We start from the raw sequence: 115343 nt of genomic DNA, 5'->3' as shown, positions 1-115343 counted from the left end.
CAATATGCGGTATTTCGAAAGGAATTTCATACATGGCCAAATCGTAGTGCTTTGCAAGGTGATAAGGGATACAGGCAATCAGGTCGGTTTTGACGATAGCGCTGGGTACCGTCAAAAAGTGCTGGCTTCGCATGGCGACTTTGCGTTTTTCGCCTAATTTGTCCAGCGCGATATCAACCGGGCCTGCTCCGGTGCGACGATGCGATACATTAATGTGACTTAGCTTTAAAAAGGTATCCAAACTGAGGCCATTCTGCAGAAGCGGATGGTTTTTACGCGCCAGCACAACAAATCGGTCTTGAGCGATCTTTTGCTTTTTTAAATGAGGATCAGTGAAAGTAGAAGCATCGGCAAAAAAGTCTAAATTACCGCTCGCCATAGCTGAAACAACATTGTTGCGCGTAATTTCATAGTTGGTAAGCGTGATATTAGGTGCAAGGGTTTGCAAACGTGCCATTAAGCGCGGCATGATGCTCACTTCAAGTAAATCACGACTTGAAAAGTGAAAAGCTTTCGTTGAACTGATGGGCTCGAAAATATGACTCTGCTGTACGCTTTTTCTCAAAAGTCCAAGTGCTTCTCTGGCTGGCACTATGATATTTTGAGCAACGGGCGTTGGCGTCATAGAATGGCCTGTGCGCACAAAAAGAGGGTCGTTTAGCATCTCGCGCAAGCGAGCTAACGAATTGCTGACTGCCGGCTGGGTAATACAAAGCACATCGGCTGCTTTGGTAAGACTACCCGCAGTATAAATAGCGTCGAATACTGCAAAAAGGTTTAAATCGATACGATGCAAATTCATAGCGTCTCTCTTGTGTGTTCTATTCATTACCCTTTATACAAATTTTCATCGGGATGCACCCCCAACGGATAATGAAGGATAATTTATTAATAAGATTATCACCAAAGTTGATAGTATAAATGATTTTCAATTAAATCTAGTAATAAAAAAGGACTAAGATGGATATTTCTCAACTAAATATAGGCTCAAGCGTGCAAGCGCCAAATTGGCTTACAGTCGATCAAAACAGAATTAACGAGTTTGCCAGTGCGACAGGCGACTATCAATGGATCCACATAGATGAAAAACGTTGCAAACAGGAAAGTCCTTTTAAAACGACCATCGCTCACGGCTTTTTGACTGCAGCACTAATGCCTAAAATGTTTGGAGAGACTATCTCTATTGATAGTAAGCAATATACGATGTTGAATTACGGCATTGATACGCTGCGCTACCTTGAGCCAGTGAGAGTAAATGACAAAATCAGGTTTACTTTCACCTTAGAATCAATCGAGCAGAAAGAAACAGGGCGTTTACATCGATTTAACACCAGCGTCAGTATACAAGGCAGGGATAAACCCGCACTTATCGGCACTTTTCTGATGCTACTCGTTGGTTAGCAGCCAATAGCTGGTGCATGTTCGGCATGTCTGGTCAGACCATGCAATAATGCTATTGTTACATATAAATAACAATATATTTACAAAATTTTGATCGTTCCCTAGTATAAAACGTAGATGTAAGTGGTTTAGCATCTATACAATAATAAATCGCTAGGGGACAGTGCGTTTGTGTCTCGAGGCGATGAACCTTGGGGACATACATATGAAGTTTACTGCTAAAAGAACCGCCATAGCAGCGCTCGTTGCAGCGCAGCTTTCTGCTCTACCATCACTCGCGATAGCGCAAGAACCTGAAGAAACTGAAGATCAAGCCAGAGACGTTGAGCTCATATTGGTTACCGGTAGCTTTGTTCGTCGTAGCGAAAACTTTGAATCACCTTCACCACTTGCGGTTGTCGACAGTGTATCTATTGACGCAATTGGTGCGAAAAACATTGCCGATATTACTCAAACTCTAACTATTAATACTGGTTCGGAAAATACGCCCGATGCCTTCACGCAGAATGCGACGGCAGGTACATCCAACATTAATTTGCGCGGATTAGGTGTCGCGTCAACCTTGGTTCTTTTGAACAACCGCAGACAGGTGGTCAACGCGCAACAAACCAATGAAGGCTTAAACTTTGTTGATACAAGTTCTTTAGTGCCAATGATTGCCATTGATCGAATGGAAATTATTAAAGATGGTGCATCAGCTTTGTATGGATCAGATGCAGTTGCAGGGGTGGTGAACTTTATTACTAAGCGCAACTATGAAGGAGCGAAAGTCACTGTTGATTATCAGGACGGTGCACACGGCGACAATAAAGAATATATTTTGCAAGGTTTGTGGGGCGCGAGCTTTGATAAAGGCAATGTGATGGCTGCGATTAGCTATACCAATCGTTCACCACTATTTTTATCAGACAGACGCTTGTCCAGACCGCAAGATGATACAAGTGCGCTAGGCAATCCGGGTGCCTACTTTTTTACTCAGGGCCCCTTGGCTGGCACGCCCGTTATTGACCCATTCGGTTGTGCCGAATTTGGTGGTTTTCCTCAGCTATTAGCACCTCCTGGTACTGTGCCTGGCCTTGATATCGGTCTTTGTGGCTTTGACTTCGGTCCAGGTTATTCATATGTGCCTGATGAAACAAGAGTAAATGCGTATGTAAAAGCGGCTTACGAATTGACCGACGAGATGACGTGGACCAGCGAAATAAGCTTCGCACGCAATCGGGCAGAGAGAGGCGGCGCACCGAGCTTCCCAATTCTTACCGGTCCTTTGGTACCTGCCACGCATCCCAACAATCCCTTTGGTCAAGCGGTTGTATTTTTTGGTCGTGCAGAAGGTAATGGCTTTGAAGCAGACCCTGCCAATACAGAATCGGATACCTTCCGCTTTAATACTGCACTTCAGGGCGAGCTGGAAAACGGTTTTTGGGAAGTAAGCTATACCAACGCAACCAACGACTTCCTGTTTACGGTTGAGGATGTTATCGAATCGGAATTTATTCTTGCCTTAAATGGCTTAGGGGGCGGCGGATGCGATCCAATCAACGGAACGCCCGGACAGGGGCCTTGCGAATATTTTAATCCCTTCGCGTCAAGCTACACTAATGCGCCGAATAGCCAGAATGTGATTGATTCATTCTCAGGATTACAGCGAATTGACTCGAATTCTGATTTAGAAGTTTTGGAAGGGTTCGCGTCTTTTGATGTATTTGATTTAGATGGGGGCGTGGCTGGTCTGGCATTAGGTGCGCAATATCGTGAAGAGACGCTATCGCAAGATTACGATGCCCTTTCAAACCAGGACGCTTTTACCTTTGTTATCGGAAACCCGGATTTTAAAGATAGCCTTGATGTATGGGCGGCTTTTGCTGAGCTCGCGTTGCCATTTACTGAAGATTTAGATGTGCAGATTGCACTTCGATATGAAGACTACGGCGGTAATATTGGCGACACGGTAGATCCAAAGTTGGCGTTTAACTGGCGAGCATCTGATGCATTTTCTTTAAGAGGCTCAATCTCTACCTCATTTAGAGCACCTTCAGTCTTTATGCGAAACGGTGGAGCGACAACGCTTCAACAGTTGAGCGATCCGCTCATTGGGGGGGCAAATGCTTTTGCAGCCGTTCGAACCTCTGGTAATGAGGAGCTCACCCCTGAAGAATCGCAAGCCTACAATATTGGATTTTCGTTCGAACCGATTGATGATTTGTCCATTGAGTTGGACTACTGGAATTTCGATTTTGAAGACCTGATTATTCAGGAAAGTGCGCAAGCTATCTTAAATGATAATCCTCAAGATCCGACGCGCATCATTCGAGCGGGCGACCCCTTAAACGGTCCATTGGTGCAGGTAAACAATACCTATGTGAATGCCAGTGAACTTACAACCAATGGATTTGACATTGTTACCAGCTATCGGCTTGAAACAGACATAGGTACTTTTGTGCCCAATTTAACCGCGACATACATTACTACCTACGATTTGACCGATCCGCAAGCCGGTGAAATCGATGGAGCCGGCCGCAGAAACTTTACAAACATTGGTGTCTCCTCGCCAGAGTTAAGAGCAAATCTTGGTTTAGGCTGGAAACACGATATATATAGTGCCAATCTTTTTGTGCGTTACATCAGTAGCTATGATGATGACCAAAACTGTGCAGGCAATGACGGCTCAGGTGTACCGCCCGGTGGTTGCGGTAGCGCCGGTTTACAGGAAATCGACAGCCATGTTACGTACGATGCGCAATTTTCTGTCGATTTAGGCACGATGCTTAATACGCAAACGAGCTACTTGTTGACTGTGGGTGGCATAAACTTAACAGATGAGGAGCCGCCTCAAGTCTTCACTAATAGCGGTTTTGATTCTAAAGTGCATGACCCTAGAGGCAGACAGCTTTATGTCAGACTGGCAGTTGAGTTTTAATATTTAGTCTCAATATCATTTTTAAGCGTAAAAGCCCCATCTGGGGCTTTTATTATATTTTCTTCTACAACCCTTCTTAAAAGGAGCACAAAATGCCTACACGTTTGGAGCAGCAGGAAATTGCCAAATCTTTGGATGAGCTTAATGAAATGGCGGGCGAAACTCCCTGGATTATTGAGGATGGTAAGTTAAGTAAAACATTTAAATTTAAAAGTTTTATTCGTGCGTTTGGATGGATGACTCAAATTGCGATTTGGGCTGAGAAGTTAAAACACCATCCGGAATGGTTCAATGTCTATAATAAAGTTGAAGTACAATTAGTGACTCACGATGTAGATGGCCTTAGTGAACTGGATTTTGAATTAGCAAAAAAAATGGAAATGTTTAAATAATACACGCGTAAAGCTTGAAATTTGGGCACTTAGTACTTATTTAATATATTAAGCGTAAATGGGCTTGCAACGTATTAATCGCTATGTATAATACGCTCCACTTCAGCAAGCAAGCTGAAACCAGTTCGAACGCGGGATGGAGCAGTCTGGTAGCTCGTCGGGCTCATAACCCGAAGGTCGTTGGTTCAAATCCAGCTCCCGCAACCAATCGAAACTACCCGCTCAATGTAGCGGGTATTTTTTTGCATCTTCACTGGTAAGTTCGCGTTTTTGTCTTAATCATAAGTTCATCCTGAAGATTAGACCAGTGCGTCTTAAGCACATCTTTGTGCGCGCTGTTCATCGGTAGTGTTTCTAACGCTTCCGGCCACAATTCTCTGGCCTTATCCATTGTATCGTCCAAATGCGGCCTGATGGCTCGCCATGGAATACCCGATTTATCTGCCCATGATTTAAAGTGCGTCATCGTGACTGTGTACCATTCTTTAGTTTTGCTAAGGTTAAGTGCGTATTTTGCTTCGTTTTGGATATACACATTGGTCGTAACGATATCGTAAGCAGGAGAAAGTCGAGGTGTAACCTTATCTGGATACAGCAAACTCCAGTTTTTCAAATGCGCGTCGCCATTTGCCAAGAGAATATTTACCAGCAATCGCCTCGCGAATTGTTGCGCGTCGGTCAATCCGTCGCCGGAGAAATTGTAAATTACTTTTCCGATACTCTCGTAATTGGCGGCAGTGTACTTTTCATGAGGGTACTTCACGAAAATTTGAGCAAAATCCTCCATGTGAATGCGCAAATTGTCATTACGATCAAATCGTTTAATTGCAAAGGCCTGCTTTTCATCTGGCAAGTTAATTTGCGGTAGATTGTCTAATTTATCCAAGTCTACGAGTTTGATTTCAGGGATATCAACTCCGGCCAGAGCGGCCAATGACATTGCTGTGTATTCGTTCAGCGGCACAAATTTATGCTTAGTTGAAGGTGTTTTGATAATCCAATCGCCAAGCACATCATCTTTTGATAGGTTGTATCGCCCATCTTTTTCCTTCATGGAAAATTTCATTTGCACACCAGCCAAAGAAAACTTATTTTCTCTTCCTTTTTTGTGAAGAGCATCTTTATCGAACTTAACCGCCTTAGCCTTTCCATGCGTGTTTAGTATGCTTAATAGAAAGACGGGAACATCTTCAGGCTCCATCGGTGTAGCTTCGATTGCACCCGGCAAGTCTTCGCCAAGATATGAGAGAATATGAAATTCATTGTCTATGTGCACCTTTAGACCCTGGGCAATCAACTCGCGCAATGAGCCTTCTGGGAGTAAATTTGAAAGCACTGGGTGTAGCCGCTGGTTTCGTACCCATGGTTCAGCCATCACCTTGACCGCGTTCAAAAATGAGGGGTGAGTAATAAGACTGAATGTCGGGCGAGCAGGATCGTTTTTAAATGAGTCTGCAATGCTCAATACATTGCGGCCATTTTTGAACCCTGCGAGATAGCCGATCAGCACACCATGAATTGAGAGCTGTAGAACATTTACTTCATCATTGCTATCTGTGTTCACTCATTGTCTCCCAGCAATCCCTGCCATGGATCATCGGACAGTGGGCTACTTTGCTCTTTTCCGGTCAAGTTTGGCTTGGTTAGCCCCCTAGTCGATGGCTCAGAGTTTATATGTGCATCGTCGGCCAGTATTGCCAGTACAGCATTCAATTTTTCTTGAGGTATCAGCAGTAATTCACTTTTGAGCCCCTTTGCGACTAGCTCAAGCGTATCAAGGCGGGGATTACCTCTAGATTCCAATCGCTGATATTGCTGACGCGACATGCCAACGCGCAGCATCATATCATGTTGCTTAAGTTGTAATGCAGTACGGCGTTCTTTAATTTGTTTCAGTAAAGAATTCATGGAGAAATATATAAGTTGCTATTTACCGATTAGAAACATATTAGTTTCTTTTTTATCATTTAGCAATATACAAGTTGCTTTAAGAATTTGAGCGTTGGAATAGTGTAAAAAGAAACATATAGTTTGCTTTTTTTAAAACTCTTTAATTTATTATTGTTGATTACGAATGGAATAAAAATAAGAACGTGCCATGTTACAACGATAATTGTGATTAGTTCTATTTCTCACACTAAACTAAGTCGTATCGCTTTTCGACTATCATATATACAGGTTCAGCATTCATTTCCTCAAAATTACCTTTTTCGTAAAGTTGACGAAAACGCCAAATATCAACGGCTACTGAACCGCTGTAATATTAGTTATAGATAGTTATTATCGACGTTATGCGGATAAAGACTATTTGATATTCAAAATCATCCGTGCTTACTGTATCAAACACCATCGTTCATGTTTATTGCCTAAATTTAAAAGACCTAGTATGGTTTAGCTATTGGTTAAAAAACACACAAAAAGTGAGAGGGAGTTCAGTATGCTATTTCTTACCAATAGAGAACCTAAACAGTCCATTAAAAGCAAAAAAGGGCGCAAATTCGATTTCGATTTACGTATTAATGCCCCTTCAAACTCGGTATTTTGTTGTGAACGCACGGGTGAGGGCAAGTATGAAGAATTAGGCGCCTTTGAATGGTTTAAGCGTATTCGAGAGCTTAAAAACTGTTCTAACATTCTTTTTTATATTCATGGATTCAGTAACTTACCCGAGCCTGATATTTTTCCTCGTGCAGAGCAGCTTCAAGCGATGTTTGACGGAAAGCCGGGCGATAAAGTGTTGGTCATTCCAATTATATGGCCCTGCGATAACGATATTGGCATTGTTAAAGACTACTGGGACGACCAGACCAGCGCTGATATGTCTGCCTACAGCTTATACCGTGCGCTGGACTTTTTTTTAAAGTGGCGACACGAAGAGACACAAGATGAGCTGTGCTTAAAACGCATTAATATTTTGGCGCATTCCATGGGTAATCGCGTATTTAGAGAGTCTCTAGCCGCTTGGGAGAAGTACAGTTTAAAAAGCGGCGTGCCGATGATATTCAGAAATGTGTTTTTAGTGGCCGCCGATATCGTCAATGAATCTTTAGAGCCGCATCACAGAGGACGTTTTATCGCCCAATCAGCACGAAACGTCAGCGTGTATTACGCATCCGATGATCTGGCGCTCAGGGCAAGCAAAGCATCAAACCTTAAAAACGCCATAGCCTCTCGTCGGCTTGGTCATTCTGGGCCAGAAGATATGCGCAAAGTGCCGTCTAACGTGTTTGCTATCGATTGTGATGATATTAACACCGCATATGATTTTCCCTCAGGACATAGTTACTTTTTAACAGATAAAGATGGTAAACCCGGAGCGATATTTGAGCATATGTTTGAATCCATCGATACCGGCAGAGTGCCGCTTGACGATATTCCAAACCGTCGACACCGTATTCGTGACAAGTAAAATAATCAAAAATCGTATTCTTAAAGCGATTTTTAAAAGCCTGGGGCATGAATAGGTAAATATACCTAGGCTTATTCTTTTCTGATATTAAGATACTTTTCAATACTGCCGATACGCATAACTAATGAGCGTTTTTTACTCAACGAATTTATCACGACGTAAACACGCCCCGGGAATAAACCCTTGTTATTGCGATAAAGCAGGAAAGCACATTATGTTCAGCGTATTAAAGAATCTTCATTTTGAGAGATTGCTCGGTAAATCTTACTCACTGAAACAGCAATTAAGTAAGACCTTTCTATTGGTAGGTCTTTTGCCCTTATTACTAATTAGCATTATCGCAACCTGGTTAGCCAGCAGTATGACCACTGATATGGCCAACCAAAATCTGGAAGCACTAAAAGCAAATAAAGTCGTTGCGATTGAAAAATACGGGAGCACTATTGTCAATCAGGTTCTGACAGCATCGAATGATCCTAACACTGCAACTAATTTAAAATCTGTTATTCGCGGGTTTGAAAACGCAATAACCCAATCGCTTGATAAGCAGTCTGAGCAAAATACGCTTGATGAAGCACTTAATCGATTAGGGAATGAACTCGCCCAGTACTACAACAACGAGTTTTTGCCACGTTACCAAACCTTGAATGACGGGCAAGGCGTAGACACAAACGCACTGATCAGTGCGCTTAATCCCGAAGCTATTCTTTTGCAACATGCTTATATTCAAAACAACCCGGCCCCCCTGGGTAGCAAGCACGAAATGTTTGAATCTGCACTTGGTAATGATTACGACAGCGCACACAAATTATTGCATCAGAGTTTTAAAGAGTATCTCGAGCGTTTTGGCTACTACGACATATTTTTGGTGGATAACAAAGGCTTTGTGGTTTATTCAGTTTACAAAGAATTAGACTTTGCAACGAATTTGCTAACAGGACCATATGCGAGCAGTGGCCTTGGGCAAGCTTTTCAAGCGTCATTAAACTTGAGTAGTCCTGATGAGTATGCGCTTATTGATTATGCACAGTACACACCCTCATACGAGGCGCCCGCCAGTTTTATCTCTTCACCAGTTTTTGATGGCAATATACGGATTGGCACATTGATTTTTCAGATGCCTCTTGATGCGATAACCGCCGTTATGTCAGAAAGACGAGGTTTAGGAGAAACGGGAGAATCTTATCTTGTAGGCGAAGATATGTTAATGCGATCGGATTCGCTTAAGTTTCCGGATAGCTATAGTGTTGATGCCTCATTCAGAGATGGTCGACAAGTCAATACAGAAGCCGTAACACTCGGTTTGTCGGGTAAGTCTGGAGTAATTGAGCAAGTAAATTACCAAAATGAACCGGTTATAAGCGGCTTTATTCCTGTGAAGTTTGGTTCACTTGACTGGGTATTGATCGCGGAGATTGAATCAGGCGAAGCTTATGCTGCCGTAAGCAAATTGCGCTGGATAGTAATCGGAATTTGTCTCGGTGTAATTGGTCTTGTGATTTACATCGCCATGCGGGTAAGTGACAAAATTATTGCTCCTGTGGATGCAATGAAAGCTGCAATGGCTTCAATCGCCGAAAATACTGATTTTAGCCAGCGTGTTCAAGTACAAAGCAAAGATGAAATAGGTCAGTCTGCAACAAGCCTCAATCTTCTTTTAGAAAAACTTGAGGTGAGCATAAAAGAAACGAATGATGTTGTAACAGCAATGTCAAATGGTGACTTCGAGCGTCAGGTAGAGTCAGATTTTCAGGGAGATTTGCTCACGTTGAAGCAAGGAGTAAACCGTTCATCGAAGGCGATGAAGCAGTCAATTAGCGAAGTAAACAGAGTCGTAGGTGCGTTGGCAAAAGGCGACTTTAACACAAAAATCACTGCAGAAATGCAGGGTGATTTAGCCAGTCTAAAAGATGGAGTAAATACATCCGCAGATGCCGTAGCAGAAGCAATTCATCATATTATGAAGCTGATTAACGCCATGTCATCGGGTAATTTTAATTACAAGGCAAATGCCAGTTTAGTAGGAGAATATGATGTTTTAGCTAAACAAGCAGATTCGGCAATGTCCTCAATCGACTCAGCCTTGAATCAGATTGATACCGTAATGGCCGATGTTGCAAACGGCAAATTATCATCAAGAGTTTCTGTCGCGCTTCCCGGTCAGCTTGACGACATTAAGGTCAAGTTAAACTCTTCTCTGGATGCTGTTAGCAATGTATTTAGTGAGACAGAGCAAGTGCTTAAGTCACTCTCACAAGGAAAACTTAACAAGAAAATTCACACTGAGTTCCCTGGGCAGTTCAATATTTTAAAAGTGAGTGCAAATGCGACCGTAGAAAAACTCACTGAGGTTGTTTACGAAATCAAACAGGCGTCGGTCACGGTAAGCGCAGGTGCTGAAGATATCGCTAGCGGTAACAGCAGTTTAAGTGCTCGCACTGAACAACAGGCGAGCGATTTAGAGCAAACGGCTGCAAGCATGGATGAAATTACAAGTACGGTAAAACATACAGCCGATAATGCAGTACACGCGAATAACATTGCATCTGAAGCCAAACAGCACGCTCAAACTGGCGGAAAAGTGGTTAAAGAAGCGGTAGTGGCAATGGAAGAAATCAATCAGGCAAGCGCAAGGATTGCGGATATTATCAGCGTGATTGATTCGATAGCTTTTCAGACGAATTTACTCGCTTTAAATGCAGCGGTTGAGGCAGCAAGGGCGGGTGAACAAGGCAGAGGTTTCGCTGTAGTGGCAAGTGAAGTTCGCAATTTGGCAGGGCGAAGTGCAAACGCAGCTAAAGAAATAAAGAGTCTGATTGAAGACACAGTAAATAAAGTCGAAGCGGGCTCTGAACTTGTGAATAAGTCTGGAAAGACCTTGGCTGACATTATTCAGGAAGTGGATAATGTAAGTAGCATAGTAAGCGAGATTTCTACTGCTGCAAACGAACAAAGTGTTGGTATCAGTGAAATTCATAAGGCCATTGAATCTCTGCAGATGCTCACCCAGCAAAACACAGCATTAGTTGAGGAGGCCGCTGCAGCGAGCGAAGAGCTTGGGTCTCAGGCAAAAGGCATGAATGAACTGATGGAGTTTTTTGAAGTTGAAGAAACACAAGATCCCCTTATGTTAGTGAAAGCCAGTTAGATTTGGCATTTATCTAATAAGGTTTGCGTATCGCACGGTATGCAGTTATACTACTTGCGCTGAATTTGCAGAGCTAAGATAAATTCTATGGTTTGCATATTCAGTCGAGCGGCATCAATCTCGCTGATGAGATGTGTTGTAGCAAGGGACTGTATCCACCGCTAGTACCTCGGGTACTCGGTGAAAAGAATTCTATAAAGGCTCCGCTTGATCGGGGCTTTTTTATTTTTGTTTCGTAGGTATTAAAGCCTGGTGCTTTAGTTCGCCCTCGGTAGCAAGAAGTAGACTGGGCTATATGCCCTTTTTTTGTATGTGTTTTGCCATGCTTGTACGCATAGTTCTGTATAAGCGGCAGAGAAAATCTCACGGAGTAAAGATTGTCTCAGTTAGAGAAAAAATTGACTGAAATGCTTAGTCCTGCGGTAGAAGCGATTGGTTTTGAACTTGTCGGCATTGAATTTATAAGAGCGGGTAAGCATTCAACATTGCGCGTTTATATTGATAGCGAAAACGGAATCGACGTGGATGATTGCGCCGACGTAAGCTATCAGGTCAGTGCAATTCTGGATGTAGAAGACCCAATTTCAACAGAATATAACCTTGAAGTCTCATCACCCGGAATGGATAGACCTTTATTTAAACCGGAACATTATGCAAAAGTCGTAGGCGAAGAAGTGAATGTTAAGCTTAATTTGCCGCAAGATGGAAGAAGAAACTTCAAAGGTAAATTATTAGAATCTAACGATTCGCACATCCATGTCGAAGTGGATGGTCAAACTTATATTCTTCCCATTCAGAATATAGGTAAAGCGAATTTAGTACCAAATTTCGATTGATTTTCGAGTAATACGGGGATGTTTGCCGCGCGGCAAGCAAAAAGGAAAATATGAGCAAAGAAATATTATTAGTTGCAGAAGCTGTTTCAAACGAAAAGCAAGTGCCCAGAGAAAAGATTTTTGAGGCATTGGAGTTTGCCCTTGCCAGTGCAACCAAAAAGAAAAACGAAGGCAATATCGAAGTTCGTATCTCGATTGACAGAGAAACCGGTGAATTTGATACTTTCCGTCGATGGTTAGTGATTGAAGATGACCAGGAACAAGAAAATCCATATGCAGAAATTACCCTTTCTGCCGCGCAAATTGACGAGCCTGACATTCAAATCGGGGACTATGTTGAAGAGCAAATTGAATCAATAGCCTTTGACCGAATTACGACTCAAACAGCGAAGCAAGTTATTGTTCAAAAAGTACGTGAAGCGGAACGTGCGCAGATGATTGCTGAGTACGAAGATAAAGTCGGTGAACTTGTTACCGGAACGGTAAAAAAGGTCAATCGCGACAATGTAATTGTTGATTTAGGCAATAACGCAGAAGGCGTAATTTTCAGAGATGATATGTTGCCTCGTGAAACGTTCCGCCCGGGTGACCGGGTTCGTGGATTGCTCTATGTGATCCGCCCCGAAGCACGTGGTGCACAGCTTTTCATCAGCCGCACGCACCCCGACATGTTGGTAGAGCTATTCAGACTTGAAGTGCCTGAGATTGCAGAAGAGACCTTAGAGATAAAATCGGCAGCGCGTGACCCGGGTGCGCGTGCTAAAATTGCAGTTAAAACCAATGATAAGCGCCTAGATCCTGTTGGCGCTTGTGTCGGTATGCGCGGATCGCGTGTTCAGGCCGTGTCCAGTGAACTTGGCGGCGAGCGTGTTGATATCGTGCTGTGGGATGAGAATCCGGCGCAATATGTGATTAACGCTATGGCGCCTGCTGAAGTGGCATCGATTATTGTTGATGAAGATACACGCACAATGGATGTTGCGGTAGAGAGTGACAATCTGGCGCAGGCAATTGGTCGAAATGGTCAGAACGTTCGCTTGGCAAGTCAGTTGACAGAGTGGGAACTCAACGTCATGACGATTGAAGATATGAACGCCAAGCATCAGGCTGAAGCTGAAAAGGTATTAGAAGTTTTCACAAAATATCTGGATATTGATGAAGACTTTGCAATGGTACTTGTTGATGAGGGCTTTACTACCTTGGAAGAGGTGGCATATGTTCCGGCACAAGAACTCCTAGAAATTGAAGGACTTGATGAAGATATCGTCGAAGAACTTCGTTCAAGGGCAAAAGCCGCATTAACGACGCAAGCGTTGAAAAACGAAGAGTCTTTAGAAGCTGCAGAACCGAAACAAGAGCTTCTTGATTTGGAAGGTTTGGATAGACACGTAGCATATGTTTTGGCAAGCCGAGGAATTACTGACCTTGAAGGGCTTGCTGAACAGGGCACCGACGACATTAGTGACATAGAAGAATTGACCGAAGAACAAGCGGGCGAACTTATTATGAAAGCGCGCAACATCGTTTGGTTTAATGAAGAGTAAGGTCAAGGGGAGATAAGAGCACTATGGCAGAAGTATCGATAGAAAAGTTAGCCAGTGACATCGGCACCACTGTTGACCGTTTGGTTCAGCAGTTTAAAGAATCTGGTGTTGAAAAAAGCGCTAGCGACAATGTAACAGAAGAAGAAAAACAAAAGTTACTGGATCACTTAAACAAACAGCATGGTGGCGCAGGCGCCAGCGCTCCAACAAAAATGACCTTGCAGCGCAAAAAGACGAGCACTTTGAGTGTGGGTAAATCGCGCAATGTAAAAGTTGAAGTACGCAAAAAACGGACCTACGTGAAGCGTAGTGACCTTGAGGAAAAGCGTTTAGCTGAAGAAGAAGCGGCTCGAAAAGCAGAAGAAGCGCGCTTAAAGCGAGAAGCGGAAGAAAAAGCTCAGGAAGAGGCGAAAAAAGCAGCGCTTGAAAAGCAAAGACAGGCCGAAGAAGCGCGCAGAAAGCAAGAAGCCGAAAGACAAGCTCGCGCAGAAAAAGCCAAAAAAGAAGCTGAAGAGCGTAAATCCTCTGAGTCAAAACTGAGTGACGAAGAGAAGCAGGCGCTAGAGGCAAGTCGAGCAGAAGCTGAGCGAATTAAAAAGCAGCAAGAAGAAGAAGCCCAGAAAAAACTGGAAGAAGAAGCGAAGAAAGCCGCTGAAGAAGCTCGCAAGCTTGCCCAAGAAAATGAGCGTCGCTGGAAAGAAGAAGAAGAGCGTCGCAAACGTGAAGAAGCAGAAGAAGTGCATTTGCATTCAAATCGTTATGCACAAGAAGCAGAAGATGAAGAAGATATGCAAGTTGAGCGTAGCTCACGCCGTCGCAAAAAATCGAAGAAAAACGCAGGCGAGCATTTAAAACAGGGCTTTACAAAGCCCGTAACCCCGGTGGAGAGAGTGGTAAAACTAGGCGAGACAATTAGTGTAGGCGAACTAGCCAGCCGCATGGCGGTAAAAGGTACAGAAGTCATTAAAACCATGATGAAAATGGGTGAAATGGCAACCATTAATCAAGTGCTTGATCAAGAGACAGCTATACTTGTAATTGAAGAGATGGGTCACAAGTACGAAATCGTGAATGAAAATGCGCTTGAAGACGAGCTTATTGCAAACGCAGGTGACGGTGAATTAGTTACGCGTGCTCCTGTTGTGACAATAATGGGTCACGTTGACCACGGTAAGACCTCATTGCTTGACTATATTCGACGCGCAAAAGTTGCTGATGGTGAAGCAGGCGGCATAACGCAGCATATTGGTGCTTATAGCGTACAAACTGATTCAGGGCGCATCGCATTTTTAGATACGCCAGGTCACGCTGCATTTACCGCCATGCGCGCACGTGGTGCAAACGCAACTGACATCGTAATACTGGTTGTAGCTGCAGACGATGGCGTAATGCCACAAACCAAAGAGGCGGTCCAGCACGCAAAAGCTGCGGGTGTACCTTTGATTGTTGCGGTTAACAAAATGGATAAAGAAACGGCCGACCCTGATCGCGTTAAGACTGAACTTTCTCAGCTTGAAGTAATTTCAGAAGAATGGGGCGGTGACTATCAATTCGTCAATGTATCTGCAAAAACAGGTATGGGGATTGATGAGTTGCTTGATGCTATTAATTTGCAGGCAGAATTACTTGATTTGAAAGCAGTCGAGAATGGACCGGCTCGTGGTATTGTTATCGAATCGCGTTTGGATAAGGGACGTGGTCCTGTGGCCTCTGTTCTTGTGCAGGCCGGGCAACTTAAGCCAGGCGACATTTTGTTATGTGGTGAAGAGTATGGTCGAGTACGAGCTATGCGTGATGAGCACGGTGCTGAAATCAAGGTTGCCGGCCCATCAACACCTGTAGAAGTCCTGGGACTTTCTGGTGTACCTATCGCAGGCGAAGATGCACTGGTTGTGGCAGATGAGCGAAAAGCCAGAGAAGTTGCCGCTAAACGACATACCAAGCAACGTGAGTTAAAACTGGCCAAACAGCAGAAAGCGAAACTTGAGAATATGTTCGCAAATATGGAAAGTGGCGATGTGTCTGACTTAAACGTTGTGCTTAAAGCTGACGTTCAAGGCTCTGTAGAGGCCATTGCAGAAAGTTTGACCAAACTTTCTACCGACGAAGTGAAAGTTAATATCATCGGTAGTGGAGTAGGTGGAATTACCGAGACAGACGCTTCACTTGCAGCAGCATCTAATGCCATTATTGTTGGCTTTAACGTGCGTGCCGACGCAACTGCACGTAAGGCGATTGAAGCAGAAGAAATTGACTTGCGCTATTACAGCATCATTTATGAGCTAATTGATGAAGTGAAACAAGCAATGAGCGGGATGCTTGCGCCAGAGTTTAAGCAGGAAATCATTGGACTTGCTGAAGTCCGTGATGTGTTTAAATCGCCTAAGCTTGGTGCAATTGCCGGCTGTATGGTGACAGAAGGCGTCATTAAGCGCAGTGCGCCAATTAGAGTACTTCGCGATAACGTTGTTATATACGAAGGTGAACTAGAGTCACTTCGTCGCTTCAAAGACGACGTGCAGGAAGTGAAGAAGGGCATCGAATGCGGTATTGGCGTGAAAAACTATAATGACGTTAAAGTTGGCGACCAAATCGAAGTATTTGAGACCGTCGAAGTTAAACGTACGATTTAAGGTTTTTATCAGCAACAGCGTGAACAGTAAGTGGAGGCCTTTGGCCTCCCTTTTTTTCCCAAATTTGTTCAGACAGAATAGACAAGGTTTATCGAGGATCTTATGGCGAGAGAATTTTCGCGGACAGACAGAGTAGCTCAGCAAATTCATAAAGAGGTTGCGAGCATTTTACAGCATGAGTTCAAACATCGAGAGCCAGAGGTGGGAATGATCACCGTATCTGGCGCAGAAGTCTCGCGTGATTTAAGCCATGCCAAAATTTTCATTACGTTTTATGTGAATGATGAAGAGAAAATCAAACATGACCTGAAAACGCTTCAGGATGCAAAAGGCTTTATTCGCGGTGTTTTGGCAAGAAGGGTGCGCATGCGGAATATCCCATCTCTGCATTTTGTCAGAGACAGTTCGATTGTTGAAGGAGCACGCATTTCAGCGCTAGTAAACGAAGCAATAGCAAACGACAAAGCTAAGAAAAAAGATGAAGAGTAGCGGTGGGAAGACGTAACAAGGGTAGGCAAGTCAACGGGATTCTGCTGGTAGATAAACATCAGGGCGAATCATCTAATAGGATTGTGCAACAGATCAAGCGCCTTTATGGAGCAGCAAAGGCAGGTCATACGGGTGCACTTGATCCTCTTGCAACGGGTATGCTTCCTGTTTGTTTGGGAGAGGCGACTAAATTTTCTCAGTTTTTACTGGATGCTGATAAGACTTACGAAGTTGAAGCGCAACTGGGAATTAGAACCGACACTTCTGATGCAGATGGGCAAGTAGTAGAAACACGTGACGTCAAGGTAAGCAAAACGCAGCTTTTGGATGCACTAGAAAGCTTTCGAGGTGAAATTCAGCAGGTGCCTTCGATGTTTTCAGCGCTAAAATATCAAGGGCAACCGCTTTATAGCTATGCGAGAAAAGGCATAGAAGTTCCCCGTGAAGCGCGAGATATCACTGTATATTCAAACGACTTATTAGCCTTTGAAAACGACTGTTTACGTCTAAAAATACATTGCTCGAAAGGCACGTATATCAGAACAATTATTGATGATCTGGGACAGTTGCTAGGTTGCGGAGCGCATGTACGCATGTTGAGGCGAACACAGGTTGCAGACTTCCCAAATCAGATGCATAGCGTTGAGTATTATCAACAACATGTTGAAGATATTAATGATGAGACAGAAAAGTATAGTCGCTTAGATGAATTGCTATTGCCAATGGACACACCAGTATTATCGTTAAAACCAATAGTGCTGAGTCAAGCAGATGCCCAGTGCTTTTTGCAAGGGCAACAAATCAGGCAACGTGACTCAAACTACGATTGTGGCACTTTATGTCGAGTTTATTCAAGCTCAGATAATGCGGATAAGACTTTCTTAGGGGTGGCAATTATTGATGAATCGGCACGGATTCAGGTGAAACGCCTGGTGGTATATTCGTAAATCGTGTTGATAGGAAAGACGTGCAACACAAACTGAACAGCCTCTTTTAAAGTGCTTGTGCTTGCAGTTTTGTTTGATATCAGTATACTACGCGCTCTTTTTCGACAGCACTGAATTAGTGATCGGGCTGTCATCATAAAAATTGGAGAAATTATGTCACTAACTACACAAGAAACAGCAGATATTATTGCAGAGCATGGCTTAAAAGAAGGCGATACGGGCTCACCTGAGGTACAGGTTGCGCTTTTAACCGCCAATATCAACAAGCTTCAAGGTCATTTTAAAGACCACAAGAAAGACCACCACTCACGTCGTGGTTTGTTACGCATGGTTTCACAGCGTCGTAAGCTTCTTGATTATCTGAAAGGTAAAAACCTTGATCGTTACCAAGCATTGATTAATAAGCTTGGACTTCGCCGATAAGGCCCTCAAGTCATTAAGAAACAAAAAACCACTTCAAAAGAAGTGGTTTTTTTTGGTTTAAATTATTTATTATTTTAGAACTAAATGGTTTTTACAACCAGTTCATCCACTTTCGCTTCCAGCGCGTTTAATTCCTGAAGCAGATTCGTATTTCGCTTTTCAAGCAGTAAAATTTTCTCTTGCAGCTCTCTAATTTGGCTGTTTTGCGAGGAGTTAGCATCGGTAAAGCTTTCAAACTCAACCTTCGCTGCTAATAAATTATTCGCTTGTTCCGTAATTTTGCTATTCAGACTGTCAATACGCGTCGCAAGTTGTGCAACTGAGCTCTGCGCGCCATTCGCTTTTTTAAGTACATCATCAAGTTTTGTGTCAACATTCGTTTTCAAACTGACAACATCGCTGTTTAATTCTTTGATTTCCGCCTGATTTCGTCGCCAAGCTGAAGCCCAGAGTTTATCCATTTGATCCCACAACTCTTCAGTCTTTTCAGATAATTCGGTCAGTTTGACTTGCAGTGCGACTGTGCTGTTGCCAATTTCTTCACCCGTAGCAGAAAGTCGGTTTTCTAAAGACTGTAAACGATTTTGGTTTTCAACAATCGTTTGCTGACTTTTTTGCAGTTCGGTAAACAAATAGGCGCTGAAAGCGCAGGCAATAAGCGCTACAACTAAAACCAGAATAAATAAACCTTTACCAGTACTTGAACCAGAACCGCCGCTTCCAGAAGTCTGGGTATTTGATTTTTTAGAGCCCGCCGGGATCCGGTCGCTTACATCTACATTTATAGGGGCAAAGTCCGTATCTTTAGCATTTGACGACATGGTAACTCACTTCGAATATTTTAGTTTTATAGTAATTATGCTTTGTTGGACTCTCATCATACAATAAGTTTAGTTTTCTGCTAATAACTTTGTCAGTTCTTGACCATTTAAGGGCAAGTTTACTGTTTTTTTTGCATTCGCGAATGAACATCATATATGATGCATGCACTGAAGTGGACATATGCATTCTATGAAGCTAAATCGCAAGCTCTCTTTTACACTCGCAATAAGAAGTCTAATTCTCCTGATTTGCCTGGGCCTGTTAATGGCCTTTTTGCAAACGGTTTTTGATTTTAGAGAACGTCAGTCAGAAATTAAAGAAACGATTGATTCGATCGTAACGTCTGCTCGCGGTTCAGCGGCCAATGCCGTTTACTTACTTGACAAAGAGCTTGCACAGCAGGTCATCGTTGGATTGTCTTATTTCGATTTCTTTAGTTATGTGGCCATCATTGACGACCAAGGTAACGTGATGGCTTTTTATTCGCGCCAGGAAATGGATGAGAACGTCGCAATAAATACCAGCTATAACCCGATTCTCTCGTTAATAACCGATAATTTTGAACGAACGTCGGTACTGCTTACTGGTGAAGACCTGGCCGAGGGCAGGCCACATATTTACGGCGAAATGGTGATCATGATCGATCATCATGTTGCGCTTTCCGGTGTATACGACAGAGCTATTCGAGCCTTTGCTATTGCGCTTGCTGGCTATATGTTTCTGACCCTCGCTTTAAGTATTATTTATCATTTCAGCTTGGCGGCGCCATTGATGCGTTTATCAAAACGCTTTGGTCGCGTGAATACGCAATCTATTGCAACCCAAAAAATTAGCCATTTACAAGGGCATGAGCATGACGAGTTTAGCCTGATCGTCAACTCTGCAAACGATATGCTTTCGCGTATTTCTTCTGGACAGGTTTTATTAACAGAACGCTCTCAGCGTTTTCGACTCATTCTTGATACTGCACCTGCGCTGATATATTCGTTAGATAACAACCTTGATTTCGTGTTTGCAAACAAGTCAACAGCTTCTTTTTATGGCTACTCTATTTATGAATTAAAGGGAAGATGTGCCGAAGACGTGATCACGCCAATTGACGGCGATTTAATGAAGGTGATAAAGCAGTTTATTGCATCGACCAAACGGCAAATAAGCAAAACCGTTCCTATGCGAAATGCCAGTGGTGTTGAATGTTTTATGGAAATGAATCTGGTTAAATTTAAAACACCAGAAGGCCACAGTATTCTGGCGACAGCATCCGATGTAACAAAGCGTGTTAAAGCAGAAGAGAAGATTGAGTCGCTTGCATATTTTGATCCACTGACTTCTTTGCCGAATCGAAACAAGGTGTATGAGGTATTGAATCGTTCCTCAGAAAGCGAAAGCGGCATGTACGGAATAGCCGCAATTGCAGACCTTGATCAATTTAAGCGAATTAATGATACCTTGAGTCACAGCGTTGGCGACCAGCTCATTGTTAAACTGGCGCGGCGCCTGCAAAAAGAGTTTGCTTTTTCTGATCTGATAGCTCGATTAGGCGCAGATGAATTTTTATGTATTGAAGAAAACGTATCTGATAATTTAAAAACCGCTACGAATGGCGCAGAGGTTTTAGGCGAAAGGCTGCGTACATGCATCAATAAAGAAATCGAAATTGGCTTACATAGCTATGCTTTGTCTGCGAGTATCGGTGTGATTGTCTTTAAAAAAGGACAGTCTAGTGCAGATGAGATTCTGCAATATGCAGACACAGCCATGTATGAATCAAAGCGCACGGGTCGAAACAAAGTAACCTTATTTAAAAATGAAATGGCAACTCAGGCAGCGGAGTTACTAAAGCTTGAGCGCGACATTATGAAAGCCATGTTTCGCGATGAATTTTATTTTGTGCTTCAACCGCTCGTTGACTCAGAAAATCATGCGGTGAAAGGCGCTGAAGCGCTGATGCGATGGCGAAAAGACGGAAAAACCGTCAGCCCGGCTGAATTTATCCCCTTTTTAGAAGAAAGTGCACTGATTGTCGATGTAGGAGAGCGCATCTTAAATTCAGTCTGTCAGTACATTAGTGAGCTAAAAGACCGAGATATGTTACCCAAGGACTTTAAAGTTGCGGTAAATATCAGTGCCAAACAATTAGCTCGTCATGATTTTATCGAGACAGTCTCCCGCATTTTGCAAAAGCATAAAGTTTCCGGTAATAAATTAGAGTTTGAGATTACAGAAAGTGTCGCTTTAAACAATATGGCGGACACCATTAAAAAAATCGTAAGCTTAAAAAAAATGGGTATCAGTTTCTCATTAGATGACTTTGGAACAGGCTACAGTTCGTTAAGTCATTTAAAAGATCTGCCTGTAGACAAGCTCAAAATTGACCGTTCGTTTATTAATGACATCACAGTTGATAAACAAGATGAAAATCTGGTACGGTCAATTATTCAACTGTCGCGAAACCTTGGCCTTACAACGGTTGCAGAAGGCGTAGAAACCCAGGCTCAGGTTGAATGGCTAATGTTAAATGGCGAGTTATTGTTGCAAGGTTATTTCTTTAGTCGTCCCTTAGAGATAGCCGATTTTGAAGAACAATACTTAAATACCGTTAAATCTAAAAATGCGAATTTAGGTAAATGAGATTTCTGATAAGCATTCTGTTGATTTTCCTTATCGTCAAGCACAGTGATGCTTGCGAAATCAAGCATCCCGGCAAGCAGGGCGAAAATGACGCAAGGCAGGTTTATCCCTTGCAGCTATTATCCTTAATTCTCAAAACCACCGAAGAAGAGTTTGGTAAATGCACCTTGGTTGATGTTGGTGGGGTGAGTCAAAAAAGACAGATTTCGTGGCTAGATCAAAACAATGATGAATTGGACATTGCATGGTTGCCTGCAAGCGAGCAGACGAATGAAATACTTACACCTATCCCCGTACCAATTAGAAAAGGCCTGTTAGGATGGAGAATACTGTTAATTCACCAGGATAACCTTCAACAGTTCGAGTCAGTTAAAAGTCTCAATGACCTAAACATTTTTTCAGCAGGGTATGGCAGCTCTTGGGGCGATTTATCGGTTATGCAATACAATTTTGCGCGAGTAATAACAAGCGGTAACTATGATTCGTTGTTTGAAATGCTTGCTCATAAGCGCTTTGATTTTTTATCAAGAAGTATTTACGAAGCTTATGATGAAACAATACTGAGAAATACGAGCAAGCCAGAGATTATCATTGCGCCTAAAATAGCCTTGCGTTATCCGCAAGTCGACTTTTTTTACGTGAGCAAGTCCAACCAGGCATTAGCAAAGCGCATTCATCTGGGAATGGATAAGCTGATTCGAAACGGAAAATTCAATACGCTTTTTTATGGATTTTATGCAGACTATATTCGCAAGGTAAACATGTCAGAGCGTTTAATCATTGATTTAGAAAATCCGTACTTGCCCGACAATGTGCCTCATGATGACCCTGAACTTTGGTTTCAGTTAAATGAGGTTGATAAATACGCGATGTATCAATAGCAATAATTCAGGTACAAAAAAAGACGCCATCAAGCGTCTTTTTTTGTGTTTGGTGGAGCTGGCGGGAATTGAACCCGCGTCCAGAAAACGTCAACCTTTGGTACTACATGCTTAGTTTGCCTTTTATTTAACCCTATGAACTCCGACAAACAGGATTTCTTCGGGCTGGCCTAATACTATTTCGCGGTTCAACCTTAGGCAAGTTTCCCTCGCTAGTCTATTAGTATGACCTTCCAAACCTTCACGAATAGACAACGGCTGAAGTGGAAGGGCCTATACAGGTTATTAAGCTGCTAGTGCGTAGTTTTCGTCGTTTGCGACTATTTTTTTGCGGCTTTTTAAAGAGGCCAACCGCACCTCTGCATGCACCTCCGGCATCATTGAATCCTGTCGAATCCAGAGCAGCCCCGAGATATTGGTGTATATTAACATATAACCTTACGCAAAATATATATATTTGCTTACTTGAACAATTTCAATCCCTGAAGGTGTAATTGTTTGATTCATCTCAGATAAATTAAAATTAGAATAGATTAGACTATACAATTCCAATAAAAGTTTGCTAACGTAAACGAAAATGCCTGTTACCGGTTCTAATGCGCTCTAAATCATTTAACTTTTATCATCTGTTGCTGTGCTTAGTCTTGGCCTTTAATGCTGTGCTTAATGCATCGGCATCAGGCCACAATTTAAGTGCGTTAAATGCGTTGAGTGATGATGATGTACTCATTATCTGTACTGGAACGGGCACAAAATGGATAGACAGTAAGGTTTATTTTTCAACGGGTAAAATCGTTGAGGTCGAGGCGCCTAAGCAGTTTAATAGCGAGCAAATACAGTCAGCCTGCCTTAGTTTTCATGCTTTTGACAGCAAACCCGTCTCATTCGATAGTTCGCTGTCTTTTAAGCTTCCATTCTCCACCATTCATTCAAACATTGTCGCAGATCATAGCCTCTCTATAAGCAATCCCTTCTTCGTCCGTCCACGTTTACGTGCACCTCCTGCTTTTCTCATTTCATAAACACCCTTCGTAAATTTTTGATAAGCATACACAGGTAAGACTCACCTGAGTTTTACCATGTGTTATCACGTAATGAGAAAGCGAGATGATAAAAACTAAAGTAAACAAATCCAAATCATATTTTATTGCTATGAGCGGGCTATTGATTCTAACTTCAGTCTCTTTTTACAGCTCAGCAGATGTAAATGCAGCCATTGATGAAAATAAACGAGACTATCTGGAATCTATCGAAGTTGTCGGTCGCGTAAACAGCTTTGTAAATGAATCTGAAATGGACTTAGGTGCAGCAAGTTCACCCGATATGAGAGCGCAGATTAGCGCACTGCCGGGTTTGAATGTAAATGGAAATGGCCTGGTCTCAGGAATTGTGCAATATCGGGGACTGTTTGGCGAACGAGTGCGAGTCAACGTAGATGGCAGTGAAGTTATTGGGGCAGGCCCAAATGGGATGGATCCACCTCTTTCTCACTTAGTTGGTTCGCTGTATCAGCAAATTACATTGCACCAGGGAATTGCACCTGTTTCAGCTGGTACAGAAACAGTTGGTGGAGCAATTGAGGTCAATGAGTTTTCTTTTGATGTTAATTTAAATAATACTTGGCGGACTGAGGGAGGCCTTACAGGAAGCTATATGCACAATGATAGTCGTGCGCTTAGTGCGCTTGTGTTTACTACGGGCTATCAAAAATACTTTGGTGTGAGCGCAGATCTTCAAGAGGGTGACAATTATGAATCGGGTGATTCTCGTATTATCCCATCAACATTTTACGAACGTAATGCTGTTAAAATCAGGGCGGGCTTAGAGCAGGGGGCACATCGCCTTGATTTATTAGTGGGTAAGCGTAACACAAACGAATCTGGCACTCCCGCCTTAGCCATGGACATTCTTTTTGTTGATTCGCTGTGGTACCGATTACGTCATGAATATAGAGCAAACGATAACTGGCGAATCTCAACACTCTTATTTGGCAATCAAAATGAACATGATATGAACAACTATACGCTCAGACAAGCACCCATGCCTGCGATGCAGCGTCTGAATCAGACCGAAGCCGACGCTGCAGGCGTGCAGAGCAAAGTAGAAATTGATTCAAATGCCGGAACAACAGAAATTGGTATGGATTATTTAAAGCGTACTCACGATTCCAACATCAGTAATCCAAATAATCCCATGTTTTTTCTGCTTAACTTCAATAATGTGCAGCGCTCAAGGATATCAGCTTTTTTTGAATATACGCGCCAATCATCAGATATGAAGTGGCAAGCAGGCGCGCGCGTTAGCGAAGTAAGCACAAGTGCCGATGCAATTGCGACGAATATGGCAATGATGAATGCTAATGTTGCGAGCTTGCAAAATAATTTTAACATGCAGACGCGCACGCGGGATTTTTCGTTATTTGACCTTGTGGCAAAGATATCGGTGCCGCTTTTTGAACTACCTGACTGGTCATTCACCGCTTCAGCGGGTATCAAAGAGCGCGCACCTTCTTACAATGAACTTTATAGCTGGTTTCCTCTGGGGGTATCTGCTGGATTGGCGGATGGACGAAACTATTTAGGTAATCTGGATCTCGATAAAGAAAGCGCCAATAAAATCGATTTAAGTGTCGACTATGCTCAAAGTAATTATGCTTTGCACGCCAGTGTTTTTTATAACAAAGTTGACGACTATATCCTTGGCACACTTTCTAACAATCCCGCCGCAAACATGATTGCGATGATGAACAACACATTAGCGCCGCTACAGTGGAATAATACTGATGCAGAACTTAGCGGATTTGAACTTAGAGCTAACTTTCAGCTAAATGAGCATTGGCTTTTTGAAGGCTTCGTGGAATATGTGAGAGGCAAACAAACCACACCGATTGAGCAAGACTTATATCGTCTGGCGCCATTAAATGGCTCGTTTAACGTGCATTATTCTCAAGACAGTTGGCAGTGGCGTCTCGATGCACGCTTTGCAGCGGCTCAAAACAAAGTGGCTGAGCAGCAAAATGAGCGTCCAAGTGCAGGTTATGTGGTACTCAATTCACAAATTGACTACCAAGTTTCAGAACGCTTGTCTTTAAGTCTCATTGCTGAAAATTTACTGGATAAAAATTACAGCGATCATTTGGCAGGCATTAATCGCGTCGCAGGAACTCAAGTCGCATTGGGTGAACAAATACCCAGCCCTGGATTGAATTTGGGCGCATTTGTGCAATATCAGTTTTAAGGAAAAAACGCACAAAGGGGGATAAATATCCCCCATCTTCATATATTTTAGATGTTAACTTAACCGTGTTTCATTACACGCTCTTTTTGACGCTGCCAGTCTCTGTCTTTAATCGCATCACGCTTATCGTGTGCCTGTTTACCTTTTGCAAGCCACAATTCTACTTTCACCCAGGAGGCTTTCCAATACATAGCGGTGGCAACCATTGTGAGCCCTTGTCTTTCAAGGCCGCCAATAAGGTGATCAATCTCACGCTGATGCAACAAGAGTTTGCGCGTTCGGGTAGGGTCGCAAACCACATGACTGGACGCTTGATTTAGCGGCTGAATATTAATATTGGTAACGTAAGCTTCACCGTCTTTAATAAATACATAAGCATCCGTTATATTGCATTTACCTGCTCGAATAGATTTTACTTCCCACCCCTGTAGTTGAAGGCCAGCTTCAAACTTGTCAAGCAGATGATATTCATGTCGCGCCTTTTTATTCAGTGCGATGGTGTTATTATTGGATTTATTCTTTTTCATAGTGCGTATTATACCGCAGTTGTAATATTTGTCTTTGAAATTAGGTTGATTTTTAGTATTTTCAACCCATTTAATTGCGCGATACAGGCGAACGAAAATAGCCTGCTTTTAAAACGCTGTAGAGGTAGTGATTAATCGGTATGCCCAAAATAAGTAAAAATGCGCTGGTATCATACAGCGCAAAACAAATGTATGACTTGGTTAATGATGTGGATGCCTATGATCACTTTTTGCCCGGGTGTCGGCAAAGTGAAATTCTTGAACAGTCTGAAACACACATGAAAGCCCGAATGCTGTTAAATAAAGCAGGCGTTGAGCAAGAGTTAGTCACACTTAACACTCTTGAACCCGGCCGGCGCATAGACATGAGACTTGCTCAAGGGCCATTTAAGTCTCTGGAGGGAGGATGGCGGTTTACGCCCTTATCGGATGAAGCATGCAAAATTGAGCTTGAATTGGATTTTACGTTTTCCAGCCGTTTGGTGGAGTTTGCGTTTGGTAAAGTGTTTAAATCCCTAACCAATAATATGGTTAAAGCGTTCACTGAACGCGCAAAAAAGGTATATGGTTAATGGCTGAACACCTTTCAATAGAAGTCGCCTACGCTTTGCCAGATAGGCAGTCGCTGATTACCTTGAATGTGGCTGACAATACTACGGTTGAAGAAGCCATTAAACAGTCAGGTATTTTAAACATTTACACGGATATTGATTTAAATGAAAATAAGGTCGGGATCTGGAATAAGACCTGTAAATTAAGCGACCCAATCAAAAATGGGGATAGAATCGAAATTTATCGCCCGCTAGTTGCTGACCCTAAAGAAGTGCGTAAATTGCGCGCTCAAAAAGCGAAAGAAGAAGGGCGCGCAAATAAAGTGACAGGTGGCAAGCCCTCGTAAATCAGCTTTGCCTTAATATTTTCTTCTTTTAAGGCCCGTCTGCGCTAATATTTTGGCAGAAATCTCTTCTACAGAATATTTGGTGCTGTTTAAAAATGGGATTTTTTCTTTTCGATATAAGTTTTCGACTTCCCGTAATTCCATTCTACATTGCTGCATTGATGCGTAACGGCTATTTGCTCTGCGCTCCGAACGTATGGCATGAAGCCTGTCGGGAGAAATCGTTAGACCAAATAATTTTTGTTTAAAACGGCGCAACATAGGCGGAAGTTTGAGCATATCCCCCATATCTTCTTCGGTAAAAGGATAGTTTGCGGCTTTAATTCCGTATTGCAACGCCAAATACAAACTCGTGGGTGTTTTACCTGAACGAGATACACCAACCAGTATAATATCAGCCTCATGGTAGTCCTTAAGATTTGAGCCATCATCGTTAGCAAGCGCATAGTTTACCGCTTCAATACGAATATCGTAGGTTTGCTCATGCATACTGTGTGTGCGGTGTTTCACTGGTTTTGAGGGTACTCCAATAACTTTTTCCAAAGGCGCAACAAACTGGTCGAGAAAGTTGTAATTGATGCCAACGGAACTTGAAATGATTTTGCCAACCTCAGCATTTACCATGGTAAAAAATACAAGCGGACGCTCACCGGTTTTTTGAAATGATTGCTCTATCTGATCTAAAACGTCTTTCGCATGTTGTTCGGTTTCAACAAATGGAATAGTAAAATGTTCAAATTCTACAGGGAACAAAGATAGCAAAGCATGCCCGAATACTTCTGCTGTAATAGCTGTACCGTCAGATATATAAAACGCCGCGCGCACAACATCTCCTTAACATTGTTGTAATTTTATAACGAAAAAAATTAAATTTTACTTTGCGCGCCTACCCAACTTAAAATCACGCAGTGCAATAAACTAGCACGTTTCAATAATTTGTAATACATGCTGAAAAGTTTCAGTCGTGTGTCGCTTAAATACAATGTTAATGATAGCAGTTTGCTGGAGGCCACAATAGTGCAGGATTACGTTCTTTGGTATCAAGAATTGGGGATGGACGACGTTAGCCGCGTAGGCGGTAAAAACGCTTCATTAGGGGAGATGATATCAAACTTGTCGAATGCGGGAGTGCAAGTTCCGGGAGGCTTTGCTACCACTGCGCATGCGTTTAACGAGTTTTTAGTTCAAAGCGGCGTGGAAGCTAAAATCCATGAAGTACTGGATGCGCTGGATGTAGATGACGTTAATGCACTCGCTAAAGCTGGCGAACAAATTCGAAACTGGATCCTTGAAACGCCATTTCAAGCAGAGCTTGAGTCACAGATAAAGTCTGCTTTTGAGACACTATGTGCGGATGCAGGCGATGAGGCTTCATTTGCCGTTCGCTCCTCGGCAACTGCTGAAGATATGCCAGATGCGTCTTTCGCCGGGCAGCAAGAAACGTTTCTTAATGTTAAAGGCTACGAGTCTGTTCTAGTGGCGATAAAACACGTCTTTGCATCTCTTTTCAACGACCGCGCTATTTCATACCGTGTACACCAAGGATATGACCACAAAGGCGTCGCACTCTCTGCAGGCATCCAGCGAATGGTCAGAAGCGACAAAGCAGCATCTGGTGTTATGTTCACAATTGATACCGAATCCGGGTTTGAAGATGTAGTATTTATCACCTCATCATTCGGTTTGGGCGAAATGGTCGTTCAAGGCGCGGTGAACCCTGATGAGTTTTATGTGCATAAGCCTACGCTATCTGATAACAAACCTGCTGTTTTGCGCCGTAATCTCGGTAGTAAATTAACAAAAATGATTTATTCAGATGACTTGTCGCACGGTAAGCAAGTGGACATTGTTGACATTGCGCCAAGTGAATCAAAGCAATTTTCTATTAGTGATGAAGAGGTCATGGAACTTGCAAAACAAGCCATGATCATTGAAAAGCATTATCAACGTCCAATGGATATTGAGTGGGCAAAAGACGGTATCGACGGTAAGTTATACATTGTTCAGGCTCGGCCAGAAACGGTAAGAAGCCGCGAAGATATGCAAGTGATTGAGCGCTTCCAACTTAAAGATGCAGCACATACTTTGGTATGTGAGGGGCGGGCAATCGGTCATAAAATAGGGGCGGGGACTGCAAAAGTCTTGTCGTCCATTGCAGAGATGGACAAAATCGAACAAGGTGATGTGCTTGTCACTGATATGACGGATCCCGATTGGGAGCCTATCATGAAAAAGGCATCCGCTATTGTGACAAATCGAGGGGGGCGTACCTGTCATGCCGCGATTATTGCAAGGGAAATGGGCATTCCTGCGGTAGTAGGATGCGGTAATGCAACAGATACGATCCAAACCGGAGACAAGGTAACTGTGTCATGCGCTGAGGGCGACACGGGCTATATCTATGGAGACGTGCTTGAGTTTGACGTTACTACTTCTCGTATCGATGCCATGCCAGATCTGCCATTCAAGGTCATGATGAATGTCGGTAATCCTGATCGCGCGTTTGATTTTGCTCGCTTACCCCACGAGGGAGTTGGCTTAGCCAGACTTGAGTTTATTATCAACAGGATGATTGGCGTTCATCCAAAAGCTTTATTAAATTTTGATGAGCAACCTGATGAACTTAAGGACGAAATTAACGACATGATTGCCGGTTATGAATCGCCTGTAGAGTTTTATATCGAAAAGTTAGTTGAAGGTATTGCTTCTATTGGTGCAGCATTCTCGCCTAAAAAAGTCATTGTGCGCATGTCAGACTTTAAATCCAATGAATACTTTAATTTGGTTGGCGGTTATCAGTATGAGCCAGATGAAGAAAATCCGATGCTGGGTTTCAGAGGGGCAAGTCGTTATATTTCTGAAGATTTTAGAGATTGTTTTGCTTTGGAATGCGAGGCTATTAAGCGCGTTCGAAACAAAATGGGATTAACCAACGTTGAAATTATGATCCCCTTTGTTCGCACGCTTGAAGAAGGTCAGCAGGTCATTGAACTGTTAAAAGAGCAAGGTTTAGTGCAAGGTGAAAATGGTCTGCGCGTTATTATGATGTGCGAACTGCCTTCAAATGCGCTGCTGGCGGATCAGTTCCTGGATATTTTTGATGGCTTTTCCATTGGATCAAATGACTTAACTCAGCTCACTTTGGGACTTGATAGAGATTCTGGATTGATTGCACACTTATTTGATGAGCGTAATGATGCGGTCAAAGCGCTCCTTTCGATGGCAATAAAAGCAGCAAAAGCGCGAGGGAAGTATGTAGGCATTTGTGGTCAAGGTCCTTCAGATCATGAAGATTTTGCAGCCTGGCTTGTAGAACAGGGAATTGATAGCGTCTCACTTAATCCCGACACGGTAGTTGAAACGTGGCTTTACTTGGCGCAACAACATAGCTAGTTTATTGAAGTAAATTGAAGTGTTCATGATTGGCAGCACCTATTTGGTGCTGCTTTGTCATTTTCCTCCCACTCAAATCACTATCGTCAAAAAGTCTGTCCACCTCCTGATTAAATTTGTTTGAAAATGATCTGGCAGAAGCGCTTAACTTTACGCTTAACTATAGAGTGCGATGCGCTTAAACGTTATACTCTGCTTCAGATGACAAAGGAGGAAGCATTGACCGCGCTACCAAAGTTAAATCCCCAAGACACTGTTAGCCCTCAAACCAAGGGATTCATTAACGCGCTTAAAAACCATCCTGATTATACGGGTGAATGTGAGCTCAGTTACGCGAGCAGGATGGCTGTTGCAACCGATAATTCAATTTATCAGCAAATTCCTCAGGCAGTTGTGTTCCCCAAGTCAGTTGAAGATTTGGCGCTTATCGCAAAAGTTGGGAAAACCTACAATGGATTAAGCTTTAGCGCACGAGGGGGCGGAACAGGCACCAATGGACAGTCTTTGACGCCGGGTATAGTTGTCGATACCTCAAGACATATGGATAAAATTCTGGAGCTTAACCTGGAAGAAAACTGGGTGCGGGTTCAGTGTGGCGTGATTAAAGACGCGCTAAATGATTATTTAAAGCCACATGGTTATTTTTTCTCACCCGATTTGTCAACAAGCAATCGCGCAACGCTTGGCGGAATGATCAATACTGACGCCTCTGGTCAGGGCTCTCTGGTTTACGGGAAAACGAGCGATCACGTGCTAGGACTTACCTCCATCACCGCAAATGGCGAAATTTTGCGCACAGCACCAATCAGTGTTGATGAAGCGAAAGAAATTGCAGCTTCTAATGACCGCAGCGACTACGGACGCATTCTGCAACAAATATTGATGACTTGTGTAGGCAAACGTCAGCAAATTTTGTCTAAATTTCCCAGACTTAATCGATTTCTTACCGGCTACGATTTAGAGCATGCATATGACGAGCTAAACGATGCGATAGATGTCAGTCGATTGTTGGCAGGATCTGAGGGGTCGCTTGCCTTTATAGCAGAAGCAAAACTCAATATTACAAAAATTCCTCAGCATACTGCCCTGGTGAATATTAAATATAATGATTTTGAATCGGCGCTTCGCCACGCACCTTCGATGATTGCTGCAAATGCAACCTCTGTAGAAACAGTTGATAGTCGAGTATTGAACCTGGCAAGAAGCGACATTGTCTGGCATAGCGTATCCGAACTAATTAAAGATGTGCCTGATAAAACCATGGACGGATTGAACATGGTGGAATATAACAGTGACGATAAGGACGACATCGAATTAAAAATTAAGGTGCTCAGCGAGCGCCTGGATTCAGAAATAGCCAGTGGTGATACAGGAGTTATTGGCTATCAAATCACTTACGAAAAACGCGATATCAAAAAAATCTACGCTATGCGTAAAAAGGCGGTAGGTTTATTGGGCAAAACGAAAGGAAATAAAAAGCCCATCGCATTTGCAGAAGATACCGCAGTGCCGCCTGAAAAACTTGCCGATTTTATAATGGAGTTCAGAGCGCTCCTAGACAGCCACGGTTTGGAATATGGCATGTTTGGGCACGTAGATGCAGGTGTGTTACATGTGCGTCCTGCGCTTGATTTATATGACCTTGAACAGGAAAAATTATTAAAACGTATTTCTGATCAGGTTGTTGCCCTGGTCGCTAAGTACGGCGGGCTGATGTGGGGTGAACATGGCAAGGGCTACCGTAGCGAATATGCTCCCGCCTTTTTCGGTGAAGAACTCTATGACGAGATTTGCAAGATAAAGGCAGCATTTGATCCTGAAAATAGAATGAACCCGGGCAAAATATGTACGCCTTATGGTTCGTCTCACGAACTCGTAAAAGTGGATGCACAAAAACGCGCGAAGTTTGACAGGCAGATTCCCATTGCATTTAGAGAGAGTTTTTTACCGGCAATGAGTTGTAATGGTAACGGACTTTGCTTTAACTACGATACAAGCTCTCCGATGTGCCCATCAAGCAAAATTACTCGCGACCGACGTCACAGTCCAAAAGGCCGGGCAGGGCTTATTCGAGAATGGCTATATCAACTAAAAGCCCATGGAGTGCAAGTTGATGGATTATCGAATGCGACACCTCACAAGCAATTTAAAAGTGCAGGCGTATCGAAATGGTTTAATTCAGATAAATCCGACGATTTTTCTCACGAAGTATTTGAAGCAATGAACGGGTGTTTAGCCTGTAAATCATGCACGAATCAATGTCCGATAAATGTTGATGTACCCGATTTTAGAGCCAAGTTCCTGGCGATTTATTACAAAAAATACGCAAGGCCAATTAAGGATTATTTTGTTGCCAATGTTGAAAAACTGGCACCGCTGTTGGCTAAATTTCCCAGGCTCGCCAATATTGTGTTAGACGCAAACTTTGTGAGATACGCATTAAAGAACTGGGTCGGATATGTAGACGCACCGCTTTTATCTTATCCGGCTTTAAATAAGCGTTTAAGTGCGATGCAATCCAGTTACGATTATCAAGCTCTGGCTTCATTGTCTGACGAAGAACGCAAGCGCTATGTATTAATAGTTCAAGATCCTTTTACCAGTTTTTATGATGCAGAATCGGTCGACCATTGCTTACGCTTTATTCAGCAGATGGGACTTAAGCCGGTTTTGCTGCCATTTAGCCCGAATGGTAAACCACAGCACGTAAAAGGCTTTTTAGATGCATTTGAAAAAACGGCAAAAAACACTTCGGCTTTTTTGACCAAAGTTAGTCAGTTGAATATACCGATGATTGGAGTGGATGCATCTTTGGTGCTTTGCTATCGTGACGAATATGCGAAAATTCTCGGAAGTAATCGAGGCGCTTATTCAGTCCTTACCTTGACTGAATGGCTTCAGCAAGTTCCCGACTCGTATTTTAATGACATAAGAGAAAAGATTGCGCCTGCTGAGAATGAAAAGGCATTTTATCTATTTGCGCATTGTACCGAAAAAACCGCTTTGCCAAATGCTGAAGCGCAATGGCAAACACTCTTTAAGCGCCTTGGGCTTAAACTTGAGATTATAAGCGTAGGTTGTTGCGGCATGGCGGGTACTTATGGACATGAAACTCAGCACTTGGATAACTCAATCGGAATATACAATTTAAGCTGGCGTGAGCGTATTGCCCAGCATCGACCGGAGCAAATTTTAGCGACGGGTTATTCTTGCAGAAGCCAGGTCAAGCGAATGGCAGATTTCAGGCCGCGTCATCCAATCGAAGTATTGTTGCACCACAATAATTAAACAAATAAAAAGCAGACATTATGACAGATATTCATTCACAAGAGGCGCTTTCAAAATGGGTCAGAGAGCAATTTCAACGAGCAAACAAACATTTAGCCGAAAAAGGTATTCTGTTTGAATCAGTCAAGGCAGAGGACAGCCGATACTTAGCTCCGCACGTGGCTGTTTGGAAAATTAAAGCGAATGATAAAAAATCTTATTGGGTGATAAGTGGAGATGTACCCGCCGATGCGACACTTGCAGAATCTGCGGCAAATGCACGAGAGGCGATTAAACGATTTTCCTATCTTTGGCAGATGCAGTCGGAAAATATACGTCAATCAGGAACGACAGATAATACTCAGTTAGAATTTGCTAAGTTGCTAGAAGAGAAAGCAAATATGCTTTATCAAGTTTCTGATGATGAAACGCTTTGGCAGGACCAGCCGTAATTTCAGATACGTTTGTATACAGTGAATTAAACGGAGATTAGCCCTGCCATCGTTTTACTATTCATCACCTACGTTCTTTAATATATTAAAGCGCGTTCGGATAGGGCGTTCGTTACGTGCAATCATAATAATGTCGTCATTATCAAGACTTGAATCAATAACGATTGGCTCAATTTCAATGTTTTGCTTGATTTTGACGTCTAAAATTGCGGTAATCTCAGCTTTACTGAGGGTATTAGCAGGTGCAATCGCAGTCTCACTAATAGACGCGTTAGCCGTGCCAGTTACACTTAAGGCAAAAATTGCCAGACTTAAGAATTTCATTATTTTCTCCTGATTAAAATTAATGTAATGTTTGTGTATAAAAGCGACATTTTCATAACAAGTTATTTACAATGTAAAGTGTTGAAATAAAAATGTTTTCTCTTAGCTTCCGAGGGTATTTTACGGCTAAATTGAATAAAACTTAAACAACATTATTTGCTATTTCGCATTAGTTTTATTAATCTATCCGTCATAAATTTGTAGTCAAATACTTGACACTAGTATTCAGGAAGTAGAAAGGTATATGCCAAAGCGTCTTCCACCACTAAACGCACTCAAAGCTTTTGAATCAGCCGCGAGACATTTGAGTTTTACAAAAGCAGCAGATGAGCTATTTGTGACTCAGGCTGCCGTAAGTCATCAAATTAAGTCACTTGAAAGTTTTTTATCAACCAAACTCTTTCATCGTAAAAATCGCTCGCTTTTATTAACCGAGGAAGGGCAAGCCTACTTTCAGGATTTACGAGATATTTTCAGTCAAGTACACGAAGCAACCGAACGCTTACTGGCAATGGGCAGCAAGGGTGCTATCACGGTGGCAACGCCACCAAGCTTTGCAAGCCAGTGGCTAGTGCCAAAAATTTATCAGTTTTCTTCGGAGTATTCCGACATAGACGTGCGAATTAAAGCCGTGGACCTCGATGAAGGATTTTTGGATGATTCGGTCGATATTGCGGTCTATTATGGTCGGGGTAATTGGCAAGGACTGCACTCTACAAAGCTTTTGGCTGAATATCTTACCCCAATGTGCTCTCCGCTCTTATTACAGCGTGGCAAGCCGCTTAGAAGCTTATCCGACCTAAGTCACCATACCTTACTTCATGATAACACCCGAAGCGCGTGGAAAAATTGGCTTCAAGCCTTTTCAGTCCGCGGTGTAAATGTCAATCAAGGCCCCATTTTCAGTCATACGATGCTGGTATTGCAGGCAGCAGCAATTGGTCAAGGGATCGCGCTTTCTGACACGGTTTTGGCTAAACCTGATATTGATAGCGGACGATTGATATGTCCTTTTTCTGAAAAAATTGAAAGTAAGCTTAGTTATTATTTAGTGTGTCGAGAATCACAGGCTGATAACTCAAAGATTCAAGCCTTTCGAGAGTGGATGCTCGCTCAAGTTGAGCAAACTATGTAACAGTCTGGATAAACAATTTCTAAATAAACGGTAACTGTTTAATGAACAAAGAGATAAAATACACACTGGTAGCTGGCGCGCTTTTCGCGCTCTTGTCTGTAGCAATTGGTGCATTTGCAGCACACGGATTAAAGGCGACCTTAGATGATTACGCACTTGGGATCATTGAAACAGGCGCACGGTATCAAATGTATCACGCGCTAGCGCTCATTCTCTGCGGTGTGTTAATGGCTTCGCTGAATCTGCGGCTAAGGAGCGTTTCAATATGCTTTACCTTGGGTATGGTATGTTTCAGTGGCAGTTTATATCTGCTTGCTACTACCGGTATTAAATGGCTGGCATTTATTACACCCATCGGCGGCTTTCTGTTTTTAGCGGCATGGACATTGTTCATTATCAATATTGTTAAACACGTCAAAAGTAACCCTTCTTATGACTGAGTATCTGTTTTATTGTAGAAGCGGTTACGAAGCGGATTTACTTGCAGAGTTGGATGATAAGCTCGGCGCAAATAATCATTACGGCTACGCAAGTATTCAAAAAGATAGTGCATTTCTGCGCTACCATCTTTTGAGTGATACATCATCCGCGGATGAAGTGTTTTCAACTCACGGTACAAGTCAATCGCTAACAGCTTCGCCTACAAAAGCAATGCCTCCGCTTTCGTCACTGATGTTTGCTCGTCAAAAATGCAAAGTGCTCGGGCAACTTACATTTGAAAATGTATATGACAGAGTGGGTGAGATCATCAACGCGCTAAGTGATATGTTAGCCAGTGAGAATCAAAACCAAACTATAACTGAAACCCGAGAGGCCAAATCAGTTTTCGGTGATCTGCGCGTTGAATATCCTGATACCGAAAACGGCAAGCAGATGGCAAAATTTTGCAAAAAATTTACCGTGCCGCTTCGAAGTGCTTTGCGACAACACGGCACACAGGTAAATGGTGGATATTTAAAGAATGGCGCAGCACTTTTGAGTGCGAAGCCCAACTCAAAATTACCTTATTTGCATGTGTTTTTCGAAAAAGGCGACGCGTGTTTGCTTGCCGTTTCATTTGCTCACGACAGAAGTCATGAACTATTGGGCATTAAAAGGCTAAAGTTTCCTCAGGATGCGCCCTCACGTTCTACGCTTAAGCTGGAAGAGGCCATTGATTTGTTTTTGGGCGCTGAGCAATCGCAGTTAATGCAAAGTGGGATGACCGCAGTAGACTTAGGCGCTTGTCCAGGCGGTTGGACCTATCAACTTCTTAAGCGGGGTTTAAAGGTGGAAGCTGTGGATAACGGCGCTATGGATGAAAAGCTTATGCAAAGTGGCAAGGTAAGCTATCATGCTGCAGACGGCTTTTCGTATCGCCCACAACACGGCCATGTTGATTGGTTGGTGTGTGACATGATTGAACAACCCGATCGTGTAGCCACGCTAATGTGCGACTGGTTTTTAAAACGCCAAACCAGCGCGGCAATCTTCAACCTGAAGCTTCCGATGAAGAAACGCTATTTGACCTTAAAGCCATTAATTGCAGAATTCGTTGAAAAACTGGGTAGCGCTGATGAAGCGTTTTATATGCAAGCTAAGCATCTTTATCACAATCGGGATGAGGTGACCTTTTTGATTGTTCGAAATAGTCAATGGGTATCTGCTTTAGAGGCCGCTAATCATCGCTTTTCAGATGAAGTCTGAAAGACAAAAATCGAGAAATTCGCAGCGAATTACAGGCTCAAAAAAAAATAAGCAGGAAAGTGGTGTAAATTCTACTCAATAATCTATATAATCCGCCGCAAATTTTTCTCTAACCTATGAAGTGGAAACATGTCAGATTTATCACATTACAGAAATATAGGTATTTTTGCTCACGTTGACGCGGGCAAGACTACCACGACAGAACGTATCTTAAAGCTAACCGGTAAAATCCATAAAACGGGTGAAGTACACGACGGTGAATCAACTACCGACTTTATGGAGCAGGAAGCTGAGCGCGGTATTACTATTCAGTCTGCTGCGACAACATGTTTCTGGAAAAAGCATCGTTTGAACGTAATCGATACTCCTGGACACGTTGACTTTACGGTAGAAGTATATCGTTCATTGAAAGTACTCGACGGTGGTATCGGCGTTTTTTGTGGTTCTGGTGGTGTTGAGCCGCAATCTGAAACCAACTGGCGTTACGCGAATGATTCAGAAGTGTCTCGAATCATCTTCGTCAACAAGCTAGACAGAATGGGTGCAGATTTTTACCGTGTTGTTAAGCAGGTAAAAACTGTTCTTGGTGCTAATCCACTGGTTATGACGCTTCCTATCGGTATTGAAGATGAATTTAAAGGCGTTGTAAACATCATAGAGAAAAAAGCCTACATTTGGGATAACACTGGTCAGCCAGAAAACTACACGGTTGAAGATGTACCGGCCGATATGGTTGATAAAGTTGAAGAGTATTACGAGCAGTTAGTCGAAACTGCTGTTGAGCAAGACGACGATCTGATGATGGCCTACATGGATGGCGAAATGCCTTCTATGGAAGACTTGAAACGTTGTATTCGTAAGGGTACACGTGATTTGGCTTTCTTCCCGACTTACTGTGGTTCTGCATTTAAAAACAAAGGTATTCAATTAGTGCTTGATGCCGTTGTTGATTATCTTCCAGCTCCAGATGAAGTTGACCCACAAGAATTAACGGATCCGGAAACAGGTGAGCCTACTGGTCAGGTGGCAAAAGTGTCTGTTGACGAGCCATTCCGTGCGCTTGCGTTTAAAATCATGGATGACCGATTTGGTGCGCTTACCTTTATCCGCATTTACTCAGGTAAATTAAACAAAGGCGACACTATATTAAACTCTGCGACAGGCAAGACTGAGCGTGTTGGTCGTATGGTTGAAATGCACGCTAACGACAGAACCGAATTAAGTTCTGCGCATGCTGGTGACATATTAGCAATCGTTGGTATGAAGTCTATTCAAACTGGTCATACGCTTTGCGATCCTAAGCACGAGTGTACACTTGAGCCAATGATCTTCCCTGAGCCAGTAATCTCAATCGCTGTAGCGCCTAAAGACAAAGGCTCTGTTGAGAAAATGGGTATCGCGATTGGTAAAATGGTTGCAGAAGATCCAACTTTCCAGGTTGAAACTGATGAAGATTCAGGCGAAACCATTCTTAAAGGAATGGGTGAGCTTCACTTGGATATCAAAGTGGATATCTTAAAGCGTACTTATGGCGTAGAACTCGAAGTTGGTCAGCCTCAGGTTGCATACCGTGAAACTATCACGCAGCCAGTTGAAGATTCTTACACGCACAAGAAACAGTCTGGTGGTTCTGGTCAGTTCGGTAAAATTGACTATCGCATCCGTCCTGGCGAGCCAAACAGCGGCTTTAAATTTGTTTCAACGGTAGTAGGTGGTAACGTTCCTAAAGAATTCTTCCCTGCAATCGAAAAAGGCTTTAAAGGCATGATGCAGGAAGGTACGCTTGCTGGCTTCCCTGTGTTGGACGTTGAAGTTGAACTTTATGACGGTGGTTTCCACGCAGTTGACTCATCTGCTATCGCGTTTGAAATTGCAGCGAAAGGTGCCTTCCGCCAGTCAATTCCTAAAGCAGGTCCACAGTTGATTGAGCCAATCATGAAAGTTGACGTGTTTACACCGGAAGATCACGTGGGTGATGTAATTGGTGATTTGAACCGTCGTCGCGGTATGATCAAAGACCAGGAAGCCGGTGCAACTGGCGTTCGTATTAAAGCAGATGTACCGCTTTCAGAAATGTTTGGTTATATCGGTTCACTGCGTACAATGACATCAGGTCGTGGTCAGTTCTCGATGGAGTTCTCACACTACAACCCATGTCCGAACAACGTAGCAGAAAAAGTTATCGAAGAAGTGAAAGCGCGTAAAGCGGCTAAAAAATAATGCTAAGTAACTTAAGTTGTAACGCAATAAGCTAGTCATTAAAAAGGAGCCAATAGGCTCCTTTTTAGTGTGTTTTACTTTAGTTCAAGGCATTAAATACCTCTACAGCTATCCCATTCTCTAAAACCAGTAAGCGCCTTAAAAATTGGCTTTTACGGCTTTGAGTAACTTATTAAATTCTTTTTTGTGTATCGCTTTACCTTCATAAGCCTTGGCATAATAACGTTTCATAAATGCGTGTAAAAAAGCGTATTGTTTTTCGTTCAAGTCTGGTTGGATGCACTTAATAAACTGTTGCAATGTTTCTTTGCGATGTTTCTCAAAACCACGCTTTTCAAGGACGCGAATTAAAGATTGAGCCGGATTGAATACTTCACGGCCAAGCCAACGCCTGTAAGGCAAAAAGATAGCGCCAATAAACAGAGCGATGGCAGCGAGAATTAAAAACATAAATGTGGTCATATTCTTTGCGTTAAACGCGCCAAACAAATTCGTAATTAAATCCCGTTGTGAGTCTTGGTCAAAGCGCAAAACAGATTGATTCCACTGATGATCGATCAACACCATAAAATCACGAATTTGCTTAAATACCGGGACATCTCTAAAGCCACCTAAGGTAAAGGGACGATCGATTAATTCACTGTCTTGCTCATCGATACTAGAAAGTAAACCCGCGAGTGTTCTATTTGGTGCGATGATGGCTGTTGGGTCAATGCGCGTCCATCCACTGCCTTCAATCCAGTATTCGACCCAGGCGTGAGCATCATATTGTCTAACGGTAAGTATATTGTCATTTTGAAGTTCGCCTCCCTGATAACCGGCAACCATGCGCGCAGGCACATTCGCCAGTCTGAGCATATAGGTAAGAGCAGATGCATAGTGAGAACAAAATCCACGTTGATACTCAAACAAAAACTGATCCACGGGATTGTCTTGCATGAGTGGTGGTCGAAGCGTGTATGCAAAATCCTGTTCAAAAAAAGGCGCAATCAGGGCTTTTAGACGCGCCTGTTCAGACATTTCGTCAGACACACTGGATTCTACAAAAGCGCGCGTTTGAGGATTGCTCTCACTTGGTAATTGCAAGTAACGCTGTCTTTCATACTCAGTCATAAAATGATTGAGCGGCGCAGATAAATAAGAATCCACAATGTACAAACTTTGCTTTTTATTGACCTCTTGGGTGAACAATTGATAAGACTGATTTCTAAATATTGGTTTGTCGGTGACGGTCTCCTGAACAATGGGCACATCGAGTGCATAAAGCCAGCGGGTTTCGTTTGGCTCTGCAATAATAAGATACCTCGTTGCTGGTCCACTTACGGCTATGGGCGGCGTGTTATCGGTGTTGGACATTTCGTCTCCCATGGACCAGGTTTTACCATCAAAATAGTCCAGCACGATACTGCGCCAATAACGGTCTTGCGCTTCTGGTATGGCACCGGAGAACTCAGCACGAAAGGCTAAATCACCAGATTGTGCCAAATTGGCAATATCGCCCGGCGTGATGCTTTCAGACAAGCCCGTGCTGCTTGATTTTGCCTCGGCGGCATCCCACAGAGGGGGAAGTCGAGGCACCATGACAAACAGCAAGATGGTAATAGGAATGGCTTGGGCAAGCATTTTACTGGCCTGCCTGATGCTTTGTTTGCGTGAAATTTTTCCTTTATTGAGCAGGTAAGTGCCAAATAAGGTAGCGAAGAGGATCCCGCTATAATAAAGCGCGTACAGCAAGGCTTGATGATAGATAAAGCCACATGCAACCAAAAAGATAAGCACAATTACCACAAGATGAAAATCAGCGAAAGTGCGCATGGTAATTAGCTTTAAACAGCCCGCAACAACAAGCAAATTAATCATTGTTGAAAGCAAACCAAACTGTCCTGCAAAGAAGATCAGCAACAGCATACAAAATATAGCGAGTAGATTGAGCGTTAGGCTGTTTAATTCGGGAACGCGCTTAAACACTTTTGCAAACACTACGCCCTGTGCACAGGCAAATAACACCCATACCCAGGCCATAATCGTATCCGCAAGGGGCAGCACAGCAAACGCAAAGCTTAAACTGACCAGTAGCGAGGGCAGGCGCATTTGGAAGGCATTAAGCTTTCGCATCAGAGGCTCTTCTATCGAGTTTGGGCTGACCGTAGGTAGCCAGTTGAAACAGACATTTTTCAAGGTGAGGAATGCCTGAATTAGGCAGAATTTTTGTGTCGCCTAAATCAAGCCCAAATTCAATCTGTTCCTGAGAGAGATGTTGCACCTGATAGCTTAGTATGCGTAAGCTTTGTTCAATATCGGCGCTGCCATAGTCGCTCAATTTTAACCATCCCATAAGCCCAGCATGTTCAGCAAAGTCCTTTGTCAATAGACCTTGTCCTTTGGCTACATGTTTCCATGACACGTGGTGCATGGGGTCAGTTTCAACGTAATTGCGAATACCTTGCAGATTATCAGATTGAGTCAACCGCGTGTGTTGAGCCAAGTCGTTATCGTCATCTTCATTGATTTGATGCAATTTAAGCGGCGCCTTTAGCACACTTGGATACACCAGAATACGATGCTTGGGTTGCAGATAACTCCAGCATCGATAAAGACCAAAGGCAAAAAAACACTCCACTTTTACACGTTTACATACATGATAGCCGCGCTGCATCTTAGGTAACATAATAGACGCAGGCGCTTTTTTGAACTTTTCTTTAAGCGGCACCTGAATGCTTCTGTTATAGGCCGTAATAATAAATTCACCACCAGGATAGCGCTGCAAAGAGCTTAGCTCACAATTCAATGCAATTTCGCGATTTTCAAAATCAGGTTCAAAGGCTTTGAAATGAATTTTGTGTTGTGTGAAGTATTGGTAACTGTGAAACAAAGATAACAGCAATACTGCGGTAAAAAAGTAGCTCATACCCAAAACCACATTGTTTTGGTAGTTGGTTCCAAGGATAAATAAAAACAGCACCATCGCAATCATCGCCCAACCAAAACTGGATGGGAAAATAAAAGTGTTGCTCATGTTGAACTGGCTGGTATTTTCAGCTGGAATGCGTTTATCCAGCCAATGATTCCGCCTTATTAATGCGGTATTTCTCAGTCGGTTAATGGATGAAATAATTGATTTCATTAGGCGGCAAGTGGATCAACCTGCTGCATTAAGTGCTCGCTAAAGCTACTGGCGCTTTGCGTATGCAAGTGTCCTCTCAAGCGGTGCTCGCAAACTGCGCTTAGCACAAACTGTACGTCTTCTGGTGTGACAAAATCTCGTTCATTAATAAAGGCGCAGGCTTTAGCGGTAGTGAGAAGCGCTTTTGCAGCACGAGGTGATAAAGCATTAGGATAGTCATTCGACTCCCGCGTGAGGTTCACCAAATTAAGTACATAAGTTACAACAGCATCGCTGACCTTTACTTTATCAACCTGATCTTGCAGCTTTAGCAGAGAATCAATATTGATAATGGTATTGAGTTCATTTGCTTCGTTATTTTCAAGCAACATTGCTTTTTCAGATTCAAAGTCAGGAAACCCAAGCGATAGCTGCATATTAAATCGGTCGAGCTGCGATTCTGGCAGGGGGTGAGTGCCTGACTGATTCAATGGATTTTGTGTTGCGATAACAAAAAAAGGCTTTGGTAAATCTCTGGTTTTTCCATCAATCGTTACTTGACGCTCGGCCATTGCTTCAAGCAATGCACTCTGCGTTTTTGGGCTGGCACGGTTAATTTCATCAGCGAGAATAACCTGATTGAAAATTGGGCCAGGGTGAAAACTAAATTCACTTACTTTTTGATCATATATATTAATACCTAGCATGTCGGCAGGCAGCAAGTCAGAAGTGAACTGAATGCGGGCAAATTCAAGACCTAGTACATGCGCAAGCGATTGAGACAGTGTCGTTTTTCCCATTCCAGGTAAATCTTCGAGCAATAAGTGCCCGCGAGCGAGCAAACAGATAAGAGAGAGCTCTATTTGAGTTCGTTTACCGCGAATAACATGGCTGATTTGATTGATACAGGTCTTTATATCGGTGCGCATAATTTAAAGCTTTCTCGTTTATTTTAATTAGGTATCGACATATCTATCTTTTCTACTGACTTACAGCGTTTTATTTTGTGATAACAAGCTGATAGTAAAAGATTATCGGCAAATTCAAATATCCATTTAGATACCTGAGTATGTTCCCAAAAATTACAAAGCATAAAAAATTCTCTTGGAATCGCAATTGATAATGGCATCTGCAAGTCAGTTTTGGTAGCTTTGTTATGTCTTCCGTCAATATACATAAAGGAATATCCATGTCTCAACACGAACGCGCAGGAAAATCACCACTTCCTTCACAGTTAATAAACGTCGCTAAACTGACTGCGGATTACTATTCTCTAGTGCCAGATGTGAATATTCCTGAACAAGCCGTCAGTTTTGGCACTTCAGGTCACCGTGGCTCATCTTCTCTTTGCTCGTTTAATGATGCGCACATAGCAGCAATATGCCAGGCGCTGGCTGAGTATCGCAAGAGCAATCACATTAGCGGACCACTGTTTATAGGCAAAGATACCCACGCCTTAGCTGAACCCGCGTTGATGACAGCAATAGAAGTATTGGTTGCCAATGACGTAAATGTCGTGATCCAAAGTGAGAATGCTTTTACACCCACCCCAGTTATCTCGCAGCGTATTGTTAACTATAACCGAGGCAGAAGCGAAGGTTTGGCTGATGGTATTGTCATCACGCCTTCACACAACCCTCCGAGCGACGGCGGCTTTAAATACAATCAGGTACACGGCGGGCCTGCGGATTCAGTTGCGACTTCTGCGATCCAAAAACGCGCAAATGAAATAATTGCCAGTCAATCTAAAATACAGCGCGTTAATATCGCCAAAGCTATGTCTGCCAATAATTTAAGCCAGGTAGATTTTGCGCAGGACTACATCGATGGTTTAGACAAGGTTGTCGATTTGAAAGCAATTTCAGATGCCAATTTAAGTTTAGGAACGGATCCCTTGGGCGGTTCAGGAATGGCCTACTGGGATCGAATTGCAGAGAAATATAATTTAAATATTAAAGTGCTAAATACGGAGTTTGATCAGCGCTTTGCGTTTATGCCCTGTGACAGAGATGGCAAAATTCGAATGGATTGCTCTTCAGCGTTTGCCATGTCGGGATTAATCGATCTTAAAAATGACTTTGACATTGCCTTTGGTAACGATCCGGATTTCGACCGTCATGGAATAGTGTGTCGATCGTCAGGCTTGATGAATCCAAATCATTACCTTGCAGTTGCGATTGAATATTTATATCAGCATCGACCTAAGTGGAATGCAAATTTAGCCATTGGTAAAACGCTTGTTTCAAGCTCTATGATAGATCGCGTGGCAAAGCAGCTTGGACGCAACTTGTTAGAGATGCCCGTTGGATTTAAGTGGTTTGTGGATGGTCTCACAAAAGGTGAAATCGCATTTGCAGGCGAAGAATCGGCTGGCGGTATATTTCTTCAAAGGGATGGCAGTACCTGGGCCACAGACAAAGATGGCTTTATCATGAGTTTGCTGGCCGCTGAAATAACTGCGGTATCCGGAAAAGACCCTGGTGAACATTACCGCTCATTGACAGATACCTACGGTGAGCCGCTTTACAAGCGAATTGATGTGGCAGCAAGTTTGGAGCAAAAAGCCAAACTCTCGTCTTTGAGTGCTGAGGATATTAAAGCCAGTGAGATGGCTGGTGAGAAAATTAGTAATATTCAGACAAAAGCACCTGGCAATAATGCGCCCATTGGCGGCGTAAAAGTGTCCACTGAAAACGGTTGGTTTGCAGCGCGTCCGTCTGGCACAGAAAATGTGTATAAAATTTATGCGGAAAGTTTTTTAGATGAAACTCACTTACAAAAAATCATAGAAGATGCAGAAGCTTTAGTTGCTTCCGTTCTTTAAATTTCCCTAAACGTTTCCTTAGGGTAATAAAAAAGTAAATAAAGTGTTAATAAATGCCAGACCTTTCGTTATTTAATCAAATTTTGGTAATAAATTAACACTAAATTTACATGCATACGTATTTATTAGGTGGGATTCAAATTTTTTGGTATCTTTGTTGTAAGTTTCTTTCATTATGTCATTCACTCACGCATTAAGAGAAAATTATGAGTACAACAAAGACATCAAAATCGACGACTGCTAAAAATAGCGGGTCGAAATTAAAAAATTCAAAAAGCGCTAGCTCAAGCAAGCAGCACGAAAATGGCTTAGCCAGTTTAAATATCAATAAAAAGCAGTTCAAAGATGCGGTTGTTCGTCACTTGCACTGTAGTTTGGGAACTGACGAAAATAAAGCAGACAATCATGCCTGGTGGAAAGCAACGAGCGCTGCGATTCAGGAGCAGGTTCTTGAACGATTAAGAACAACACAAAAAACGCACTATCTAAATGATACCCGCGCTGTCCATTATTTTTCCGCCGAGTTTTTAATGGGACGTTTGCTGTCTAACAATATGCATAACTTTGGCTTGTTTGAAACGGCTAACGCAGCCTTACAAGAGCTTGGTGTGGAGCTTAGCGACGTGCTTGAAGAAGAGCCCGATATGGCGCTTGGAAACGGAGGCCTGGGACGCTTGGCTGCCTGCTTCATCGACTCATTAGCGACCATGGAATATCCCGCAATCGGATATGGCATTCACTACGAGCATGGCTTGTTCCGTCAGGAAATTAAAAACGGCGCGCAAATTGAACGACCTGACTCATGGAGAGATTACGGCAATCCGTGGGAAATTTGCCGTCCAGAGTCTATTCAGGAAATATCGCTGTATGGCTACGTTGAAACCAAATACGGTAAAAACGGGCAAATCCAAAAAGAATGGCATCCAGGCGCAATCGTCAAAGGTGTTCCCTGGGATATCCCTGTTGTAGGCTTTGGTGGCAAAACGGTCAATGTCTTGCGCTTGTGGGAGAGTCAGGCCTCAGGTTACTTCAATTGGGATGTGTTTAATGCAGGTGGTTACGTAGATGCACAGCGCGAAAATGTTGAAGCAGAGACCATCTCAAAAGTTCTATATCCAAACGATGAAACCGAGGCAGGTAAAGAACTGCGATTGATTCAGCAATATTTTTTCAGCGCCTGTTCACTCAAAGATATTATTCGTCGCTACAAGCGAGCTCACGGTGACAATTGGTCGCGATTCACCGACCAAGTGGTGATTCAGCTTAACGATACCCATCCTGCTATTGCCATTCCGGAGTTAATGCGTATTTTGGTTGATCGCGCGCAGTTAGACTGGGATACCGCATGGAATATTTGCTCAAATACCTTTGCTTATACCAATCATACCTTGCTGCCAGAAGCATTGGAAAAATGGCCGGTGCGCATGATGGAAAAGATTCTGCCAAGACATATTGAAATCATATACGAAATAAACCATCGCTTTATGCAAGAAGTAGAGAAGAAATGGCCGGGAGACAACGCCATAAAAGCAAAACTCTCTATTATTGAAGAAAGTAACGAAAAAATGGTTCGCATGGGGAATCTAAGCGTAATTGGTGCATTTGCCGTTAACGGTGTGGCTGAAATTCATTCTCGATTAGTGAAACAGGATCTCTTTCCTGAATTTGATCAGCTTTACCCGGGTAAATTAACGAACGTCACAAATGGTATTACGCCGCGCAGATGGTTAAAGGCCTGTAATCCTTTATTGTCTGAACTTATTTCAAAAAAAATTGGTGACGATTGGCCACTGGAATTATCAAAACTGGATGGCTTGTCTGAGTTTGCAGATAACAAAACATTCCAAAATTCCTTTATGCGTGTAAAACAAAAAAATAAAGACGCTTTGGCTAAAGAAATAAAAGCGCTTACTGGAATATCTGTCGACACCAAAGCTATCTTTGACATACAGATTAAGCGTTTGCATGAATATAAGCGCCAGCACCTTAACTTGCTACATATTTTAGCGTTATACAGAAGGCTGCTTGAAAACCCTGATTACGATATGCATCCACGTGTATTTATTTTTGGCGCAAAAGCGGCCCCTGGCTATGCGCTTGCAAAAACCATTATCTATGCCATCAATAAAGTGGCTGAAAAGATAAACAGTGACAATCGCGTTAATCATAAAATCAAGATTGTGTTTTTGCCAAACTATCGCGTGTCTCTAGCTGAAAAAATGATCCCGGCTGCTGATGTTTCTCAGCAAATCTCTACCGCCGGAAAAGAAGCTTCTGGTACGGGCAATATGAAGCTTGCACTCAATGGCGCAGTTACCATCGGTACACTGGATGGTGCCAATATTGAAATTGCTGAGGAAGTAGGGGATGACAACATCTTTATATTCGGCAATACAGTGGAGCAAGTAAATGAGTTAAAAGCCAAAGGTTACAAGCCTTACGATTACTATTATGCCAATAAAGAAATCAAGGCCGTACTGGATTGGCTAGACAGTGATTATTTCACGCCTGGTCAGCCAGGTGCTTTATCGTCGTTAAAGCAGAGCATGCTAGACGGTGGCGACCCATACTTAGTGTTGGCTGATTTTGAATCTTACAGCCAAGCGAATATCGAGCTAGATAAAGCTTATAAAGACAAAGAGCGTTGGGCGCGTATGGCAATCTTAAATACCGCCAAAATGGGTAAATTTACCTCTGACCGTTCTATTAGAGACTATGTTGAAAAAATCTGGAAACTGGAAAAGTGTCAGGTAAATTCGTGAGAAAATGGGGTTAAGTTTATCATAACGATTAAAAAGCCGGCACTTAGCCGGCTTTTTAGTAAAGAAATCACCAAATACTGCGATATAGATAGTACTAATGAATTTGACAGCGTTTTTTCGGTCAAATCAGGCTCTCATTTAGGATCAAAAAATCTTTATGACCTTGTCGCAGCATCAACAGCTTAATCAAATCCCGAATCGATACAGTTTTTTGGAGATTGTAGAAAGCATTGCAAGTAATGAGCAAAGCTTCAGCTTGATGCTCATGGATGTGATGCGGTTTTCTGATGTATCGGCTGCCTTTGATCATAAGTCTGGCGACATGGTGCTTTTGCAAATTGCCAATCACATTTGTCGTATTTTCAAAGACGCAGAGGCTATCGGTCGTTTAAGTGGGGATATTTTTGGCGTAGTGTTTATCAATTCAAACACACCGACTGCCATGCGTGAGCGAAATGCCCGTTTAATCTCGCATTTTAAATCACCTTTAATGGTGAACAACACTGCTTTTATTGCGGATTTTAACGTAGGCGCGGCTATTCGCCGTTCAAAGGAAACAGATACGAATACGGTAATTTCGCTTGCCGAATCCGCGTTAAAAAAGGCGAAGTCGAACCGGCACGTTAATTTTGCTCTGTTAACAGACGATAGTCATGAGGTAAGCGGCAAAGGCTTGGCGCTTAAAGCAGATTTGACGCGCGCCTTAAATAATCAAGAGTTAGAGCTATATTTTCAACCCAAGGTAGATTTAAAGAACTTTGAAATTATTGGGGCAGAGTGCTTGTTGCGATGGAATCATCCACTTGATGGTGTGGTATTTCCAGGCACGCTTTTAAAAGCAGCCGAATCTTATAACATGATGAATGAGCTTGGGTATTGGACGCTTGAAAGTGCCTTTTCATCGATTGCACTTTTGAGCTCCTCAGGGTTTGAATTACCGGTTTCAGTAAACATTTCACCAACTCAGCTTTATGATCCGCGCTTATTACCCAACATCAGAAAATTGTTGCAAAAGTACACCGTTGCCCCTGAGCTAATCGAAATCGAACTCACAGAAGACGTGGCGCTTTCAAATTCATTGTTGGTAAAACGCCAGTTAGATGAAATAAAAGCCATGGGCATTGCAATTTCGATGGATGACTTTGGAAAAGGGTATTCCAACCTGAGTTTTATTCGAGACCTGGAGTTGTCTGCTATCAAAATCGATAAAGCATTTGTGCTTGAACTGAGCGCTTCGAAAGTTAACAGTGCCATTATTCAGGCCACCAAAATTATTTGCGATGCGAAAGGCTGCGAAACCTACGCAGAAGGAATAGAGAATGCAGAGCAACTTCGCTTGCTAACATCAATGGGTATTACCAAAGGACAAGGCTTTTTATTCTCACAAGCCGTACCTTTATATGCATTTATCGACTTACTCGAAAACAACAATTTTGCAGAGCTGGCAAACAACGCTTAAAATTTAAATTCGAATTGCCAGACTTACCTTGCTAACATTCCCTTGTTACTTTTAACGAGGAAAACGAGTGTTAAACGAATTAAATGATTTTTTAAGTTATTCACTTCACTGCGCGAATTTACCTGATCAACATCAAAGGCGTGCCGACAGGCAATTTTCGCCCTTTTCACTAACCATTAATGGGCACACACAAGTCGATTGTGAGGTGTTAGGGGTGATCACATTTACCCCTGTAGTAAAGCGAAAATTGCAAAAGCATATTGTGCTTTCGTGCGGCGTTCACGGCAACGAGACCGCGCCAATGGAAATATGCAATCAGATGATTGCTGATATCGCAAACGAACATTTAATGGTCAATCATCCAGTAATGTTTATGTTTGGAAATTTGCCCGCCATTGCAAAACAAACCCGATTTATAGATGAAAATCTCAATCGCTTGTTTGCCGCTGAACTTGATGGGGAAGGGGATGAGCGAGTGCGGGCAAGAGAGCTTATGAGCGAAATGGCAAGGTTTTTTAAACACGCGGATGACACAGATTGTGGCTCCAAACATCATTACGATTTACATACAGCTATTCGCGCATCAAAAAACGAGAAATTCGCCGTGTATCCCTTTACGCACGGACAAGCATACAACAAGCAAGAGCTTCAGTTTATGTCTGATTGTGGTGTTAATACGATACTGCTTTCGCAGGGGCCAACGACCACATTCAGTTATTATTCCTCACGCTATCATGATGCATTATCTTTTACCGTAGAGCTCGGAAAAGTGAAGCGCTTTGGTGAAAATGACATGAAAAAGTTTGAGCAAGTGTCCACCATGTTAAGGCATTTGATTCAGGATGAAGTATTAGCCTTAACGCCTTATTCAGAATGCCCATTACAAATATTCAAAGTAAATCAAGTAATTAAAAAATATCAGGACGATTTCAAGCTACACTTTTCAGACGACACCGCAAATTTCACTGATTTTAAAAAAGGAAGCGTGCTTGCCAGTGAGACCGGTCGTCAATATGTTGCTGAGCATGAGGGCGAGGCCATCGTTTTTCCAAATGCTGATGTGGCAATCGGGCAGCGTGCGATGCTGACCGTGATCCCCTACGAACTCTAATTTGTCAGGAATTTTAAAAATGTTCTTAAAACAGAGTAAAAATTAAATGCCCAAACGCAAAATGGATAAAGACTTTAAGCTGGCACCGCAATTGGAAAAGGACAGTATTTTTGTTTGTGCGCTGTCTCTTTCTCAAGTAAGGCTGATAAACGATGCGAACTATCCATGGTACTTGTTGGTGCCCCAAATTAATGGGCTTAAGGAAATGCATGATCTAAGTGAAGATCTGCAACAAATGCTTACAATTGAAAGTAGACGTTTGAGTCAATCAATGGCTACCATTTATCAATACGATAAGCTCAATGTCGCTGCAATTGGCAATGTTGTTTCTCAATTGCATGTACATCATATCGCACGATTTACATCAGATATTGCATGGCCATCACCCGTTTGGGGCTATGCAAAAGCAAAAACATATGATGAGCAAAGCTTAAACCAAAAGATTGAGAAAATGCGAAGCGTATTAGCAGGTTTCTCATTGTAAAACCGATAACAAATGGCGATTATTGTTGTATAAGCGCCGCTAAAACACGCGCCTAGCGTCATAAAGGAGAAAATATGATCATCACCACAACCAATTCAATTGAAGGAAAAACCGTTAGTCAGTATTGCGGCGTTGTGATTGGCGAAGCGATTATGGGGGCGAATGTATTTAAAGATCTGTTTGCCTCAATTCGAGATGTAGTAGGCGGGCGCTCAGGCTCTTACGAAGCAGAATTGACTAAAGCGCGTCGCATCGCATTTGAAGAGATTGAGCGAGAAGCAAGTATGCTAGGCGCTGATGCCATTATTGGTGTTGACTTGGATTACGAAGTAGTCGGTCAAAACGGCAGCATGCTAATGGTGAGTATCAGCGGTACAGCGGTCAAATTAAACTAAGGCGATTTTTTAGGCCTCGAAATTGATTTGCCAGTCGAGCGTCACATGAAATTGTTTTGAAAGGGGATAAGGCCTACCATTTGTCTTTATCCTCTTTGTGATCACCATCAGTATCGTCATAGTCTGAATCTGGGCGCTTTTTAAAATCTTTGGGTATTTTAAATTTGTTGCTGTATCGCAATAGCAAAATGTTACCGGCAATAATGCCCAATACCAAAGTGATAATGACAACAATTTCAAATGTGTTCATTAGCGTGTATTTATCCTTGACCATTATGTGGTTTTGCCAGTAGGAATAATTATACGCCTTTATTATAGGTATAGCGTAGCACCAACTCATTTAATTGCGGCAGCACCGCTTCTTTGCCTAGTAGCTCACTATCACTGAGCGTTTTTCGCAATGCATCAATATCAAATTCTTGTTGGATTTTTTCTGCGATAGGTTTGTAGCTGATATGCCATGGCTCGCGTGCAACACCCCCAACATAGGTCGCATAGGGTAAATAAAAGCCAAAATCAGCGGCGTGCAAATCAATAAAATCAGACAGCCTGGCGCAAGGACCATCGTTTTCATATTCACTTGGCACTAGTTCAAGTTTAGTATTTGCGCGTTCCACACTTTGTTTATCATAAAAATCCAAGTCGCTACCCCAGTGATGCCGACTTGCGCCGGGTAGCGCAGACCAAAGCATAATCGCGTGTATTTTTTCATCGTCACTTAACTGACTGTGATCAAGCAATTCTCCTTCCAGCGTGTACAAGGGCAATTCCCCTTTCCACTTGCGATTCCATATAGACAATTGCCGTTCAAAGTTTCGATAGCTGCTACAAATTTGCAAGTCCAGATAGGCCTCTGCCGCTGCCGCTTGCATTTTTTCAAAAGCTGTTTTTACTTCAGGTAACAAAAAGTGCCCGTCACTAAGCGCAAGTAAGTGCGAATTGTCCAAACCCATAATATGATTTATGTTTAGTGCTCGCATTTATCTATCTCTTCTTGTACTTAAATAACACTTTCACTGAAAAAAATCTGCGTATTCATCGGCCTTAAATCCAACAATCGAAGCGTTATCGCGCAAAGCAATAGGGCGCTTAATCATTGAGGAATTCGCTTGCAAGAGAAGAGCAACTGCATTGATATCGCCTGAATCAATTGTTGATTTTTGTGCGTCGTCAAGCTTGCGATAAGTGGTACCGCGTTTATTGACAATTACAGCAACGCCGTGCGTTTCAAGCATCTGGCGAATAAAATCCAGGTCAACACCCTCTTTTTTATAGTCATGAAACTGATAGTTTACCTGTTTATCGTTCAACCAGGTTTTTGCTTTTTTCACTGTATCGCAATTATTGATTCCATAAAGATGTGTCACTTAAATACCTCTTATTTTTCTATTTTGTAACCGGCCTTAATCAAGGCTTCAATGGCTTTGTCCAGAGTGTCTTGCTTAACCATAAAATAATCGGTTTCAAAGGTTGATACGACAAATATGCTCACTTTTGCTTTTGCCAACACATTGCCAATTTCAGCCATAATCCCCACCATTGATAAACTCAAGGGACCAAGTACTTCCAGTACGCGCCAGTCGTAATCAGTTTCTTGAGCATCAATACTAATTTTCTGGGGTACAACGAGTGATAACTCATCTGCTGTTTTGCCTATGAAGTAAAAATCACAGGCAAGTACCTTTGTAGGTATAGACTCATCCACATCAAGGCTATGAATAGCGAATGTATCCTTAAGGACTTGTAAGGTTTGCTTTGCCACAAATTTTCCTTATTTAATTTAGTTTAATTAACTTTAATTAACTTAACGAAAGCAACGTTTTTTATCTTATCCACTTTATCTGTGGATAAGTATGTGTAGTTCATTGGGGTTACTCACTAAGAATATGAAAACAATAGCAAAAAAAACATGGTCAATATACCGGCACCGCAAATTTATTGTGCAAAATCAGCATAAATTATTGTCATTTCTCTGACGATTTCCGCATACTTATACCATAAATACCAATTGTTAAGCGAAATAACGGCACTCACATGCTATGAATAAGCGTATGTCACTAGCAATAAGTAAAACAAAGAATTAGTAAAAAATAAGCAAAGGAATTTTGATGCAGCCACTTTCAATTTACGCCGGCAAAAAGGCGATGGCGCAAATAAAGCAAAACGGCGTTCACCCTGAAATGTTTACTGCCGTGTTAGGCGCATCGGGCGGGCCAAAATGGTTTGTCCTTTATGGACTGGATAAAGTGCTCTTTAATGACTTTATGGATAAGGGTGTTCACACTGTTGATATTATTGGATCATCTATTGGTGCATTTCGTTCTGCCTGCTTTGCGCATAATGACCCTCGAGCCGCAATTGAGCGCCTTGCCCATAGCTACAGCAATACAATTTATTCAGATAAGCCTAGCGTAAGAGAAATTACTGAAAAAGGCGTTAAGCTTTTACACTATATGATGGGAGAGGGCGGAGTAGACGAGGTCTTAAGCCAGTCGCGCAAACGCCTGCACATTGTAGTGGCTGAAAGTCATGGTTTGGCAGCTAAAGAAATTAAATGGCAACAAGGGACAGGGCTTGGTTTAGCCGCTGCTCGAAATGCTTTGGGCAGAGCAAAACTTCAAAAAAGCTTCACACGTGTCGTTTTTTCCAACACCGATACCTTGTTTGACTTTGAAGAAAAGGTCGCCATTGCGAGCCGACACGTATCGCTTAGTCATGACAACATGCTAATGGCGCTCATGGCGACAGGTTCGATACCGATGGTTATTGAGGGTGTGCCAGATATCCCGGGGGCAGGGCCGGGCGTATATCGCGATGGAGGGATTATTGATTATCACTTTGACATGAAAATCAACACCCCTGGTTTGGTGTTATATCCACATTTTTACAAAACACCCATTCCAGGATGGTTCGATAAGGCCTTGAAAAAACGAAGCTGCCATGCGGATTCTTACGAAAATGTGGTGTTAATTGCACCGTCGGAGGAGTTTGTTGCAACGCTACCCTACGGCAAAATACCTGATAGAAAAGACTTTGAAACCATGCCTGCCAAGCAGCGAATTGATTACTGGCAAAAGGTGATGAGCGCATCTGAACAGTTAGGAGAGGCGTTTTTACAATGGGTAAACAGCGAAAATCCGTCAAAATTTGTGCAAGCGATTCAGCTACAGCGTGTTTGATTGAAATATCGCTTGCGAAAAGCACTATGCGTGGCTATTATACGCGCCGCTTGTGACAAAAAGTGTCTTGTGTTTTAGCTTTGCAACACATCAGCAATCAGGCAAGCGTCCAAAATGCGTCTATAGCTCAGTTGGTTAGAGCGCTACCTTGACATGGTAGAGGTCCCCTGTTCGAGTCAGGGTAGACGCACCACTCTGTCTTATTTTATGATTCTCAAGATTTTAAAGATTACACTCTAAAATCCAGCACATCTGCCCGAATAAACGGCTTGGCTAATTCACAAGTCCCTTTGTAAGCATAGGGGTCAACGCCGGTGACCATAAATATGTCGCGATTGTCTTGTGTGTTGGGTATGCGCCCATCCAGATTCCAAGGGAGCATCGTTTCTGCGCTGCTGTAATGAAATACCAGTGCCCGACGGAAAGAGGAATGCGACTGGTTTTGTAAAGACATATGCAAAAGATAGCCATTAAAGTAAACGATTGCACCTTTTTTAATTTCCACTTTTACAAAGTCTTTTTGTTCGAAAGGTGTGATGTCTGCAACTTCAGTATCAGCAAAGTGGGTATTATCGTTCTTAACTCGCTGTCGAATAATGCCGTCTTCGTGAGAACCTGGAATAAGCCACAAACAGCCATTTTCTTCGTTTGCATCATCTAAAGCTAACCATGCGCCGGTAAGCGATTTATCACGAGTGGGAATAAAGTATTCATCCTGATGCCAGGCCTGACCTTTTTTACCTGGCGCTTTAACGAAAAACATGGACTGTAGGCATTTAACGTTTTTACTCACAATCTCGCTGAGCACATTTACAATTTTCGGATGTTTGGCAAAGTCTTTTATCAGCGCTGATAATTTATGCGGAAAATGAATTGCGGTGTACTGGCGAATAAAATCATTTTCATTTTTCTGAACATGATTTTGAACATAAGTCGGTTTTTGGTTCTCCGATAGGTGTCGCAAACCCTCTATCTCACCGCGCTTGCCACTTAAAATCTCGACCACATCTTTATTTAAAGAAGCAATTTCTGCTTGCGTAAGTGCATTTGGCGCGATCAGAAAGCCGTATTCTTTATAAAATTGTACATTTTTATCGTTTATAGATTGATTGATAAAAGCGTTGGCAGGGATCATAAAGAATTCCTTTTTAACACAAGCATTGGGTTGTGGACGCGTTCGGGAAATGTAGGACTTTGCAACATGAGCGCAAGTGTCTCGCCCATTTTTGCAAAATCCGTCGAAATAGTGGTAATGCCGTCTGCAATAACAGATTTCAGGCAGGTTTCGTTATAAGACACGATGCCGATATCACTACCAATATGCAGCGCTTTATGCCTTGCTTCTTTTACGATATAAGCAAGTAGTTCGTCATCTATAACTAAATAAGCACTGCCTTTTCGCAGTTTGATGTCTGCAGGGTTAACAATGATGTGGTGAGCGATGTTGTGCTGCTGACAAAAATCCCTAAATCCCGTTTTCAGTTCGTTTGGGTGATATTTTGACTGACCAAACACAAACTCAAAACAAGAATACTGCGTTAAACTATCGCTCAGTTGATTCAGGCTATTTTTGATATCCTGTCGATATAGTTGCCCTAAAAAAGGTGGTGTAAGTTCTTGTGTGTCGCAACGGTCAATAAATATAAGTTGATGCTCAGGAACCTTGCCAAGCACTGCGTTTAGTTCAGGTGCATCAGGAATAGGGCTAATAACATAATGCGTAAAGTTACCCAATTGAGTGCTAAGTAATTGAGCAAATACGTCTTGGTTAAAATGATGAAAAAAGAGTTTATACGTAGCTTTGTTATGCAAAGCTTTGGCAAAGGATTTAACAAGGGTATTTTTATATTCAGAAAGTTCGTCCAATAGAATAAATACGTTCAACTGGCGATCGCTCACATTATTAGCAACACGATAGCCTCTGCCTCTTCTTGATTCGATGATCCCCCGGCTTTTTGAATTGCGGTAGGCACGCACTGCTGTGTCTCTTGACACTTCATAATCCACTTGCACGCGCGAAAGCGAGGGAAGGCTGTCGCCAAACCTTAATGTATTCGCCTGAACTTTGTTTTCAATGTCAGCGATGATCTGTTCAACTTTTGTTTTCAAATCTTATTCTCATTGCGTAGTGTCTAAGGTGTTCTCCAAAACGCTTGCCATTTGCAACTGGTATGAACTAGTATGAAATATTAGTTGAGAATGTAAAGCAGTTGTTCCAATAAATCAATATTTCCACAGTTGGTTTGGAGCGTCTTCCAGAGCCAGCTGATTTGAGAATATGCAAGCGGTGAGTTGCTAAAGTTTTGTGTGGGATGGCAGGAGAATAAGTTTGGACACTAAGTTAATTGGAAAATTAATTGGAAAAAAAATTTTAATGGCAGGAGCCGATATGGCCACTGTGTTTTCGCTTCTCCTAACATACATAATTTTTTCTCCGCTTACGCAGGCCGATGAATTGCTCACAAAAAACCAGGCTGTTTTAATCCAATCAGGTAAAACCTTTTACGTGTCGAAAGGGGGAAACGACAGTAATTCAGGCGAGCAAACTAGTCCCTTTTTAACTATTAGCAGAGCGGCAGAAATTGCCCAAGCGAGTGATACCGTTATTGTAGGAGGCGGAGTTTATAGAGAAAGTATTGACCCCCAATTTGGCGGTAATTCCTCAAATGAAATGATTCATTATCGCGCAGCCGAGGGTGAACGAGTGCTCGTAAAAGGCTCTGAAAAACTTAAAGGCTGGAGACATGTTCAAGATGATGTATGGCTGCTTACACTGCCCAATACTTTTTTTGGCAACTACAATCCGTACGCGACTAAAATTCGCGGTGACTGGTTTAAAAACGAAGGACGAGATCATCACACCGGTGCTGTATATTTAAACGATGAATGGCTTTGGGAATCGCCAGATTTAGAAACAGTATTAGGTAAGCCATTTAATGCCAGAGCATTTATTGATGACATTGTGCAAAGTAAACAATCCTCTTTAATGCGGCTCGAGAGACTAGCGCTGGGAGAGTCTCAAATAAGTCAAACGCCTCAGGAGTTTGAAGGAAGTTTTTCTGCTCAACATGTAGATGTGAAAGGCGAGTCAGATGCAAATCATGCACTTGTTATTCACGAGAGTGATTATATTCGCTTAAATAACGTTAATTTAAATGAGGATGCAGGCTTTGTCAGAATATTGGCTTCGCCCATTCAAGGCAGCCATGGAGGTGTGGTTGAAATTCGTGCCAACGGTGTAGACGGTCAATTACTCGCAAGTGCTTCAGTTATTAGTACTGCAAGTTGGGATAGTAGCGAAGTGTTTGTTAGCTATTTACCTCAATGGTCTGACTTCGTTGCCGCTGCGAACTCTGGAGGCAGTTTTAAGGGCGGTGATAAAGGCATAGATCTGTATTTTGTGTTTAAAAAACACAATGAGAACAGCCTGGCAGCCTACGTTGAGAAGTATCAGGCAGCACTGGCAAAGCTTGCAAATAAAGCGCTCTGGTATGCAGAGGTTAATGATACGAATACCAAAATCTATGCACAATTTAATGGTCATGACCCGAATCGCGAAGGGATAGAAATTAATGTGCGAGAAACCTTATTTTATCCATCAAAACCTAACATAAACTATATTCGCTTAAGCGGATTTGAATTTGCCCATGCTGCGACGAATTGGGCACCACCCACTGCTGAACAAAAAGCGGCTGTAGGCACACATTGGAGTAAAGGCTGGATTATTGAGAACAATCGAATTCGCCACTCACGAACGGTGTGTCTGAGTTTAGGTAAATACGGTGATGAATTTGACAATACAGCGGCAGATTCCGCCGCCGGTTATGTAGGCACAATTGAGCGAGCTATCGCCAGAGACTGGAATAAAGAAACGATTGGTGGTCATGTGGTTCGTGCGAATCATATCTCTCACTGTGAGCAGGCTGGAATAGCTGGCAGCATGGGCGCAATTTTCAGCGAGATCACACAAAATACCATTCACGATATACACCAACAAAAGCTTTTTGACGGCTATGAAATGGCAGGGATAAAGCTACATGCACCAATCGACACCGTCATTGCACATAACCATATATTTGACTCACATCGTGGTATTTGGCTCGATTGGATGACGCAAGGCACGCGCATTAGTGCAAATGTGCTACACAATAATGATGATCAAGATCTGTGGCTTGAGGTTAACCACGGTCCAGCTCTTATCGACAATAATTTGTTTTTGTCCGAGCGTGCATTGTCAGATTGGTCTCAGGGTAATGCGTATTTACACAATCTTTTTGCGGGGCAGGTCACGCAGCGTGCCGTACCAGAACGAAGCACACCTTTTCATTACCCACATTCCACGCAGATAAAAGGATATTCTGGCATAGCAGGTGGCGATAATTACTTCATCAATAATCTTTTTATTGGTAGTGATTTAAGCGCCTACGCAGACTTAGCTGATATACGAAAATCCGGCAATGTATTCTTGCCGGATATTGAGCTTAACTATCAAAACAATCAGCTGGTTCCATCCATTGAGAGACTTCTTGATCAGAACGACATTGCAAAACAAAGCATTGTTTCAACGGCCGATTTGGAAAAAAACAAAGTGACGGGTCAGCGCTTTACCGATCGCAACGGTAACGATATCGTGTTTCGCTTACCTGGTGGTTTCGATAGCGACACCAAAGTCAACAGTGGACCAGTTTTGAGCATTGAAAATGCAAAGAAAAAAGGCCAGAAATCGAAAAATTACCTGAACCACAATTCTTACTAGTCGAAACAACTAAATTGTTGTGTTCAACGATATACGTTTAAAGAATATTGTTACCTTCCTCAGGCGCTCGGCTTTGCTTAGCCTGCGCCTGAATATCCTGCGTATCACTACTTACATCTTCACGGCTGCTTAAGTCATCTTCGATGTTCTTTGAGTCATTGGAGTCGTGTCTTAGTTTGTCCTCAATTCTTTTATCTTGTTCTTGTTTCATTGGACCTGTATCTTCAAAACTTTCTTTATGCGCAGCATCCACGGTGTGAATGGTTAATCCCTGCGGAAATACTCGCTCTCTTGCGTCGTCAGGCATGGAAATATTTGCCTGCTCCAGTGCTCTTAACACTTGCCGTATCGCCATTGATTTAACCTTGATTGGTGAGAACCGAGTAACGTCAATCCAAAAATATATCTGCATATTAATAGTGGAAGAACCAAGATTATCAGTAAGAACAAGTGGCTCAGGTTCGTTAAGCACACTGTCGTTGTCGATAAGCACCTGATAGGCAATTTCCTGCGCTTTTCGAATGCTGCTATCGTAGCCAATACCTAATTGAAACGATACCCGTCCTTTAGGGTTTGCCGTTAAATTACGGATTTTGCTTTTGTAGACTGTGGCGTTCGGAATTTGAATATGATCCCCATCAAAATCTACTAGCGTTGTTGCACGAGAGGTCACTTTAGAGACCACCCCAATCACACCATCAACTTCAATTACGTCATCCAGCTTAAACGGTTTTTGAATACTGATTAAAATGCTGGCAATAAAGTTCTCCGCAATATCTTTAAAAGCAAAACCAATAATAATACCGGCAACACCTGCACTGCTTAATATCGTTAGTGCAAAACCCGATAAACCAATAAGTTTAAGCAAGATATAAAGCCCCAGTGCAATTACAAGAAGCTTTACTGCTTGTCCTACCACACTTGCCAGCAATTGCGAGCCAGAAAAACGCTGCGTTTGTGATGTGGCAAAACGCCCTATGGGGGCTGAAATTAATACCGCGCAAAGTAAAAACACTGCACCAAGCAATAATGAGGGTAAAAACGCGATAAATGCATCAAATAGCGCAGAAGATTCATCGACGAGAGGTGTTAGCACTTTTAAAGGTGTATCCGTCGCTACAGAAAATTTAAGAAATATTGTCATACAATGAGTTCATTAGTCCTTAATCTGATTTTCTAAGTTGCAAATTCTTCGCCACAGTTTTTGGATGTGCTGATGCGTTTTTCATTTTTTATTAGATGTGAGGTAGCTTACTTCAAAGCTTTTGCGGATAGGCCTTTGCGGATTACACGCCGCTCAATCCCAAAGTTTTTCTAAGCGAAATGAGAGATTAAGAGTTTAATTTAACGAGGAAGGATTTACACAAGATTGAGAAAATCTGAGTAAAAAAGATTTTAAACAATTTTCAGGTATAACGTTTTTTAATGCCCTAATCAGCAAGCTCCGGGTCTTGAATAAAAAGAATATCCATGATGATGGATGGATTCCATTCGCGCATTTCAGCCTCGCATTTAAGCCGAATATCATCCAGTTCGCTGATTGTTGCCACTGAAAAGGCATCATCAACAATAATATGCACAAGCAAATATAAATCTCTACCGCGCTTACTGATACGCACTTCAACGTGCTCATAAGGCACATCTGCCAACGTCTTTTTTAAACGTTTTTCAATGACGCTGCTCACCGCTTCAGGAGGAGCTTTGTTAATCACCTCGTTCAGACTGTCGAGCAATATTTTAAGTGGAATCGGCAGCATAGCGATACCGAGTACAATTAAAAGAACAGGATCAACGTAAGGCGCATATTTGGCAAGGTCTTTGTAGCCCTCAATCTGCATGTTTTCCAGTGCAAAGGCTAATCCAAAACTAAGCAAAATTGAGGCGCTTAAGACGCCGTCTACAAACCATGTATGCGCGTCCACACCCACTAAATCAGAACGTAGTGTTTTACTGTGATATCGCATGTAGGCCGATATTCCAAAACAGGCAACCGTGGCAAAGGCACCGTAAATCATGGCTAAATCATAGTCTGCGCTGTTACCACCGTCGAATAAACTATTGATGGAGGCTATGACAGCATATATACAGCTTGCGATAATAATTAGTGCTTTAAAAAGATTTAAGGTTGGCTCAATAGCTGTATAGCCAAAATGAAAACGATCGTCATCAGGTAACTGCACAAGATTGGCTACTTTTAATGTAAGCAAAGCCATAAAAAAGGCAATAAGTGAATAAATACCGTCGAATAGAATGGCATCTGAGCCGGTGAGCAAGGCAAAACCAAGCGCAATGAGCACAAATAATCCCGCCACGTAAAATGAAAGACGCAGCACCTGTTTTTCTTTTTGATGATGAAAGCCAATGGCCATTATTTGTACTATGTTAGAAAAGCGAGCGTAATATACGCCCTTTTTTAGAATATGGAAGCGGTATGTTTAGATAATATGCATGTAATTGCTTGAAAATACTTTCAGTAAACTCCGTGTTCAACCTAACTTGTCAGTTTTACGCAACGCTTGCTGACACTCTATCCTAGCTTATCTGACGACGTTATATCTTCAAAACAACCTTCGTAATTCCCATGATAGTGGGAAACCCTTAAATTCACCGCAAAATTTTAAAATCTGCTCTATCAAATTGTGTGAAAGCTTCAGAACGTGCCTTATCTTTGGAGGTCCCCGCTTTCGCGGGGATGACGATGTTGTACGGGAATGACGATGGTGCGCGGGGATGACGATGGCTGTTTGGATGTCTTATTCGTCGCCAAGCTTAGTTTCGTTTTTTTGCGAATTCAGCTCATGTCCATTGACGAAAATCATATCTGCATCATAGTCTGCGTAGTCAAAACCTTTTGTTTCAAATAAAAGGCTGAAACCTTGTTTTTCGCCAGCCGTTTCATCTTTAGCGATGGTCACATCATCTTCTATAAATTGATTCTCCAGCATAATTTTTCGGGCGTTTAACAAACTGCTTTCATCAGTAACGGTGCGTACTGCCTGCATTATTCCAGTGTCTGAAAAACCCGCCAGAAAAAGAGAAATGGCGCCATTCTCACGAACCGTCTTAGTAACCACAGCATAATCGATATGGTCTTCGCTTCTATTTCCTTCTCCATAAAAGCGTAGCCCGGAATCAGTACGCAAATCGTATCGACAGCGTGTTTCGCAACGGAAATCACTTGCTTCAAAGTACGTTCGCAGAAAGCCCATGCTTTTTATCATGCCGACATATATAAAATTTGCGTCGCGAAGCGTTTTTGCATCTGCATCAGACAGGGTGGTAATAAAAAAAACGTCGTCGTTTAGATTGGCAGCAGAAATTAACGGTGCAAGCGTATATGCAGTAGACTGCATTAAAAAACGATTGGCACTTCGTTGTGTTACATCACGATACTGCGGATTCTCATCTAACCACTCTTCTAAATCTATCTGAGAATTTACATCATAATTACGCAATAAAACTTTATCGCGTGATGTATTGTTTTGAGACAAATAACTTTGAGACAAATAATTTTGAGACGGAGAACTTTGAGACAGAGAACTTTGAGACAGAGAACTTTCACTTAAAGAACTTTGCGATAAGGTGCTTTTAGTGGTGGCATCGCTATTAGCATCAGCTGTGGCTTCGCTGAGATTCGACCCCATGCCTTGTTCAAGCACAAACTCATAAACATAAAGATCGCCCAAGACGATATAAGTAGGTCTTCCATTATCTTTAAACACTTGCCAAAAATTTTGTAGAAGCGGCGTCTGATCAAAAGCAGAGGGCGAATCATTGCGCTTAGATTCGATGAACATAACGAGTGAGAACGCACAAATAATGGCGCTTAAGGCGAGTAACCAGGGTGCCATTTTATAAACAGACGTGCGCAATAAACTGATGTTTCCCTGTGTTTTATAATCATCGCGCGTTGCCGTATTGCTCTGTGTAGGGTTGCCCTGTGAATGATTGCTCTGAGTTTCTGGGCGTAAATACTCTTCACCTGCACTACCGTGCACGGGACGAGTGGAAGAGGTGAAGTCTTCATCATTTACAAGCGACTCTATGGCCAGTAAGTACGAGCCTTTAGGAATGCTGATACGGCGTGTTTGGCTGGGATTTGAATACTCATGGTAATAAGCATCGACGCGCGCTCGCAGTTTATGCATGTAAACGCGTACAAAGGAATCTTCTGTCGGGTCAAAACTGTTTGGCTTGTTAAAAACATCCAAAGCCAAGGTAATTTCCTTGGGTTGCTGACCATCCAAAGTACTTTGTAATAAATATCGAAGCAAGTTAGAAAGCATTCGAGAGCGTTTAAAAAGCTGACTTGCCAATATGCGTTCGCATTCAAGCTCTAAAAAATTTGCTTCTTCTTCAGTAAAAATTTCCACTTATTTACATGTACTTAGCTTGTAAAAGTTAACAAATAATGCAGGTTAACACTTTGTTAGTCAACCGTTAATTAACCATCAAAAAGCAGTATTTAATGAATTTGTAATGCAATATGTACTCATAACATATTATTAACAATCTGCTTAAGCGGATTTTAAAGAGACAGCGCTGAAATTTGTAAACAAAAATTGTTTTGTGTATTCAGCTATAGGAAGTACTTAATGAATTCAAGACGTCGTTTTATTCAGTCCACGGCTGCTTTGCTCGGTGCAACAAGTATTGCAAACTCTGCTTTTTCTTCCACCTTGTTACAAGGAGTAAAGCAAAGCGCAACAAACGGCTCAAACACTAATAGCCGAAAAACCATCGGGGTCGGAATTATTGGTGTAGGTAGCCGAGGGGCAGGGCTAGCCTCTGTGATTAATGACATCGATGGTATGAAGGTAAGCGCAATTTGCGACACCTTGCCATTTCGCCTAGAAGAAGCAAAACCCTACATAAAGCATGATGACTATAAAATTTATTCTGATTATCGGCGTTTGTTGGAAGATAAATCAGTTGATGCGGTCATTATCGCTACTCCTTTTTCTATGCATGCAAATATGGCGCTGGATGCCATTTCTTCTAACAAACCTATTTATTGTGAAAAAACGCTTTCTTACGGCATTGCTGAAAGCGAAAAGTTGGTAAAAGCGGTAGAAGATAGCGGTTTGATTTTTCAAACCGGTCATCAGCATAGGAACTCACCGCTTGTGCAAAGAGTAAGGCGATATGTACAGGACGGTTATTTAGGCAAAGTGCTAAAAATTGAAAGCCAGTGGAACCGAAATGCAGATTGGCGGCGACCAGTGCCAGACCCTTCCTTAGAACGTCAAATCAATTGGAGAATGTATCGCGAGTTTTCAGGTGGGCTGGCAGCAGAATTATGCTCCCATCAAATTGATTTTGTGAATTGGATTAGCGGCTCCCATCCTACCCGTGTCATGGGAATAGGCGGAATTGATTATTGGAAAGACGGAAGAGAGACCTACGATAACGTCAATTTTCTTACTGAATACGCCAGCGGTATGAAAGCAAGTTATACCTCCTTAACAAGCAACGCAAAAGACAACCGCAAAATTACCATTTTAGGCAGCAAGGGCTCGATTATCATGCATGCTGAAACTGCTTACATCTACAGCGAAACTTTGCCGGAGAGTGCCGATATGGGCGTAGTAGATGGTGTTTCAGGCGCTACGATGAATGCATGGCAGCAGGATAAAGGTGTTGCTATAGAAGAAGATGGTAAAGATTCGACCGCTTATGCCTTAATCGCATTCAGAGAAGCAATAGCGAATAACAGCCAACCTATTTCAGATGTTAAGTCTGGCGCAACTACTGCTGTGGTTGTGCAAATGGCTCTTGATGCCATGGATTCTGGTTCAACACAAGTTTGGACGAGCAGCTTAGGATAACTTTGCGGATTAAAATGGGTTGTAAAGCCAGTTTCTATTCGGCTTAACCCGCGGTATCACAATTAAAATCTTTTTATAAAAGGAAAAAAGGGGACGGTCATGAATAGAACGGCATCCATAAAACAGTTTATGGTGGATAATCACAAGGTGTTTTATATGAAATTTACACATCAGTTGCAGTCGCTACGGAAAGCAAGATTATATAGGGTATTTATAAGTTCAATTGCATTTATTCTCTGTATGCAACATAGCGTTTCTGCCATAGCAGATAATTACAATGAGGCAATGCAATCAGATAAGGGTAACTGGCAGCCTTTGTTTAATGGTAAAGATTTTGACGGCTGGCAAAAAATAAACGGAGAAGCAGATTATTTAATTGAGGATGGCGTGATTGTGGGTGTTTCAAAGTTAAATACACCCAACACTTTTTTACGCACAGAAAAAACCTACTCAGATTTTATACTTGAATATGATATCTGGGTAGACAACAACTTAAATTCTGGCGTGCAAATCAGAAGCAACACAGATCCAGATTATAGAAATGGAGTGGTTCACGGATATCAGGTCGAAGCTGATCCAAGTCCGAGAGCATTTACCGCAGGTATATATGATGAGCAGCGAAGAGGCTGGATTTATCCGGTTACCGAAAATAAAAACGCCAAGCACGCTTTTATCAACGGTGGTTGGAATACAATCCGAGTTGAAGCAATAGGCAACAGTATTAAAACGTGGCTAAATGGACATATGATTACGCGTTTGGTTGACGATGCCACAGCACAGGGGTTTATCGCGCTGCAAGTACATAGCATCAGAGAAGCGTCGCAAGAGGGAGCAAAGGTTAGATGGCGTAACCTGCGCATTATGACCGATGATCTTGAGGCAAACCAATGGCCAAACGATCCTGATGTTCGCGAAATTAGTTACCTCACAAATACGCTAACAGATTGGGAAAAGCGCCACGGATATCGACTGTTGTTTAATGGTGAATCCAGTGAAGGCTGGATGGGTGCAAAGCTTGATGATTTTCCAAAAAGCGGCTGGACAATTAAAGATGGAATTTTAAGCGTTGAAGAAACCGATGGTGGTGAGTCTACCGGCCCGGGTGACATAATAACGGAGCAAAAATTCAGTAACTTCGAATTACATGTTGATTTTAAATATACCGAAGGGGCAAATAGCGGCATCAAATATTTTGTCGACCCGGAGCTTAACAAAGGTCCAGGCTCCGCTATTGGGCTTGAATTTCAGATTCTAGACGATGAAAAACATCCTGACGCGAAAAATGGTGTAGCAGGGAATCGTACGCTGGCATCACTTTACGACCTTATTACCGCAGAAAATCTGTCTCACGATAATAGCTCAAAGCAGCGCTATGCGAAGGGACCAGGTGAATGGAACCGCGCTCGTGTTGTTGTAAAAGATGGCAAAATCGAACACTGGTTAAACAATGTCAAAATGGTGGAGTTTGACCGAAACTCTCAAATGTTCACTGCCCTTGTAAACTACAGCAAATATAAAGACTGGCCAAACTTTGGCCGCCTACCGCAAGGACACATCCTTTTGCAAGACCATGGCAATTTAGTGCACTTTAAAAACATCAAGATTAAAGAAATGTGAGGCGCATATTATGAGTAATTCAAACGATTTTTTGACAAAAGACTTCTCTCGCAGACAGTTCATAAAGGGCGCAAGCGCTGTTGCTGCAGGAGTGAGTCTGGGTTTATCTGCCAAAAGCTATGCGCGAGTGGTTGGCGCTAACGACCGTATCCACGCGGCTGTAGTGGGTGTAAATGGTCGCGGTATTGCACTAATGGCGGCGGCGCAGCAAGCGTCTAATGCTGAGGTAAATGTAATCTGTGATGTGGATTCTCGTGCGGCAGATAAAGCCAATGCAAAGCTAAAAGAAATGGGCGGGAAAAACGCGGTATTAAACAAAGATTATCGCGAAGTTATTGCCATGAAAGACGTGGATACGGTGTTGATTGCAACTCCTGAACATTGGCATGCTCCCATGGCTTTAATGGGGCTTCAGGCAGGTAAACATGTGTATCTTGAAAAGCCCTGTAGCCATAACTCGGCTGAGGGAGAAATGCTGATTGAGGCGCAGAAGAAATATAAACCGCTTATTCAGGTAGGTACGCAGCAACGCTCCGCGAAGTCATCGATGCAAGCAGTAAAAGACATTGCAGAGGGTCTAATTGGCAATGTCTATTATGGCAAAGCATGGTACAGCAATAATCGAGGTCCGATTGGTCGGGCAAAAGAAGCGCCTGTACCTGAATGGCTTGACTGGGAATTGTGGCAAGGCCCGGCGCCGCGAGAAAGCTTTAAAGATATATATGTGCACTACGACTGGCACTGGTTCTGGAAATATGGCACAGGTGAAATAAATAATAACGCCACGCATGAACTTGATATAGCGCGATGGGCGATGGGCTTAGGTTATCCAAATCGCGTGAGTTCAAGCGGTGGTCGTTTTCATTTTGATGATGACTGGGAGTTTTACGACACCCAGGTTGTTAATTATGAGTACGATGAAGGTAAGATGCTATGTTGGGAAGGTCGAAGCTGTAATGGTTTTAATCATTATGAACGCGGCCGCGGGCTTACGCTTCATGGAACAGAAGGTACGATTCTGCTCGATAGAAACGGCTACCTTGCCTACAATCTAGAGCGAGAGCTTATCAAAGAGGTAAAAGAAGAAGGCAAAAGTGCCACTACCGATACGACCGGAGCAGGATTTTTGGACGGTCAGCACATGAACAACTTTTATGCCGGAATAAGAACCGGTGAAAAGCTTCGAGCGCCTATCGACGAGGGAATTATTTCAAATCAACTGTGTCACTTAGGTAATTACTCCCAGGCAGTGGGCCGTTCGCTCGAAATCGATAGCAGTAACGGGCGTATCAAAAATGACTCAGAGGCTATGAAATATTGGTCGCGAGAATATGAGCCAGGTTGGGAAATGAAGGTGTAAATACAAGCACATCTTCAAGAGATGATTTCGTTGTAGTCCAAATGGCTACAAACTAAGTAATTTATACATTGAAGAATGTAATAAGAAAGGCGTGTGCAAACACGCCTTTTGTTTTTGGAAACGGGCGTAGTTTAGCGTAAGCTTAACGCCGAATTTAGCTTGTTTAGCTTTATCTCTTTGAACGTATCTCGTTGTAAATAAGAAAAAAGGAGCGGTATGCGCAGTACCATCAATGAAGTAGTGACAGATGTTCACCACTGGAATGACACTTTGTTCAGCTTTAAGACCACTCGCAGCAATAGCTTTACTTTTGAGAACGGCCAATTTGTTATGATTGGCTTGGAAATAGACGGCAAGCCTCTGCTAAGGGCTTACAGCATTGCCAGTGCAAATTATGAGGAAGAGCTGGAGTTTTTCAGTATTAAAGTGCCGGATGGCGCACTCACATCGCTCTTGCAGAAAATTCAGAAGGGAGATGAAGTGGTATTAACCACTCGCGCTACCGGTACACTTGTGCCCGGTTACTTAACGCCAGGTAAGCACCTTTATTTACTCTCGTCTGGCACAGGGCTTGCGCCATTTATGAGTATTATTAAAGACCCATTCATTTACGATAAATTTGAAAAAGTTATATTGGTGCACAGCGTGCGTTATACCTCAGAGCTTGCATACAAAGACTATATCGAACATATCTTGCCTGAAAATGAATATTTTGGGGAAGAAGTGAAACAAAAGCTCTTGTATTATCCTACTGTGACCCGGGAAAATTTCAGTTATCAGAGCCTTAACGAGAAAGAAAATCCTAATAGCCATCACAAGCGCATTACAGATTTGCTAGTGACTGGTCAGCTAACGCAGGATTTGCAGATGCCCGATATCAACACTAAAGATGATCGTTTTATGATTTGTGGCAACAACGATATGCTTCAGGATTTGATGACGATTTTAAATGAGCGGGGCTTTTGCAAAGCAACATCCCGCTCGCAAGGCGAGTATGTCATTGAGCAGGCTTTTATTGATAAATAAGAATTTTTACGCTTATAAAAATAAAGAGGGTGAAAATGTTTTCACCCTTGTTTTGTTTTAGGCCTTTTCGCTGTATTTAAAATGAACCAATAACCATCAAACTTGCATTCAGCGGCGCTGCTACACTCGCCTGATGAGTTGAGTGAGCATTAGGGAAATATAGCTTGTCACTTAAGTTTTCAACGTTTAGCTGAAGCCTGAGCGTGTCAGACACATCGTAGTAGGCAGCAGCGTCATATCGGGTATAACTGGGTAAAACGGCTGAATTACCATTATCGATATAGCTCTCACCTTGATATGTTGCGCCAAATGCTACTGCAAAGGCGTCGTTTATCTGATAAGTGCTCCATAAAGAGAAGGTATTTTCCGGTACTTCACGAGGCGTGCGTCCCGTTGGTCCGCTACGATCCACAATTTCCCCATCAAGATAGCTGTAATTGGCATTAATGGTTAAATTCTCTAGCACTTCTCCATAAATCTGCATTTCGAAACCCGATATTTCGGAGTCGATTACGTCAAGCGTTTCAGGATTATCATCGCTCACCTGCGGGGAACTTTGTTCGTTTTCAAACACCGCCATAGTTAAACTCATTTGCTCTGAAATATCCCATTTCAGTCCTAGTTCCTGATTAGTGAATGTATCTGGATCAAGTTGATTTCCGCTGCCGTTAATATCGGTATATTGCTCACCACTTCGTGGCAAAAAAGACTCGCTGTAGCTTGCGTAAAACGACACGTTTTCGTAAGGCTTGTAAATCAAACCGCCTCGTGGTGATACTTCTTCATCTTTACGGGTACGGGTTTCAAGCACATCAGGGTCTGCATTAAATACTTCAATATCAAAGCTGTCGAAACGCGCGCCTAACACTAGGTCGAGATGCTCGGATAGGGCGATTTCATCTTGCACGTAAAATGAATATACATCCAAATTGACTCGTGTATCGTCGTTGAAATCTGAAAATTCAACGGTAAACGCTTGCCCTTGTGCATTAACACCGCTTAAGTTATTAAACGCGATAGGGCGAACAGCATTAAAGTCCTCGCGGTCACCCCCTGAGGTGCTAAAAACAGGATTGAAACGATATTGATCAGAGTTGGTTTGAATAAATTCAGCGCCAAACATCAGGGTATGTTCTACTGAGCCGGTAGTAAATTCGCCAACAATATTGCCAGATAAGATCAAATTGTCGCGTACGGTTTCATCTATATAACCATCTAATTCAACAACGTTAGTATCTTGGTCATAATCACTGGGATAAAAGTTGACATAAACTTTGTCGTAATCACCATAAAAGGCGTTGAAGTTACCTTTAATATTTTCAGCAAATTGATGCTCAATATTGGCGCGGAACACGTGTGCATCAATTTCATGGTAATTATTATTCGGGTCGGCAAACACAACATCTTCAAGTGCTTCTACCGGTCTGCCGTCGTTACCGGTAGGAATGCCTCTGTCAATAAAGCGGTCGTGATTAATATATTCGTAAGATAAATCCAGCGTGGTTGTATCGCTTAAAGCAAAGCGGGCAGTGGGGTTGATACCTAATCGTGTGCCGTCATAAAAGTCACGGTGATTGTCCAGTTCTTCGTACATACCGTTAATGCGGATCGCCGAATCATCGCTTGTACTAATATTTGAGTCAATCGTTACGCCATATGCACCAAAGGTATTCAAACGAGCCGTATAGTCATTAAAGCTCTGGTCGAGTTTTGCTTTTTTAGACACGCGGTTGATTACGCCACCCGTGCCGCCTCGACCAAACAAAAGGGCATTTGGACCTCTTAAAATTTCTACCTGCTCAACGTTGTAAAGGCCTCGGTAATATTGGACATCGTCACGGTTACCGTCCAGGAAAAAATCGGCGGTAGAGCGCACGCCCCGAAAAACTACTGCATCACGATGCCCTTCACCTTGTGAGGTATTCACGCCTGGCAAATAATCGATGATTTGACCAATGCTGTTTATGCCTCGAGCTGTAATTTCGTCTGCGGAGATGATGGATAAACTCTGTGGCACGTCTATGATTGGCGTAGGGGTTTTAATGGAGTTCGATTCACTAATTGATAAATAACGCTGACCTTGTATTTCTATTCGTTCGATATCTGCTTCTACAGCAGCCATATTTGCCAAGCTTGAGCTACTGTAAGCGGCAGAGGCTAATCCAGACATAATGGCAAGCGTTAGATAAGAAGGTTTCAATTTCAAAGTTGTCTCCAATGGGTGTGTTTACCAACATTTAGGTGTGTATATCACCACGCCCTAAAATTGTGTGTTATAAATTTTATTAAAATTGCAAATGAGAATGATACCTATTTATGTTAGCAAATCAACCAGGAAATGGAACTTTATGTCTTAACTTGATAAATCGAGTTTTGACAGCAAGGTGCAAACTCGATAACTTGCCAACAAGTGCAGATAAATCATTAAAAGATAAAGTGTAAATATGAGAATTATTGTGACTGGCGGCAGCTCAGGGATTGGCGAAGCGATAGTTGAACGTTTTTTAAGTGATGGACACGAGGTATTTAACCTGGACATCAAGCAATCGGCTAAAGGGAATTTTATTTATTGCGATATGCGTAATGAACAAGCTGTAACAAACGCAGTTATGCAAGTGCGAAATGCAGGCAACATTGACGTACTTGTGTGTAATGCTGGGCGCCATATCTCGGCTAATATTGAACAAACCAGTGAAGCTCAGTTAGACGACATCTTTAATCTGAATGTCAAAGGAGCCTTTTATGCGATTAAAGCCTGTTTGCCCGCTATGAAAGAAAAGGGCGCGAGTATCATATTAGTCGCTTCTGATCAGGCAATTATTGCCAAACGAAATTCCTTTGCCTATAACTTGAGCAAGCATGCACTTGCATCTATCGCAAAAACGACGGCCTTAGATTATGCGCATTTTAATATTCGATGCAATGCAGTATGTCCTGGCACAATAGAAACGCCTTTATACCATGCTGCTATTGACCGTTACTGCCAGTCAAGTGGTGCAAATAAAGAAGAAGTGCACCAGGAAGAAGCCGCACAGCAACCCTTAGGAAGATTAGGGCAAGCGAGTGAAGTCGCTTCATATGTACATTATCTTAGTACTCAAGAGGCAAGTTTCATTACCGGTAGCCTACAGGTAATTGATGGCGGTTATTGTGCGCAGTAAATCAAGTCTTTACATTTAACTGTGGTTAAAAAAGTGTCTGAACAAACTTATCAAGTCGTTGATCCGCATATTCATTTGTTTGATTTATCCAAAGGCGAATATGCCTGGTTAGGGCAACTTGAACAAACGAAAAGGCGTCTTATTTATAGAGATTTTGGTTTTAGCGATATCAGGCTACGCGAACCTTTTACATTGACTAAATGTGTACACATTGAAGCGGGCTTTAATAATCAGCATCCACAGAAAGAGATAGCGCATTGGGAAAATGCGCACCATGTTTATCTATCGACTGTTCAGAACAATGAAAATTCTTTTGCAGAACAAACGCCGCTACAATTTGCAAGCATAGCTAATGCGGATTTATTTCAAGCGCCAGACACATTCGAATATCATTCAAATTCTGCGCTTAAAATGGGCAGTTGTAAGGGATTTCGGCATATTATTGATGGTCAGATTGTTGCCCTCTGGGAAAATGAGAACGCACGCATCAATCTGCGTCATTTAAACAAGCTGGCCTGTATTTTCGAATTGCAGGTGAGCGTCACAACGCACCAAGCGCTCGATACACTGCTAGAAGTAATTACCCAACACCCCCATTTGCATTTTGTTTTAAATCACGCGGGATTTATGCCCTTTTCAAGCATTAGCGGGCAAGCATTCAAGTGGTGGTGCCAGGTCATTGAGAGCCTGTCGCAATCGCAGCAATCCCGTCAGTCTCAGCAAAGCAAGAATCTTAGTATTAAACTGTCTGGTTTTGAGATGCACAAAAAAGAATATGAGACTGATGAATTATTGCCAGCATTGGATCGTATTTTTTCGTCTTTTGGGCAAGCGCAAATTATGATGGCAAGTAACTTTCCGCTATGCCTGTATCGACTAAGTTATCAAGATTATTGGCAACAGGCCTTTAATTTGTGCCAGCAACTTCAAGTTAATAAGCGGGCGCTATTGGGTGAAAACGCCGCCCGCATTTATTTTTAATGTATAGTTTTGAGCTATACAGCGTTACTTCACTGTTACTTCACCGTTATTTCACTGTTATTTCACAGTTATGTTCGGTGAACGCTTTACAATTTCATCGTTAAGTTCAATGCCAATGCCGGGTAAATCAGGCACTTTAAAGCGCCCGTTTTCAGGCTGATAGTCTTGTATGCAAAGCTCTCGATTCCAGGATTTAATGGCATAGGTATGATGCTCGTGAATTAAAAAGTTGGGGATCGCAGCTTCAAGTTGCAAAGCTGCTGCTGTTGCTACAGGGCCGCCGCAAACGTGTGCCTGAATACGGATATCATAAACATCGGCATAATCGCAGACTTTTTTTGCTTCGGTAAATCCGCCGCATAAGCCAACATCGGGCTGTAATACGTCGATGCTTTGCGACTCAAAGTAGGGTCTTACATCCCAACGATGATATAAACGCTCGCCACCTGCGATGGGTACATTGACTCGGTCAGATACTTTTTTGTGCACGGCGCTGTTTAAATAGTTCACAGGTTCTTCAAACATCATGCAGCCAACTTCTTCAATTACCGCGCCCATCTGAATGGCTGATGCACAGCCCATTAAGCTGTGTGCTTCAAAAATAATGTCAACTTCGTCGCCAACCTCTTTGCGAATTGCACGAAGTCGGTCTCCAAAGAGCTTCATTTGTTTTGGCGTGAACAACTTGGTTCGATCAAAACTAGAGTCGCCATTTTCATCGTAAACAATCGGGTCTACTTTAACTGCATCGTAACCCTCTGCCATGGCTTTTGCTGCTGCGCGCGCATAATCATCCGGATGGAGCATTTTGATGCAGTCTTGACTCCAGTCAAATTGCAGCTGACTGGCATACGTGCGCAAGTTGTCGTTGGTTTTTCCGCCCAGTAGCTGATAGACCGGCACGTTAAGCGCTTTGCCTTTCATGTCCCAAAGTGCAGTGTCTATTGCGCTCATTGCGGCATACAGCACAGGCCCGCCACCTAAGCCCCAAAAGCTTTCTCTAAGCATACGAGACCACAACAGCTCTGTTTTAAACGGGTCAAAACCAATTAGCACGGCTTCTGCAATTTCTTTTACCATCGCCGCGGCGGCGCTATGGCCCCAATCATAGGCTAGACCGGCTTCACCCACACCGTGAATACCTTCATCGGTATAAATGCGCACAAAAACCGGATTCCATGGTGGACGCTCCGGGCAGTGAATATCAAAAATTTCTACGTGGCTTATTTTCATTCTGTGGCTCTTATTTTTGTTTATGTATGTCTGTGTCTACTGATCAAAGTCTGGATAGCTGCGTTTTACACGACGCATCATGGCAGGCCAGGCTTTCTGACCACCCGTTAAGCCAGTGTGGACGATGTTAGCTTGTGCTTTAATGCCGTCAATAATTGCTTGCGGTACTTCAATAAGTTCATCCTGGCTTTGCTGCATTTTTACCTGTATTTCGCAAGCTCGCAGCAAATCGTACATATGCATAAATGCGTCGCCAATGGTGCTGCCCATCGTTAAGGCACCATGGTTACGTAAAAGCATAAAATTGGCTTTACCCAAGTCGTGCTGTAGCCGCTTGATTTCATCAGCATTTACCGCCAGCCCTTCGTAATTATGGTAAGCCATGGAAGCCAGCGCAAAGGCAGAATATTGACTGTAAGGCCGTAAACCATGTTTGCAGCTAGCTACAGCAATTGCGTCTGGATGATGCAGATGTAAAGCGCATTGGGCTTCAGGTCGTGCAATATGAACCGCGCTGTGAATAGTAAAACCAGCCGGGTTGATATTAAACGGGCAGTCGGGCTGAATGATATTTCCTTCGATATCAATCTTTACCAGATTCGACGCGGTGACTTCTTCAAAGGCAAGCCCGAAAGCATTGATCAGCAAATCTTCTGTGCCCGGAATGCGTGCAGAAATATGCGTATGAATTAAGTCATCCCAGTTATGCATAACCAATAAGCGGTAAGCTGCAGCAAGCTCAACACGAGTCTTCCACTCTTGCTCCGAGACTTGGTCTTTTAATTGTAATTTAGGAATATCGTACATAAAGATTAATTACCACAAGGTCAGATTTAATATAATGAAATGAAAAACAGAAGAGCGATCATAGCAAGGAAATCAGGATTGGTCAGGCATTATGAAACAAATGTGTGCACTAAAAGAAAGTCGCTGCTAGCACATCCATGTGACGCTTGACAAAAAACATCCTGTTTTTTGACACTTTCTTTTAGCGCACACATTTGTTTCATAAGACGGCACCATTTTCCATTTTTCTAGCATCGTTCATTCACATAGGGCAAAAACCTGCTGCCACGTTTCAATGTGTTCTCGCATCGCAGTTTTATATGTCTGCATGCTTTCTGTGGAATGCATTTTAATGTGCCGACGAAAATCCGCTGGAAGATTTTCATCTTTGCTAAAGGCTTCAAAAAAAGGATTCAACTGATACTGATAATGATTTAATTGCGCACCCAGGGGTTGTATTTTATCGGCAAAAAACATTTTAAAAATGTTGCGCATGATTTTAATTTCTTCTTCATCTTGCTTGTTGCTGCACTGCGTTTGCGCCAGATATTGCTTGAGCAAATCGCTTAATGGCGGTAATCGTTGAGCCAACAGCGCCTGAGTACGCCACATTCTTGCGGGTAATTTGGAATTGGACAGCGTTTGCAGATGTTGTTCTAACAAAGCCAAATTCGCCGCGCTTTGTTGAGTGTTCTGCATCGTTTCGTCTTGCTTTGCGGATGGACTTATGGCCGATAAATGTTGAAGCGCAAGTTTAGTAGCAGGAAAGCTATCGTCTTTTGTACCGCTTATAAAATCGCCTGCTGTTGAAAAGGCGCGGTAGCTTTCGTCCGATTGCGTCATCAAATTTGCGTACACAAGCGGCAAATTGTCTGTTTTTTGTTCAAGCCAAGACTGCATTTGTGGGTAAACAGGATGCTCGCTTTGCATTTGCTGCATACAATTTTGTAGCGTGTCGAGTAAACGAAGCTCATAATCAAAACGGGTGGACGCCTGCTGCATTTTGCCAAGTGCCGTATTTCGCTCGGCAATTAATTGCCCAAGCGGACAATCGTCCACGGCATAAAAATCCCGCATGTTTATTTGAATTTGAGGCACATCCTGTTTGAGTTCACTTTTTGATACTAACTGCAAACTTAGATCAGGCTCAGGCCTTTTTATGCTAATGCCTGTAAAATCCTGAAGACGTCCTTCCAAGGCATCAAGATCATGTTTGATTTGCTGATGTTTAGAGCAAGCGCTTATTAAAGAAAGCGCGAAAATACACATAGCCAAATAAAGTACTGGTGTTTTGGCATTGCTGGTGTGTTTTGTTAATTTAAAACTCATAAAAATCTTTTTATCTTTTTATTGAGGATGCATCTTGGCAAAATGTGCAATCACGTTCTCAAACGTTTCCTCAGTAGATTGACGCACAAAACGCCGGGCTATCCAGTCTGGGATATTGCCATTAGGTGACGCAACTCCTCGATACTCTAATAAAAACTGCTGATTACCCAATGCCTGCATTTCCCACTTTGCCTTAACGTTGGTCATTCTAACAATACCTTTAATATCATCAGAACTCACAAGATGACTTTCCAGTTCAGCATTTTCTGCCTGAGTTAATTGAATACTTAAGTGCTTTGTTGCCTCGTTGTATTCAAGCATGGAATAAACCACCATATCGCGATTATTAAAAGGCCAAGGGGCTTTTATTTCGGTGCGAATTAATTGAAAGTTGCTGTCTTCGCCTTCGAGAATATTCACGCTTTCGCATTTTGCAATCCATGAGCAATCGTGCTTTGCATTTTTGACAAGCTCAATGAACATAAGCGGCGTAAAAGCAACTTTTGCGCTTGCTTCGACTTCTGGTCCCAGAGGCGTTTCGCTAACCTTAACACTGATTTCAGTATTTTCGGGTTTGGACGCTGCATTACTGATAAACGAGAATGTCAAAACAAAACTTAATATTAACACATAAGATTTATAGGCAATCTTTGGCTTATTCATTGCATCTGCGCTTGCCATATCGTTATAATCCGTCACACTTTTGACCGAGTCATTTGACAGTCACTTAGTTAAACAATCATTGAATATAGAATAACTACGAATAAACTTTGAAAAACTATCAAGTGGCGCTTGGTTTGCGTCACCACTGAATAAAGGATACTCATGCCAGTAATTACCCTTCCTGACGGCAGTCAGCGCAGTTTCGAAAACCCTGTAAGTATTTTAGACGTTGCCAATGACATTGGCCCAGGCTTAGCTAAAGCGACCATTGCAGGCAAAATCAACGGCGACTTAGCCGACGCGGTAGACATGATCAACGAAGATGCAAGTTTGCAGATTATTACCGCTCGAGATGAAGAAGGCTTGGAAATTATTCGCCACAGCTGCGCGCATCTTATTGGTCATGCTATTAAACAGCTCTATCCTAATGTCAAAATGGCAATCGGACCCACTATAGATAATGGATTCTATTATGATGTGGATTTAGATGAGCCATTAAACGATGAAGCGCTTGCGAAAATTGAAAAGCGCATGCTGGAGTTGGCAAAAACGAATTACGATGTAGTAAAGAAAAAAGTATCTTGGGAAGAGGCTCGCGAAACCTTTGTGCAGCGCGGTGAAAGCTACAAAATTGAGATTCTAGACGAAAACATCAGTAAAGATGATAAGCCAGGCCTGTATCATCATGAAGAATATATTGATATGTGTCGCGGCCCACACGTACCAAACATGCGTTTTTGCCACCACTTTAAATTAATGAAAGTGGCAGGTGCATACTGGAGAGGCGATTCAGATAACAAGATGCTGCAACGTATCTACGGTACAGCGTGGGCAGACAAGAAACAGCTTAAAGCCTATCTAAATCGTTTGGAAGAAGCTGAAAAGCGCGACCACCGTAAAATCGGCAAAAGCCTTGATTTGTTTCATTGGCAGGAAGAAGCGCCGGGAATGGTCTTCTGGCATAATGATGGCTGGACAATTTACACCGAGTTAGAGCGATTTATTCGTCAAAAGCTTCACGAATACAATTATGACGAAGTAAAAGGCCCACTGATGATGGACCGCAGTTTGTGGGAGAAATCCGGTCACTGGGATAAATATGCAGAAAACATGTTCACCACAGAGTCTGAAAAGCGTGAGTATGCAATCAAGCCCATGAATTGCCCCGGACATGTGCAGATTTTTAATCAAGGCTTAAAATCCTATCGGGATTTGCCTCTTAAAATGGCGGAGTTTGGCTGCTGTCACCGAAACGAGCCCTCTGGTGCTTTGCATGGATTAATGCGTGTGCGTGGCTTCACGCAAGATGATGCACATATCTTCTGTACTGAAGAGCAAATTTTGGACGAAGTGTCTGACTGTATCAAAATGGTGTACGACACTTACGCAACATTCGGGTTTGACAAAATCGCAGTGAAACTGTCAACTCGGCCTGAAAAGCGTGTGGGTAGCGATGAAATATGGGACAAGTCCGAAAAAGCGCTGGCAGATGCTCTTAAAGCCAGCGATATCGATTTTAGCTATCTTCCTGGTGAAGGTGCATTTTATGGTCCTAAAATCGAATTTACTTTACACGACTGCCTCGACAGAGCTTGGCAGTGCGGTACGGTGCAGCTCGATTTTTCTATGCCAGGTCGACTCGGCTCAACCTTTGTTGATGAAGATGGTGAGCGTAAAGTACCCGTTATGATCCATCGAGCTATTCTTGGATCTCTTGAGCGGTTTATCGGCATATTGACCGAAGAATATGCGGGCGCTTTTCCAACCTGGCTTGCGCCAACGCAAGTGGTGGTGGCCAACATCACCGACAGTCAGGCCGCCTATGTGCAGGAAGTGGTAAGTGAATTAAAAGCGCAAGGTGTGAGAGTGAAGGCCGATATCCGAAACGAAAAAATTGGGTTTAAGATACGCGAACATACGATGAAAAAAGTGCCTTATCTTTTGGTCGTTGGCGATAAAGAAAAAGAAAGTGGGCAGGTGGCCGTGCGGACACGAAAGGGTGTCGATTTAGGTGTTATGAGTAAAGAAGATTTTGCAAAGTACGTGCTTGAAGATATTCAGTCAAAGCGCATTGTAAGCGGCCAATAGATGAATAAAAGGTATTGCACGTGTGTTAATTGAGTATTAAAGAATATTGTAAACAGCAAATCCTGCTTTTTATCAAAAAATTCTGCAAATTCAATAGCACTACGAAAAAGAATAGGTATAATACCGAAATTCGTGAACGCGAAGATATATCTGTTTTCGCTCTCGCGACATATATTAATGTTCTTGGAGGAATAGCATATTAAAGGCGCTGGTAATAAAGCTCAGGGCGATAAAGCCCGAATTAACGACGAAATAACGGTTAATGAAGTACGATTGGTTGCTGCGGATGGCTCTCAGGCCGGAATAGTTTCCATTAGTGAGGCACTTGAAGCAGCAGAAGCTGCAGGAGTTGACCTCGTCGAAGTCAGCCCAAATGCTAATCCGCCGGTCTGTAAAATTATGGATTACGGCAAGTTCTTGTTTGAAAAGAGCAAGGCTCAAAAAGAACAGAAGAAGAAACAAAAGCAAATTCAGGTCAAGGAGATTAAATTTCGCCCTGGCACTGATGAAGGCGATTACCAGGTAAAACTGCGCAACCTGCGTCGCTTTCTAGAAGGTGGTGATAAGGCCAAAGTGACGATCCGTTTTCGCGGACGTGAAATGGCTCACCAAGAGATCGGCATTGAATTGCTAAATCGTGTTAAAGACGATTTACAAGACATTGCTCAAGTGGAGTCTTTCCCAAATCGTGTGGAAGGACGACAGATGATCATGGTTATCGCCCCAATTAAGAAGTAGTAATGGTCTAAAGTTTTTAAGTCTGCACAACTTAAAACACCTTGCTACAAATATTAACACCTGACATTACTGCAATTTGTCAGGTCATTAACAATGCGGAGTTTTAGCAATGCCTAAAATGAAATCAAACAGCGGTGCGCAAAAGCGTTTCCGTAAAACAGGCTCTGGCCGTTTTAAAAGTAAACAGTCTCACTTGCGTCACATTCTGACCAAGAAAAGCACTAAGCGTAAACGTCATCTACGTGGAAAGAAATTGGTTCATGAAAATGATACCGCTCTTATCCAACGTATGTTGCCATACGTATAACCTTAAGTAGGAGACTGAACAATGGCTAGAGTAAAACGCGGTGTAATTGCACGCGCACGTCATAAAAAAGTATTAAAGCAAGCTAAAGGTTATTACGGTGCTCGTAGCCGCGTGTATCGCGTAGCGGTGCAAGCGGTAACTAAAGCAGGTCAATATGCCTATCGCGACCGTCGTCAGCGTAAACGTCAATTCCGCCAATTGTGGATTGCACGTATTAACGCGGCTGCACGTCAAAATGGAATGAGCTATTCGCGTTTCATCAACGGTTTGAAAAAAGCGTCTGTTGAAATCGATCGTAAAATTCTTGCAGACATTGCAGTACATGATAAAGCCGCTTTCACCGCTTTGGTGGACGCAGCAAAAGGCGCATTAGCGTAAATATAAACTTAAAGGTTAAGCTCTTTCGGAAAGGCCAGCAGGATGCTGGCCTTTTTGTTTTCTACCAAATAAAAAAACGCGCACATTGTAAATGTACGCGTTAACAAGTGCTTAAAATGTGTTCTGACTACTATTTAGTACTGAAGTAGTCTACTTTTTGCACCAAATCATTTGCTACACTGCTTAGTCCCTGCGTTGCCTGGGCATTGTCCCGCAATGTCGATATTGCGTTTTGTGACATTTTCTGTATTTCTTCCATTGCCGAGGCAACATCTTTGATAGAATCGACTTGAGAGTGTGTTGATGCAACTACTTTCTTAACATTCTGAAGCGAAGCCACCGCCTGCGTTTCAATATCTAACAGTAGTTGCTTGGCTTCTTTTGTTAACGCCCGACCGTTTTCAACCAAAGGCTGCGTTTTTTCCATCGAACTAACCGAGGCGGCTGTCTCTTTTTGCAAGTCTGTGATGATATTTTGAATCCGACCGGTTGCATCACCCGTTCTTGCGGCAAGGTTTCTCACTTCATCGGCCACTACCGCAAAGCCTCTTCCTGACTCCCCTGCACGTGCTGCTTCTATTGCTGCGTTTAGGGCTAATAGGTTAGTCTGCTCTGAAATACTGCTAATTACATCTATAATATCGCCTATTTCATTAACGGTGCTTTCCAGCTTTTTCACCTGGCCAACAGTGTCATTCACAGTATCAGAAATGCTCTCTATTTCATTTGCACTTAACTGAATCGCATGACTGCCTTTTTTGGAGAACTCAACCGTTTCTACCGAATTATGTTCAGTTTGACTTGCCATTTCTGCCACTTCATCCAAACGCTTCTGCATGTTTTCTAAACTGGTTAGCGTTTTACTGGTTAATGATGCTTGCGACTGCGCATCTTCACTTATCTGGATTGAACTGCTTTTGAGATGTTCCGATTGTGCTGTCAGATCGCCCGCGGCAGATTTTATTCCATTTACTATGGTTGTCAGATTCTCCTGCATATGGCGAATAGATGTCATCATGCTTTTTGGATGCGTGGTTTTCACATTGGCTGTTAGGTCACCTTTAGCAATATCCGACAAAATGTTAGCGGTATCGTTGGGCTCGGCGCCTAATGATGCATATAAGCTATCGATAATAAGTTTAGCAATGATTAATCCTAATACAGCAGCGATAACGGTAATGATAAACATTAATGACTGAAAACCATCAGCAACGTCTCTGGCAAGTGGGGTCGTTGTTTGGTTTTTTGATTCCTGCAAATCAATAAATTCATTAATGACAGCTAGCCAGGTAATAAAAGCAGGCTTCGCTTTTTCTAATAAAAGTGTTTTAGCTTGTTCGTTGTTTCCCTGCTCGGTTTTTTGGATGATTTCCTGAATTAGCGGAAGAGTATACGCGCGAATCTCGTCAATGCGTTTTATGATTTCACGCTCTTGAGAGGTAAAGAGTGTCGCATCCTGCATCATCGATTTCATGGCTTTGTCTGAGGTATCGTAAAAGGCTTTAAGTTCAGCAATTTCGGTTTTTAAGGGCCGGATGTCATCAGAATTGTCGACTAAAACCACGTCGCGAATAGAAATAGCGCGATCATGTACGCTACCTCTGAAATTAATTGCATAGCGCTGTTTAACTGAATTGATATCTGTGATTTCAGTCAGGGCAGAGCTGATGTAATTAACTTTTTGCACGCCCAATACTGTCAGTATGACGAACATGAGTAATACGGTTGCAAAGCCCGTGTAAAGACGTTTTTTGACCGATAAATTGTGCAACCAATGCATAAATTTTCCTTTTTAATAATCAATAACAAAATAAAAAGTTGAGTCTTAATCAATGTAGCTTATCGGCGATATTTGCTAAATATTGAACGAAATGTGACAAGTGAAAGAAAAAACACATATTTTTCAATAAAGATACTAAAAACTTGTGTAAAATACACCGCATTATTTTAATGACACTTAGCTTTGGACATAAATAGTCCCTGGCTTTGCATACCGCTTGAAAAGAGGAACCAATGCAGCTTGATGCGATAAAAAGTGAAGCGCTTGCAGCCGTAGACGCGGCCAGCACGCCCCAAGAGCTTGATGAGGTGCGCGTTGCCTACATGGGTAAAAAAGGCAAAATTACTGAATTAATGAAAGGCCTGGGAGCGCTTTCTCCTGAAGAGCGTCCAAAAGCCGGGCAATTAATTAATCAAATCAAACAGTCTGTGCAGGGCTCCATCAACGAAAAGCTGCAAACGCTCAAAGATGCAGAGCTCAATGCTAAACTGGCCGAAGAGGCTGTTGATGTGACATTGCCTGGACGCAGTATTGAGGCTGGGAATCTGCATCCTGTGAGTCGCACAATCGCCAGAATAGAACAGTATTTTGCAGACATTGGGTTTTCGGTAAAAACCGGGCCTGAAGTAGAAGACGGATTTCATAATTTCGATGCGCTGAATATTCCAAAAAATCATCCAGCCAGAGCGGATCATGATACCTTTTATTTCAATCCTGATGTGATGCTGCGCACCCAAACCTCGGGCGTGCAAATTCGCACGATGGAAGCGCAAAAACCGCCGGTACGAATTATTTCTCCCGGTCGTGTTTATCGTAATGATTATGACCAAACCCACACGCCAATGTTTCATCAGGTAGAGGGTTTGATGGTAGATACCAATGTTAGTTTTGCCGAATTGAAAGGCGTGCTACATGACTTCCTGCATCACTTTTTTGAAGAAGACCTGAAGATTCGATTCCGACCTTCCTATTTTCCATTTACTGAGCCATCAGCAGAAGTAGATGTAATGGGTAAAAACGGACAATGGCTTGAAGTTTTGGGCTGCGGAATGGTGCACCCGAATGTATTAAGAGCGGTAAACATCGATCCTGAAACCTATACAGGCTTTGCTTTTGGTATGGGTGTTGAGCGCCTCACAATGCTGCGCTATGGCGTGAATGATTTGCGCGCATTTTTCGAAAATGACCTTCGTTTCCTCAAGCAGTTTAATTAGTAGAGTAAAGCATGAAATTTAGTGAATCCTGGTTAAGAGAGTGGGTGAATCCGAGCTTAAATACCCACGAGTTGTGTGAACAGCTTAGCATGGCTGGTCTTGAGGTAGATGGTATTGAGCCGGTTGCTGGCGAATTCTCAGGTGTTGTTGTGGGTGAAGTTGTTGAATGTTCTCAGCACCCAGACGCCGATAAACTTCAAGTAACCAAAGTCGATGTGGGAGATGAAGCGCTTCTGGACATTGTTTGCGGCGCACCCAATTGTCGCAAAGGTTTAAAGGTGGCAGTTGCCAAGGTTGGCGCAGTACTGCCTGGTGACTTTAAAATCAAGAAGGCAAAACTGCGCGGTCAGCCTTCGTTTGGCATGCTGTGTAGTTTTTCAGAGTTAGGTATGGGAGAAGATCATTCAGGCATACTTGAACTACCTGCTGATGCGCCAATTGGCAACGATGTCCGTGATTATCTGCAACTTAACGATAGCACAATAGAAATTGATTTAACGCCAAACCGAGCAGATTGTCTTGGCATTAAAGGCGTGGCTCGCGAAATGGGGGTGCTCAATCAATTAGATGTGCTAGAGCCAAGTATAAGCGAAGTAGAAGAAACGACACAGAGCACGCGTAAGATCGATTTATTGGCGCCTAAAGCCTGTCCAAGATATTTAGGCAGAGTGATTGAAGGGGTAGACATGTCTGCTCCTACACCCTTATGGATGAAAGAAAAGTTACGACGTAGCGGTATTCGAAGTATTGATGCTGTGGTCGATGTTACAAACTTTGTATTGCTGGAGCTTGGGCATCCCATGCACGCGTTTGATAACGATGCCTTGCAAGGGAATATTCAGGTGCGCTTTGCCGAGCAAGATGAGCCGCTAGTGTTGCTAGATGGGACCGAAATAAAGGTCAACGCCGATACGCTTGTGATTGCTGATGAACAAAAAGCACTAGCGCTTGCCGGAATATTTGGGGGACTTGCATCGGGTGTGACTCAACATTCCAAAAATATCTTTTTAGAGTCAGCATTTTTTAGTCCAGACGATATTTTGGGCAAGTCTCGTCAATATGGACTGCATACCGATGCATCTCATCGCTACGAGCGTGGTGTAGATCCTGATTTGCAGCATAGAGCCATGCAGCGTGCAACAGCGCTTTTGTTAGACATAGTTGGCGGTAAGGCAGGACCAATTGTAGAAGCCGTCTCGACGCAATACTTGCCTGTACGAAACAAAATCACCCTTCGCCAGCAGCGCATCACACGTGTGCTTGGACAGGAAATTGCAGCTGAACGTGTCCACGATATGCTGGAGCGCTTGGGTATGCATGTAGAAGCTACCGAAACCACTTACACAGTAGAAGCGCCTTCTTATCGTTTTGATATCGAAATTGAAGAAGATTTAATTGAAGAAGTTGCGCGCATCCATGGCTACAACAATATTCAAAATCAGGCGCCGCTGTCTCATTTAACGATGAATGCACATGAAGAGAGTAAGCTGGAACTTAATCAGTTTAAATCGCTACTCTTAAATGCAGGGTATCAGGAAGCGATTACTTATTCGTTTGTTGACCCCAAAAAACAGGTTGCCCTGTTTCCAGAATATGAAGGTTTAGTGTTACCTCATCCTATTTCAAGCGATATGTCAGTGATGCGAGTAAGCCTTTTACCAGGATTGCTGGGAGCGCTTTCCTATAATCAAAAGCGTCAGCAATCAAACGTAAGACTATTTGAAACGGGCTTGATTTTTACACCCAGCAATAGTGAAAAAACGGGTGTTGAGCAAACGCCGTATATCGGTGGCGTGCTTGCTGGCAATACTCATGATGAACACTGGGCAATTCCCAACACGCCTCTGGATTTTTTTGACGCTAAAGCGATATGCGAACAGTTAATTGCCTTGTCTGGCAAAGCAGGTGACTTCACCTTTGAATCGGCCGTTCATAGTGCCTATCATCCGGGCCAATGCGCTAACATCATGTATAAGGGCGAGACGATAGGACAGCTTGGCGCCGTGCATCCGAAGCATCAAAAATTACTAGGCTTAAACGGCAAAGTATTTGCGTTTGAACTTAAGCTTTCAGCCCTGGAGTCACGCCAACTGCCGCTTGCAGGCACAATTTCAAAATATCCCGTGAATCGTCGAGACATTGCTGTTAAGGTAAAAGAGTCAGTTGAAACAGGTAAACTATTAAAAAGTATTGAAAAAATTGGAATATCTGATTTAGTTGACTTAAACTTATTCGATGTATACCAAGGTCAAGGCATTGAACCGGGGTACAAGAGCTTAGCAATATCTATTTGGCTGCAAAGCACTGAAAAGACATTGGAAGATTCAGATATTCAAGGCTCTGTCGATACAGTGGTAGAATATTTACAGGATCACTTCGGTGCAACATTGAGAGATTAATCAAATGGCATTAACCAAAGCTGACATGGCAGAACATTTGTTCGAGAAGTTAGGCATTAACAAGAAAGACGCAAAAGAACTGGTTGAGTTGTTCTTTGAAGAAATCAAAGAGTGCTTAGAATCGGGAGAGCAGGTTAAGTTGTCCGGCTTTGGAAATTTTGATTTGCGGACAAAGAACGAAAGACCGGGCCGCAACCCGAAAACGGGTGAAGATATTCCGATTAAAGCTCGCCGAGTCGTCACTTTCCGACCTGGTCAAAAGCTTAAAAGTCGAGTTGAGAATGTTCCTCTTGCAAAGGGTGACTAAAGCCAACTTTTGCTAAACTAATACAACTTAAGGTATTTGGAGCTACGTTCTAAATACAAGCATAGAGGTATTATGACAGAAACTTTTAAAATAAAACGCCTGCTAATAACAGGCGTTTTTTGTTTACTTAGTATTGTGAGTATAAGCGCGTGCACTGATGCAAATAAGGCTGAGACTGAGCCTGAACAACACGCACGTGAGCAGCAAGCGCAAACTGAACCTGAACCCTTGCTTAGCCTTTCTGAACTTTTGAACGCTGATGATGTAAAATCCTCACTGGCAATAGCAGCCAAAGAGGGTGACCAAGATGCCATAGCGCTATGGCAACAACGATTGCTCGAAGCAGGTCAAGAGGTACAACTGCGTGAACGTGATATGAATCTTCTGCGCGGTGAACAAGGTAAAGTCTTTTTGTCTTTTCAAGGGATGAAAACGAATTATCAGCAAGAATTTGAACACGCGTTTTATCATTTTGAAGATGTAGATGCTGTTTACGAAAAATATCCCGCCTTTGAAAGTCTGCACTCGCAATCAAAAGACCTTGTTGATAAACGCGATACCTTGGTTGAAACTATTGCCGAAAGCATGCGAGCAAGTGGCCTGAGCGAGGAGGATGCCCTTAAGCAGGCTAGAGAAGAGTGGCAGTCGCAGTGGTTAGTACTGAATGAAGCAGCCACTTCAAGATAATAAGACGAAAATTAAGGGCCCGTCACTGTCGCGAAGGCGATAGTCTTATAAAGACCAAGGAGCGGTTGTCCGAATTGCTCAGAAATGAGTCATCGCTATGATCACTAACTACGGATTGCGGTCACTACGAAGAATCGTCATTCCGATGCAAATGGGAACCTCACTGGCACATTGCAAAGGTTAAATAAACACTGCGTTAGCCCATGGAGGTCGTGATTTTCATCACGATGACGACTCTTCGTTGCAAAGCCGAAGATGACTATTGTTCCCAGCGAGCGGCAAGTTTGCACGTTTTTCTGTTGATTGAGCTCATGACTGGTCTGAGCGAGTACAGATTAGTGCTTCCAAATCTTCAACGTTCAAGTCGCTGTCTTAAGTACTGATTTTCTGTCTTCAGTGCTTCTTTTTGCTTCAATAATTCGATAATCATTGCTACGGCAAACCAGTCCATCTCCAGTTCCAAGTGCAGGTTGATGGCTTTTTTGAGCCATTTGACACTACCAGTATCAAACACCCATTCGTTCGTCTTTTCTCCTGAAACAGGTTTTGCAATACCATAATCGACAATTTCGACAATAAATTCCTGCTTGATATGAGCCGACTGACATAATTCTTCAAAGGAGATAAGTAACATTGTTTCATTCATTTTGAATTACCCCACTGAGCCCGTGCATCAAATGTTTCTGTTTGAGCTAGCTTTTGCCAAAGTGCCTGACTGCTTTCGTTTGACTCTTCAGGCATAACTACCTTTAGTTCTGCAATAAGATCGCCTTGCATTTTTTTGCTTGTTAATCCTTTGCCTTTTATTCTTAGTTTTTGTCCATTTTGACTATTGGGATTTATTGTAAGCTTTACTTTTCCGTGTAAGGTAGGGACAACCACAATAGCCCCGAGCACCGCTTCCCAAGGAGCGATTGGCACGGTCAATACAAGGTTATGGCCCTGAACATCAAAAAGTGGATGAGGCACCAAGCGGATATGCAAATACAGATCTCCGTTTGGTCCATCACCATAACCCTGTCCGGCTTGCCCTTTTAAGCGAATGCGTTCACCATTTGCAACACCCGCCGGAATTTTTACCTTTAGACGTCTATTTTTGTGCCTGATTTGGCCGTTCTCAATATATGGAATAGCATATTCAATGGTTTTTTCGTTTTCATTCAACGTATCTTCCAAAAAGACAGGCACTTCGATTTCAGCATCTTGACCTTTCATCGCAAAATCATCATTGCTTTGATTGTGTCTTCCTTGTCCACTAAAACCACCGTGTCCAAAAACAGAATTGAAAAAGTCTGAAAACTCTCTGTGCTCAGCGTTGCCGCTGTACGCGCCTGATTTAGCCTGCCAACCCGGTGGCGCATCAAAGCCATCTGCGTGTGAGCCGCCATATTTGCGTAACTCATCGTATTCTGCTCGTCGAGAGGGATCTTTTAGAACTTCGTATGCTTCAGCGAGCTCTTTGAACTTTTCGCTAGCGCCCTCATCAGGATTAACATCGGGATGAAGTTTAAGTGCGATTTTGCGATACGCTTTTTTTATTTCCTTTAGATCTGCATCTTCCTTTACACCAAGAATTTCATAATAGTCTTTAAATTGCATAAAGCTTCCTAATTTAAGGCTACGAAGCACACTTATTGCGCATCAAGATGTATAAATCTTTCTCAATCCTGATCTGGCGAAGCATCTTGTTAAAAGCAGCTTATCACATATTCTGTCGGGCCAACCGAGGGTGCACAATTGTGTAATTCGCTTAGATGACTGCGGATATTACTTATATGAATAAGGTGATATCCAGTTGATACTGAGTAAAAAGTATCGACACTCAATGCTCACTCAACAAGGTTTATTTGTTTAAAAATTGATCGCTGTCAAACTTTGCCCATCCATTTGTAGGATATTGGCAGTATTATTTACGTAAATAACAGAAGGGGCTTTATCAATGAAATCACTTTTTTATTTAAGCTTTTTAAGCGCGCTACTTTTCCTAACAGCGTGCGACTCCGGCGTTGATTCACCACGGGGCTTCAGTTTGCCTGAAGGAGATGCCGACAGGGGTAAATCGGTTTTTATTAAGTATCAATGCTTATCATGCCATAGCGCTGAAGGATATGAAGCGGTAATCAAGAACATGCCGAGTGAATTAGATGCCAGAGTGCCTTTAGGGGGAAATTCAATGCGCGTTACTACCTATGCTGAACTTGTTACTAGTATTATTAACCCAAGTCATCGCATATCCAGAGGATTTAAACCAATCAATCAAGATGACTCAGGCAACTCAACGATGCGAAATTACAATCAAGAGATGTCGGTACAGGAACTGATTGACCTTGTGGCTTATTTGCAGCCTCAGTATAAAGTGAAGCCATACACCTATACCACGTATAACTCTTATTTTATTCATTAGGCAAGATAATACGCATTTTGTGATGCCAGGTCGCAACGGCTAAGCGTATGGTGTTGTTTATCGAAAATTGAGCGTAAATGCTATAGGGTACAATTACGCTCTGTTTAAAATGCTTTATGCGTCACTCTTTTATTCGTACAGCAAGCACATCCTGTTTAACACCATGCAATACTGAGTTTGCTGTTGAGCCAAGTAACAACTTGAGGCCGCTTCGACCATGTGTGCCAATTACAATTAAATCAGCATGAATTTCATTGGCAATATTCTGAATTTCATCCGCAGCTTCACCCACTTTAAAATGCACTCGGCTTTCATCAATACCAAATTTTCTGCCTATACTTTTGAGCTCTTCATGCGATTTATTAACACGTTCTGAATCATCAATATCGCTATAATCTACCCCATATAAATAAGGGCTAATGTATGTGATAGGTAATGGCACATAAACAAGATTTAAATCGTCTTTAGAATTACAAATGGTGAGCGCTTTGTTAATCACTTGTTCATACTGCGCATGGATGTCTATGGCAACAAGAATTTTTTTGTAATTAGTCATTGTTTTCTTTCCTCTGCTTTCAGCTACTTTTCTCTGCCGGTCTGTAATCCGCAGAGTTAACAATTTATCGAACATCTAGATAAACCTATTTAACCTGAATCCTGTTTAAGTATATGAAAGATGGAGCAATGCGCCTGATTTAATTCTGATCTAGGTCAAATTTTGTTAAAAAATAAGTTAGAAAAATTAATCATCAATGAATTAGAGCCTTTGACCTGTCACGGCTACAAAATGTTATCAAGGCGATTAAAATGATTGCCTTTTTTGTCAATTATATTGTCAAAATTGACAAGAGCGAATTGTAATATCACTTATACTGTTATTAATTTTTTAAAATAGCCATTAATATTAACTAGTTATAGATCAAAACTCGATGGCATGGTTTTTGTACTCAAATGAATAAAAACATAAATAATAACGCAATTTATGAAATAAGAGAGTGAATGTTATGAGTACTGAAATTGAAACATTCGATTCGTTTAATTGGTGGCAACTTTTAGGCATTATTTTGAGCTTGTTGATTTTGGCCTTATCGCCGTATGTCGTTTATATATTAAAGTTAGTTTTGGCATGACCAGACAGATTAGTACGTGTCTATTCCATTAACGGTATAAAACGCAATTGATGCAGCACTTCTCCGGGCAATAGCGGCGTTTCACCGCCTGCTGCGTATTCATCAAAGCCCATATCAAAGAAAGCTGAAAGCGGATGCATAGACTGTCCGCCGGGTACAGTGAGAATGGCCTTATCGAGCTCGCCTGGGCGCACTATTAAACGTTGCGACGCGCCAAAGCGCTGAGTTTGAACGGCAGGCATAAAGCTATCGCCAAAGCCTTCCACTTCCACCATGTTTAACATGCTTCCAAAGGGCCCAAGAGAGCCTGCAAAGGGATGCGTGATCTTAAGTGCATTGACTTTTCCCCATTCCAGCCCCTCCAAGGTGTCGGGATTGGCATCAAAGGCAGTTATCAATCTATCTTTGCTTGCAGTATATGCCTTGATAAGCATATCGGTATAATCAAGTGCATCGCTCGGTAACCACGTCTGTGGCTTTTCATCAAGTATCTGCCAAATGGCCGTTTCGATTAAGCGCATGCTATGGCGTAAATTTACATCGTAATGCGTTAACCCTTCTTCAATAGGCTGCATAAGCGTCTTGATAACTTCACTTCTGAATCGGCGCACCAAGGTATAGCCAACAGAGTCAGGACAAGCGCAACTTCCCCAGTTTTTAAGCTGCTCGATATCAAGAGCAAAGCGTTGAGGGTTATTTTTCAAAGTATTAAGCAGTAAATTATGCCAGGGCTGTAAAAACATGGCTTCGTTATTAAGCTGAATTTGATTAAAGTCTTGCTCGGTAAAGCGGTCTTTTTCAAAAAGCAGATCAGCTATTTGCCTTTGCCGTGCGCCAAGTGCATATCCGCCGTCTCCGTAGCGCGGTAAATCCAATGTGCTAATGACTCTTGCGTTTGCACTCCAAATGCGATTATTTTCAGGATTTTTTACAAAGGCGGGCGAGATGTCCTGGCGCTTCCAGTTTGGATCGTATTGCTCTTCTGAAATGGCTGTAAGGCTAGGGGTGCTGCGAGAAGTAATTGCGCCAGTTAACTGCCATGCGATATCGCCATTATCATCAGCCACGACCATGTTTTGAACAGGAATTGCCACGGTTTTGGCAAGCGCTAAGGCTTGGTCTACCGAGCGCTGTTTTGGCATGTCTGCAATGTCCATATTAACCGCGTAATCTTCCAAAGCCACCCACGAAAGGGCAAAACGCTTCGATTTAGATGTTGCATCTGATGCCTTTCCACTTTCCTTAGCAAGTTTTCGGACTGGTCCGAACTTACTCATTTCAAATTCAAGTGTATAGGAGGGCGAATCTTTGATTTTGATTTCTTCATTGATAAGTGTAGTTTCAGTATCTTCTTCAAGTTCGATCCAATCCACGTTGTCCACATTTGAATTGGTGAAACCCCACGCTATATGTCCGTTACTGCCTGCAATAATAAGAGGCGTACCCGGAAGTGAAACGCCCGTCATTTTAACGCTTTGACCCTCATGTAAATAGTTTAACTGGGCGCGATACCATATGATGGGGACATTCAAACCCAAATGCATGTCGGAGCTTAACATAGCGCTTTGCGTGTCGGTGAGTTCTCCGGATACTGCCCAGTTGTTGCTGCCTATATCTTGGCCATCGATTTCAGAAGGCGCCACAAAATGATTGATACTATCCTCATTGACACTTGAATCTGAACCGGATTCTATAGACTGCGCGGGATTATCACGCTTTAAATCTTTGTTTATCGCTGGAATGTCTGCTTTAGGTGCGCTTTCCACGCTCAGGTCGATGGCTGCCTGCCACGAACTGGGTTGATACATGAAATCAATCATTGCCTGGCCAAAGTGCGTCTGAATCGCTGTATTTTCAAAATCACGCTCGACTTGTCCGCTTTGTAAGTCGATGTACATTGAATAAGTCGCAAGAACGGTATCTTCGGGCAGCCACGGCTTCATCTCAGAGCCGGCAAGCAAAAACTCAAAGGTCTTCGCGCCATTCTCTGTCAAAAAGGCATTTACGCCATTTGCATAGCTCTCAAGTAAACGTTGATGCTCACTGGGCAAGCCTAAAACCACATTTTGTGCTTTCGCTCTGAATTGAAAGAAGCGGTTATATTTATCCCTTTCAAGCGCGACTTCACCCACAACTTCTGAAAGCTCTCCGGCTGCACTTCGGCGTAGCAAATCCATTTGAAAGAGTCTGTCCTGCGCGTGCGCGTAACCTAGCAGAAACGCCGCATCATGCTGCGACTGAGCGTTGATAATGGCTTGTCCATATTTATCGCGCTCAATACTCCCTTGTGCTTGCAGGCCACGTACTTTAAGTTCACCGTCTAAACGTGGCAGGCTGCTGGCAAAATAGGCATAGAGGCCAGCAGTTGCTATCACAAACAAGCCCAGCAAGCCTAAAGCAATATACTTAATTACGCGCATGAAAACTGTCCTTATATCTCAATATCTTCGACATTCAGTTTTAAATTTGCCAGTCGGGCAAGCACAAATAAATAATCTGATAGACGATTTATAAAGCGTATTGCAATAGGATGCACGTCGTGCACCTTAGATAGCGTTACTAACCGGCGCTCTGCTCGCCGCGCAATTGTGCGGGCAACATGGAGTTGAGCTGCAAGAGGATGGCCACCGGGTAGAATAAATTTGGTTTGAGGCGCTAAAATGTCTTGCATGCTATCGATTGAAAGCTCAAGTTGCTCCACCAATTCGTCTTGCAATTGCGCCGAATCCGACAAGGCAAAACCGATGGAAAATAGGTGCTTTTGAATACTCTCAAGTTCACTTGCATATGCAGGTAAATCGCCTGCAGTTTGTGCAACTTGACTCGCATCTTCGCTTTTCAGTTGCCGTAAAAGCGCAAGGTTCAAACCTAAATTTGCGTTTAACTCATCAAGCGTACCGTAGCATTCTAAAAGCGCATCATCTTTATCAACACGTAATATGTCTTTCGTGTAGACCTGGGTTTTTCCAGTATCTCCCTGTTTTGTGTATATTTTCATACTCTGAACCTGTTATTGTTATTTTGCGCTTTAGTGCGAGTTGCCACATTGCCAGTTAGTTACACACTGACATTTCGCAGGCACCGCTAATTCTCAATATCAATCACGTCGGGTTTTTCATAGCGTTCCAAGCGAACTAGCACACCAAAAGCAGGGTGATCGAAGTAATGTATTTGTTTACTGATAATGCGGCGCCGTTGCTTAAAAGGATATTGTTGAAGTGACATTTCACCATCTGCTTCGATGTTGACGCGATAGTGTTTAAACTCGCTATCAATATGTAAGTACGGAACGCGGCTTACATATTCCAAATACACTTTAAACAGGCCTTCAAGCTCAAAATGTTCAAAGTTCTCTTCGTTTTCGTTACTTGCTTTTTCACTTTCGTTTTGTTCATCCCACTCGATTGGTTTAGGTGTGCGAAGCGACGCTTGTAGCGAGTTTAATATTTCAGAAATTGATGGCGCGTTTTCGTCTTCGGCATCAGCGTTAGCGGCCTTAAGGATGCTTTTTGAGCTGACCCTACCTGCCAATTCTGGCCTTTGCTGAGCGGGAGTTGATTTTAAACGCTCACCTGCAAGGATTTTGTAGTAACTTGCCTTATCCTCACCAAAAACAACCGGCTGTCTCCAGGCGGTGTAAATTAGTGGCTGAATGTCTCGTTGGGAGAATAAGCGTTTGGCATAATCGCTTAGGTATTTTGCTTCGCTTTGTAATATAGCGTGGTTGCCAAATTGATAAGCTTTGCTCGCAAAAAAACTTTCGGGCACGCGCTCAAATGGCTCGTATACCAGAGGCGTTAATTGCGGGTCCAAACACTTAAGGTGTAGCTTTTCTGGTATGTAAATTGTTTGGATATCAAAAGATGTATTATATGCAGATAAAAACCAATGCACATCTGCACTCATACTTGCGGCATTGGTGCTGACCTCAAACAAATCTGCCGTTCTATTATCAGCATAGAGTACGGCATTTTCTATTGGTAAAATAAACTCACCGAACTCTGCCGCATCTTCAAGAAACTGATTTATTCTGCGCAAGGGGCGTGGCGTAATTTCTTTATCAAGCAGCGCAGACATGCTATCTACCTTAAGGGTAAACTGAGGCATAAATTTTATGGCGGGTATTGGATTAAAGTACCCGTCATGGATTTTGTTTGCATTGTCGCTTTCGTTGCTGTCACTGATGTCACATGAGGCTAAGCTGGCCTGAAGGCGAAAATAGGGATTATAAGCCTTAAGCAACGGAATACTGAATAGGTCAAAGGGAAGGGCTGGTGTAAAATTAAAGTCAGCTTCTGAAAAATCCTCGGGCTGATTAGGCAAAATTTCGCGTTTAAACGCGATTAATTCAATGTCAAACCACCATTCACTGTCAACCGGAACAGCGTGCTTGCCAGACTGGGCAAACACCAAAGAGGAACTTGTTAAACCAAGGCTCAATGCTGTGAGAAGCAAACTGGCGAGCAAAACAGCGCGCTTGGCAATGTGTCCTATGGGGCGTTTAATTGTAGGGCTACACTTAGCCATGGCATTCCTTTAGCAATCGTTCTAACAATGAGTGTACCAATTCTATTCGCTCCTTGTTAGCAGAAGTTTTCTTCAATACTTTCAAGCGCTGAGGACCATCAAATTTATATTCATTGGGTTTGGTTTGGATCAGCTGTATCAAAAAGCCAGGGTCAACTTTTGTATTTGCTTCGAACTCAAGTAAACCGCCAAGTTCCGTAAATTCAATCTTATTGATACCAATCTGATTGGCAATCAGCTTCAAGCTCGCCAAAGTCACCAAATTTTTGGTTGCCTCAGGTAACAGCCCGAAGCGGTCAATAAGCTCGATTTGATATTCATCAATATCGTCTTGCGTTTTGCAGCTGGCCAGCTTTTTATATAGCGATAAACGCACATTCACATCGCCAATGTAATCTTCAGGGATAAGTGCAGGTAGTCGCAATTCAATTTCGGTTTGCTTACCCAAGGTGTCGCTCAAACTGGGCTCTTTGCCCTCTTTCAAAGCTTCAACCGCTTGCTCTAGCATGTCCATGTAAAGACTAAAGCCAACCGCATTTATCTGACCGGATTGATCATCACCGAGTAATTCACCAGCACCTCTAATTTCCAAATCGTGTGTAGCAAGCGCAAATCCGGCACCTAAATCTTCAAGCGAGGCAATGGCGTCAAGGCGCTTTTGCGAGTCTTTTGTCATTCTTTTGGGATGAGGCGTAAGCAAGTAGGCGTAGGCTTGATGATGAGAGCGACCAACTCGGCCTCGTAATTGATGTAACTGGGCTAACCCTAAATGGTCCGCTCGGTCCATAATAATGGTATTTGCTGTGGCTACGTCTATGCCGGTTTCAATAATGGTGGAGCAAACGAGTACATTGTATCGCTGGTGATAAAAATCGTTCATCACATTTTCTAGCTCTCGCTCACGCATTTGTCCATGTCCAATAGCAATGCGAGCTTCGGGCACAATTTCTTCAATTTCCCTTGCTGTTTTTTCTATGGTTTTAACTTCATTATGTAAAAAATAAACCTGACCACCGCGCAGTATCTCGCGCATGATGGCTTCTCGAATAACATCATTGTGCCGACGCTGAACAAAGGTTTTGACCGCCAAACGCTTGGCCGGGGCGGTTGCGATTATCGATAAGTCCCGCATGCCGCTGAGCGCCATATTCAGCGTCCTTGGGATTGGCGTGGCAGTGAGCGTGAGAATATCAACATCGGCTCTAAGGGCTTTAAACTTTTCTTTTTGCCTTACGCCAAAGCGATGTTCTTCATCAATAATGACTAGCCCCAAGTCTTTGAACTGTATATCTTTTTGCAGTAACTTGTGTGTGCCAACCACAATATCCGCCTGACCATTTGTAATGCGCTCTGCGGTTAAGCGCTGGTCTTTGGCGCTTACAAAACGAGACATAACCTCAATGGTAAAAGGAAACTGCGAGAAGCGGTTTTTAAAATTCTCATAATGCTGCTGAGCGAGCAGGGTGGTGGGAACCAATATTGCCACTTGCTTACCATGCGCAGCAGCAATGTATGCGGCGCGCATCGCCACTTCGGTTTTACCAAATCCAACATCGCCACACACCAGCCTGTCCATCGCATTTGGCGAGCCCATATCCTGTAACACTGCATTGATGGCACGCTCTTGGTCTTCCGTTTCTTTGTATGGAAAGCTGTCTGCAAAACTTTGGTACTCTTGCCAGTCAATCGGATAGGCAAAGCCTGGTTGAGCTGCACGTTTTGCATAAATATCAAGTAATTGCGCAGCAACGTCACGAACTTTTTCTGCGGCTTTTTTCTTTGCCTTTGACCAGGTGTCGTTGCCTAAGTGGTGCAAAGGTGCGTTTTCCGCTTCGCCTCCACTGTAGCGTGATATTAAATGCAGTGATGATACGGGTACATAAAGCTTTGCCTGTTTGGCATATTCGATGGTGAGATATTCAGTACTGACACCACCTGCATCTAGCGTTTGCATTCCGATAAAACGGCCAACACCATGCTCTAGGTGAACCACCGGGGAGCCCTCTGAAAGCTCAGCAAGATTGCGAATAATCGCGCTTTCATCGACCGAATTTGAGCGCTTGCTTTGCTTGCGCCGAGAAACTTTATGCCCAAGCAACTGCTTCTCTGTAACAAGTAGCAAGGGCGACGATTTATCCAGACAAATAAAACTATCTTCAACACCGCCTATGGTAAGAGCGACTTCAGGCATGTTGTGCTTTTGATCATCAGCGCCAATAAAATGGGCCTGAAATTCTGGCCGAATTTTCGCTTTTGCCAATATATCCAAAAGCGCTTCTTTATGACCGGTCGATTCTGCCACAAAGACAACCGGCATTTTGGCTTGCTTCGCTTTTTTGACCTCTGCCTGAATGGCCTGATAGGGGTTGGTTGCCGTCATATCAATGCCAATATTGCTTAGCGGCTCACATTTAAAGTTTTCAAAGCCTTTGCTTGGGCTGCCGGTTTTACTGGTGATTTGCATGCTCGGCCATAATTTCAGCGTAGCAAGCATGTCTTGTGTGCTTTGGTATAAACGCTCAGGCGCAAGAAGCGGTCGTGCCAGATTAAACTGATATTGTTCGTGGCGATTATGCAAATCACGCCAGAATTTATCCGAGGCGTCTTTTAAATGCTCATCAAAAACAAATACGCTGTTTTCATGCAGGTAATCGAAAATGGTAGCGGTACTTTTAAAAAACAAGGGTAGGTAGTACTCGACACCACCTGGCATGGTGCCGCGGCTCACCTGATAAAACACCGACTCCTGATCGGCATTGTTAGCGTTTGCAAAAGTATCTAAATATTGCGTTCTGAAAAGAGAAATGGCGTCTTTGTCAGTAGGGAATTCGCGGGCAGGTAAGAGGCGTATATCGTCAATTGTTTCACCGCTTCGTTGAGATGTCGTATCGAAATAGCGAATGGTATCAATTTCATCGTCAAATAAATCGATGCGAAAGGGCTGATCGCTTCCCATTGGAAATAAGTCAATTATGCTGCCACGCACTGAAAATTCGCTGTGAGACATGACTTGTGAAACGTGCAAATAACCGGCTTTTTCCAGCGTACGTTTAAATTCAGTCGCATCAAGCTGTTGTCCTTTAGACAAATACAACAAATGCTGGCCAACATATTCCACGGGTGCCTGGCGCTGCAAAAAGGTGTTAATAGGGATGAGAAATATGCCAGGTGACTTTTTGCTTAGTAAATAGAGCGTTTCTAAACGTTTGGACACTATGTCCTGATGTGGTGAAAAGGCATCGTAAGGCAGTGTTTCCCAATCCGGAAATAAATGCACATCCAAATTGGCATGTGCCTTGTGCTTTGATTTTGCAAAAAAATGGATTTCTTTTTCCAGTTGCATGGCATGCGCGGTGTCGTGTGTAACAACAACGAGAGGGCCATCATGTTTGGCCGCGGCATTGACCAGAGCAAGGCTCTTGCTTGCGCCGCTTAGATTACACCACTTTATATGATCAACGAGTTTGCTATCTGTGTTTTGTTTATTCGCATTGATTACAGCCAGGCGTGGATCAAATAAGGACATGTATTAGTCAATTCTCTTGGATAAATAATTGGGGCGCATTGTACATGCAAATGCGGGGATACTGAATTTAGTCGTCGCTTTTTGCCTGTTTTTTACGCAGTTGAGCGGTTTGCAAATGCAAGCTTGCGCGAACCAGCAGTTCCTGGTCATCTTCGCGTATCAGCACAAAGGCATAACTGACTTCAAACGCAGCCTCAGATTCATCGTCACCGCCTTCGATCGTTTGACAATCGACAACTTGACCGATGGCATAGACTGCCGCGGCTTCGCTCTCAACAAATACTTTGATTGTGGCGTAATCACCAAGAGCGACTGAAGAAGGTTGTATAACCACTACACCGCCACCGCCAAATTTCGTCGCCGTAAATCGACACGCAGGATCATCTTGCTGCTGCAAAATATAGGACATCATGAGATCCATTTTCTGCGCCTGAAGCTGAAGATAATCCACAAGTTCATCAAACTTTTCGCCCATGCTGCGAAAAGGCCGCAAAGCGCGAGATTCTACTTCTGCCATTTGAGAAGCGATGCGAAAAGCGTATGGCATGGCTTGCTCAAACGCTTGCAAAGACTGCTTAGCGTCTGCTTCCGTTGCTGCTTCGATATTTACTTTTACAGGATGCTTGATGAGATAAAAAGCGTTAAATTGCTCAAGCTGTTCGGATAAATTGTCCGCTGTCATATGGCGTCTTCTTATAGTTTAGCGTTAACTTAGCTGTTCATATGCTTGCATTTGATAGTAAACTTACCGCAAATCAAGGAGTTTTGCATTATTTATGTCCGTTTCCCGTTTCATCGCATGGCGCTATTCCCAGTCGGCCGCTAATCGAAGCTTTGTTGCCTTTATCAATCGCTTTTCAGTGGTTGGTATTGCCTTGGGCATTGCATCGTTAATCATAGTGTTGTCAGTAATGAATGGACTTGAGGGGCAACTAAAGGCGCGTATTCTTGGTATTTTGCCACACATTGTCATTGAGCATTCAACCGACGTAGAAAAAGCGACAGCTTCATTTGATTTGAACATTGGCTTTCCTGACGATATCGCCTCAAAAGTTATTGCACAAGTACCTTACTCGGAGCGTGAAGTATTAGTTCAGTCCCGCAGTGAGCTCAAAGGGCTGCTAATGCAAGGTGTTGAACCGGCGCTATCTCAGCCGTTTAGCATTATCGCAGCAAATATGGTGCAGGGGTCTTATCTCTCTTTAGAAAAAGGAAGCTACAACGTTATTATCAGCCAAATACTGGCTGGACAATTAAACGTAAGAGTCGGGCAAAGGTTACGCGTAATTAGTACAGAAGCAAGTTCTTATACGCCTCTTGGAAGAGTGCCAAGTCAGCGCCTTGTTACGGTAAGTGGCTTATTTGCCGTAAATTCGGAAATGGATGATAAAGTGTTACTGATGCATATTGACGATGCAGCAACGCTTTTACGCAAAAAAACCAGCGACATTGCTGATAATCGTCTTTATCTGCAGGATGCCTTTGCCTTCGCCCCGGTCTCGCAATATTTAAGCGAACAAAATTTGAAGCATCGAACATGGCGAGAGCGCCAGGGGCCACTCTTTGATGCGGTAAAAATGGAAAAAAATATGATGGCGCTTATGCTGATGTTGGTCATTGCCGTGGCTGCTTTCAACGTCATTTCAGCGCTTGTAATGGTGGTTGCCGAAAAGCGCAGCGATATTGCGATTTTGCAAACTCAGGGCTTATTACAAAAAGATATTATGCGGATTTTTTTACTCAATGGTGTTTTTAATGGCCTGAAAGGCGGTGTTGGGGGGATTCTACTTGGATTGCTCTGTGCCTGGCAGCTAAACAACGCACTGCGTCTTTTCGATACCGGTTTAGCCTTTGGAGAAAACGGGCAAGGGCTGCCAGTTGATATTCAGTGGCAGCAAATAATAGTTATAGGTATTAGCACAATCACGCTTTGTGCACTTGTTTCTATTTATCCTGCTTTGAAGGCGTCTCGCATTCGGCCTGCAAATAGCCTGAGAAGTGAATAAAGGGTATACTTTACTGGCTGTTACGACATTTATTTTTAACAAGACTGATTAAGTAGATAACGTGAATAAACTATATATAAGTTCCGCAGACTTACTGCAAGACTCCTTCAGAGTAGCCGCGAAGGCTTACAAAGATGGCTTTCGTCCCGACTTTATCGTAGGTATTTGGCGAGGCGGTGCACCCATTGGCATTGCGGTGCAAGAATTCTTTGAATATAAAAATGCGCCAACTGATCATATTGCAGTTAGAACGTCTTCGTACTATGGAATTAATCAGCAGTCAAAAGAAATCAAAGTGCATGGCCTGCATTATTTAATTGAAAACGCCAATGCGAACGACAAATTACTTATTGTGGATGACGTGTTTGACTCTGGCAGAAGTGTAGAGGCGCTTATCAATCAGGTGCATACGCTTATGCGATTAAATACGCCAAAAGATATTCGCATCGCCACTCCCTGGTATAAACCAAGTAATAATAAAACTTCCCTCATTCCTGATTACTACGTGCATGAGAGCAGCGATTGGTTGGTATTCCCGCATGAACTTTCCGGACTTACGCCAGAAGAGATCAGGCAAGGGAAAACCGAGTTAGCTGATATTTTTGACGTATTGCTTGATTAGGCAAACCAATGACGGGTGCGGTTAGCAAACCAGACTAAGGATAACATAACGGGTACTTCTACCAACACGCCCACTACTGTGGCCAAGGCCGCACCCGAGTGCAGACCAAACAACGAAATTGCCACTGCAACCGCCAATTCAAAAAAGTTTGATGTACCAATCATACATGCAGGCGCGGCGACATTGTGCGGCAATTTCATTTGCTTTGCTGCAAAATAGGCAATGGCAAAAATTCCGTAAGTTTGAATAAGGAGCGGAATTGCAATGAGCACAATGGCCTGTGGTTTGCTTATGATAGTCTCAGACTGAAAGCCAAACAAAAGCACAACTGTTGCAAGTAAACCAAGAATTGACCAGGGTTTTAATACCGCCAAAAAACGGTTCAGACGCGCGTTCCCGCCTTTATTTTCCAGTGCCTTTCGAGTTAGCGCTCCTGCTACAAGCGGAATTAAAACGTACAAAACCACAGACAGTAATAGCGTATCCCAGGGAACGGTAATATCGCTCACACCCAATAAAAGACCGGCAATAGGCGCAAACGCGAATATCATAATGACATCGTTTATCGAGACTTGAACCAAGGTGTAATTTGCATCCCCTCTAGTTAGTTGTGACCAAACAAACACCATCGCGGTACAGGGGGCAACGCCCAATAAAATCATCCCGGCGATATACTCATTTGCCGTTTGTGGGTCGACCCATCCGGCAAAAAATACTTTGAAAAACAACCACCCAAGTAATGCCATAGTAAAAGGCTTGATAAGCCAGTTAATGACCAAGGTCAGAGCAAGCCCTTTAGGCTTTTTACCTACATCTTTTATGGCTGCAAAATCAATTTGTACCATCATTGGATAAATCATTAACCAAATCAGCACAGCAATAACAAGATTAACGTGTGCATATTCTATAGCTGCGATACTGGAAAAAACGCCTGGTACTGCACTGCCTAAGGTAATACCAATTAAAATTGCGATACCCACCCATACTGAGAGATAGCGTTCAAATAAGCCCATTTATTGACTCCAAATAGTGTTAACAGAAATGTGAAAGTGTCTACTTTGCACCCAAGCGGTTTAATTCACTTTTAAGCTCACTTGGGGTGAGAGATTTCCCTGCCAACTCTCGCAGGTTTTTTACACGCTCGGTAATTTGAGCTATACAGGCTCTAAAGCTATTTGCTATGGTGTCCTCGTCTCCCTCTACTTTTGACGGGTCGCTTAAACCCCAATGCAGTTTTAAAGAGCTTCCCATCCACAAAGGGCACGCTTCACCCGCAGCTGAATCACAGACGGTGATCACTAAGTCGGGTTCAAAGTCGTCGAAGTCTTCCCATGATTGACTTTGCAGTTCTTGAGTTGGAATGCCTGCTTCTTGCAAGTATTTTAATGAGAGAGGATGCACCTCTCCTGATGGCTGAGAGCCAGCGCTTTTTGCAATAATTCGGTCACCGGCTAGATGGTTTGTTATGGCTTCTGATAAAATGCTACGACAGCGATTATGGGTACACACATATAATACTTTCATTTTGTTCTCTTAGGTGTTGTGTTAAAAATGGCATAACAAGTGCAGGTGTATATTTGACTAGTCTTTGATTAGCCGCATGCTGACGATACATTATCTAAACTAAGCTTGCTCAGCGCCTCTTTAATGTAAGCGAGATTATGTTTTCGTGTTTGTGAAATAAGTTGTTTTGCCCAGTCTGCCAATTCAGGATGGAGCTGATAATAAACCCACTTTCCTCGTCGCTCATCTAGTAAAATATTGCACTTTCTGAGCTCTGCTAAATGTCGTGATACCTTAGGCTGTTCGAGCTCGAGGGCCTGCATGAGGTCGCATACGCATACTTCGCCTACTTCATCTATGATGAGAACTGATTTGAGTCGAGTATCGTCAGATAAACATTTAAACAAACTGAGTGGTTTCATACTGGCATCTCATTTTTCATATATATGAAATATCATATATGTGAAATTTCATATGTCAATGTCCATTGGTTGATAATATAAATTTAAGAAGAGAAATCATGTTTGTAAGGGAATGGGCAGATATCGCTCTTTTGGGCTTAAATGTTGTTGTTTGCTATTTTGACTATTTGCATCTCAGAGAATCGTTATTGTTACGACAAAGAATCGTCATCGTTAACTACGAAGAATCGTCATCGTTAACTACAAAGAATCGTCATCGTGGCGAAGGCCACGACCTCCATGAAACACAACAAATTTAAAACTTTAGCAAAAAATGTAACCTGGATAAGTTGGTTTACTTCCCATCGATATAAAACTTATCTTCAAAGGTGTAAACCAGGTCGGGTTTATAAACAATCAGGCAAGTCATGGTCATGCCGTTGAAAAACGCTTCTGGGAAAAGCATTAAGATGGTCATTTGGGCGTAGTTATATTCAATGACATCCCAGGTGAAAAATCCATCCACCCAGTAATAGGCACTTAAACTTAACATTTTTACAATCATCGTGAGGGCGCCCGGAAAAAAGGCGCACAGGAATATATACACAAAAACATTACGGGGTACGCGATGAAAGGTCAGCATGAAAACCGCGTAGGTCAAAAATATTGGAAGAAGTACGCCTAATAAGCCATTAACGCCAAACATCGCAATTGGATCTTGACCAATTGCTGTACTGGCTATTAATACAATGGTGGCTGCGATTACTGCCCATCGAAATCCAAGAACTAGCGTCAAGGATGTAAGCCAGAGAAAGTGCATAACCAAGCCATCGTAAATACTGACTCTAAATAACCAAAGCACGAATACACAGGTGATTGCGCCAAAAAGTTTATGTTGAAAGGGTTTATCTTCAAGTACTTGTTTGAAATCTGTTTTTAAACAGACATATACAACAATTACGATAAAAGCGATGAGGCTGCTTACTTGCAGAAAGGTCAAATCAAAGGCCCTTGAAAACGTTCGTCAAATTGAAAGCAAGTTTAAATAGCGTATTCATGTTCACAAGAATCTGAGTAGAACCTGTGAAAAGAACAGCTGAATCTTATTTTTGCACAATTTGTAGCTTTATAATTGCCTAAGAGTTTAACAAATTGTTTGATAAATGGGGCAGCATTGCAATTATTTGTTTTGATAAGCGTAAAAAAGTGTTCACTCTGCTCAATAAAGCTGCGTTTGACTCAATTCATTAAGGATAAAGCCGCTGAGCTCTTTTTTGATAAAACAACTTTTTAAGTCGCAGAATTTATCAAAATGCTACAATATCGCCGTTGCAAAATAGAGCGTTTTTTATGACATCACCATTTAGACAGGATTTTCCTTTTTTTGATCTCCACACTTTTATTGATCCTCCCATGGGCGGGCATGATTCCTTCAATGACCAAAGCAGCCAAAATACAGCATGTATCTACCTTGATAGCGCGGCGACTTCGCAAAAATTAAGAAGCAGCATAGCCCTGCAGCAGAACTTTCAGGCGCATGAAAATGCCAGTGTTCATCGAAGTGCATACCCCTTGGCAAATCAAGCCACCGGAAAATTTGAGACTGCACGGGCGTCTATCGCCGGGCTAATAAACGCAAATCCAAATGAACTCGTGCTAACAAGTGGCGCAACAGAAAGTATCAATCTTATTGCTCAAGGCATTGACCAAGCTTTTTTGCATTTATTAAAAGGCCCTGAGCATATCGCCAAACAAAATAAATCGAATGAGTCTGCCCCGCGTAAAATTCTCATTTGTGAAAGTGAGCATCATGCAAATATTTTGCCTTGGCAAGCGCTGGCAAAGCGATTGAATATGGAAATTGAGGTTTTGAGGCTTGAAACAGAAGGCACTGACTGTCAACAAACTTCATTATTTACCAAAGACACCTTAAACAGGTGGCTATCACAAATTAATAAGGATACTGCGATAGTCGCCATTGCGCATGTCTCAAACGTACTCGGTTTGATTTATCCAATAGAGCGAATATGCCAACAGGCAAAGGCGGTAGGCGCATTAAGCGTCATTGATGGCACACAAGCGCTTACGCATATGCCGGTCGATGTAAAAGCCTTAAATTGTGATTTTTATGTGTTTAGTGCACACAAAATGTATGGACCAAATGGAGTAGGTGCTTTTTATGGGCGCTCTGAACTGCTGGCTTCTCTAAATCCGAGCAAGCTAGGGGGGGAAATGGTCAAACAAGTCTCCTTTAAAGATTTTCACGCTGCGCCTGCACCTCTTAAGTTTGAAGCAGGCACGCAGAATGTTGCCGGAGTCCTTGCGTTTGCTGAAAGCTGCCAATACTTGCAGGAAAACATGCAAGCCATTCGCGAACATGAAAAATCCCTTTTTGCTTATTTAAAACGCAAACTGAAGTCTTTTAAACGCATTAAAATATTAGGCGAACCTGAAATTGGACTTGTGAGTTTTATTTTGCTTCCTGAACATTCATCACAGCAATCATCACAGCAATCATTGCAGGCAGAAACGAAATGTCTCATTCAGGATAATTACAGCCTGGCAAGCGCTTTATATGAGCACAATATAGCACTGCGTTTTGGACAGCATTGCGCCATGCCTTTGCTTGCGTCAATGGGTATTGATGCTTGTTTAAGGGTATCGCTCGCCTGTTATAATTCGATGGAAGATATCGACACCTTTATCACGGCACTTAATAAGGTCTTAGCCATCCCTGAAAAGGGTGCTGATGTCTCGCTTACTGAGCAAGGCAAAGCAAGGCATGGCAAAAACAGTCATAGCAAAGACATTGCACAAAATGAATTTCATTTGGATTGGGAGCAAGCCTTTCTAGAGGCAAAAGACTGGGCATCAAAACATCGGCTTTTGCTTCTCTTTAGCAAAAACTTGAATGAATTACCGGAAGGGGCGCGACGCACAGAAAATGAAGTTTCAGGTTGTGAAGCGAAGGTATGGCTTACAAAGTCGCTCGACTCTGATGAATTACAGGCCTATGCCAGCACAAAAGTGGTGCGAGGCATATTGGCCGTACTATTAAACAAACACGCCCAGCTTATGTTTCATCGCGTTTCATCTGATCACAACGATGATAACACGTTTAGGCCTGACACTTTTGATTATGAAGGTTATTTACGTCAATTGGGACTAAGCGCTTATTTCAGTCAGGGCCGAAAAGATGGTGTCACGCAACTGATCGCAAAAATACGATCTTTAAGTGAGAGTCAATAAGCAGATAACCTTCATGCGCTAGCTTGCAGGAAACTACGCCTTATTCTGATTTTTTGCGTTGATCCATTGGCTCATATACTGATGAGCCGCCAGCGTTTGATGGCACGTCATGTTTTGCATAAAGTCACTTACTCGTCGTTCAGCGTTATTCAAGCAAGCTTCTGTTAAGGCCTTAATTAAGCTTTGCTGGTTGACAGTAAAATCGAAATTCCGTTGAATGATGTCTTTAAAAAGCGCCTGATTGGATTTAATTTCGATGGCATCTTCATACACCCTTACTGCTTGCTTGACAAACTCGGCCTCTGAATCTGCGATTGCACCGGGCCAGTGAGAAAAGCGTATACCTTCCACTGCCATTGAAGTTACCACGCTCGGAAGACTTGCAAAGCAAGCATCGCGAAGTTTTCCCTTTACGCCCGCGCCAAATACGATAGGCGCTAGCATTACCTTTGCATTTGCAAATAAAGCCTCATGATCTTCAACGTATCCATGCATGAATATCCCGTGTTTGATATCTTCTAATGCTTTTATTTTTGGTGGCAGATAGGCGCCATAAATATGCAGCGCAACGTTAGGAAGCTTAGCGCGAATTTTTGGCCAGATTTTTTGCACCAGTATTCTTACCGCCTCGATGTTAGGCGCATGTTTGAAATTGCCAATACTGATAAAATCTTGCTGATTATTATAGGTCTCGCTTTTTTTCAATGCATCAGTAGTTAACTTGTCTGCATTCAAGTTATCCATATCCATGTTATCTATATCCAAACCGGCAAAACTTGCTCCAATAAATGGCACGAGTGCTAATTTTCTTTCATCTACATTAAAACGCGTAGTCAGGATATTATATTCATCAATTGACAGCGTAAGATTTAGGTCGCATCGAAGTATGCTGGCAAGCTCTCTGGCACACAGATCACTATTAAGTAGTTGCTGATTGGCTTTTTCGAATATGGTAGAGGGCTTAGGGAAATAATTTGCCGAATAACCTGTCTGTTTATAGTATTGATGTCGCGCCTGTCGCAGAAAATGCAGGTCTTCTAAATCTAATACCCGTAATGCATTAGGGGCATGTTTCATGACTCGCCAAGCAAATTGCTCTTCGCTTAGAAAACGGTCAAAAATCACAATTGTCGGCTGTAAGTGCTTTATAAATTCGTCAAAGCTGTCACAGTTTAGCCTAATCGAGTGACATTGAATCCTCAATAAAATATCACGTTGAGACTGTTCTAATTGGAAGCGTTCGCTCTGCTGGGCAGCGCTTGCAAAATGTAATTCATGTCCAGCATCTTCGAGCACTCGCATGATACTGACAATATTCTGGCTTGCAGCTGTTGAACGAAGTTCTGGCCAAACAAAGCCTACAACGAGGATGCGGAATTTAGTTGCATCTTGCTCACCGCTTTTGCTACTTTGGGACGTACTCACTTACGCATCTTATGATTGGGAGATTAGGTTGAGCGCAAGTCTATCACAAGCAAAAAGCAAGACTAAGCCATTAAATCAAACCAAGTCTTTATCCGAACAGGGTAAATTCAAGCAATCACATCACCTTGTTTTTGGAGCCGGCTTAATTGGGTGCTATTTAGGCGGTGCGCTCATTCGTGCTCAGCAACATGTGAGTTTACTGGGGCGCCCACGTTTTTTAGAGCAATTAGAAAAGCAGTATGTTTTAAGCGACTACAAAGGCAGACGGTTTAATGTACAGCCTTCACCAAGGCTGGTTACAAACAGTGAATTTAGTCAGGTTGAGCAAATAGATGTGCTCTGGTTAACCGTAAAATGCACGATGCTACAGGACGCCATTACTGATTTACAAACGCATAGCTTAGGCCCTAAAACGCTGATCATATGTTGTCAAAATGGTGTGGGCACTCACGAAATAATCAAAAAGGCCTTCCCTCACAATAAAGTCATACGGGCAATGGTGCCTTTTAACGTTGTTAATGATGAACCGGGCTGCTTTCACAGAGGATCTCAAGGGCGTATGGTCCTTGAAGTCACGCCTGAATTGGAAAGCTTTACCAAATGGTTGGCGAGTCAATTAAACAGCGATATTTTGCCTGTTAACATCAGCTATGACATGACAGCTCTGCAATGGGCCAAGCTACAATTGAACCTTAGCAATGCCGTTAACGCCTTGGCTGATATCCCCGTCAAGCAAATGCTTGAGACGCCTGTTTATCGAAAGTTTATCGCACGTTTAATGCAGGAATTACTCTTAGTAACTGAAAAACAAAAAATAAAACTACCGAAAATCGCAAATCTGCCGAATAAATGGATACCTAAAGTATTAAAATTGCCCAATGTACCTTTTAAAGTGCTTGCGCAAAAAATGCTCGCTATTGATCCAGCAGTTAAATTATCAATGTGGTGGGATTTGCAAAACAACAAACCTACTGAAGTTGATTATATCAATGGCAAGGTGGTCAGTCAGGCGCAAAAGCTGGATATCAGTGCGCCGGCCAATCAATGGATAGTATCTTTAATCCATGAGGCACAATCGGGTAAACGATTGTCTGCAAATGCGTTTAAAGATGCGGTGATGCAGTTTGAAAAAGAGCAGGACACATGATTAATAGACTAAGAGCGGTAGATGAAAATTTCAGTAGGCCAACTATGAATGCGATTGAGTACTCACAAAAAGCAGCAGAACTATTTTCGATACCTGAAACAGCCTCGCAAGTCAAGCGGATGGCAGATTCCGGTAAAGCGAGCGTGGATGATATTGCGAAAGTTGTGATGCTGGATCCTGGGCTTTCTGCACAAATACTAAAATTAGCCAATAGCTCTATTTACCGGTTTTCAAGAAAAATAGAAACGGTCGAGCGTGCTATACAGGTAATTGGCGTGCGTGCAGTCTACGATTACGCTCTCGTTTTCAGCGTGTCTAACATACTGGGGCAAGAGCAAAGCAAATATATTGACCCCGATAAATTTTGGCAACAAGCGCTTTTTGCTGCATTTATGGGCAAACATATCGCAAAGCTATGCGGTGAGCGAGATGTGCACAGAGTGATTACGAGCGGTTTATTGCACAATGTGGGAGAACTGGCAGTATTGCGCATCAATCCTACGATGGTAAGAGACTGCAATCGTTTTGGTCGTTCTGTTAAACCAAAACAAAGCCAAACAGACATGCTTGGTTTCAGTTACGCTGAAATCTCAGCGTCTTTGCTACAGCGCTGGCTACTTCCCGATTCAATTGTATCCACCATTGCTATGCAACATCACGATGATGTGCCCTCAGTTACCGTTGAAACGCAAATTATGCAACTGTCGTATGAACTTGCTCTAACGCTGACTTATCCTGAGTATTACAACATAACCGAGCATGTGCCTAGCTTTTTATATATGAGCCTCGATATAAGTGCAGAACAAATCGCTGATGCCTTCGATGAAGTTAGAGAGCAGGTGAGCGATACACTAAAACTCTTTAACAAAGACGTTAGCCGAGCGGCTTAACTTCATACCTCTCAGTCAAATACGGCGATAGTTTGCCTTGAAAGCGCAATAACTTCGCCGTATGCATCCCACACCGTTGCCTCGGTGTGTCCGTAACCATCGGCGGCTTGCCTCGTTTCTTCCTTATACGCAAACCAGTCACCGGGGGACAGTGAACGATGTGGATAAATAAATTCCAGGTTCCAACTGATGGTGCTTGCAGGAGCAGGCCAGCGCAGCTGCTGTATCAAGGTGGGTGGCCATGTATCAATCATGGCAATAATATGGGCTTCGGTAATTGACTGCGGTGGCTTTTTAAAGCGCATCCAGCCGTGATAATGACTGCTTTTTTTGCCTGTAAATGGCAAAGCACCCGAGTGAATGCTCAAATCAAAGTGCTTTAAAAATTTGGGCGTAACTTTAGGAATTTGCGGAATAAATTTTGGCTTGTCCGGCTTAGGCATATCGTGAACGTCTGTGTTTTCTTTACCCGTTTTTGACTGTCTGGCTTTAGCAAAACAAGCCTGAACAACCACACAATATTTGCCATTTTGAACAGCCCTTGCTTGCAGTTGAGAAACATTCGACCCGACTCTGACTTCTTCAACCGTAATGTTAAATGGCGCATCAAATACTAAAGGGCCTACAAAATTGGTGCTTAGACTCCTTATTTTGCGTTCATCATCAACGTAGGACTTTGCAGCCACATACAGCATCGCGGTAGAGATACCGCCATAAACCGTTCGTCCCTGAGACCAGTCTTTTGGTACGACGAATTCACGCATCGGCGATGATTTATGCTGCGTTGCATGTGATAGAAGCTCGTCAATAGTCATTATTTTCCTTTAATGTTCCATGTTTGCTAACGCAAGATGTAAGTGGTCGGAGTTGTAAATATTACAAGGATACGACGATAAAGTAAAAGCGGATTAAATACAGCGAAACATAGCAAATAGAGCGCTTGATCAACTAATGGAGAACTATAAGCTCCTGCTATATTTACAAATAATTCACAAAAATTAACACTTAATTAAACAAATTGCGTATCTTAGTAGGCAGAACTGCACGAACAAGTCGGTGCAGAGCAGGAGAGCAAGCATGTCTGAGCCGAAGCCAGCGCAAACTATAACAACAAACGCTGAACAACCGTCTAATGCATACCGTAATTATGTGTTATTTATACTGACCCTAGTTTATGCCTTTAACTTTATTGACAGACAGATCATTGGCATTTTATCCCCATTTATCAAAGCAGACCTTGGTTTGGATGATGCGCAGCTTGGCTGGTTGAAAGGCTTTGCTTTTGCGCTTCTGTATACAGTGGTGGGTATCCCTATCGCCTGGCTGGCTGACAGATACAATCGGGTGAATATCGTCTCCATTAGCTTAACCGTTTGGAGTGGTTTTACCGCGATTTCAGGCTTTGCCAGCAACTTCACACAACTGGCGATTGCGCGTGTAGGTGTAGGGATTGGGGAAGCCGGGGGCAGTCCACCTTCGCACTCAATGATTTCAGATTTATACAACCCCAGTGAACGCGCCAAAGCGCTGGGAATTTATTCTTTGGGTATTCCCTTTGGTATTATGGCGGCGTATTTTGCATCTGCTTTTTTCTTACAGGGTGGCAGCACAGACTGGCGCACTGTCATGATTGCGGTTGGTTTGCCCGGCGTCGCCCTTGCAATTCTAATGAAACTGACGATCAAAGAGCCGCAGCGTACAGCAGTTAAGTCAGGTCCCGCGCAAATGAGATTAAAAACAGCCGTAAGCACGCTGCTTAGGATCCCAACTTGGTGGGGCATGTGTTTAGGGATTTCGTTTGGTTCTTTTGGTAATTATGCGATTGCTACCTGGATTATTGATTTTTATGTGCGTATCCATCCTGATATGCCCGTGCAGACGCTATTGATAAGTTTTGGAATTATTAACGGTACCGCCTACGCGCTAGGGGTGTGGTTAGGCGGCGTTATTGCAGATAGTTGGGGCAAGCGCGACCGACGCGCATATGCATGGCTTCCTACAGGTGCAATGATTATTGGTGTGCCTTGCTTTGTTTTATCGCTTTATGTCGCCAGCCCTTGGGTATCTTTAGGCTTACTTACCGTGTTACTTTTCACCTCTGGTATGTATTTAGGTCCTTGCTTTGCTATTGCCCAAACTCTTGCGCCTGTCAACGCTCGCGCGATGTCTACAGCACTTTTCTTTTTTGTTTTAAACATCATTGCGCTTGGCGGCGGCCCGACTTTAGTTGGTATCGTCAGTAATGCCTACACCGAGACGATGGGGTCGGGCGAGGCCTTGCGTTATTCAATGACCTTGCTGATTGTTCCATACGTCCTTTCCATACTGACATTCTTTTGGGCGTCTATCACCATCAAAAAGGATTGGGCAGTGGCAGAAAAAGCACAGGCAGCATAGGGCGTTTGCCTTTTGCTGCCTGCAATCAGTGCTACTTTATCACTTTTGTTGAGTGTGTTGATGATGTGTTAGTAAAGTAGCGACTGAATAAAATTACGCGGCTGATGTTGTGCCTGGCGCTTAAGTATTTCACGCTCTTGCTCATTGGCAAAATGGCGGTCCCAATGCTCCAGTTTAGGCTGCATGAGTTTAAACCAGAGCGGCGGGATGAGCGCGATACCAATGGTGGAGATGTAACCGCTAATCATCACAGGTGCATCTTCCATTGGTTTTAGCTTTTCAAATGAAACGGCACCTTGCGCATGATGGTGACTGTGCCTTGGAAGATTGAACATCGCCCAGCAGCTTATTTTACGGTTAGAGTTCCATGAATGTTTCGGCTTAACGGGTTGCTTAGGATCGCGAACCAGTCCGTAATGCTCCATATAATTTACAATCTCTAGAATAATTTTCGCGCTTATCCCGATTGCAGTAAAAAATACGACTCCCTGCCAAGATGCGAGGATGAAAGCGATAACAAGTGCTGTAAGTGTCATCAGCCAGCCTCGTAAATATTGATTATGAAAGCTCAGAGGTGAGTGATGATTTCTTGCAAGCCGCTTTTTCTCAATTTTCCAGGCAGAAAGATTAGTTCCGACAATGGCTCGTGCTACATGAGAATAAACATTACGACCGCGGGGTGCGGTAACAGGATCTTCTTCAGTTGCTACTTTTGCATGGTGGTGATAAACATGCTCTATAGAAAAGTTCGCGTCAAAACTTAAAGACATCAGCCAGCGCCCCAAACACACCGCTACTTTACTTCGTAAACGATGCACCAGTTCATGTCCGACGACGGTTGCCGCGCCACTTAGTAAAAAACCAGTGAATACAACGGCAATGACCAACTGCCACCAACTTGTTTGGGCTTTAGCTTCAACAAAATCATAGCCCACTGTACTTGAAAGGCTCTCCATAAAGGGCCATGAATAGGGAGTTACCAGCCACATACAAATAAGTAAAAGCGCTATTGAAATCGGTAGCGCGCTATACAGTAAAGCGTTTAGCAAGCTTGTATTTGCTAAGTCAGGTTCAGAAAGATCATCACCCAAAAATGCATCACCTAACACGTAAATGCCTATAAAGAGTAAAAAACCTAACCAAATAAAGTCTCCAGCAAACAACAAACATACCCCACCGATTAAAATCGTGACGTAGTAGTGAAAAAACTTTAAATAGTGAAACATAACAACAACTCCTCGTTTGATTGATAACAGGATGCCCGCAAACAAACAAGTGGGTGAGAGCAGAAAATGACATTTAGGGGTCATTTGTTGCCAAATATGAAAAAATAGCATAGGGTAAATTGAGAGTGAGCATGAAGTCTGCAAAGTTAGGGGAATACAAAAGCAACTACTAACTCATTATCTGGATATAAATTCTGTAGTTAAAACAGTGAGGTAGGGCCTAAGAATGTCGGTGAATAAATTACCGGTTTTTTATTTTGGACATTTGTTTTCAGTGCTAAATGATCATGCTGTTCCGCTTGACAGGTGGCTCATTACTCACGGCTTAAACAAAGATGACTTGTTAAAACCCGGGGCGAACATAAGCACTGAACAATTTGATCTATTAATGCAAGGCGTACTTCAAAAAGCAGAGTTACAACATCTTGGGATCCTCGTCGGACAACGTCTCCATATTGCTCATCATGGCGCTTTCGGCTTGGGTATACTTAATGCTGAAAGCATTCGGCAAATTATCAATTTTGTTAAAAAGTACCTAATCACTCGCATTCCCTTTATTGAAATTGCGGCGTACGAAGAAAATAATGAAATCGTGATCCTTGCTAATGATGCGCACTGGCAGGGTAAACTGCACCGATTTATGATTGAAGCGGTCAGTCTTGCTATGCTGAATTTGTTTATGGCGTTAAAGCAGCGGCATCCTGATATACAGATAAACCGCTTATTTTTCGACTTTGATAAACCGCATTATCACAGTAAATACCAAATATTCTCTCCTGCAAATATTGAATTTAATCATGGCTTTTGCGGTTTGGCCTTTGACCTGAAGTGGCTTGACTATCGCTTAAATGATGTTGATCCAATGAGCTTTGCGCAAGCTGAGCAATTATGCGAAATCGAAAGGCAAAAGCTTACTGAACAAATGAGTTTGGCTGGCCAAATTCGGCAATGGATGATGGAAAATGAAGGTGAGTATCCCAATTTGCAGTCAGTCGCTAATGCAGTAAATATGAGCACGCGTACTTTGCACAGGGAATTGACAAAAGAAGGTAGTACCTTCAAAGAAGTGGTAGAGCAGTTTCAGGCTAAAAAGGCACGAGAGTATTTATTGGCATATCGCTATCCTGTTAGTAAAGTCGCTTCGTTGCTTGGTTACTCAGACACCGCAAATTTCAGGCGCGCATTTAAGCGTTGGTATAACGCTGCGCCGTCTGATTATTTGAAGATGCATGATAAGTGAAAGCTATATTTCGAATTTCGCAGATTTTGTTCACTATTTATTGCATTTAGGATTAATTAGGCGCTTTTAATGACTTTTAC

General features: G+C 42.7%; 96 protein-coding genes, 2 tRNA genes and 1 other RNA gene (1 of these 99 only partly in view). 57 read left to right on the top strand and 42 right to left on the bottom strand.

What is annotated here, in order from left to right; all coding sequences use genetic code 11:
* Positions 1-802, bottom strand: the 5' portion of a protein-coding gene (locus D6V41_RS00970; RefSeq protein ID WP_136249625.1) for a LysR family transcriptional regulator. It extends 101 nt beyond the left edge of the window; 802 of the gene's 903 nt are visible here — the first part of the coding sequence; its start codon is at positions 800-802; its stop codon lies off the left edge, out of view.
* Positions 803-960: 158 nt separating this feature from the next.
* Between D6V41_RS00970 and D6V41_RS00965 the strand changes: the two genes are divergently transcribed.
* The 4 genes from D6V41_RS00965 (at position 961) to D6V41_RS00950 (ending at position 4920) form a co-directional block, all read left to right on the top strand.
* The gene (locus D6V41_RS00965; protein ID WP_136249624.1) at positions 961-1401 is read left to right on the top strand and encodes a MaoC family dehydratase; all 441 of its coding nucleotides are present in this window, start codon (positions 961-963) and stop codon (positions 1399-1401) included.
* Positions 1402-1606: 205 nt separating this feature from the next.
* Positions 1607-4321, top strand: a complete 2715-nt coding sequence (locus D6V41_RS00960) for a TonB-dependent receptor domain-containing protein (protein WP_136249623.1) — start codon at positions 1607-1609, stop codon at positions 4319-4321.
* Between the two features lie 92 nt (positions 4322-4413).
* Complete coding sequence (locus D6V41_RS00955; protein ID WP_136249622.1) at positions 4414-4713, top strand: 4a-hydroxytetrahydrobiopterin dehydratase; 300 nt, start codon at positions 4414-4416, stop codon at positions 4711-4713.
* A 130-nt stretch (positions 4714-4843) separates the two neighbouring features.
* A tRNA-Met gene (locus D6V41_RS00950) sits at positions 4844-4920 on the top strand.
* Between the two features lie 43 nt (positions 4921-4963).
* Here the strand turns inward: D6V41_RS00950 and D6V41_RS00945 are convergent.
* The gene (locus D6V41_RS00945) at positions 4964-6277 is read right to left on the bottom strand and encodes a type II toxin-antitoxin system HipA family toxin (protein ID WP_136249621.1); all 1314 of its coding nucleotides are present in this window, start codon (positions 6275-6277) and stop codon (positions 4964-4966) included.
* Positions 6274-6621 (bottom strand): helix-turn-helix transcriptional regulator, encoded by a 348-nt coding sequence (locus D6V41_RS00940; RefSeq protein WP_136249620.1) that lies wholly within the window; start codon positions 6619-6621, stop codon positions 6274-6276. The genes D6V41_RS00945 and D6V41_RS00940 overlap by 4 nt, the downstream gene beginning before the upstream one ends.
* A gap of 529 nt (positions 6622-7150) precedes the next feature.
* On the opposite strand from D6V41_RS00940, the gene D6V41_RS00935 reads away from it, so the two are divergent.
* From D6V41_RS00935 to rpsO, 8 genes are all read left to right on the top strand, one after another.
* Positions 7151-8122, top strand: a complete 972-nt coding sequence (locus D6V41_RS00935; RefSeq protein ID WP_136249619.1) for an alpha/beta hydrolase — start codon at positions 7151-7153, stop codon at positions 8120-8122.
* Positions 8123-8336: 214 nt separating this feature from the next.
* A complete protein-coding gene (locus D6V41_RS00930; protein ID WP_168710920.1) occupies positions 8337-11270 on the top strand; it encodes a methyl-accepting chemotaxis protein in 2934 nt (977 codons plus the stop codon).
* A 377-nt stretch (positions 11271-11647) separates the two neighbouring features.
* A complete protein-coding gene (rimP, locus tag D6V41_RS00925) occupies positions 11648-12106 on the top strand; it encodes a ribosome maturation factor RimP (RefSeq protein ID WP_136249617.1) in 459 nt (152 codons plus the stop codon).
* Between the two features lie 50 nt (positions 12107-12156).
* Positions 12157-13650 (top strand): transcription termination factor NusA, encoded by a 1494-nt coding sequence (nusA, locus tag D6V41_RS00920; protein WP_136249616.1) that lies wholly within the window; start codon positions 12157-12159, stop codon positions 13648-13650.
* A 23-nt stretch (positions 13651-13673) separates the two neighbouring features.
* Positions 13674-16283, top strand: coding sequence for a translation initiation factor IF-2 (gene infB / locus D6V41_RS00915; RefSeq protein ID WP_136249615.1), 2610 nt, complete (start codon positions 13674-13676; stop codon positions 16281-16283).
* A gap of 102 nt (positions 16284-16385) precedes the next feature.
* On the top strand, positions 16386-16772 hold the full coding sequence (gene rbfA, locus D6V41_RS00910; RefSeq protein WP_136249614.1) for a 30S ribosome-binding factor RbfA: 387 nt from the start codon (positions 16386-16388) through the stop codon (positions 16770-16772).
* Positions 16773-16774: 2 nt separating this feature from the next.
* Positions 16775-17719, top strand: coding sequence for a tRNA pseudouridine(55) synthase TruB (truB, locus tag D6V41_RS00905; RefSeq protein WP_136249613.1), 945 nt, complete (start codon positions 16775-16777; stop codon positions 17717-17719).
* A gap of 153 nt (positions 17720-17872) precedes the next feature.
* Complete coding sequence (gene rpsO / locus D6V41_RS00900) at positions 17873-18142, top strand: 30S ribosomal protein S15 (RefSeq protein WP_136249612.1); 270 nt, start codon at positions 17873-17875, stop codon at positions 18140-18142.
* Between the two features lie 80 nt (positions 18143-18222).
* Here rpsO and D6V41_RS00895 read toward each other — a convergent pair whose 3' ends face one another.
* Entirely contained in the window at positions 18223-18963 is a 741-nt protein-coding gene (locus D6V41_RS00895; protein WP_136249611.1) for a coiled-coil domain-containing protein, read from the bottom strand.
* Between the two features lie 265 nt (positions 18964-19228).
* Between D6V41_RS00895 and D6V41_RS00890 the strand changes: the two genes are divergently transcribed.
* Positions 19229-21595 carry a putative bifunctional diguanylate cyclase/phosphodiesterase gene (locus D6V41_RS00890; RefSeq protein ID WP_241664380.1) on the top strand — a complete coding sequence of 789 codons (2367 nt, stop codon included), beginning with the start codon at positions 19229-19231 and terminating at the stop codon, positions 21593-21595.
* On the top strand, positions 21592-22476 hold the full coding sequence (locus D6V41_RS00885) for an amino acid ABC transporter substrate-binding protein (protein WP_136249609.1): 885 nt from the start codon (positions 21592-21594) through the stop codon (positions 22474-22476). Before D6V41_RS00890 ends, D6V41_RS00885 begins: the two co-directional genes overlap by 4 nt.
* 50 nt (positions 22477-22526) lie before the next feature.
* Here the strand turns inward: D6V41_RS00885 and ssrA are convergent.
* Positions 22527-22885, bottom strand: a transfer-messenger RNA (tmRNA) gene (ssrA, locus tag D6V41_RS00880).
* 187 nt (positions 22886-23072) lie between these two features.
* Here ssrA and D6V41_RS00875 point away from each other — a divergent pair.
* Together D6V41_RS00875 and D6V41_RS00870 are read left to right on the top strand one after the other, a co-directional pair.
* Positions 23073-23498 (top strand): pseudouridine synthase family protein, encoded by a 426-nt coding sequence (locus D6V41_RS00875; protein ID WP_136249608.1) that lies wholly within the window; start codon positions 23073-23075, stop codon positions 23496-23498.
* An 85-nt stretch (positions 23499-23583) separates the two neighbouring features.
* Positions 23584-25713: a TonB-dependent receptor gene (locus tag D6V41_RS00870; protein WP_136249607.1), complete on the top strand. Its 2130-nt coding sequence runs from the start codon at positions 23584-23586 to the stop codon at positions 25711-25713.
* 59 nt (positions 25714-25772) lie between these two features.
* Here the strand turns inward: D6V41_RS00870 and smpB are convergent, their stop codons facing one another.
* A complete protein-coding gene (gene smpB / locus D6V41_RS00865; protein WP_136249606.1) occupies positions 25773-26240 on the bottom strand; it encodes an SsrA-binding protein SmpB in 468 nt (155 codons plus the stop codon).
* 140 nt (positions 26241-26380) lie between these two features.
* Here smpB and D6V41_RS00860 point away from each other — a divergent pair, with 140 nt between their 5' ends.
* Positions 26381-26812 (top strand): type II toxin-antitoxin system RatA family toxin, encoded by a 432-nt coding sequence (locus D6V41_RS00860; RefSeq protein ID WP_136249605.1) that lies wholly within the window; start codon positions 26381-26383, stop codon positions 26810-26812.
* Positions 26812-27138 carry an RnfH family protein gene (locus D6V41_RS00855; protein ID WP_136249604.1) on the top strand — a complete coding sequence of 109 codons (327 nt, stop codon included), beginning with the start codon at positions 26812-26814 and terminating at the stop codon, positions 27136-27138. The genes D6V41_RS00860 and D6V41_RS00855 overlap by 1 nt, the downstream gene beginning before the upstream one ends.
* Positions 27139-27150: 12 nt before the next feature.
* Here the strand turns inward: D6V41_RS00855 and ppsR are convergent, their stop codons facing one another.
* Positions 27151-27963, bottom strand: a complete 813-nt coding sequence (gene ppsR, locus D6V41_RS00850; RefSeq protein WP_136249603.1) for a posphoenolpyruvate synthetase regulatory kinase/phosphorylase PpsR — start codon at positions 27961-27963, stop codon at positions 27151-27153.
* A 192-nt stretch (positions 27964-28155) separates the two neighbouring features.
* Between ppsR and ppsA the strand changes: the two genes are divergently transcribed.
* The 3 genes from ppsA to D6V41_RS00835 all read left to right on the top strand — a co-directional run bounded on the left by ppsA (position 28156) and on the right by D6V41_RS00835 (position 34250).
* Complete coding sequence (ppsA, locus tag D6V41_RS00845) at positions 28156-30531, top strand: phosphoenolpyruvate synthase (protein ID WP_136249602.1); 2376 nt, start codon at positions 28156-28158, stop codon at positions 30529-30531.
* A 201-nt stretch (positions 30532-30732) separates the two neighbouring features.
* Entirely contained in the window at positions 30733-33819 is a 3087-nt protein-coding gene (gene ydiJ / locus D6V41_RS00840) for a D-2-hydroxyglutarate dehydrogenase YdiJ (RefSeq protein WP_136249601.1), read from the top strand.
* A 20-nt stretch (positions 33820-33839) separates the two neighbouring features.
* The gene (locus tag D6V41_RS00835) at positions 33840-34250 is read left to right on the top strand and encodes a DUF4826 family protein (protein WP_136249600.1); all 411 of its coding nucleotides are present in this window, start codon (positions 33840-33842) and stop codon (positions 34248-34250) included.
* Positions 34251-34307: 57 nt separating this feature from the next.
* Here D6V41_RS00835 and D6V41_RS00830 read toward each other — a convergent pair whose 3' ends face one another.
* Complete coding sequence (locus D6V41_RS00830) at positions 34308-34574, bottom strand: hypothetical protein (protein ID WP_136249599.1); 267 nt, start codon at positions 34572-34574, stop codon at positions 34308-34310.
* 244 nt (positions 34575-34818) lie between these two features.
* Between D6V41_RS00830 and D6V41_RS00825 the strand changes: the two genes are divergently transcribed.
* From D6V41_RS00825 to fusA, 4 genes are all read left to right on the top strand, one after another.
* On the top strand, positions 34819-35709 hold the full coding sequence (locus tag D6V41_RS00825) for a transcriptional regulator GcvA (RefSeq protein WP_136249598.1): 891 nt from the start codon (positions 34819-34821) through the stop codon (positions 35707-35709).
* Positions 35710-35750: 41 nt separating this feature from the next.
* The gene (locus D6V41_RS00820; protein WP_136249597.1) at positions 35751-36149 is read left to right on the top strand and encodes a DUF423 domain-containing protein; all 399 of its coding nucleotides are present in this window, start codon (positions 35751-35753) and stop codon (positions 36147-36149) included.
* Entirely contained in the window at positions 36142-37395 is a 1254-nt protein-coding gene (gene rlmM / locus D6V41_RS00815; RefSeq protein ID WP_136249596.1) for a 23S rRNA (cytidine(2498)-2'-O)-methyltransferase RlmM, read from the top strand. Before D6V41_RS00820 ends, rlmM begins: the two co-directional genes overlap by 8 nt.
* A gap of 129 nt (positions 37396-37524) precedes the next feature.
* Entirely contained in the window at positions 37525-39615 is a 2091-nt protein-coding gene (fusA, locus tag D6V41_RS00810; RefSeq protein WP_136249595.1) for an elongation factor G, read from the top strand.
* Positions 39616-39753: 138 nt separating this feature from the next.
* Here the strand turns inward: fusA and D6V41_RS00805 are convergent, their stop codons facing one another.
* Genes D6V41_RS00805 through D6V41_RS00790 form a run of 4 tightly spaced genes read right to left on the bottom strand, consistent with a single transcriptional unit; the run spans position 39754 to position 43895 of the window.
* Entirely contained in the window at positions 39754-41730 is a 1977-nt protein-coding gene (locus D6V41_RS00805) for a transglutaminase TgpA family protein (protein ID WP_136249594.1), read from the bottom strand.
* Positions 41717-42739, bottom strand: a complete 1023-nt coding sequence (locus D6V41_RS00800; protein WP_136249593.1) for a DUF58 domain-containing protein — start codon at positions 42737-42739, stop codon at positions 41717-41719. The genes D6V41_RS00805 and D6V41_RS00800 overlap by 14 nt, the downstream gene beginning before the upstream one ends.
* Entirely contained in the window at positions 42739-43647 is a 909-nt protein-coding gene (locus tag D6V41_RS00795) for an AAA family ATPase (RefSeq protein WP_136249592.1), read from the bottom strand. Before D6V41_RS00795 ends, D6V41_RS00800 begins: the two co-directional genes overlap by 1 nt.
* A 23-nt stretch (positions 43648-43670) precedes the next feature.
* On the bottom strand, positions 43671-43895 hold the full coding sequence (locus D6V41_RS00790) for a hypothetical protein (RefSeq protein ID WP_136249591.1): 225 nt from the start codon (positions 43893-43895) through the stop codon (positions 43671-43673).
* Positions 43896-43907: 12 nt separating this feature from the next.
* Between D6V41_RS00790 and pgm the strand changes: the two genes are divergently transcribed.
* The 6 genes from pgm to D6V41_RS00760 all read left to right on the top strand — a co-directional run bounded on the left by pgm (position 43908) and on the right by D6V41_RS00760 (position 51753).
* On the top strand, positions 43908-45542 hold the full coding sequence (gene pgm / locus D6V41_RS00785) for a phosphoglucomutase (alpha-D-glucose-1,6-bisphosphate-dependent) (protein WP_136249590.1): 1635 nt from the start codon (positions 43908-43910) through the stop codon (positions 45540-45542).
* Positions 45543-45748: 206 nt separating this feature from the next.
* Positions 45749-48304 carry a glycogen/starch/alpha-glucan phosphorylase gene (locus D6V41_RS00780; protein ID WP_136249589.1) on the top strand — a complete coding sequence of 852 codons (2556 nt, stop codon included), beginning with the start codon at positions 45749-45751 and terminating at the stop codon, positions 48302-48304.
* Positions 48305-48467: 163 nt separating this feature from the next.
* Positions 48468-49763, top strand: a complete 1296-nt coding sequence (locus D6V41_RS00775; protein WP_168710953.1) for a putative bifunctional diguanylate cyclase/phosphodiesterase — start codon at positions 48468-48470, stop codon at positions 49761-49763.
* A 67-nt stretch (positions 49764-49830) separates the two neighbouring features.
* Positions 49831-50874, top strand: coding sequence for a succinylglutamate desuccinylase (astE, locus tag D6V41_RS00770; RefSeq protein WP_136249587.1), 1044 nt, complete (start codon positions 49831-49833; stop codon positions 50872-50874).
* Between the two features lie 46 nt (positions 50875-50920).
* Positions 50921-51358 carry an HIT domain-containing protein gene (locus tag D6V41_RS00765; RefSeq protein WP_241664379.1) on the top strand — a complete coding sequence of 146 codons (438 nt, stop codon included), beginning with the start codon at positions 50921-50923 and terminating at the stop codon, positions 51356-51358.
* A 74-nt stretch (positions 51359-51432) separates the two neighbouring features.
* Complete coding sequence (locus tag D6V41_RS00760) at positions 51433-51753, top strand: heavy metal-binding domain-containing protein (protein WP_136249586.1); 321 nt, start codon at positions 51433-51435, stop codon at positions 51751-51753.
* Positions 51754-51826: 73 nt separating this feature from the next.
* Here D6V41_RS00760 and D6V41_RS00755 read toward each other — a convergent pair whose 3' ends face one another.
* The 4 genes from D6V41_RS00755 to D6V41_RS00740 are packed head-to-tail and all read right to left on the bottom strand — an operon-like array spanning position 51827 to position 53515.
* Positions 51827-52003, bottom strand: a complete 177-nt coding sequence (locus D6V41_RS00755; protein ID WP_136249585.1) for a DUF2897 family protein — start codon at positions 52001-52003, stop codon at positions 51827-51829.
* Between the two features lie 49 nt (positions 52004-52052).
* Positions 52053-52733 (bottom strand): M15 family metallopeptidase, encoded by a 681-nt coding sequence (locus D6V41_RS00750; protein ID WP_136249584.1) that lies wholly within the window; start codon positions 52731-52733, stop codon positions 52053-52055.
* A 33-nt stretch (positions 52734-52766) separates the two neighbouring features.
* Positions 52767-53120, bottom strand: a complete 354-nt coding sequence (locus D6V41_RS00745; RefSeq protein ID WP_136249583.1) for a Spx/MgsR family RNA polymerase-binding regulatory protein — start codon at positions 53118-53120, stop codon at positions 52767-52769.
* 11 nt (positions 53121-53131) lie between these two features.
* A complete protein-coding gene (locus D6V41_RS00740; RefSeq protein ID WP_136249582.1) occupies positions 53132-53515 on the bottom strand; it encodes an ACT domain-containing protein in 384 nt (127 codons plus the stop codon).
* A 346-nt stretch (positions 53516-53861) separates the two neighbouring features.
* Here D6V41_RS00740 and D6V41_RS00735 point away from each other — a divergent pair, with 346 nt between their 5' ends.
* Together D6V41_RS00735 and D6V41_RS00730 are read left to right on the top strand one after the other, a co-directional pair.
* The gene (locus D6V41_RS00735; RefSeq protein ID WP_136249581.1) at positions 53862-54932 is read left to right on the top strand and encodes a patatin-like phospholipase family protein; all 1071 of its coding nucleotides are present in this window, start codon (positions 53862-53864) and stop codon (positions 54930-54932) included.
* A gap of 116 nt (positions 54933-55048) precedes the next feature.
* Positions 55049-55125 (top strand) — tRNA-Val (locus tag D6V41_RS00730).
* Between the two features lie 36 nt (positions 55126-55161).
* On the opposite strand, the gene D6V41_RS00725 is transcribed toward D6V41_RS00730, so the two are convergent.
* Both D6V41_RS00725 and D6V41_RS00720 read right to left on the bottom strand, forming a co-directional pair.
* Positions 55162-56067 (bottom strand): phytanoyl-CoA dioxygenase family protein, encoded by a 906-nt coding sequence (locus tag D6V41_RS00725; RefSeq protein ID WP_136249580.1) that lies wholly within the window; start codon positions 56065-56067, stop codon positions 55162-55164.
* A complete protein-coding gene (locus tag D6V41_RS00720; RefSeq protein ID WP_136249579.1) occupies positions 56064-57041 on the bottom strand; it encodes a GntR family transcriptional regulator in 978 nt (325 codons plus the stop codon). The genes D6V41_RS00725 and D6V41_RS00720 overlap by 4 nt, the downstream gene beginning before the upstream one ends.
* Before the next feature lie 220 nt (positions 57042-57261).
* Between D6V41_RS00720 and D6V41_RS00715 the strand changes: the two genes are divergently transcribed.
* Positions 57262-59688, top strand: a complete 2427-nt coding sequence (locus D6V41_RS00715; RefSeq protein WP_136249578.1) for a right-handed parallel beta-helix repeat-containing protein — start codon at positions 57262-57264, stop codon at positions 59686-59688.
* A gap of 37 nt (positions 59689-59725) precedes the next feature.
* Here the strand turns inward: D6V41_RS00715 and D6V41_RS00710 are convergent, their stop codons facing one another.
* The 3 genes from D6V41_RS00710 to D6V41_RS00700 all read right to left on the bottom strand — a co-directional run bounded on the left by D6V41_RS00710 (position 59726) and on the right by D6V41_RS00700 (position 64061).
* Entirely contained in the window at positions 59726-60832 is a 1107-nt protein-coding gene (locus tag D6V41_RS00710) for a mechanosensitive ion channel family protein (RefSeq protein ID WP_136249577.1), read from the bottom strand.
* A 286-nt stretch (positions 60833-61118) separates the two neighbouring features.
* Positions 61119-62057 (bottom strand): cation diffusion facilitator family transporter, encoded by a 939-nt coding sequence (locus D6V41_RS00705; protein ID WP_136249576.1) that lies wholly within the window; start codon positions 62055-62057, stop codon positions 61119-61121.
* Between the two features lie 384 nt (positions 62058-62441).
* A complete protein-coding gene (locus tag D6V41_RS00700) occupies positions 62442-64061 on the bottom strand; it encodes a hypothetical protein (protein ID WP_136249575.1) in 1620 nt (539 codons plus the stop codon).
* Between the two features lie 222 nt (positions 64062-64283).
* Here D6V41_RS00700 and D6V41_RS00695 point away from each other — a divergent pair, with 222 nt between their 5' ends.
* The 4 genes from D6V41_RS00695 to D6V41_RS00680 all read left to right on the top strand — a co-directional run bounded on the left by D6V41_RS00695 (position 64284) and on the right by D6V41_RS00680 (position 69519).
* Complete coding sequence (locus D6V41_RS00695) at positions 64284-65516, top strand: Gfo/Idh/MocA family protein (RefSeq protein ID WP_136249574.1); 1233 nt, start codon at positions 64284-64286, stop codon at positions 65514-65516.
* Between the two features lie 99 nt (positions 65517-65615).
* On the top strand, positions 65616-67133 hold the full coding sequence (locus tag D6V41_RS00690; RefSeq protein WP_206663228.1) for a 3-keto-disaccharide hydrolase: 1518 nt from the start codon (positions 65616-65618) through the stop codon (positions 67131-67133).
* A gap of 10 nt (positions 67134-67143) precedes the next feature.
* The gene (locus D6V41_RS00685) at positions 67144-68493 is read left to right on the top strand and encodes a Gfo/Idh/MocA family oxidoreductase (RefSeq protein WP_136249573.1); all 1350 of its coding nucleotides are present in this window, start codon (positions 67144-67146) and stop codon (positions 68491-68493) included.
* A 216-nt stretch (positions 68494-68709) separates the two neighbouring features.
* The gene (locus tag D6V41_RS00680; RefSeq protein ID WP_136249572.1) at positions 68710-69519 is read left to right on the top strand and encodes a ferredoxin--NADP reductase; all 810 of its coding nucleotides are present in this window, start codon (positions 68710-68712) and stop codon (positions 69517-69519) included.
* Positions 69520-69595: 76 nt separating this feature from the next.
* On the opposite strand, the gene D6V41_RS00675 is transcribed toward D6V41_RS00680, so the two are convergent.
* The gene (locus D6V41_RS00675; protein ID WP_241664378.1) at positions 69596-71725 is read right to left on the bottom strand and encodes a TonB-dependent receptor; all 2130 of its coding nucleotides are present in this window, start codon (positions 71723-71725) and stop codon (positions 69596-69598) included.
* Between the two features lie 238 nt (positions 71726-71963).
* Here D6V41_RS00675 and D6V41_RS00670 point away from each other — a divergent pair, with 238 nt between their 5' ends.
* Together D6V41_RS00670 and D6V41_RS00665 are read left to right on the top strand one after the other, a co-directional pair.
* Positions 71964-72680 carry an SDR family NAD(P)-dependent oxidoreductase gene (locus D6V41_RS00670; protein WP_136249571.1) on the top strand — a complete coding sequence of 239 codons (717 nt, stop codon included), beginning with the start codon at positions 71964-71966 and terminating at the stop codon, positions 72678-72680.
* A 33-nt stretch (positions 72681-72713) separates the two neighbouring features.
* The gene (locus D6V41_RS00665) at positions 72714-73661 is read left to right on the top strand and encodes an amidohydrolase family protein (protein ID WP_136249570.1); all 948 of its coding nucleotides are present in this window, start codon (positions 72714-72716) and stop codon (positions 73659-73661) included.
* A 57-nt stretch (positions 73662-73718) separates the two neighbouring features.
* Here D6V41_RS00665 and D6V41_RS00660 read toward each other — a convergent pair whose 3' ends face one another.
* The 4 genes from D6V41_RS00660 to D6V41_RS00645 all read right to left on the bottom strand — a co-directional run bounded on the left by D6V41_RS00660 (position 73719) and on the right by D6V41_RS00645 (position 77708).
* Entirely contained in the window at positions 73719-74894 is a 1176-nt protein-coding gene (locus D6V41_RS00660; protein ID WP_136249569.1) for a mandelate racemase/muconate lactonizing enzyme family protein, read from the bottom strand.
* Positions 74895-74930: 36 nt separating this feature from the next.
* Entirely contained in the window at positions 74931-75701 is a 771-nt protein-coding gene (locus tag D6V41_RS00655) for a class II aldolase/adducin family protein (RefSeq protein WP_136249568.1), read from the bottom strand.
* 237 nt (positions 75702-75938) lie between these two features.
* Positions 75939-77009, bottom strand: coding sequence for a DUF3080 family protein (locus D6V41_RS00650; protein WP_136249567.1), 1071 nt, complete (start codon positions 77007-77009; stop codon positions 75939-75941).
* Positions 77010-77027: 18 nt separating this feature from the next.
* Entirely contained in the window at positions 77028-77708 is a 681-nt protein-coding gene (locus tag D6V41_RS00645) for an SRPBCC family protein (RefSeq protein WP_136249566.1), read from the bottom strand.
* Between the two features lie 126 nt (positions 77709-77834).
* On the opposite strand from D6V41_RS00645, the gene thrS reads away from it, so the two are divergent.
* From thrS to rplT, 4 genes are all read left to right on the top strand, one after another.
* Positions 77835-79760, top strand: coding sequence for a threonine--tRNA ligase (gene thrS, locus D6V41_RS00640; protein WP_136249565.1), 1926 nt, complete (start codon positions 77835-77837; stop codon positions 79758-79760).
* A 198-nt stretch (positions 79761-79958) separates the two neighbouring features.
* Positions 79959-80498: a translation initiation factor IF-3 gene (gene infC, locus D6V41_RS00635; RefSeq protein WP_136249564.1), complete on the top strand. Its 540-nt coding sequence runs from the start codon at positions 79959-79961 to the stop codon at positions 80496-80498.
* 109 nt (positions 80499-80607) lie between these two features.
* Entirely contained in the window at positions 80608-80805 is a 198-nt protein-coding gene (gene rpmI, locus D6V41_RS00630; RefSeq protein ID WP_136249563.1) for a 50S ribosomal protein L35, read from the top strand.
* A gap of 21 nt (positions 80806-80826) precedes the next feature.
* Positions 80827-81183, top strand: a complete 357-nt coding sequence (gene rplT, locus D6V41_RS00625) for a 50S ribosomal protein L20 (RefSeq protein WP_136249562.1) — start codon at positions 80827-80829, stop codon at positions 81181-81183.
* Positions 81184-81313: 130 nt separating this feature from the next.
* Here rplT and D6V41_RS00620 read toward each other — a convergent pair whose 3' ends face one another.
* Positions 81314-82963: a methyl-accepting chemotaxis protein gene (locus D6V41_RS00620; RefSeq protein WP_136249561.1), complete on the bottom strand. Its 1650-nt coding sequence runs from the start codon at positions 82961-82963 to the stop codon at positions 81314-81316.
* A 233-nt stretch (positions 82964-83196) separates the two neighbouring features.
* Between D6V41_RS00620 and pheS the strand changes: the two genes are divergently transcribed.
* The 4 genes from pheS to D6V41_RS00600 all read left to right on the top strand — a co-directional run bounded on the left by pheS (position 83197) and on the right by D6V41_RS00600 (position 87570).
* Positions 83197-84177, top strand: coding sequence for a phenylalanine--tRNA ligase subunit alpha (pheS, locus tag D6V41_RS00615; protein WP_136249560.1), 981 nt, complete (start codon positions 83197-83199; stop codon positions 84175-84177).
* 11 nt (positions 84178-84188) lie between these two features.
* On the top strand, positions 84189-86576 hold the full coding sequence (pheT, locus tag D6V41_RS00610) for a phenylalanine--tRNA ligase subunit beta (RefSeq protein WP_136249559.1): 2388 nt from the start codon (positions 84189-84191) through the stop codon (positions 86574-86576).
* 4 nt (positions 86577-86580) lie between these two features.
* Positions 86581-86883 (top strand): integration host factor subunit alpha, encoded by a 303-nt coding sequence (locus D6V41_RS00605; RefSeq protein WP_136249558.1) that lies wholly within the window; start codon positions 86581-86583, stop codon positions 86881-86883.
* A gap of 72 nt (positions 86884-86955) precedes the next feature.
* Positions 86956-87570 carry a hypothetical protein gene (locus D6V41_RS00600; RefSeq protein ID WP_136249557.1) on the top strand — a complete coding sequence of 205 codons (615 nt, stop codon included), beginning with the start codon at positions 86956-86958 and terminating at the stop codon, positions 87568-87570.
* 352 nt (positions 87571-87922) lie between these two features.
* Here D6V41_RS00600 and D6V41_RS00595 read toward each other — a convergent pair whose 3' ends face one another.
* Positions 87923-88204, bottom strand: a complete 282-nt coding sequence (locus D6V41_RS00595) for a chaperone modulator CbpM (protein WP_241664377.1) — start codon at positions 88202-88204, stop codon at positions 87923-87925.
* Positions 88205-88212: 8 nt separating this feature from the next.
* A complete protein-coding gene (locus D6V41_RS00590) occupies positions 88213-89169 on the bottom strand; it encodes a DnaJ C-terminal domain-containing protein (RefSeq protein WP_136249555.1) in 957 nt (318 codons plus the stop codon).
* 340 nt (positions 89170-89509) lie between these two features.
* On the opposite strand from D6V41_RS00590, the gene D6V41_RS00585 reads away from it, so the two are divergent.
* Positions 89510-89974 (top strand): c-type cytochrome, encoded by a 465-nt coding sequence (locus D6V41_RS00585; protein WP_136249554.1) that lies wholly within the window; start codon positions 89510-89512, stop codon positions 89972-89974.
* A 121-nt stretch (positions 89975-90095) separates the two neighbouring features.
* Here D6V41_RS00585 and D6V41_RS00580 read toward each other — a convergent pair whose 3' ends face one another.
* From D6V41_RS00580 to D6V41_RS00555, 6 genes are all read right to left on the bottom strand, one after another.
* Positions 90096-90530 carry a universal stress protein gene (locus D6V41_RS00580; protein WP_136249553.1) on the bottom strand — a complete coding sequence of 145 codons (435 nt, stop codon included), beginning with the start codon at positions 90528-90530 and terminating at the stop codon, positions 90096-90098.
* Positions 90531-91124: 594 nt separating this feature from the next.
* Positions 91125-93524, bottom strand: a complete 2400-nt coding sequence (locus tag D6V41_RS00575) for a penicillin acylase family protein (protein WP_136249552.1) — start codon at positions 93522-93524, stop codon at positions 91125-91127.
* 11 nt (positions 93525-93535) lie between these two features.
* Positions 93536-94102: a cob(I)yrinic acid a,c-diamide adenosyltransferase gene (locus D6V41_RS00570; protein WP_136249551.1), complete on the bottom strand. Its 567-nt coding sequence runs from the start codon at positions 94100-94102 to the stop codon at positions 93536-93538.
* Between the two features lie 86 nt (positions 94103-94188).
* Positions 94189-95631, bottom strand: coding sequence for a CsiV family protein (locus D6V41_RS00565; RefSeq protein WP_136249550.1), 1443 nt, complete (start codon positions 95629-95631; stop codon positions 94189-94191).
* Complete coding sequence (mfd, locus tag D6V41_RS00560; RefSeq protein ID WP_136249549.1) at positions 95624-99157, bottom strand: transcription-repair coupling factor; 3534 nt, start codon at positions 99155-99157, stop codon at positions 95624-95626. Before mfd ends, D6V41_RS00565 begins: the two co-directional genes overlap by 8 nt.
* A 67-nt stretch (positions 99158-99224) precedes the next feature.
* A complete protein-coding gene (locus tag D6V41_RS00555) occupies positions 99225-99839 on the bottom strand; it encodes a PilZ domain-containing protein (protein ID WP_136249548.1) in 615 nt (204 codons plus the stop codon).
* 94 nt (positions 99840-99933) lie between these two features.
* Between D6V41_RS00555 and D6V41_RS00550 the strand changes: the two genes are divergently transcribed.
* Complete coding sequence (locus tag D6V41_RS00550; RefSeq protein ID WP_136249547.1) at positions 99934-101163, top strand: lipoprotein-releasing ABC transporter permease subunit; 1230 nt, start codon at positions 99934-99936, stop codon at positions 101161-101163.
* Positions 101164-101224: 61 nt separating this feature from the next.
* Positions 101225-101785 carry a phosphoribosyltransferase gene (locus D6V41_RS00545; RefSeq protein ID WP_136249546.1) on the top strand — a complete coding sequence of 187 codons (561 nt, stop codon included), beginning with the start codon at positions 101225-101227 and terminating at the stop codon, positions 101783-101785.
* Here the strand turns inward: D6V41_RS00545 and arsB are convergent.
* The 3 genes from arsB to D6V41_RS00530 form a co-directional block, all read right to left on the bottom strand.
* Complete coding sequence (gene arsB, locus D6V41_RS00540) at positions 101782-102798, bottom strand: ACR3 family arsenite efflux transporter (RefSeq protein WP_136249545.1); 1017 nt, start codon at positions 102796-102798, stop codon at positions 101782-101784. The genes D6V41_RS00545 and arsB overlap by 4 nt on opposite strands.
* Before the next feature lie 40 nt (positions 102799-102838).
* Positions 102839-103309 carry an arsenate reductase ArsC gene (locus D6V41_RS00535; RefSeq protein ID WP_136249544.1) on the bottom strand — a complete coding sequence of 157 codons (471 nt, stop codon included), beginning with the start codon at positions 103307-103309 and terminating at the stop codon, positions 102839-102841.
* Positions 103310-103377: 68 nt separating this feature from the next.
* A complete protein-coding gene (locus D6V41_RS00530) occupies positions 103378-103710 on the bottom strand; it encodes a metalloregulator ArsR/SmtB family transcription factor (protein WP_136249543.1) in 333 nt (110 codons plus the stop codon).
* Positions 103711-103808: 98 nt separating this feature from the next.
* Here D6V41_RS00530 and D6V41_RS00525 point away from each other — a divergent pair, with 98 nt between their 5' ends.
* Positions 103809-104009 carry a hypothetical protein gene (locus D6V41_RS00525; RefSeq protein ID WP_136249542.1) on the top strand — a complete coding sequence of 67 codons (201 nt, stop codon included), beginning with the start codon at positions 103809-103811 and terminating at the stop codon, positions 104007-104009.
* Between the two features lie 35 nt (positions 104010-104044).
* Here the strand turns inward: D6V41_RS00525 and D6V41_RS00520 are convergent, their stop codons facing one another.
* A complete protein-coding gene (locus D6V41_RS00520) occupies positions 104045-104689 on the bottom strand; it encodes an energy-coupling factor ABC transporter permease (RefSeq protein ID WP_136249541.1) in 645 nt (214 codons plus the stop codon).
* 350 nt (positions 104690-105039) lie between these two features.
* Here D6V41_RS00520 and D6V41_RS00515 point away from each other — a divergent pair, with 350 nt between their 5' ends.
* Positions 105040-106938 carry an aminotransferase class V-fold PLP-dependent enzyme gene (locus D6V41_RS00515; RefSeq protein WP_136249540.1) on the top strand — a complete coding sequence of 633 codons (1899 nt, stop codon included), beginning with the start codon at positions 105040-105042 and terminating at the stop codon, positions 106936-106938.
* Between the two features lie 33 nt (positions 106939-106971).
* Here the strand turns inward: D6V41_RS00515 and D6V41_RS00510 are convergent, their stop codons facing one another.
* A complete protein-coding gene (locus D6V41_RS00510) occupies positions 106972-108363 on the bottom strand; it encodes a glycosyltransferase (RefSeq protein WP_168710918.1) in 1392 nt (463 codons plus the stop codon).
* 28 nt (positions 108364-108391) lie between these two features.
* Here D6V41_RS00510 and D6V41_RS00505 point away from each other — a divergent pair, with 28 nt between their 5' ends.
* Positions 108392-109510 carry a 2-dehydropantoate 2-reductase gene (locus D6V41_RS00505; protein WP_168710917.1) on the top strand — a complete coding sequence of 373 codons (1119 nt, stop codon included), beginning with the start codon at positions 108392-108394 and terminating at the stop codon, positions 109508-109510.
* Positions 109507-110400: an HDOD domain-containing protein gene (locus D6V41_RS00500; protein ID WP_136249537.1), complete on the top strand. Its 894-nt coding sequence runs from the start codon at positions 109507-109509 to the stop codon at positions 110398-110400. Before D6V41_RS00505 ends, D6V41_RS00500 begins: the two co-directional genes overlap by 4 nt.
* 11 nt (positions 110401-110411) lie before the next feature.
* On the opposite strand, the gene D6V41_RS00495 is transcribed toward D6V41_RS00500, so the two are convergent.
* Positions 110412-111215, bottom strand: a complete 804-nt coding sequence (locus D6V41_RS00495; RefSeq protein WP_136249536.1) for an acyl-CoA thioesterase — start codon at positions 111213-111215, stop codon at positions 110412-110414.
* Positions 111216-111477: 262 nt separating this feature from the next.
* On the opposite strand from D6V41_RS00495, the gene D6V41_RS00490 reads away from it, so the two are divergent.
* Positions 111478-112797 (top strand): spinster family MFS transporter, encoded by a 1320-nt coding sequence (locus tag D6V41_RS00490; RefSeq protein ID WP_136249535.1) that lies wholly within the window; start codon positions 111478-111480, stop codon positions 112795-112797.
* Positions 112798-112865: 68 nt separating this feature from the next.
* On the opposite strand, the gene D6V41_RS00485 is transcribed toward D6V41_RS00490, so the two are convergent.
* Entirely contained in the window at positions 112866-114023 is a 1158-nt protein-coding gene (locus D6V41_RS00485) for an alkane 1-monooxygenase (RefSeq protein WP_136249534.1), read from the bottom strand.
* A 226-nt stretch (positions 114024-114249) separates the two neighbouring features.
* Here D6V41_RS00485 and D6V41_RS00480 point away from each other — a divergent pair, with 226 nt between their 5' ends.
* Positions 114250-115263: a helix-turn-helix transcriptional regulator gene (locus tag D6V41_RS00480; RefSeq protein ID WP_136249533.1), complete on the top strand. Its 1014-nt coding sequence runs from the start codon at positions 114250-114252 to the stop codon at positions 115261-115263.
* Positions 115264-115343: the final 80 nt, after the last annotated feature.

Source organism: Ningiella ruwaisensis, assembly GCF_004798935.1.
GTDB lineage: Bacteria > Pseudomonadota > Gammaproteobacteria > Enterobacterales > Alteromonadaceae > Glaciecola > Glaciecola ruwaisensis.
Note: the sequence above shows the minus strand (reverse complement) of the source record. Positions and strands in the feature narration are given on the sequence as shown.

What these genes read in the sequence shown, in the direction of transcription:
- D6V41_RS00790 (WP_136249591.1), bottom strand. Translation starts at nt 43,895, where the DNA reads ATGTATATTGACGGAAGACATAACAAAGCTACCAAAACTGACTTGCAG.
- D6V41_RS00860 (WP_136249605.1), top strand. Translation starts at nt 26,381, where the DNA reads ATGCCCAAAATAAGTAAAAATGCGCTGGTATCATACAGCGCAAAACAA.
- D6V41_RS00960 (WP_136249623.1), top strand. Translation starts at nt 1,607, where the DNA reads ATGAAGTTTACTGCTAAAAGAACCGCCATAGCAGCGCTCGTTGCAGCG.
- nusA (WP_136249616.1), top strand. Translation starts at nt 12,157, where the DNA reads ATGAGCAAAGAAATATTATTAGTTGCAGAAGCTGTTTCAAACGAAAAG.
- D6V41_RS00855 (WP_136249604.1), top strand. Translation starts at nt 26,812, where the DNA reads ATGGCTGAACACCTTTCAATAGAAGTCGCCTACGCTTTGCCAGATAGG.
- D6V41_RS00885 (WP_136249609.1), top strand. Translation starts at nt 21,592, where the DNA reads ATGAGATTTCTGATAAGCATTCTGTTGATTTTCCTTATCGTCAAGCAC.
- D6V41_RS00875 (WP_136249608.1), top strand. Translation starts at nt 23,073, where the DNA reads ATGCGCTCTAAATCATTTAACTTTTATCATCTGTTGCTGTGCTTAGTC.
- rlmM (WP_136249596.1), top strand. Translation starts at nt 36,142, where the DNA reads ATGACTGAGTATCTGTTTTATTGTAGAAGCGGTTACGAAGCGGATTTA.
- infB (WP_136249615.1), top strand. Translation starts at nt 13,674, where the DNA reads ATGGCAGAAGTATCGATAGAAAAGTTAGCCAGTGACATCGGCACCACT.
- D6V41_RS00965 (WP_136249624.1), top strand. Translation starts at nt 961, where the DNA reads ATGGATATTTCTCAACTAAATATAGGCTCAAGCGTGCAAGCGCCAAAT.
- D6V41_RS00735 (WP_136249581.1), top strand. Translation starts at nt 53,862, where the DNA reads ATGCAGCCACTTTCAATTTACGCCGGCAAAAAGGCGATGGCGCAAATA.
- D6V41_RS00705 (WP_136249576.1), bottom strand. Translation starts at nt 62,057, where the DNA reads ATGGCCATTGGCTTTCATCATCAAAAAGAAAAACAGGTGCTGCGTCTT.
- D6V41_RS00725 (WP_136249580.1), bottom strand. Translation starts at nt 56,067, where the DNA reads ATGATCCCTGCCAACGCTTTTATCAATCAATCTATAAACGATAAAAAT.
- D6V41_RS00595 (WP_241664377.1), bottom strand. Translation starts at nt 88,204, where the DNA reads ATGTTACTTATCTCCTTTGAAGAATTATGTCAGTCGGCTCATATCAAG.
- D6V41_RS00695 (WP_136249574.1), top strand. Translation starts at nt 64,284, where the DNA reads ATGAATTCAAGACGTCGTTTTATTCAGTCCACGGCTGCTTTGCTCGGT.
- D6V41_RS00565 (WP_136249550.1), bottom strand. Translation starts at nt 95,631, where the DNA reads ATGGCTAAGTGTAGCCCTACAATTAAACGCCCCATAGGACACATTGCC.
- smpB (WP_136249606.1), bottom strand. Translation starts at nt 26,240, where the DNA reads ATGAAAAAGAATAAATCCAATAATAACACCATCGCACTGAATAAAAAG.
- rplT (WP_136249562.1), top strand. Translation starts at nt 80,827, where the DNA reads ATGGCTAGAGTAAAACGCGGTGTAATTGCACGCGCACGTCATAAAAAA.
- D6V41_RS00500 (WP_136249537.1), top strand. Translation starts at nt 109,507, where the DNA reads ATGATTAATAGACTAAGAGCGGTAGATGAAAATTTCAGTAGGCCAACT.
- ydiJ (WP_136249601.1), top strand. Translation starts at nt 30,733, where the DNA reads ATGACAAAGGAGGAAGCATTGACCGCGCTACCAAAGTTAAATCCCCAA.
- D6V41_RS00825 (WP_136249598.1), top strand. Translation starts at nt 34,819, where the DNA reads ATGCCAAAGCGTCTTCCACCACTAAACGCACTCAAAGCTTTTGAATCA.
- D6V41_RS00655 (WP_136249568.1), bottom strand. Translation starts at nt 75,701, where the DNA reads ATGTACGATATTCCTAAATTACAATTAAAAGACCAAGTCTCGGAGCAA.
- rbfA (WP_136249614.1), top strand. Translation starts at nt 16,386, where the DNA reads ATGGCGAGAGAATTTTCGCGGACAGACAGAGTAGCTCAGCAAATTCAT.
- D6V41_RS00530 (WP_136249543.1), bottom strand. Translation starts at nt 103,710, where the DNA reads ATGAAACCACTCAGTTTGTTTAAATGTTTATCTGACGATACTCGACTC.
- thrS (WP_136249565.1), top strand. Translation starts at nt 77,835, where the DNA reads ATGCCAGTAATTACCCTTCCTGACGGCAGTCAGCGCAGTTTCGAAAAC.
- D6V41_RS00680 (WP_136249572.1), top strand. Translation starts at nt 68,710, where the DNA reads ATGCGCAGTACCATCAATGAAGTAGTGACAGATGTTCACCACTGGAAT.
- D6V41_RS00570 (WP_136249551.1), bottom strand. Translation starts at nt 94,102, where the DNA reads ATGAAAATATACACAAAACAGGGAGATACTGGAAAAACCCAGGTCTAC.
- D6V41_RS00480 (WP_136249533.1), top strand. Translation starts at nt 114,250, where the DNA reads ATGTCGGTGAATAAATTACCGGTTTTTTATTTTGGACATTTGTTTTCA.
- D6V41_RS00835 (WP_136249600.1), top strand. Translation starts at nt 33,840, where the DNA reads ATGACAGATATTCATTCACAAGAGGCGCTTTCAAAATGGGTCAGAGAG.
- D6V41_RS00555 (WP_136249548.1), bottom strand. Translation starts at nt 99,839, where the DNA reads ATGACAGCGGACAATTTATCCGAACAGCTTGAGCAATTTAACGCTTTT.
- D6V41_RS00535 (WP_136249544.1), bottom strand. Translation starts at nt 103,309, where the DNA reads ATGAAAGTATTATATGTGTGTACCCATAATCGCTGTCGTAGCATTTTA.
- fusA (WP_136249595.1), top strand. Translation starts at nt 37,525, where the DNA reads ATGTCAGATTTATCACATTACAGAAATATAGGTATTTTTGCTCACGTT.
- D6V41_RS00550 (WP_136249547.1), top strand. Translation starts at nt 99,934, where the DNA reads ATGTCCGTTTCCCGTTTCATCGCATGGCGCTATTCCCAGTCGGCCGCT.
- D6V41_RS00590 (WP_136249555.1), bottom strand. Translation starts at nt 89,169, where the DNA reads ATGCAATTTAAAGACTATTATGAAATTCTTGGTGTAAAGGAAGATGCA.
- D6V41_RS00670 (WP_136249571.1), top strand. Translation starts at nt 71,964, where the DNA reads ATGAGAATTATTGTGACTGGCGGCAGCTCAGGGATTGGCGAAGCGATA.
- D6V41_RS00800 (WP_136249593.1), bottom strand. Translation starts at nt 42,739, where the DNA reads ATGAAATCAATTATTTCATCCATTAACCGACTGAGAAATACCGCATTA.
- D6V41_RS00525 (WP_136249542.1), top strand. Translation starts at nt 103,809, where the DNA reads ATGTTTGTAAGGGAATGGGCAGATATCGCTCTTTTGGGCTTAAATGTT.
- D6V41_RS00765 (WP_241664379.1), top strand. Translation starts at nt 50,921, where the DNA reads ATGCCCAAACGCAAAATGGATAAAGACTTTAAGCTGGCACCGCAATTG.
- D6V41_RS00870 (WP_136249607.1), top strand. Translation starts at nt 23,584, where the DNA reads ATGATAAAAACTAAAGTAAACAAATCCAAATCATATTTTATTGCTATG.
- D6V41_RS00685 (WP_136249573.1), top strand. Translation starts at nt 67,144, where the DNA reads ATGAGTAATTCAAACGATTTTTTGACAAAAGACTTCTCTCGCAGACAG.
- D6V41_RS00890 (WP_241664380.1), top strand. Translation starts at nt 19,229, where the DNA reads ATGGCCTTTTTGCAAACGGTTTTTGATTTTAGAGAACGTCAGTCAGAA.
- D6V41_RS00755 (WP_136249585.1), bottom strand. Translation starts at nt 52,003, where the DNA reads ATGAACACATTTGAAATTGTTGTCATTATCACTTTGGTATTGGGCATT.
- pheS (WP_136249560.1), top strand. Translation starts at nt 83,197, where the DNA reads ATGCAGCTTGATGCGATAAAAAGTGAAGCGCTTGCAGCCGTAGACGCG.
- D6V41_RS00690 (WP_206663228.1), top strand. Translation starts at nt 65,616, where the DNA reads ATGAATAGAACGGCATCCATAAAACAGTTTATGGTGGATAATCACAAG.
- D6V41_RS00660 (WP_136249569.1), bottom strand. Translation starts at nt 74,894, where the DNA reads ATGAAAATAAGCCACGTAGAAATTTTTGATATTCACTGCCCGGAGCGT.
- D6V41_RS00895 (WP_136249611.1), bottom strand. Translation starts at nt 18,963, where the DNA reads ATGTCGTCAAATGCTAAAGATACGGACTTTGCCCCTATAAATGTAGAT.
- D6V41_RS00585 (WP_136249554.1), top strand. Translation starts at nt 89,510, where the DNA reads ATGAAATCACTTTTTTATTTAAGCTTTTTAAGCGCGCTACTTTTCCTA.
- arsB (WP_136249545.1), bottom strand. Translation starts at nt 102,798, where the DNA reads ATGGGCTTATTTGAACGCTATCTCTCAGTATGGGTGGGTATCGCAATT.
- D6V41_RS00750 (WP_136249584.1), bottom strand. Translation starts at nt 52,733, where the DNA reads ATGCGAGCACTAAACATAAATCATATTATGGGTTTGGACAATTCGCAC.
- D6V41_RS00495 (WP_136249536.1), bottom strand. Translation starts at nt 111,215, where the DNA reads ATGACTATTGACGAGCTTCTATCACATGCAACGCAGCATAAATCATCG.
- D6V41_RS00830 (WP_136249599.1), bottom strand. Translation starts at nt 34,574, where the DNA reads ATGAAATTCTTAAGTCTGGCAATTTTTGCCTTAAGTGTAACTGGCACG.
- D6V41_RS00580 (WP_136249553.1), bottom strand. Translation starts at nt 90,530, where the DNA reads ATGACTAATTACAAAAAAATTCTTGTTGCCATAGACATCCATGCGCAG.
- D6V41_RS00605 (WP_136249558.1), top strand. Translation starts at nt 86,581, where the DNA reads ATGGCATTAACCAAAGCTGACATGGCAGAACATTTGTTCGAGAAGTTA.
- pgm (WP_136249590.1), top strand. Translation starts at nt 43,908, where the DNA reads ATGTCTCAACACGAACGCGCAGGAAAATCACCACTTCCTTCACAGTTA.
- D6V41_RS00780 (WP_136249589.1), top strand. Translation starts at nt 45,749, where the DNA reads ATGAGTACAACAAAGACATCAAAATCGACGACTGCTAAAAATAGCGGG.
- mfd (WP_136249549.1), bottom strand. Translation starts at nt 99,157, where the DNA reads ATGTCCTTATTTGATCCACGCCTGGCTGTAATCAATGCGAATAAACAA.
- D6V41_RS00485 (WP_136249534.1), bottom strand. Translation starts at nt 114,023, where the DNA reads ATGTTTCACTATTTAAAGTTTTTTCACTACTACGTCACGATTTTAATC.
- D6V41_RS00805 (WP_136249594.1), bottom strand. Translation starts at nt 41,730, where the DNA reads ATGCGAAAGCTTAATGCCTTCCAAATGCGCCTGCCCTCGCTACTGGTC.
- D6V41_RS00710 (WP_136249577.1), bottom strand. Translation starts at nt 60,832, where the DNA reads ATGACAATATTTCTTAAATTTTCTGTAGCGACGGATACACCTTTAAAA.
- D6V41_RS00575 (WP_136249552.1), bottom strand. Translation starts at nt 93,524, where the DNA reads ATGCGCGTAATTAAGTATATTGCTTTAGGCTTGCTGGGCTTGTTTGTG.
- D6V41_RS00930 (WP_168710920.1), top strand. Translation starts at nt 8,337, where the DNA reads ATGTTCAGCGTATTAAAGAATCTTCATTTTGAGAGATTGCTCGGTAAA.
- D6V41_RS00760 (WP_136249586.1), top strand. Translation starts at nt 51,433, where the DNA reads ATGATCATCACCACAACCAATTCAATTGAAGGAAAAACCGTTAGTCAG.
- pheT (WP_136249559.1), top strand. Translation starts at nt 84,189, where the DNA reads ATGAAATTTAGTGAATCCTGGTTAAGAGAGTGGGTGAATCCGAGCTTA.
- D6V41_RS00490 (WP_136249535.1), top strand. Translation starts at nt 111,478, where the DNA reads ATGTCTGAGCCGAAGCCAGCGCAAACTATAACAACAAACGCTGAACAA.
- rpmI (WP_136249563.1), top strand. Translation starts at nt 80,608, where the DNA reads ATGCCTAAAATGAAATCAAACAGCGGTGCGCAAAAGCGTTTCCGTAAA.
- D6V41_RS00935 (WP_136249619.1), top strand. Translation starts at nt 7,151, where the DNA reads ATGCTATTTCTTACCAATAGAGAACCTAAACAGTCCATTAAAAGCAAA.
- D6V41_RS00940 (WP_136249620.1), bottom strand. Translation starts at nt 6,621, where the DNA reads ATGAATTCTTTACTGAAACAAATTAAAGAACGCCGTACTGCATTACAA.
- D6V41_RS00650 (WP_136249567.1), bottom strand. Translation starts at nt 77,009, where the DNA reads ATGAGTTTTAAATTAACAAAACACACCAGCAATGCCAAAACACCAGTA.
- D6V41_RS00955 (WP_136249622.1), top strand. Translation starts at nt 4,414, where the DNA reads ATGCCTACACGTTTGGAGCAGCAGGAAATTGCCAAATCTTTGGATGAG.
- D6V41_RS00600 (WP_136249557.1), top strand. Translation starts at nt 86,956, where the DNA reads ATGACAGAAACTTTTAAAATAAAACGCCTGCTAATAACAGGCGTTTTT.
- D6V41_RS00820 (WP_136249597.1), top strand. Translation starts at nt 35,751, where the DNA reads ATGAACAAAGAGATAAAATACACACTGGTAGCTGGCGCGCTTTTCGCG.
- D6V41_RS00620 (WP_136249561.1), bottom strand. Translation starts at nt 82,963, where the DNA reads ATGCATTGGTTGCACAATTTATCGGTCAAAAAACGTCTTTACACGGGC.
- rpsO (WP_136249612.1), top strand. Translation starts at nt 17,873, where the DNA reads ATGTCACTAACTACACAAGAAACAGCAGATATTATTGCAGAGCATGGC.
- D6V41_RS00515 (WP_136249540.1), top strand. Translation starts at nt 105,040, where the DNA reads ATGACATCACCATTTAGACAGGATTTTCCTTTTTTTGATCTCCACACT.
- D6V41_RS00795 (WP_136249592.1), bottom strand. Translation starts at nt 43,647, where the DNA reads ATGCGCACCGATATAAAGACCTGTATCAATCAAATCAGCCATGTTATT.